Below are 113,492 nucleotides of genomic sequence, written 5' to 3'. Positions count from 1 at the left end.
GTCGGGATGGATTTCGTCCGTGCGGTCGATGGAGGTGCCGCCCGTGGACAGGTTGGCCGTCGCGCGCAGGAACACCGTCTCCCCCGGCGCGGGCACGTGCGCCAGCGACAGTCCGCACGAGGCCAGATAGGTCTCCGTCGCCTTGTCCGCGGGAAGGTGCGTGAGCGTGCGCGAGTGGCCGCTGCCCCGCCGCGGATCGCGGTTGGCGATGGTGATGAGCTCCGCCACGCTGCTCGTCCCATCACCGACGACATGCGCGGGGACGCGCTCCGCGACGGCGGCCAGCTTGCCATCCACCACCAGCACGCGGTAGTCGCGCCCGGTGACGAACTGCTCAATGACGACGCGGCGCGAATAGGTGCGCGCCACCTCGAACGCGGCCGCGATCTGCTCGTCGTTCTCCAGCCGTCCGCTGATGCCGCGGCCGTGGCTGGCGTCCAGCGGCTTGATGAGCACCGGCCAGCCGATGTCGTGCGCCGTCTCCAGGATGCCGTCCAGCGTGCTGGCCACGCCGCCCTCCGGCACCGGCAGGCCGATGGCCCCCAGCACGCGGCGGGTGTCGTCCTTGTCCTGCGCGATCTCCACCCCGATGGCGCTGGTGTAGTCGCTCATGGCGGCCTGCACGCGGCGCAGGTTGATGCCCAGCCCCAGCTGCACCAGCGAGTGGCTGTTCAGCCGGCGCACGGGAATGGCGCGGCGGCGGGCCTCCTCTACGATGGCTCCTGTGGAGGGACCCAGGCGCGTGTTCTCCAGCAGGTCGTGCAGGTCCTCAGTCACCTTCTGAATGGGGAACTCCGCGCCGGTCATGCAGGCGCGCACCAGCTTCACGGCGTCGCGCACCGCCTGCAGCCCCACCTCTTCCTCCTCGTACGCCACGATCAGCCACCACACGCCGGGATCGCCGCTTTCCACCACGCGGCCGAACGAGACATCGGTTCCCGCCAGCGTCTGCATCTCCAGCGCGACGTGCTCCAGCACGTGCGGCAGGTGCGTTCCGGCGCGCAGCCGCTCCACGAAGCCGCCCTCGGTGCCGCGCGAGCAGGGGTGCTCGTGCAGCGTGGGCATGGCGGCCAGCAGCCGGTCGTTGAAGCCGGGGATCTCGGACGTGGGCACGTCTTCCAGCGACCCCAGCGTGAGGTCGCAGGCAATGACGGGCGCCAGGCGCCAGAAGTTGGGTCCGCGCACCGCGCGCAGACGGCTGACGCGCAGCTGTTCGGGATCGAACTGCGCGGCGGGAGCCGTGGGCTCGCTCATGGCCTGAGACATGGGATCTGCAGAAACGAAAAGGGGGCCGAAGCCCCGTGGTCAGATCAGGTGCGAGGCTGGCGCGCGTGTTCCCATAGGGAGCCGTCGCGGGTACCTCCGCCGCGGCCGGTGTAGCCGGTATATGCGTCGCGCCGCGTGTCGCAGTCAATGCGCCGCGCAAAGCGCCGTTCGTTGCCCGAGGCGCGCATCGCCTGCGGCTGACGTTGATCTTCGCTGCTTTCGGTCCGGAACGCCATGGTTCACCTTCGAAGTCCTCGTTTCCAACGCACCGGGCGACAGCGCGGCGCGCCCGGCATGGCAAGGCAGGACGCATGCCATCTGAGAGGGGCCCGGAAAGCGCACTTTCCGCCGTGCTACGCGGAATTCTGGACAAACCATGAACGCCGGAAATCCTGAATACGATCTTTTCGCCGGAGAGGAAAACCGCAGGCGCGGCGCGGAGTTGGCGCGGCGGCCTACCAGTGCATCCCGGCGGAAACGAGCAGGCCGAACGAGGGGCTGAACGGCGTATATCCGCGCACCGCGTCGGCCTGAATCCACCGGCGCCCGCGCGTGCGGAACCCCAGGCGTACCTCGCCCAGCGACTCGTTGCCGCGGATTTCCCGGTGCCCCGCGCCTACCTGCTGCCCCACGATGGTCAGCCGCGGCCGCAGCGGCCCGGCGGAGGTTTCCGCGCGGAGGGAGTAGAGGAGCAGGTCGTCCTGCTCGAAGCGGTCCTGCCGCGTGCCCAGGATGCCGAGCCCCGCCTCAGCCTGCAGTTCGGCGGGGCCGCGGCGCACGCGGAAGGCGGTCATGGCAAAGAAGTCGGTGGCGTCGCGGTCCAGCCCGGTGGTGTTGTCCGTGGTGGGCAGGCGCGTGCCGAAGCGCAGTGCAGCCTGCACGGGGGCGCGTTCCGGCGTCAGCCGCACGGCGGTAAGGATGCGGTAGTCGCCCGCGTCGTGGCGTTTTCCGTCCTCCGCGGGACGCACTTCGGGATCGGCTTCGGCGAAGCGGCGATCCTCATCCAGAAAGCGCTGCACGGTGCCGCCCGCCTCCAGCACCACGCGGCCGGTGCGCCAGAACGCCCGCCAGTTCCCCGCCTCCACGAGCGTGCCTTCCGTGCCCGCCAGCGACGCGCGCTGCCCACCCAGCCACCCACCGCCGATCTCCGCGGACACCGTCGGCTGCCCATCGAACATCCGCCACTCCAGCGGCTCCAGCGGCCGGAGTTGCGCGGGTGCGGCGGCGGGGAGCAGGGCGACCGCGATCGGGACGAGAAGGGACGCGAGACGGAGCACGGGACGATGGGTGATGTGGATGGTGGGGGATGGAACAGGCGCAGGCCGATGATCCGGCGGAGCGGCCGGCCTTGGAGGCCCCTCCCCGGCCCTCCCCGTGCAAACAGACGCACGGAGAGGGAGAACGGCAACTCCGTGTGAGCGGCGGGGCGAGGTGCGCGCGGATGGGGCCCCCTCCCCCCAGCCCCCTCCGCCCGCTCCGCGGGAGAGGGGGAGCCGTTCGGCGCGGGCGACGGAGTGCGGTGCGCGACCGCGTCCCGGTTGAGGTACGCAGCCGCTCCGTTGAGCGAATGAATCCGCCGCTCAACAAGCGGTAACCCCCGGCTCGTGGCCGCTGGCGCGTCCACGCCCGGGGCTTCAACCGCGCTTGACGGCAGGAACTCCGCCCCTGCGCCCGAGGGCGTCATCCTGAGGAGGCGCCGGCCGAAACTGTTGCCACGCAAGTGCTTGGCGCCGACGAAGGATCTACCTTTCGCCCGTTCCAACCGTCTCAAACGCATCAGGATTGCCGCCACGTGCAGCTGAAGCCCCGAACCGGACGCGCCAGCGGCCGGTGTCGGGGCTTCCCGCTGTTGGAGCGGCGGATTCATCCGCTCCCGACGGCGCGGGGCCGCTCTGACGCTCGCATCGCGCATCAGAGCGGCGGAGTGCTCCGCTCCCCGTACGCGCCGCGTCTGATCCACCGGTCCAGATTCGGGAGCACGGACGCGGCGCGGGTGAGCACGGCGTCGGGGTAGCCGAGGGCGCGCTTCATTTCGATGTCGCGCTGCATGCGGTTGCGGATGCGCTCCAGGCGCGCGACTTCCCTCCATCCTACCACCCCGCCGTACCAGAAGCTGTTGGACGGCACCGGAAAGTCGCTCCCGTGCAGCGTGCGCGCCGTTAATCGCGCATCGCGCGCATAGCGCGGCAGGTGCTGAAAGCGCGCGGGGTTGGCCATCCCCGAGTTGTCCACCCACAGGTGCGGAAACTCATCCAGCATGGCGCGCAGCAGCGGCACCTGGTCGCGGTCGCGCGCGTACGCCACCGGCGCGCCCGTGTGCGCCACGATCACCGGCACCCCCGCCCGCAGCGCGGGAATCATGCGGCGCAGGTCCTTGAGCGCGGGGTTCACCTGCGCGAACGTCCCTTCCGTCCCGCCGGAGTGGGTGAGGATGGGAAGGCGCGCCTCCGCGCAGCGGCGGTAGAACGCGGCCAGCGACGGGTGCGCCGGATCGATGCCCTGCGTGGCGGGAAGCCACTTGATCAGCACCGCGCCGCCCTCGATGCACTCCTCCAGCCGCTCCAGCGCATCCGCGCGATGGGGGTTGATGGACGGCCCCGGAAGCAGCTCCGGATGCGCGCGGCAGACGCGGAACACCCAGTCCGCGGGAACGATCATCTGCGATCGCCCGCGGTCCAGCGCGCCGTGGCGATAGACGCCGTCAAAGCCCAGGACGACGGCGTGCGTCAGTTCGCTCCCGCGCACCCTTTCCGCCACGTCCGCCGCCCAGTCCGCGTCCGCCGCGGGCCGCGCGGCCGACATCCCGTGCCGCGCGCGCAGGAGCCGAAAGGTGATCCGCTTCTCGAACGCGGGCGAGATCCAGCATCCCGATCCATCCGTCCCCACGCCGGCCAGGTGGACGTGAACGTCGATGCGCGGCGCCGGCCGCTCTCCCCCGCTCATCGCGCCGCCAGGGCGTGGGATGACGTCCACTCCGCGACCGCGGCCAGCGTCGCGGGATCGAACGGAAGCCCGTAGTGCGAGGCGGATGGCGGAGATACGAGCCGCGCGGCGGGAATGCGGGCGGCCAGGCGTGCGCCCTGCGCGTGTGGCACCAGTGCGTCTCCGTGGCTGTAGACCAGCAGGGTGGGAGCGCGGGTGGATTGCACGCGGCGCTCCAGTTCCATTTCCGCCAGCAGCCGGGCCACCGCGGCCACGTAGCTCCAGTTGCGCCCGTCCGCGTCTGCGCGGCGAAAGGGATAGGCGCCGCGCCGCACCGGCCCGAACGCGGGAACCAGTCCCCACAATCCGTAGTCCGCGCGCTGCCCCAGCGTCGCCCGCCGAAAGAATCCGCCCAGTTCGCCGAACACCGTCCGCACCCCGATGCGCACTTCCACCGGCGCGGAGAGGATGGACGCGGACGCGCACTCCACCGAGTTCGAGGCGAGCGCATCCAGCACCAGCGCGCCGCCCAGGCTGTGGCCGATCAGGTGCAGCGGCAGCGCGGGCCGGTCCTCCTCCGCGGCCCGCACGGCCGCGGCGACGGCGCCGCGCACCGCATCCACCGAGAACACCGTGGTGCTGCCGCGCCCGTGCCCATCCACATCGAACGAGAACACCTCCACACCCGCCGAGAGCAGCGTACGGAAAAGCGCGAGCAGGGGAAAGACGGCGTCGTTCCCCGCCCCGTGCACCACCACGGCGCGCGCCTCCGGCCGCGGCGGGGAGAGTCGGAGGGCGCACACCTCGCCGCGCGCCTCCGGCCGCGCGTATCGCACCGCCCGCGCCCGAACGCCCGCCCGCCGCGCCCACACCTCCAGCCGCGCCGCGTAGTCCGCCGGGGACAATCTCACGCGCCGCCCCGTCCCTTGAGCCCGGCGAATTCCGCCCCCGCGCACCGGATCCTTCGCCCGAGCCGCACCCCCCTATTCCCCATTCCCTATTCCCTATTCCCTGCCTGGCTCCTGTCCCCGCCCATCCACCCCGCCCCCTCCCCGTCCGACGGCGCGGTCTGCCCCTGCGCCGCGGCCAGGGCGGCGTCGCGCGAGGCGGGCCGCCCCTCCGACATGGGCTCGCTGTGCCCCTCCGGCGTGCCGATGGGCTTGCCGCGCGGGGCGAGCTCCGCCCCCGTCTCGCCCGTGATCAGCCGGGCGCCGCGCTGCCAAGTCAGGTAGTTCCACGCCCACTGCGTCATCACCAGGATGCGGTTGCGGAACCCGACCAGAAAGAAGACGTGGATCACCAGCCACGCCACCCACGCGAACCAGCCCTTCATCTTGACGCGCCCCGCCTCCATCACCGCCGCGCGCCGGCCGATGGTGGCCATGCTCCCTTTGTCCACGTAGCGAAAGGAGGTCTGCGGCTCGCCGCGGATCAGGCGGCGGATGTTGTTGGCGGCGTGCACGCCCTGCTGGTTGGCCACCTGTGCCACGCCGGGCAGCGGCCGCCCGCCCGGCCCTTCCAGGCTGGCCAGGTCGCCGATGACGAACACTTCCGGGTGGCCGGGGATGGACAGGTCCGGGCGGATCATCACCCGGCCCACGCGGTCGGTGGGCACGCCCAGCGCCTTGCCCAGCGGCGACGCCGTCACCCCCGCGGCCCAGACCACGTTGCGCGCCGGGATGCGCTCCTCGCCAATGGACACGCCCTCCGCGTCGATCCCCGTCACGATCGCCCCCGTCCGCACCTCCACCCCGATCCGTGTGAGCGCGCGCGCGGCGTAGGCGGACAGCTTTTCATCGTACGCGGAAAGGACGCGGGGGCCGCCTTCCACCAGCACAACCCGCGCGCTGCCGGGGTTGATGTTGCGGAAGTCGCGGATCATGGAGTGGCGGGCGATTTCGGCCATCGATCCCGCCAGTTCCACCCCCGTCGGTCCCGCGCCCACGACCACAAAGGTGAGCAGCGCGGCCCGCTTTTCCGGATCCCGCTCGCCCTCCGCGGCCTCGAAGGCGAGAAGAAAGCGGCGGCGGATCTCGGTGGCGTCTTCCACCGTCTTGAGGCCGGGGGCCACCGGCTCCCACTCCGGGTGGCCGAAATAGGCGTGCGTGGCCCCCGTCGCCACGATCAGGTAATCGTACGCCAGCGCCTCGCCGGACGTCAGGTGAACGCGGCGCGCCGGCAGATCAAAGCCCTGCACCTCGGCCATGCGCACCTCCGTGGCGCGCTGCTTTCGCAGAATGCCGCGGATGGGCGCCGTGATGTCGGCCGGCGAAAGCGCCGCGGTCGCCACCTGGTACAGCAGCGGCTGAAAGAGATGGTGGTTGCGCCGGTCCACGAGCGTGGCGCTCACGGGTGCCTTGCGCAGCGCCCGCGCCGCCGACAACCCGCCGAACCCGCCGCCCACGATCACCACGTGCGGCACCTTGATGAACTGCGTCTGATCCGTCATCACCCCGTCTCCGCGTCGTTGCCCTTCCCTGCCGGCATCCTCCGTAGCCATAATCGCACCCGGCGGAATGCAGGGCAAAGGGTGGTCGGAAGGATGTAAAATCTGATACTGTTTACGGTAGCAGCGTTTGACACAGTCCTTTTCTCCCCTTACTTTTAGAACCTTGATAGAAGGATGCGAAGGTTTCAGAGGGGGAAGATTGAACATGCACACTGCCGTACCGGGGTACGGGCTCGCGCCGCCCTCCAAGGACGACGCGCTGGCGTTTCTGGCGCGCGGCGTGGGCGCGGATGAGGCGGCTTCGGTGTGGATTCGCGCCTGCCGCGAGAGCGGCGTGCCCGTGGGCGCGCGCGATCTGGAGCCCGATGCCATGATGAAGGTGTCCGAATGGCTTGCGCGTCAGACGGGCGTAGTAGGGGTGATCGGGTCGTCGCTGGTGGTGCGGCTGCGAACCTACCGCCTGCTGACGGCAAACCGGGGGAGCAATCCGTGACTGATTCCGTGAGTGCGTTCGAGAAGGTGCAGAGCCCGCCGCGGCTGGCCGCCATCGCCGACCTGGGGCTCAAGAACCCCGCCCCCGATCCGGTTCTGCAGGAGCTGGCGGACGAGGCCGCGCGGCGGCTGGACCTGCCCACCGGGCTGGTGACCATCGTGCTGGACAGCGCGCAGGTGTTTGCGGCGCAGCACGGGCTTTCCGGCTGGATCGCGGAGGCCGGCGGCGTTCCGGTGGAGTGGTCGTTCTGCGCCAACTCCGTGCGGACGGGCGAACCGCTCGTCATCGAAGACGCCACCACCCATCCGCTGGTGCGCGACAACCCGCTGGTGGTGCACGAGGGAATCCGCTGCTACGCCGGCGTTCCGCTGGTGACCTCCACCGGCGAGGTGCTGGGCAACCTGTGCGTGGTGGGAACCGAAGCGCGGTCCTTCAGCGAGCAGGACCTGGAACTGCTGCACGGGCTGGCGCGGCAGGCCCTGGAGCGCATCGAAGCGCGGCGGTCCTGATCCGCCGGCGGATGGGGAGCGGGGATGGCCCCATCCCTCCGCCCTGAACTGATGGACCGAGGTCACGGAGCACGCACGCTCCGTGACCTTTGTCTTTTCTGATACGAAACGAGGCGCGAAAGCCGGCCGTCCAGCACGAGCCAGAGTCTCATGCGCCAGTCTCGGCGCAGCCGGTGGAGAAGACTCCGACCGGCGGGCGCTCGCGCGGCTCGTCCGCCGGGATTTCTCCACGTCTCGCGGCTTTTCTTCCCCGTTTCCGCGGACAAATTTCCGCACGCCGCCACGGCTCCGCGTGGGGATCTCCGCGCGGAGGCGAATGGCCTCCAATCGCGCCGCGCGGTTGACACAACCCCGCGCCGCGACTAGGTTTGCGGCCACACCGGGGTGATCTGCGCCGGCCGTCGGCAGGAGGGAGGATCTGGGCCGCAACGCCCGGTCCTCCTTGTTCGTATCCGCACCCCGAGCCTGCACGCGCGTTGCGCCGGTGCCGGGCGCGCCGCACATTTCCACGCGTCATGAGCCGAACCGCACTTATCACCGGGGCCACCGGCTTCGTGGGAGGCCACCTGGTACGCCGGCTGGCCGCGGACGGGTGGCGCATGCGGGCCCTGGTGCGCGGCTCCAGCGACACGCGCCTGCTGCAGGAATACGGCGTGGAACGGGTGCGCGGCGACCTGCACTCCGCCGACGCGCTGCGCGAGGGCGCGTCCGGCGCGGACACCGTGTTTCACCTGGCCGCCGTCACCGCCGCGCGGGGCGAAGAGGCGTACCGCCGCGCCAACGTGGACGGCACGCGCGCCGTGGTGGACGCCGTCCTGGCCGCCCATCCGCGCCCGCGGCGGCTGGTGTACCTGAGCTCTTACGCCGCCTGCGGCCCGGCGCGCCACGGCCGCCCCCGCCGCGCGGACGAAACGCCCGAGCCGGTCTCCACGTACGGGCGCACCAAGCTGCAGGGCGAGGCGGTGGTGAACGAGGCCGCGGCCCGGGGTGTACAAGCCGCCATCCTTCGCGCCCCGCCCGTCTACGGGCCCGGCGACCGGGCCCTGCTACCCTACTTCAAGCTCGTGAAGCGCAGGCTGGCCCCCGCACCCGCGGGACCGGAGCTGCGCACGCACATGCTGTACGTGGAAGACCTGGCCGCTGCCCTGGCGCGCGCGGCCGACGCCCCCGCGGGCACGTACGCGGTGGCGGAGCCGGTGGAGCACCCGTGGGGCGACGTGGTGCGCCACATCTCGCACGCCATGGGCACGCGCCCGGTGCGCGTGCCGCTGCCCCCCGCCGGCGTGCGCGCCGCGGGCGCCGTGGCCGGGTGGTTTGGCGGGGTGGGCGTGTTCAACCGAGAAAAAGCCGAAGAAATGCTGGCCCCGGCGTGGCTCTGCGACCTTGGCGGGCTGGAGTCGCTGATCCCCCCGGGAACGGCGACTCCCCTGGCCGAGGGCATCCAGCGGACGGCCCAGTGGTACCGGGAACAGGATTGGGTTTGATGGCGACCGTGGAGCAGACCGTGCGGCAGACCGTGGACATCTTCGACAAGTGCCGGCGATTCACCGCCGCGCACGAGATGATGGAGCGCGGCCTGTATCCCTATTTTCAGCCGATCCAGGAATCGCACGACACCGAAGTGGTGATCCGCGGCGAAACCAAGATCATGGTGGGCTCCAACAACTACCTGGGGCTTACCCATCACCCGTACGTCCTGGAAAAGGCGCGCGACGCCCTGGCCCGGTACGGCACCGGCAACACCGGCAGCCGCTTTCTGAACGGCACGCTGGATCTGCACGAGGAGCTGGAGCACCGCCTGGCCGCGCTCATGGGCGCCGAGGCGGCGCTGGTGTTCAGCACCGGCTACCAGACCAACCTGGGCATCATCGGCGGGCTGGTGACGCGCGGCGCCCTCGTGGTGCAGGACCGGCTGAACCACGCCTGCCTGCTGGACGGCGCGCAGCTGGCCGCGGGCGAGCTGGCCCGCTACCAGCACGGCGACATGGGCGCGCTGCGCCGCGTGCTGGAGCGGCACCGCGACAGCAACGGCGTGCTGATCGCCACCGACGGCGTGTTCAGCATGGAGGGCAACATCGTCGACCTTCCCTCGCTGGTGGACATCAAGGACGAGTACGGCGCCCGCCTGCTGGTGGACGACGCGCACTCGGTGGGCGTGCTGGGCCGCAACGGCGGCGGCACCGCGGAGCACTACGGGCTGCAGGACCGGGTGGACCTTACGATGATCACCTTCTCCAAGTCGTTCGCCAGCATCGGCGGCGCGGCGGCGGGGCCGGCGGACGTCATCCACTACCTGAAGCACCACTCGCGGCCGCTCATCTTCAGCGCCAGCATGCCGGGCTCGGCCGTGGCCACCGTTCTGGCCTGCCTGGACGTGATGGAGCAGGAGCCGCAGCGCCGCGAGCAGTTGTGGAAGAACGCCGACTACCTGCGCGGCGGGCTGAACGCGCTGGGCTTCGACACGGTCGGCTCGGAGACGCCCATCATCCCCGTCGCGTCGGGCGACATGGAAAAGACGTTCATCTTCTGGCGCGCGCTCTTTGACATGGGCGTGTTCACCAACCCGGTGCTGCCCCCCGCCGTGCCGGAAAACTCCTGCCGCCTGCGCACCTCCGTCATGGCCACGCACACCACCGAGCAGCTGGACCGCGTGCTGGACGCGTTTGGCACCGTGGGCCGCCAGCTGGGCATCGTGGGAGGGGCGGCGTGAGCACCGCCGCCCCCGCCGCGGGGCAGGGCCTCACCGTCCGCGAGATCGCGGCGGGCGAAAGCCTGAAGCCCTTTGTGAACTTCGCGTGGACGGTGAACGGGCGGGACCCCCAGTGGGTTCCGCCTCTTCGCATGGCGCTGGAGCCGGTCCTCGATCGAAAGAAGCACCCCTTTCACCAGCACGCCGACGTGGCCTACTTCGCCGCCGAGCGCGGGGGCCGGATGGTGGGCCGCGTGGCCGCGGTGGTGAACCACGAGTACAACCGCTTTCACGGCGAGCGCACGGGCACCATCGGCTTCTTTGAGTGCCTGGACGACGCCGACGCGGCGGGGGCGCTGCTGGAGGCGTGCACGGACTGGCTGCGGGCGCGGGGGATGGACCGGGTGATGGGGCCCTTCAACTTCAGCACCAACGACGAGTTTTCCTCGCCCGGCGTGCTGATCGACGGCTTCGATACGCCGCCCACGGTGATGATGTCGCACAATCCGCCCTACTACGGCCGCCTGTTCGAGGCCGCAGGGTGGACCAAGGCCAAGGATCTGCTGGCGTACTGGATTCCCAGCCCTGCCGTTCCGGATCGCCTGTCCCAGGGAATGGAGCGGCTGGCGCGGCGGATGGGTGCCACCATCCGCTCCGTGCGCATGAAGGACCTCAAGGCCGAGGTGGCGCGCATTCAGGAAGTGTACAACGCCGCCTGGTCGCGGAACTGGGGCTTCGTGCCCATGACGGAGGCGGAGTTCGAGCACCTGGCCAAGGAGCTCAAGCCGGTGGTGGACCCCGACCTGTGCCTGATCGCCGAAAAGCCCGACGGCGAGCCGATCGGCTTTCTGCTCGCGCTTCCGGACCTGAACCGGGCCATCCGCCACCTTCCCGACGGCAGGCTGTTTCCGTTCGGCGTCTTCAAGTTCCTGTGGCACCAGCGCCGCATCCGCACCGTACGCGTGCTTACGCTGGGAATGAAGCCCGGGTACCAGCATTCCGGCCTGGGCGCGGCGCTGTACACGCACGGACTGCGTGTGGCGTCGGGCAAGGGGTACGAGGCCGGCGAGGCTTCGTGGATTCTGGAAGACAACCCCGAGATGTGCCTGGCCATGGACAAGCTCGGCGCCTCGCCGTACAAGCGCTACCGGGTGTTCGGCCGGCCGCTGTAGCTTGCGTCTTTACTCGATCGAAACACTCCATCGCACGCCCTTCGCTGTTCCCGGCGGAGGGCGTTCGTATTATTGGAGATCGATCCGGTCTTCCGCGGAGAAGGCGGACGGATCACGCAGGCAGCAGAGTGGGTGCCGTCATCCTTCCGCACTCACGCACACAGCACTCACGCACTCCCCCTCCCCGATGCCCATCAACCCCACCGAATACCTGTCCGTCCTCGTTTCCATCGTGGTGGGGCTGGGGATTTCGCACCTGCTGTCCGGGGCGGGCAAGCTGGTGGTGGCGCGGCGGCGCGTGCGCATGTACCTGCCCACGCTCCTCAGCATGGTGCTCGTGTTTCTGGCGCACGTGCAGTTCTGGTGGGGCAACCTGGGCTACGGCAGCGAGGTGGAGAACAACTACTTCGCCTTTCTGCTCTTTCTGCTGAACCCGGTGCTGCTGTACCTGATGGCCGTGCTGGTGCTGCCGGACTTCGACACGCAGGGCGAGCTTTCGTTGCGCGACCACTACCACGAGAACCGCGTGTGGTTCTACGGAATGCTCACGATCATCCCCGCGCTCAGCATCTTTCGCAACGTGCTGATCCAGCACGACGATCTGATCACGCCGGAGCGGCCGTACGAGATCATCTTCATGCTGCTGGGGCTGAGCGCCGTCCTGATCCGCGCGGAACGGTGGCACCGCATTCTGCCGTTCGTCGTCCTCGCCTTTTTCATGTCGATGATGCTGCTTACGGGACTGCGCCCGGGGTGACGGGATTCGCTGAACAGATTCTGGCACAGATGAAAAGAAGAGGGCGGGCCCGCGCGGGCCCGCCCTCTTCTTTTCATCACCCCGCCGAGCGGATCAGGCGATCAGCAGCCCGCGTTGGGGTTGCGGTCGCACTCGCTCTGCGGGAACGGCAGGTACTGCATGGAAGGCCGCTCGGTGGTGAACGCCGCCAGGCGCCGCAGGTCTTCCCAGCGCAGGCCCTGCCCGAACAGCTCGTACCGGCGCTCGTACAGGATCTGCGCGAACACCTCGCCCGGCGTGTCGAGCGCCGTCTCGGGGAGCGCCGGCAGGCAGGCGCGCGGCTCCGTGGTGGACACGGTGCAGGCTCCGCCCGCGCCCGTTCCATCCGTCCGCACCGCGTTGATCAGCACCGCGGCCGCCGTCAGGTTGCCCAGGCGCGCCTGCGCCTCGGCCTGAATCAGCCGCATCTCGTCCGGCAGGTACAGCGGATACGGATCGTTGCGGCTGCCCGCGTAGCCGCGGAAATCAAACGCGGAGTCCGGCAGGCCGGCCGTACCCACGGCGCGGTTGGCCCAGAACGCCGGGCGGGCGTCGCCCGCCTGCGCGTCGGTAAAGAACTCGCGGCGGGCGCCTACGTAGCGCAGCCCCGACATGTAGTTCCACACCGGGTTCATTCCCGGGTTGGGGTACTGCAGCAGCGACGTGACGCCCAGGTTCACCCGGCCGGCGGCGGCGATGGCCTCGTTGTACCGCCCGTCGAACAGGTAGTACCGCGCCAGCATGGCGTCCACCGTGGAGCGCAGGTTGATCCCCGTGCCGGTGGTGGGGGTCAGCACCCGCGCCACGAACGGCGCCAGCTCCGCGTCGGTGGTGGCCAGAAGCTCGCCGCGCGCGCTTTCCAGCAGCGCGATGACGCTGTCGCGCACCTGGCCGGCGGGAAGCGGCACCGCGCCCACCGAATCGTACGTGGCGGGAAGGTTCTGGTACTGCGTGGTCAGGTTCCCCACCGCCATGGCGCGCAGCAGCTTGGAAAGCACCGAAATGCCCACCTGCTGGCCGCGGCTCAGGTTCACGCCGGGCGCGCTGCGCGTGAGCACGTCGGCCGACCGCGCAATGCGGTACGCCGCGGCGAACGGGTCGCTCACCACGCCGAAGGTGGGGTCCACGTCGCCGCGCACCAGCGACTGGTCGGCCGGCAGCGCCAAGGGACGAGTAGACCACTGGTCGGTCACCAGCTCGGGAGCACGGATGAGGAGCAGCACGTTGTCGGCGTACTGGCTCTGCAGCCCCACCGCAGTGATGAGGATGAGCTCCGGGCTGTTCAGGACCTCTTCTTCCCCGGGCGCGTTGGGGTTCACCAGGTCCAGGCTGCACCCCGCGGCCACGGCGGCGACCGCCACCAGGCCGAACGCGCGCGCCGCGCGGCGGGGCGTATGGATATGTCTCATGCGTCGCCTCAGAAGTTGAAGTCCAGGCCCACCACGAGGGTGCGCGGGATGGGTGTGGTAGAAAAGTCGACACCGCGCGCCACCGTGCTGGCCGCAAACACGTTCACCTCGGGGTCGATCCCGGAGTAGTCCGTCCACGTGTACAGGTTGCGGGCGGCCACGCGCAGGCCCATGTCGCTGGCGCCAAAGCGGCGCACCCAGGGCTGGTCAAAGCGGAAGCCCAGCGAAATCTCTCGCAGCTTCACGAAGCTGCCGTCCTCGATGAACTCTTCGTAGAGCAGGTTGCGCTCGTTGTTGCGCACGAAGGTGCCTACGATGGTGTCGCCACGCGCTTCCACGCCCGCGTTGGGCGACGAGCCGAAGTAGTCGGCGCTACGGCGGGTGAAGTTGGCCACGTCGTTGCCGAAGCGCCCGTCGAACAGCACGCCCACTTCCACGCCGCGGATGGTGAAGTTGTTGGACAGCGAGGCCGTGAGGTCCGGGTTGGGGTCACCCAGCACGCGCCGGCGGATGGACACCGACTGCACGCCGCCGCTGGCGTTGAACACCGTGTCGCGGGCGCCCACGGGCGTCCCAGCGGCGCTGTAGATGATGTTGCCGTTGGCGTCGCGCGGGTACACGCGGCCCAGGAACACGCCCAGGGGCTGCCCCTCGACCACCGCATTCAGGTACTCGAAGGTGATGGTGTCGGAGCGCTGGTTCAGCCGTTCGATGCGGTTGCGGTTGTGCGCCAGCAGCAGCCGCGTGTTCCAGCGGAAGTTTTCACGCTGCACGTTGGCGCTGCTGAAGGAAGCCTCCACGCCGCGGTTGGTGAGCTCGCCCACGTTGCGGAACTGGGTGGCGAAGCCGCTGGTGGTGGCGAGGGGAACGCTCAGCACCAGGTCCGAGGTGCGCTTGTCATAGTACGTGAGCTCCGCGGCCAGGCGGTCGCCCAGGAAGCTGGCGTCGGCACCAAACTCGTATTCGCGCTGACGCTCGGGCTTCAGGTCGGGGCTGGGCGCCAGCGTGGGCGGGCGCAGGCCGGAAAGGCCGCCGTACGCCACATTGGTGTAGGTGACCTGGTTCAGGTACTCGCTGGGCGGCTGGCCGCCCGTCTGCCCGTACGCCGCGCGCAGGCGGAGGCCGCTGAACACGCTGCCCAGCAGGCCCTCGCTGAAGCCGGGCTGTTCATCCACCACGTACGAAGCGCTCACGCGGGGGAACGCCTGCCAGCGCTGGTCGGCACCAAAGGCGGACGAGGCCTCCATGTTCACGCCCGCGGTAAGGAACAGGCGGTCGGCCAGCGACAGGCGCTCCTGGATGTAGCCGCCCATGGTGCGCAGCTGCACCAGGGTCTGCGACGCGGTCTGCACGGGTCCGTTGGCGAGGGTGGCGCCGGGAAGCAGGCTGCTCGCACCCGCGCGGATGGTGTTGGTGCGGTCGTCGGTGTAGCGGAAGCCCGCCACGCTGTTCAATTCGACGCCGGGGCGCAGGGGCGACACCAAAGCGGCCGTGAAGTCGTTGTTGAAGCGGCGCACGGAACGCACGGGCGCCTGCAAGGATCCCGTGAAGGCCACCGAGGTAGCGCGGAACGGTTGCAGGTACGCGGCCTCTTCGCGCCCGTCGTCCACGCCCGCCAGGTAGGTGAGCGTCAGGTTGCGAAGGGGGGTTGCCGTCGCCTGCACGTTGCCCAGAAAGCGGGTGACGCTGTTCTGCGCCTTCCAGTTCTCGATGACGTCCAGCACGTTAGTGCCGATCACCGGGCTGTACGCGTAACGGCCGTATACGCTGTCGATGGCCGCCGGGTTGAAGTACGTGGGGGTGAAGACGACGCTGGTGAGAATGCCCTGCGTCTGCTCGCCCTCGGGAACCAGGTTGGTGCGGGTGCGCAGGTAGCTGCCGTTGACGCCCACTTCCAGCCAGTTGGACAGCCGCTGCGACACGCGGGCCCGGCCGCCGTAGCGCCGGTAGCCGGTGGAGCGCACGATGCCGTCTTCCTCGTTCCAGTTCCCCGACAGGTAGTACGAGGTCCCGGTAGTCGTGCCGCCCGACACCGAAAGCTGGTTGCTGGTGCCGTAGCCGGTCTGAAAGATCCGGTCCTGGATGTCGTAGCGTTCCACCGGCTGCCCCAGGCGGGGGCGCAGCGACGCGTCGGCCGCCACGTCCGCCGGGCCGATGAGCGGCTCCATGTTCAGGTCCAGAAAGCCCGGCGTGCGCGACGCCTGCATCTCGGTGCTGAAGCGGATCTGGGGCGTGCCGCTGCGGCCGCGGCGGGTAAAGATCTGAATGACGCCGCTGTTGGCGCGCGAGCCGTACAGCGCGGCCGCCGCGGCGCCCTTGAGCACTTCCACCCGTTCGATGTCGTCGGGCGGAATGTCGGACAGGCGGTTGGTGAGGGCGGTGTTGGAGCGCGTGGCGTTCGCGCCCAGCCCGATCAGCGCCTCGTTGTTGTTGTCGACGATCACGCCGTCGATGACGATCAGCGGCTCGGCGTTGCCCAGGATGGTGTTGGTGCCGCGCAGGCGGATGCTGACGCCGCCGCCGGGCTGGCCCGACGACTCGCTGATCTGCGCGCCCGCGATGCGGCCCTGCAGCGCCTGGTCGATGGAGGTGGCGGCGGGCGCGCGGGCGATTTCCTCGCCGCTCACCGACGACACCGTGTTGCCCACCTCGCGGCGCTCCACCGGCGCGCCGGTGCCCGTGACCACGACTTCTTCCAGCTGCAGCACGCCGCTGGACAGCAGCAGCGGCTCCACCTGCACGGCCGCGGAGGCGCCCAGGGTGATCTGGCGGGTCGCGGCGGAGCGGCCCAACTGGGTCGCCTCGATCGTGTACGTGCCCGCGGCGAGCGGCGCGCGCAGGGTGTAGCGGCCCGCGGCGTCGGTCACCGTGCGCGGCACGGAGCCCTGCGCGCCGGTGCGCAGCTGGACGGTGGCGTCCGCGATGGGCGAGCGGGTTGCGGCGTCCACCACCGTGCCGATGATGGTGTACGTCGTCTGCTGCGCGGAGGCGCGGGCGGGCATCAGCCCGGCCAGGGCCAGCAGCAGCGCGCCGAGCCAGCGGCGCGTGGGGGAGGGGTGCATCAGGCGGTTCTCCTGGGGGATTGTGCGTGAGCGCACCGTCTGGGAGGACGGGTGCGCGGACACGGACGCGCGGCACGCGACCACTCCGTCGCGCGCCGCGTGCAGCCTGTCCGTATGTTTACAGATAGTGTGATTGAGCCGTAACCGCAACGTCTTGCGCGCGTTGCGGCCCCGTTTCAGCCCCGAAGCGGACGCGCGATGAGGATGCCGGTGGCCCGGCGGATGGCGCCCACGTACTCGGGGAGGGTGGACCGGCTGATTTCCACCGCGCCGCCGGACAGCGGCGCGTGCAGCACGCGCAGCACGCCGTCGCCGCCGCGGTGCGCCAGCCCGGTGTGGGTCACGTCCAGCCCGGGGATCGCCGTGCCGAACGCCAGCACGTCCCCGGTCTGGATTCGGTCCTGCACCCCGGCGATGCGTTCCGTGGGCACCAGCATGCGCGGAACACCGTCCAGCGCCCGCTCGCGCCCGCCGATGGCGCGGAACACGGCGTCGTCGCGCAGGGCGGCGTAGCTGGCGCGGTGCTCGGTCATGAAGCGCAGCGGCCGCCCGTCGTTCTCGCCCCCCAGCTCCGCGCCCACGTCGCGCACCAGCCCGCGGCGCGCGCCGTCCGCGATCCACTCGCTGAAGTAGTGCAGCCGGCTGGCGTACCCCTCGCGCCGCCCGCCGCGGTAGCGCATGCGCTCCACTTCGCGGGCAAACCGGTCCCACCCGCCGCCGGCCGCCGCCGTGCGCGCCACGGCCAGCGCCGACTCCACCAGCGACACGCAGTCGAAGCGCGCCAGGTCCAGCGTCAGCGGCTCGGCGCCGGGCGAGCCGCCCGCATCCAGGTACTGCTCCAGCGTGTGCGCCGCGTACGGCGCGCCGATCATGCGCTGCGCCGCGCGCGACACCCACGGGCCGAACGGCGCGCCCTCAGCCGCGGCCGGAGACGCGCGCAGTGCCCGCACCCACTCCGCCAGCCGCGCGCGGTCGTCCGGCGGCGAGGCGTGCAGGGCGGCGGGCGCCCCGGCGAGTGCGGCGGCCGCAGACGCGGCGGCGCGCGCAAGAAAGGACCTGCGTGAAATTGTCATGCGATGCTGATCGTTCAGTGCTGATGCCGTTTGCGCCGCGTGATCTGCCGCGCCTCCGTTCCGCTGTACCCCGCTGGCGCATCGTTGAGCGCGCGGATCGCCGGCCGGTGGATGCCGGGCTTCGGTGAAGTGGTGATCGCGCCTGCCTGCTGTCTGCGAAGCGCGCCTGCTTCAGAACCCGAAGGTTTCGCCGCTGGGTGGAGGTTCCAGCGTGCCCCGCTCCAGCACCACGCGCAGCAGGTCGTCCAGCTGCGCCAGCCGCTCCCGCTCGCGCCGGGTCTGCAGCAACTCCTGCTGCCACTCCGGATCGATGCGAATGGCCTGCGCGATCTGGAACCCCGTTTCCACGGTGCGGTCGATCTCCGGGTACGGCTGCTTGTAGTGCACCACCTCTTCCAGCACGCGGTGAAACAGGTCGATGGTGCGCTGCCGGCGGGCGGCCAGGCCGCGCTTGTCCTCGCGCTCGTCCTCGTACGGTCCTACGAGCGCTTCGTAGTACGGAACGCCGGATTCGATGCCGTCTTCGATGTGAAAGCGCTCCTGCCCGCGGCACAGAATCAGCGAGCGCCCGTCGGGCAGCGGCTGAAACTTGAGGATGTGGGCGACGCACCCCACGCCCCCGTTTTCGGTGCTGAACGGGCCGTGCCGGTCGGGATCGTGATACACCAGCCCGAAGCGGTTGTCGGCCTCCACGCAGCGCGCCACCAGCTGCCTGTACCGCGGCTCAAATACATGCAGCGGCATGGGGGCGCCGGGAAACAGCACCACGGGGAGTGGAAAGAGGGGAAGCCTCATGAGGTCGGGGGGCGCGGGTCCATCCCGCGAAACTGCCTCTCCCAACCCGCCACCGCAAGCACCGCCGGAGCCATTTCGAGCGGCGAGGCCCGTTCAGGCCGGGCGGCACCTTACTCGAACAGTTCGTCCACGGGAAACCTCCACCCCGGAACGGCGGGCTCCGCGTCCGCCGTTTCGCCGCGCCCCAAGACCGCCGGCTCGAACGGTTGCGCTGAGCGATATACGCGGACCCGGTGGTCACGGACGACGTCCACGTCCCACACCACCAGCGTTCCCGCGGCGAAGTACTCGGCGCGCTTTGCGCTCAAGCGCTGTTCAGCCCGCAGTCCGTAGTCGTCAGGGCTGCGGACTTCTACGGCCAGCACGGGCGCGCCTTCCAGGATGCGCGCGCCCGATCGTGGTCCCACGTACCAGCTCGCATCGGGCGCGTAGGCTGTCCGCGGCCGCAGGACGAACCCCACGTTGTCGCCGTACGCCCGGCCGCCACCGTGATCGCGCTGGTAGAGCTTGAGGCTTGTGGCCACGTTGAGCGCCGCAGTGCCGTGCAGGTCACCCGCCGGGCTCACCAGAACCAGCCTGCCGTCCACGAGTTCGGCCTTGCCCTCCACCTGTTCAAGGTCCTCAAGGGTCGCCTCACGATCCGGGGGTGCGGTTTTCATCTCACTCCTTTTTGCGGCCGGCTCGGAACGGGTCTCCGGCCGGCGAGCAATGCTAACGGACCGGACGGAGCGTGGCAAGGGCGTAAAACCCGCCACACGTGGTACTTAGCGCACATCTGTGGCGGGTCCGGTGTGAATCAGGCGATCCGCGTTACCGAGCCGTAGGCTGGAACAGCGGCAAACACGCCGCTTCCCAACGTCATCGGGTGAACAGATCATCGACAGCGAAGCGCCAGCCGGGGACCACGGGCTCCGCGTCGGCGAGTTCGCCGCGGTGAAACACCGTTCCCGTTTCATCGTCTGGGCGGCACACGCGGATGGTTTCATCGCGCAGAACATCTACATCCCACACCACCGTGCAGCCACCGGCGAAGTAGAGGCTGCGCTTGTACGCCATCGCGCGTTCCGCGGCAAAGCCGTAATCCGTCTTGCTTCGGATTTCCACGGCGAGCGCGGGGGCGCCCGCGTAGAATTCACCGTCCAGATCCGTGTGGCCGGTCCACCACGCCACATCCGGGCTGAGCATCTGGGTGCGTGGTGTCCGCAGCACAAAGCCAACGCCTTGGCTGACTACTGTGCCCGCGCCACCGACTTCCTGCTGCTCGAGCGACCGGTGAATCACGGCAGCCGCCCAGCCGGGCCGCTTTCCTGTGGGGCTCATCTCGACGATCTGCCCATCGATGAGCTCCGCCCGCCCTTCCACCTTCCAGAGGTCCTCAATCGTCGCCTCGTGGTCCAGGGGTGCCGTCTTCATCTCACTCCTTTGGCGTTCGGCGCAGAAGAGAATTCCGGCCGATGAGCAATGCTAACGGACCGGACGGGGTGTGACAATGGCGTAAAATCCGCTACACGTGGCACTTGGCGCACATCCGTGGCGGATTCTGTGTTGATCAGACGAACAGGTCGGCCACGGCGAATCGCCAGCCGGGGACGGCGGGTTCCGCATCCGCGACCTCGCCGCGGCGGACGGTGGCCGGCGACTCGGGCGCGTCCGCGCGATAGACGCGGATGGTCTGCTGGCGGAGCACGTCTACATCCCAGAGCACCTGCACACCGGCCGCGAACCACAGATCCCGCTTGCGCTGCATGGCCCGCTCGGCCGAGGGGCCGTAGTCCGTCGTGCTTCGTACTTCTACCACAAATACGGGCGCGCCACGGATGACGGGCGCGTGCTCGTCCGGCGTGCCGACCCACCATGCGGCATCAGGGGAAAGCACCTGCTGCCGCGGCGTGCGGATCAGAAACGATCCGCCATCGCCGTAGGCGTATCCGCCACCATGGGCACGGGCCCACATCACCAGGGAGGCCGTAACCTGCGCCGCCGCCGAAACAGGAGTGTGTCCTGTCGGGCTCATGGGGACGATCTCACCATTGATGAGTTCGGCCCGGCCGTCGAACTCCAGCAGGTCTTCAAGCGTCGCCTCTCGCTCCAGGGATGACGTCGTCATATGACTCCTTTCACGTTCGGCCTGGATCAGAGATGAGGTGCGGCGCCAGATCACCGGCCGATGATCCAACGCTAACACTGCGGACAAAGACTGGCAACGGCGTAAAACCCGCCACACGTGGCACTTAGCGCACATCCGTGGCGGCCTCCGTGTAGATCAGACGAACAGGTCGTCCACGGCGAAGCGCCAGCCGGGGACGGCGGGTTCCGCGTCCGCGACCTCGCCGCGGCGGACGGTCACCGGCGACTCGGACGCGTCCGCGCGAAAGACGCGGATGGTGTGCTGGCGCAGCACATCCACATCCCAGAGCACCTGCACGCCGGCTGCGAACCACAGATCCCGCTTGCGCTGCATGGCCCGCTCGGCCGAGGGGCCGTAGTCCGTCGTGCTTCGTACTTCTACCACAAATACGGGCGCGCCACGGATGACGGGCGCGTGCTCGTCCGGCGTGCCGGTCCACCATGCGGCATCTGGAGAAAGCACCTGCTGCCGCGGCGTGTGGATCAGAAACGATCCGCCATCCCCGTATCCGTAGCCACCGCCGTGGGCGCGCTCCCAGTGGTCCAGCGCGCTCCCGATGCGCAGGGCGGCTTTTACGGGGCTGTGTCCGGTAGGGCTCATCGGGACGATCTCTCCATCGATGAGTTCGGCACGCCCGTCGTACGCCAGCAGGTCCTCAAGGCTTGCCTCGCGCTCCAGGGATGACGTCGTCATGGGGCTCCTTTCACGTTCGGCCTGGACCAGAGATGAAGTGCGGCGCCAGATCACCGGCCGATGATCCAACGCTAACACTGCGGACAGAGACTGGCAACGGCGTAAGATCAGCCACAGATGGGACTTGCGGATCACCTGTGGCGGGTAACGATGGATCACCGTACCGGATCGCGACCGGCGGATCACCGATTGCAAACTGGACGCATGGATCGGGCCGCGCGAGGCGTACGACCATGGGCTGGGCGAGCGCACTGATCATCCGCCGTGACCGGGGGAAGTCTGCGTTCACCCGCCACGGTGCGTCCTCCGGCGCGCGGGGCCGAGATCGGCGGACTGAGAAGACCGATAGGGAGGCGGGCGGCATACTTGCGATCGATCAAGCCGTGAGAGTCGCTCGGGCGATTGCCGCTGCTGACTCCTGATCCCTGCCCGCCCACCGACGGACGACGCGATCGCGATGACGAAACTGTTGATGGGATTCAGGAGCGGGTTGTTCGGGTACGACTCCGGGACCGGCGCCGCGCCCAGGATGCTCTTTCCCGGAATCCAGCCGCTGTCGCTGGCGGTCGATCCCGCCGAGCCGGCCCGCATCTACTGCGCCAGCTACGACCGCGGCCTCTGGCGCAGCGAGGATGCCGGCGAAACGTGGCTTCCGGCCGGCACGCCGCAGGATTACTTCTCCGCGCCCACGCCGGGCACGATCGAACCGCGCGAGACCACGTTCGTGTCGGTCAGCACGCAGCCGGAGGCGGACGGGCGCCATGCCGTGTGGGTCGGCACCGAGCCCAGCCGGCTGTACCGTTCGGGCGACCACGGCGAGACGTTCGAATGCGTGTCGCTGCTGGACCTGCCATCCCGCGGGGGCTGGGCATTCCCGCCGAGGCCCCGTACCCACCACGTCCAGAGCATCGCGCACGGCGCTGACGGCCGCATCCACGTGGCGATCGAGGCCGGCGCCATGCTGCGCGGCAGCCGTGACGGGCGGACGTTCGAGGACCGGGTGCCCGGCAGCCCCATCGACACGCACGTGCTGATGACGCACCCGCTGGCACCCGGCCGGCTGTACGCGGCGCTGGGCGACGGTCTGTTCACGCGCGGGCACTCGTTCGCCGAAAGCCGCGACGATGGCGGAAGCTGGCAGTACTTCGGCGGCGGCCTGGAGGCGGTGCCCTACCTGTACGGGCTCGCCATCAACGCGGGGGACCCGGATGACATGCTCGTGGCGGCATCGCGGGGCCCGCAGAGCGCGCACTCCACCGGCGGATCGTCCATCCTGTGCCGGAAAGGCGACGGCTGGATGGAAGACGCGGAGGGGTTTCCGAGCGAGCACAGCCTCATTCCGGTGCTCGCCGCCGACCCTTCCCGTCCGGGGCGCTGGTTCGCGCTGTCAAATCTCGGCCTCTTTGCCAGGGAGCGCGGCGCCGCTGCCTGGGTCCGGCTGACGACACGCGGCGGCTGGCGCGGCCTGCATCCCACGACGCTCGCGGTTCTCCCGGGCTGATTGGCGCACCGCTCTCCGGATGCAGGAGCAACGGGAAGCCGTTCATCCTCCATCCCACATCCACCGCGCGTCGGTCCGCACGCGGCTGCATACGCACGCCGGCAGGAAGTCCGGAAAAGCGCAAACGCCTGCGTGGCTGAAAGAGTGATGTGCCGGGTTCTCCGCGTTGGGGAGAAGCGTCAGGACAGACCGCCGGGAGAGGTGCGGCGGCGTGCGATGGAGCGGGAGCGCGGAACGAGTCAGGCGGGGGGAATCGCGCCGGTTACGCGGCGCAGGCCGGTGCCGTCCGCGTTCACGCGCCAGATCTCGCGCTTGCCGCGCACCGTGCGTAGAAACGCGATGAAGCGGCCGTCGGGCGACCACACCGGATTGGCCGGATAGTCGTCCGGAGGAGAATACGTGTCGATGAGCCGGCGATGGCTGGCCGCCGTGAAGAGCACGCGCTCTCCCGTTCCGTCCGCTCGGACGCAACGCAGTGAATGCCGGTATTCCGCATCGCCGTACTCCGTGCGGATGAACGCGATCCAGCGGCCATCCTCGCTCAAGGCGGGGTCGCGTCCATCAACAACGACGCGCCGGTGGCCGGTGGCGGCATCCAGCACCGCGAACTGCTGCAAAGGCCTCACTCGTGGACGCGCGGCGATCAGAATCCAGCGCCCATCGTTGGACCAGGCCGGGCTGCGGTCGCCACGCTCGCCGATCACGCGTCCGGCACCTCCGGAAACGGGGACGAGGCGGAGCCGGTCATCCTGCTCCGGGCAGCCGGCGGGAAGATTCGCCGCGCCGGGCTGCAGCGGGCAGAAGACACGGACGACCGTGCTCAGGCCGTCGGGCGAAAGCGCGGGGGCACGCAGGTGGCTGAAAAGGGTTGCGGCGGAGCTGTCCGCCACCGCGCGCGGCGCCCAGGACAGGCGCTCCCGCGGGGCCGGGTACCGCGAACACCAGGGCGCGCCGTGCACCAGAGCAACGGGGCCGGAATCCGTTACGGCATACAACCCGGAGTTTCCGCACGGAAAGAAGCCGCTGTCGTACGCCGAGGCGTAGTATTCCTGGTGGGTGAACACGAGCCGGCCGCGGGAGTCCCAGCCGAGCAGCTGAATCGACGGCGCGTAGGGCGGCCAGAGTTCCCGCGCCACGTCCATCGCCAGGACGGAGGCAAGGTACGCCAGGGGAGATGCCAGAAGAACGCCCGGCACCAGGGCGAGGAGCCACCAGAGCCGGGCGCGTTTCACGGTTCAGTCCGCGGCCATGCGTTCCGGCTCGCGGGCGGCCGCGTCCCGCTCGCGCAGCGCGCGCCACACCAGCGGGGGCGAGAACGGAAGCCGGTCCATGCGGATGCCCACTGCGTCGTAGATGGCGTTGGCGATGGCGGGAATGGACGGGTGCAGAGGTCCTTCTCCCGCCTCCTTGGCGCCGTACGGGCCTTCCGGATCGATGGACTCCACGATCAGTGCCTGCAGCTCCGGCGTGTCCACCGACGTCGGGATGCGGTAGTCCAGCAGCGACGGCGCGTTGTGCAGCCCCGCGCGCCCGTGGTCCGCGTCCTTGTAGATGTTCTGCTCCATCAGTGCCTCGGCGAATCCCATGTACGCCGAGCCCTCGATCTGCCCCTCGACGATCGTGGGATTGATGGCGCGCCCGCAGTCGTGCGCCACCCAGATCTTTTTCACCTCCACGAACCCCGTCTCGTCATCCACCTCCACCTCCGCCACGTGGGCGGTAAAGGAGTAGGCGGGCGACGCGCCGATGGTACCGCCGCGGTACTCGCCGTGCACGTCGTTGGGCGTATTGTACGAGCCGACGGAGCCCAGCGTGCCGTGCTTCGATTCCGCCAGGTTGAACGCCTTGACGATGGGCATGTTGCGTCCCGTATCCAGCGCGTCCATCGCCTGTCCGCCGGCCAGCAGCACGCGCCTGGGCGGAATGTCCCACTCCGCGCCCACGGCGTCCTGCACCAGCGCCTTGAGCTTTCGCGCGGCGTCCACGCAGGCGTTGCCCAGCATGAAGGTCACGCGCGACGAGTAGCTCCCCAGGTCCACCGGGGTGAAGTCCGTATCCGAAGGCAGCACGCGCACATAGTCCAGCGGAACACCCAGCTCCTCGCAGACGATGTACGCCACCAGCGACGTCGATCCCTGGCCAATGTCCGACGCGCCGCTGAAGACGGCCACGCGCCCCGACCTGTCCACCTGGATCTGCACCGCGGACTGCGGCATCCGGTTGGGGTAGATGGGGTAGTTGGTGCCGCTGATGTAGCAGGATCCCGCCACGCCCAGCCCGCGCCCGTAGCCCATCTTCGATCGCTTCTCCTTCCATCCGCTGGCGGCTTCTACGGCGTCCAGGCACTCCATGAACCCGTTTGACGTCACGCGAAGCTCGTTCACCGTGCGCCTGAAGCTGCCCATGAAGTTGCGGCGGCGCAGTTCGATGGGGTCGATGCCCAGCTGCACGGCCAGCTTGTCGAGCGTGACCTCAAAGGCGAAGCGCGGCTGCACGCTGCCGTGGCCGCGCTTGGGGCCGCACGCCGGCTTGTTGGTGAACACGCGCGTGCTGTTGAAGCGGTAGGCCGGAATCTCGTACGGCGCGGCGAGCAGCTGGCCGCTGTAGTACGTGGTCACCAGGCCGAACGACGAGTACGCGCCGCCGTCCAGCAGCGTTCTGGCATCCACCGCCTTGAGCTTGCCGTCCGCCGTGGCGCCCACGCGGTACTTCATGTGGAATGGGTGGCGGCCGCGGTGGGCGTAGAACACCTCTTCGCGCGTGTACAGAATCTTTACAGGGCGCCCCGTCTTCATCGCCAGCTTGGCGACGCAGAACTCCAGGTCGAACGGCTCGCTCTTTCCCCCGAATCCGCCACCGACGTGCGGTTGAATGACGCGCACCCGGGCCGGGTCGATCTCCAGCACCTTGGCCAGTTCGCGGTGCAGGTAGTGCGGCACCTGGGTGGATGACCAGACGGTCAGCCGGCCTTCCGCCGCGCCGCCCTGCTCCCACTGGCCGATGGCGCAGTGCGGCTCGATGGGCGTGTGCGTGGTGCCCTCGAAGTAGTACTCGCCTTCGATGACCACGTCCGATTCGGCCAAGCCCGGTTCCACATCGCCGAACTCCAGCTTGACGATCTTGCTGATGTTACCGTTGTGGCCGGCCTTCTTGGCCTCGTGAATCTGCACGTCCGTGCTGCGCGCGGCCTCTTCCGCGTCGAAGACGGCGTCCAGCACCTCGTACTCCACGCGGATCAGCTCGATGGCGCGCCCGGCCGTGTCCTCGTCCGCCGCGGCCACCGCCGCCACCGCGTCGCCGATGTAGCGCACCTTGTCGACGGCCAGCGCGTTCTCGTCCGGCGTCCAGACGATGATGCCAAAGGGGATGGGCATCTCGTCTCCCGTCACCACTGCGTGCACGCCGGGCAGGGCCAGCGCCGCGGTCGTGTCGATGGAGAGGATGCGCGCGTGCGGATGCGGGGAACGCAGGATCTTGCCGTGCAGCATTCCCGGCAGCGTCAGGTCGTCCGTGTAGCGCGCGCGGCCGGTGGATTTTTCCAGCCCGTCCGTCTTGCGCTGCCGCTGGCCGATGACGTTGTAGGGGCCGGCGCGCTCTTCGCGGCTGCCGTGCATGGGAATGGGCTCGCCCGCGTGCGACGGGGCGTGGTCCACCACGGGCGTGCCGCGCTCGGCCACCTCGGGCTCGTTCAGCGGAACGCCGCCGCGGGCGCTCTCGAACTCCTGCCGTTCCGCACTCATGCCGCCACCTCTTCGCCGCGAAGGGTGCGCGCCGCCATCTCCACCGCGTCGAGAATCTTGGTGTAGCCGGTGCAGCGGCACAGGTTGCCGCTGAGCGCGTCCTTGATCTCGTCGCGCGAGGGCGCGGCGTTTTCTTCCAGCAGCGCGGCGGCGCTCATCAGGATGCCGGGGGTGCAGAAGCCGCACTGGGCCGCGCCGCACACGTCGAACGCGTCCTGAAGCGGGTGGGGAACGCCCGGCCCGGTGCGCATTCCCGCAAGCCCTTCCACCGTGGTCACCTGCTTGTCCACCGCCTCGTACACGGGGGTGATGCAGCTGAGCGTGGGAATGCCGTTGAGCCACACCGTGCAGGCGCCGCAGTCGCCCTTGTCGCACCCCTGCTTGCTCCCCGTGAGGCCCACGGAGTAGCGCAGCGATTCCAGCAGGGTCCAGTGCGTGGGCACCGCCACCTGGTGGGTGTCGCCGTTGACGTGAAGGGTGACGAGGTCCTTCATGGGCGGAATCGGCGCGGGGACGTGGGGGATGACGAGGCACGGAAACGCCGCATTGGCGCGGGGTTGCCAGCGCCGGAAGCTACCCGCGCGGCGGTGGGGTGTCAACCGGATTCACCCGCGTTTCCGAACGCCCGTTCGACGAACTCCGGACAGCCGATCGGTAGCCGCCAGCGGCGGAACGTCTGCCTCCCGGGCTCTTCCGGATCGGTTCGATCAGTATCCGCCATACACGACAAACGGTCATCCGCCGCTTCTCCCGCAAAACGCGTCCTCCTTCTCATCGCCCACACTCGCTTGGCCCATGCTCCGCCAACAGACGCGCGGCGGGTAGAGCGTGGGCCGGCCACGCGCGGGATGGCGGGATAGGTCTCTCCCCGAAAACGCGGATGAACTCAGCGCGAGCGCAACCCGCGGCACCGTCCTCCCCGTCCGCGCGGCGAGGCTCGCAACGTGTCCGGCACGTCACCGTCATCTCGAAAACCGGCTTATCCTGATCTGCCGGATCATCCTCTCTGATACTCCTCCTCCCTGCGGCTTTGGTCTGCCTGCTTCGGATGGCGTTTTCCTGCATCAGTTTACCCCTTCGCGCCAGCACGCGGACGAGGGGACATGGCCGATATCGGGGCACTCTTCAACGAGTACAATAATTGTCTTGTAGGGTGGATTGTCTTCGGTTAACATTCGGGTGTGATCCTGGCTGTAGTTCCTCCTCCGGCGAAACTCGCACGCTCGCCCGGCGGGGAGGGGGATGACGACCAGCCTACCCGAATCCGTAGTCCCGCCTGTTCTGTCGATCACGGTCGATGGACGGCGGGGCTCGCGAGAGATCCGCATCCTCCCACCCCGTTCCACGTCGTCACCGGTTCCGCCCGTTCGTGTCCGATGCAGCAGCACGGTTTGATTTCCCCTCATGGAAAGGAACACCGTACCATGGACTCGATCCTCTTCTGGAACGGCGTCGCGCTCGAAGCCAACCGGGTCAGCCACACCGACCCCGACAAGCGCGAACAGAACGGACCCACGCTTTCCTCGCGTGCGCTGGCCATCGTGCACCTGGCCATGTACGACGCATACGCCGGCATCGTGGGCGGCGCGGGCTTTCCGCGCTACCTGAACCCCGCGCCGCCGCCTCCCGTGGCCCCGCCCGCGCTTTCGGCGCGGGACGCTGTCGCCGGCGCCGCGCACCAGACGCTCTCGGCGCTGTATCCGACCCAGGTGGACTTCTTCAACTCGCAGCTCTTCCCGTTCGATTTCACCATCCCGAGCTTCACGTTCGGGCGCGTGGTGGGCAACGCGGTCCTGGCCGCCCGCGCCAACGACATGGACGCCCGCGACGCCGGGTACCGTACCTCCACCAACCGCGGCCGGCACCGCGCGGATCCCGACAACCCGGGGCAGGGCTTTCACGCGCCCTTCTACGGCGCGCAGACCCGGGGCTTCGCCATCACCACGCGCCACGGGCTCACGCCTCCGCCCTTCGCCGGCGGCACCAGTCCGCAGTACCTGCAGGCCCTGCGGGACGTGCGCATCCGGGGCATTCGCACCGATCTCACGGCCGCGCTCCCCAACGCGCTCGCCAGCGAGCGCCGAACCCCCCGGGAGACGGCGGACGGCATCTTCTGGGCGTACGACGGCTCCATTCGCCTGGGCACGCCGCCGCGGCTGTACAACCAGATCATCCGCCAGGTGGCGTTTCAGAAGGGCAACACGGAAGGCGACAACGCCCGGCTGTTCGCCTTTGTGAACGCGGCCATGGGCGACGCGGGCATCCTGGCGTGGGAGGCCAAGTACTGCCACGACTTCTGGCGCCCCGTGGTGGGAATCCGCGAGCACGATGAGAACCTGGGGCCGGCCGCGCCGTACCCGGTGGCGGTGAACTTTGACGACGGCGATCCGGGCTGGCTGCCGCAGGGTGCGCCCAGCACCAACGCACCGGGCGTCAAGAACTTCACCCCCAACTTTCCCGCGTATCCGTCGGGGCACGCCACCTTTGGCGCGGCGGCCCTGCACGTCACGCGCATGTTCTACGGCATCGCGCCGGGCGACAAGAACCCGGACGCGCTCTTCCCCGGCACCTTTGTGTCCGACGAGTTCAACGGGCGCAATCAGGACAACGACGGAACGGTGCGGCCGCGCTACACGCACCCGTTCCCCGGCGGGCTGTGGGAGATGATCGTGGAGAACGCCGCCAGCCGCGTGCTGCTGGGCGTGCACTGGATCTTTGACGCGTACGACTTCGTGGCCGACGCGGACGGGAATCTGCAGCCCAGCTTCGCCAACGAGAACATCGGCGGGGTGGGGCTGGGGCTGCGCATTGCCCGCGACGTGTTTGCCGCGGGCGGAGGTCTGGCGCCCAAGATGACGCCGGCCGGCGCCGCCGTGCCGCCCATCACCACGCCGGCCGCGGATTCGCCCATGCCGGCGCGTCCGCGGCAGCCGGCTTCCGTCAACGGCTGCATTGGCGGGCCCGCCATCAATCCGGGCAGCGCGACGATCGATGTCGGGGCGGCGGAAGAAAGCCCCGCCACCGCCGTTCAGGACGAGTATCCGTCCGGGCTGTCCGAGAAGTAACCCCAACGCGGCGGGGGCCTCGAGCGCGGCACTGCTCGAAGCTCCCGCCATCCCGCCGGACACACGAATCCCCCGGCCGCGCCCGCGCCCGGGGGATTCGCCGTTCCATCAGATCCGTCCAGAACCGCCGGCCAGCACCAATCTCGATGGCGGGATCGGTTCTGCCGCCTCGATCAGCGCGGCGGGCTTACTTCGCCATCTCGCACTGCCGTTCATCCGATCCTCCGTAAACAGACGCGCGGCGGGTGGAGCGTGGGCCGGCTCTGGCGCGGGTGGCGGATTATGTCTCTCCCCGAAAACGCGGAAAACTCAGCACGGGCACAACCTGTGGCACCGTACGCCCGCCCCCGCGCGGCGACGCTCGCAACCTGCCGAGCGCATCTCCGGCTCACGAAATCCGCAATCCCGCACATCAAAAAACCCCGACGGCGATTGCCATCGGGGCTCCTCTGCATCCTCCCGCATCGCACGGATTCCGCCATCCGCGCCCAACCTTCCCGCCCAGTCCGCGCAGGCGGACTTCGTGTCCTTCGAGGCGCGGTTTCAACCGCCGGGGCTGATGCCCGCCAATCCACACCCCCAACCCGCTCCCCGCGACGCCCCGCCGCCTCACCGGACCGCCGCCATCTCCATCCTTCCCGCCACCACGCGCCCTACCCATCGCCCGCTCCGATTCCACCTGATCGCGATCCCGCGAACCGTCCGCGCGCTCCGGCGCATCGGACCACCCTCTGCCTCAGGGGCTTCTGCCGGACCCTATCCTATTCCCTATTCCCTATTCCCCATTCCCTGCCCTTTCCTACTCCCCCATCACCCGCGCGGGCGCATCATGCTCCACGTACTTGACCGCGGGATGGCGGCGAACGGCATCCAGCGCCTCCGGCGCCAACTCCGCCGCAAAGCCCTGCAGCGCATTGCGGAACACGTGCTTGGGCGTGAATCCGTGCTCCGCCGCCAGCGCGTCCACCACCGCGTCCGGCGCGGTTCCATCGACAAAAACCACGATGTAGCTGGGCGTTCCGGGATCGGCCACTCCGTGCAGCGGCGCGGGCGCCCTCACGCGTACACGCCGGTGACGGCGCTCTCCGGCACGGGCATGGCGCTCTCGCGGCTGCGCAGCGCCTCTTCCGCCGCCTGGTCGATCTCCGCCGTCACGCGCGCCTCGATCCGCTCCAGCACGTCGGCGCCGATGCCATTCTCCATCAGCCACGCCTCGTACAATCCCACCGGATCGCGCCGGCCCCACGAGGCGAACAGCCCGGCGTCGAACAGTTCCCGCGCCTCGCGCTCGTCGTGGGTGGCGTGGCCGCTCATGCGGAACGTTTCCGCCACCAGAAGCGACGGCCCCTCCCCCGCCCGGGCGCGGTCCGCGGCCAGGCGCGCGGCGGCGTAGGCGTCCAGCACGTGGTTGCCGTCAAACACGCCGCCGGCCAGGCCGTACATCATCGGCCAGTCCGCGAACGAGCCGGCCGCGTGCTGCGAAAGCCGCGTCCCCAGCGCCACCTGGTTGTTCTGGATGATGAAGACCACCGGAAGCTGGTGCACGCCCGCGAAGTTCACGCCCTCGTGGAACGCCGCCGTCTTGGTGGATCCGTCGCCCGTCCACGTCATCCCTACCCGGTCCTGCCCGCGCTGCTTGAACGAGAGCGCGATCCCGGAGATGACGGGAACGACGTCGCCCACGTGGCTGATGGGGGGCAGCACGCCCACGGCCAGCTCGCCCACGTGCAGGTCGCGCCCCAGCGAAGGCGAGTCCGCCGTGCCCAGGTAGCTGCGCAGGATGTCGGTGACGGGCATGCCCATCTCGTGGCAGGCGCCGGAGTTGCGGATCATGGGCGCCACCACGTCGTGGTCCGGCCCCGAGCGCCGCAGCGCGTGCACCGGCCCGATGGTGGCCGCCTCCTCGCCCACGCCCAGCCACGCCTTGCTGATCACGCCGTTCTTGACCCAGCGCTTGAGCGCAACGTCGTGCAGGCGGTTGCGCAGCAGGCCGGCGTACATGTCCAGAAGCTGGTCCTGCGACAGCGCGCGGATCACCGCCTCGCGCTCCGGATCGGCCGAGACGCGCTCGCGGTAGCGCTGCACCTCCGCCGGGTCGGCGGTCCAGTTGTGGTACTCCGGCGGATCGTAGGCGGCGAAGCGCTTCATGGACGGACTTCGGGCTGGAGGATGTGGGGCCGTCAGCTTACCGCGGCCCGCCGGACCCGGCAAGCCCGCCCGCGCCGTTTTTCGTTCGATGAACTCCGGCGGACGCCGCGCTCAACCACGCCGGCCGAAGGTGATGAACTCCGTCCGGCAAGGTCGATGATCATCGTCCGATGTGATGACGCGGGTCGCCGAACGAACGCGCCCCGCGCCGGCAGTCCGGCGCGGGGCGCGATTTTCATCCATCCAGTCCGGTTCAGGCCGTTGCGGCCTCGGCCTGCGACGCGGCGTGAGTTTCGGCGTCCGTGTCGTGAATGGAGCGCACCACGTGGGTGGCCATCACGTCCAGTTGCGAACGCGACGGAACTTCCGCGTTGGGATCGGGCAGCTGCAGCGGGAACGGCGCGTCCTTGGGCACCGGGATCAGGTGCACGTGAAAGTGGAACACGTCCTGGCCGCCGTCCGCGCCGTTGGGCGAAAAGATGTTGACCGCGCGGCACCCGGTGGCCCGGCGCAGCCCCGGAAGAATGCGCTTGGCGACGGCGAAGGTGCGGGTCGCCAGCTCTTCGGGGACGTAGAACAGGTTCTTGTGGTGCTGCTTGGGGACGACCAGCACGTGGCCCGGGTGCAGCGGCTGCACGTCCAGAAAGGCGATGATGTCATCGTCTTCGTGGATGATGCTCACCATCTCGTCTCCGCCGATGATGCGGCAGAACACGCAGGTGGGATTGTCGTTGGGGTCCACTCCGGCCTCCGGCGGTGTTCTGGTGGGTCGTATCCGCGGCTCCGAGCGCCGCGTTTTGATCTACAAAGGTGCAAGAGGCAGGCCCGTTGCGGCCCGTTCCCTGTGCAATCCTGATGCGGAACGGCCCTCCGTTGCCGCCGCCAGACTCCTATTCCCTATTCCCTATTCCCTATTCCCTATTCCCTGTTCCCCGCCGTCCCTGCGTACCGTCCCGCGCTCCCCGCCCGCCCGCCGGGATGCCGCGCGGCGATCCGTTCCGCCACCACGGTCGCCATCGCCATGATCGTTTCCTGCGGATTCACCCCGGGCGCGGTGGGCATCAGCGATCCATCCGCCACATAGACGCCGCCGACGCCGTGCCGCTCGCCGTCCGGCGTGCATCCGCTGTGCGCCGGGTCCGTACCGATGCGGCAGGTGCCGTTCACGTGCGCGGACAGAATGCCCAGCTGGTTGGGCCCGGACGGCCGCCGCATCATGGCGGGCAGCTCCGCGGGGGAGCGCAGCCCCGCGGCGCCCGCGTGCAGCGTAAAGACCTCCTCCGCCCCGGCCGCAAACTGAATGCGCGCCGCGGCTTCCATCCCCCGCAGCAGCCGTTCGCGGTCCGTGCGGCCCACGCGGTAGCGGATGCGCACGCGCCCGGAGCGGTCCACCTGCACCGAGCCGTTGGACGTGCCGCGCTCCGCCCCGTCGCGGATCAGCACGATCATCGTCGCCGTGTTCGGCAGGCCGCGCATCAGCTCGCGGTGCGCCGCGCCGAAGCCCGGCATGGCCACGGACGACAGCGCGGGATACAGCGGCGGCGTCTCGATCCAGAATCCGTATCCGTCACTGCCGCGCAGAAACTCGTCGCATACGCTGGAAAGCGGGATGCCGCCCGCGCCGTACATCTCCCGCCCGTACCGGCCCGCCACCGCCGTCGTGGGGTGCAGGCGCAGAAAGCGGCCGACCCCGCCGCCGCCCATCCCCGAACGCTGCAGCAGCGCCGGCGTCCCCACCGCGCCCGCGGCAACGACGACGACCGGCGCTTCCACCGTGATCGTCCCGCGCGGCGCGCCCGTTTCGCGGTCCAGCACCGTTCCGTGCACGCGCCGCGGTCCCGTCGCGGGTGCGTCGATGCGGTCCGCGCGCACGTCCGCGAACAGGCGTGCACCGCGGGCCAGGGCGGCGGGGAGATAGACGTCCGCCGCGGCGCGCCGGGCGCCGTAGCGGCAGCCCAGGCCGCAGAAGCCGGAGCGCACGCAGCCGTGCGCGTTGACGCGCATGGCGCCCGCGTGCCAGCCGAGCGCGCGGGCACCCTCCAGCAGTGCGCGGTTGGGCGGATTGTGTGCGTCGTCCGGCACGGGGCGGGTGCTCGTCTCGTCCTCGATCCGGGCAAAGACGGGCGCCAGGTCCGCGGCGCGCATCCCCACGGTGCCGTGCTCCGCCGCCCACTCGTCCAGCACCCAATCCGGGGTGCGCAGCATGGCCAGCCAGTTTACCGTCGTTCCGCCCCCGACGGCGCGGCCCTGCAGCAGCGGAAGCGCGAGGTCCTCCGTGGCGCGGCCGCCCGCCTCGGCGTACAGGCGCGACGTCATCTCCGCCTCGTTCTCCGTAAAGTGCTCCGGGCGCCAGTATCCGCCCTCCTCCAGCACCACCACGTCGTGCCCCGCCTCGGCCAGCCGCGCCGCCGCCACCGCCCCGCCCGCCCCGCTGCCGATGATCACCACGTCCGCTCTCACGCGCGTGTCGCCGCGCAGCCGGTGCCCGCCAATGACGCCGCTGACCTCCGGGTCCGTCAGCAGGTCCAGCTGTGGCCGGATGGGGATGACGCGCGCCCCGCCCGATCCGCCGCCGTCCCGCCGCGCGACGGGATCCGCCGGGGAGCCCGCGCCGGGAAGCGGGCCCTCCCACGCCACCGCGGGGACGCGCGTGTGCAGCGGGCCGCGGTAGCCGATTTCGGGATAAACGGACGGGTCGGCGTAGAAGCTGGACAGAATCATCCGCCGCAGCGCCTGAAAGGCCGTCCGCAGCGGCGGAAGCGGGCTGCGCTCCCACCGCCGCAGCCAGGCGTCCTGGCGGATGGCGGCCAGCGACGCGAACCCCAAAGGTCGCCCCGCGCTCGCCATTCCCGCCAGCGGCGAATCCATCCACCCGATCAGCGCGGCGAACCGGGCGGACTGCTCCGGATCCAGCGTGCCCAGCCGCACTTCCACCGCGCGGGCCAGGCGCGCGGCGGCGGGATCCGGTTCGTCGGGCAGGGGCACCATGCGCCTGCACAGCGCCACGAGCGTGGCCTGCTGGCGTGGAGCGAGCATCATGGGGAGCAGTCGCGGCGAGGGCGCGTGAGGCGGAAGGATGAACGTATGGTGCGGCCCGCGACGGGCTTTGTCAACGCGGCCCGTGGCGGCAACGGACAGTTCGCGGATACCGCCAAACACGCCCGCGGCAAAGGCTTGGATGCATCCGCAAAGGGCCCGCATCTTGCACCCCCGCGCCTCCCCCGCCGCATGGCGGGACGTGGTTGAAGAACCCAGCAAAGGAGCGGTGGGATGAACTACGGACGGGATTACGGGAACCGCAACTTCGTGGAGCGCGCCGCCAACACGGTGCGCGGATGGTTTGGCGGCGACCACTACGACCGCGAGTTCCAAGGCGGCGGACGCCCCCAGGGCGGCATGTACGGCGGCGACCGGCAGCGCGGCGGCCAGGGCCGCGAGGGCTATCGCGAGATGGGCGCCATGGGTGGCGGCTACGGGCGCGGGCGTTCGGACTTCGACAGCTACCAGGCCGGCGGATACCGTCCGGACCATGGCGGCTGGGACGTGGACTGGGACCGCAGCACGGGTGGCCGCGGCGGCTACGGCGGCCAGCAGCGCCACACGGGCGGAATGTTCGGCGCGGGCGGGCGCGAGTTCGCCGGCCGCGGCGACTACTCGCGCGACTACGGCAACCAGGGCCGCTACGACGCCGGCTACGGCGGGCGCGGCTTTGCCGGCGGGTACGCGGGCGGCCAGCGCGAGGTGTATCGCGGCCGCGTGCAGCGCACGGATTACGGGCGCGACTACCAGGCCGGCCACCCGGGCAATCAGGGCCACTACGGCCTGAATGATTCCGGCGCGGGCGACGTGGGCGGCGGCACCATCGGCAACTACGGGCCGTACAGCTCGTACGGAATCGATCGGTTCCGCAATGCCAGCAGCGGCGGCGTGCAGCCCGGCGCGTACTACACCGGCTACGGCGTGGGCACCGGCTACCGCTGAGCCGGTTCCGGCGGATGAACAGCGGCGGGCCTCCGTACGGGGGCCCGCCGTTTTCGTTTTCCCTGGAGGGGATGCCGCGTTCCTGGCGGATACGGACTGCCTTGGACTCGCCCCCGTGCCGTAGCGGCGGATGGCTGACAGGGTGTAGGATTGATGGGGGGCGGCGCGGCGGGCCGATGCGCGGCCCGGGCGGGTGGTGGATACGGCGGCGGACGGACTCACGTGCGCATCCGCCCGCGCGGATCGAAACCCGGTGCCACCCGTTTACGTTGTGTGCCTCATGCAATCCAACGAAGTGCACGAATGGACGATGACCGCCGAAGCCGCCGGGCAGACCGCCCCGGGTTCGCGCGGCATTCGCGTTTCTGGCCAGCGGAGGTGTTCGTGACGCGGGATGATGGATCGCGGGACTGGAACGGAGCGCCGTCCTCCAACGACGGCCTGATTCCGGATGAGCGGGCGCGCCAGGCGCTGCGCCGCGCGGCGGAGTTGCAGGCCGAGGCCGCCGCGCGCTTGCAGGAAACCGCGCGCGGCCAGCTGATGGCTCAGGCCGCACAGCCCACCGAGACAGACGGGTTCCGCCGCATGGACGTGGAAGCGGCCGCGGTGGAGGCGGGGATCTCGCCGGAGTACATCCGCCAGGCGCTGGTGGAGCAGGACGCGCTGGGCGAGCACGCCGAGGAGCTGACGCCCTGGGTGGAAAAGATGGGACGGCGGATGCTGAAGACGACGGCCCGCTCGCTGGAGGTGTCGCGCGTGATCGACGCCGACCCCGCGCGCGTGCTGGAGGCCATGCAGCGCATCTTTCCCGCGCACCCGTACCTTCTGGCGCTGGAAGACAACATCGGCGGGCCGCCGCTGGCGGGAGGCGTGCTGGTGTTTCAGATCCCGCGGCTGATGGCGACGACCACCAACTACACGCCGTTCAGCTACACCGCCGCAACCATCGATGTCCTGCAACTGCACGCCACGCTGCGGACGATTCCCGGCCCGGGCGGAAGCCGGTGCGAGCTGTCGGTGCGCACCGACCTGCGCACGGGTACGCGGCGGAACGTATGGACGGGCGTGGCGCTCTCGGGAACGGGCGGGGCGTTGGGCGCGGGTGCCACCGCCGCCATCGCGGTCGCGGCCAGCGCGGCGCTTCCGGTGATTGCGGTCGCGGCGGTCGCCGGGCTGGGGATTCTGGGGATTGCCAGCAGCCACGGGTACGGCGCCATGTATCGCTACTATCTGCGCAAGATGGAAAAGGAACTGGAGCAGCTGCTGAAGGTGGTGGATGCCAGCGCGCGCACCGGCGGCGGCTTTCGTGCGCCCACTCCCCCGTCGTCGTCCATCGCCGGCTGGGACGGCATGAACTCGGTTCTGAACTCCATCTGAGCCGCGCGGCGTGACCCACGCTCCATTGAGAAAACCCGTTCAGGCTCATGCCCGAACGGGTTTTTCGCGCCGTGCGGGATGGGAGACACGTTCGTGCACAGAGCGCCTCTCCCGCTGAGCAACCGAGCCGCCGCAACAACGGGGGAATGCCTCGCGAAGGAAGAGGCTTCACGTGCGCCCTGACCACGATCAGAACAGCGAGATCTGTTCGCCGAGGGTGGACGGGTCTACCGGGGCGGCGCCGAGCAGCTCCTGCATGCGGCGCGCGTTGGCGGGGCTGTGGCCGGCGAAGTGGTTGTTGAAGTAGCCGAACACCGTCGTACCCTGCAGCGCCGTGCGCCCCAGCACCTCGCTCCACCCCACAATTTCCTCCTCGCGGTCGAACTGCAGGTGCGAGTAGTCCACGATGTCGCGGTTGGGGCCCATCCACCGGATGTAGTGAAAGTCCGCCGTGGGCGCCCCCGCCAGCATCGTCATCGTTTCGCGCGGAATCCACTTGCCGTCACTGAGCGCCAGCGCCGTCCCGTTCGCCCGCAGCAGATCCAGCAGCCGCGGAAGAATGCTGTCGTGCATCCACCGCTGCTGGCGAACCTCCACGGCAAAGCGCATGTCGCGCGGCAGGCGCTCCACGAACCGTTCCAGCCGCGAGAATCCCTCCGGCGCAAAGTCCGGCCCCATCTGCAGCAGGATGGGCCCCAGCTTGGGCCCCAGTTCGCGCGCGCGCTCCAGGAACTCGTCGGCCACGTCGTCGGCGTCGCGAAGCTGCCGCTCGTGCGTCACCTCCTGCGGCATCTTGAGCGCGAAGATGAAGCCGTCCGGCGTGCGCTCCGCCCATCCGCGCACCGACTTGGCGGGCGGGATGGCGTAGAAGGTGGAATCCACCTCCACCGTCGAGAACGCGCGCGCGTAGGTGGAAAGAAAGCTGGCGGGCCTGGTCCCGTCCGGGTAGAACGGGCCCACCCAGCCGGGATAGTTCCACCCCTGCGTGCCGATTCGGATGGTACCAGACATGGCGGATACGGAACGGGTGTGCGAAACGACGGTGCCGAAAGGGAGCATTTCCCGCCTCGGTGCGCAAGCCAAAGCGGACAACACCGGCCGTCATTATCTCAGAACCCCCCCTCCAGCACTGAGCACTTGGCACCGAGCACTGGGCACTTGGCACTGAGCACTGAGCACTGCTTTTCCCGCACTCACGCACTCACGCACCCAGCACTCACGCACTATCCCTTTTACCGTCCGCCGCGCGCCTCCGCCCGGCGCAGCGCCACGATGCACACCGCCAGCCACACCGCACCCGCCAGCGACCCGGCCACAATGTCCGTGGGCCAGTGCGCGCCCAGCCGCAGCCGCGCCGCCGCCACGATGACGGCCATCACCGGCACCATCAGCACGGCGAGCACGCGTTCGGAGCGCGAGGGCGTGGCGCGCATCCACAGCCACGCCCACATCCCGAACGCGGCTACCACCTGCCCCATGTGCCCGCTGGGAAACGAGTGCAGCGCCGGCGCCGCGATGCCGCCCGCGATGAAGTCCGGGCGCGCGCGGTTCCACGCCAGCCACCCCGTGCCGATGATGACGTCCACGCCAAAGAAGCAGGCCAGCACCGCCAGCGCCCGCAGCGGCGCGCCCATCCAGGCCGCAGCCATCGCCGTCGCCAGCACCAGGGGGATGAGGATCACCGAGTTGCCCAGCGAATCCATCCACACCGCGTGCGCGAACGACGGGCCCGCGCCCTCGAACCAGCGCAGCCAGCCGGGCTCCCACGACAGGCGGCCCGCCTCCGCCATGCGGCGCACCTGCATCACCAGCAGCAGAACCAGCGCGCAGCACAGCGCCAGCCCGGCCGCCATCCACAGCAGCCAGCCGCGCGCCGTATGCCGGGGCATCTGCTTCCACGCATCGCGCCCGTGCAGAAAGGCCAGGCGCGGTCCTTCCACGAGCAGCCAGCGGCCGGGGCGGATTCCGTGCGGCGCCGGGGTCTGAATCTGAGGCACGTTTCGGTCGGGTTCAGGATGGTTCCCGGCCGCCGGGCAAAACGGGTACCGAGCGGGTCTGAAACTCGCGGGCGGGGTGCTGCGTATCACACCCCGTCAGCCGAAGCGGGGCATTCACCGGGAGCATGGACAATGGAAGAGAAGAGCAATTTCGAAACGGTCCTGAAGTGGGCTGTCCTTGGCATTCTGGCGATCGTGGCGCTCAGGATCGCGCTGGTGGTTGTGGGTGTCGCCATCGGGCTTGCGTCCTTCCTGCTGTTCACCGTGCTGCCGCTGGTGCTGGTGGTGTGGCTGGTGGTGAAGGCGGTGCAGTGGCTGAGCCGGCCCAAGGACGGCGGATACACGTCGTCCGGCCTGTAACCCTCCGCGGATCCGGCCGGCTGCCCCCGGTCCGGCCCGCGGAGTTCGGATCTTCGCAATCCACGTGAAATCTCGCCCGGCACTCTGCCGCGGCGAGATTTTGCGCATCCCCGGATCATCGGTCGCCCACGAGCCCGCAAAACCGTTTCACGCGGGGGCCGCGGGGGATCGCGGAGGTCGCGGGGAACAGAAAAGGGGGACGGGACCGCGCCAGGTCCCATCCCCCTCTTCTGTTCCTATTCCCTATTCCCTATTCCCCATTCCCTATTCCCTCATCCCCTACTCCCCCAGCGCCTCCAGCAGCTTCCCGTGAATCCCGCCGAACCCGCCGTTGCTCATCACCAGCACCACCTCGCCGCCCTGCAGCTCCGGCGTGAGGCGCGCCACAATGTCGTCGGGCGAGGGGATGAAGTCGGCCGTCTTGCCCTGGCCCCGCCACGTTTCCACCAGCTCGTGCGGGTTCATGGCCGTCTGCTCGGTGTAGCGCTCGGGATGGAACAGGCCCGCCAGCACCACGCGGTCCGCCGAGGCAAACGCCTCCGCGTACGCCTGCTGGAATTCGCGGCGCTGGGCCGTGTAGCTGCGCGGCTCAAAGACGGCCACGATCGGCCGGCCGGGATAGCGCTGGCGCACGGCCTGAATCGTCTCGCGCACCGCGGTGGGGTGGTGCGCGAAGTCGTCGATCACCACCACGCCGCGCGCCTCGCCCCGCACCTCCATCCGCCGCTTCACGCTGGCGAACGTCTCAAAGCCGCGCAGCACACCCGCCTTGTCCGCGCCGATGGCCTCCGCGCAGGCGATGACGGCCAGCGCGTTGCGAACGTTGAAGGCGCCGCTCAGCGTGGTCTTGACCTCCGCCCACACCTGGCCGTCGTGCACGGCGGTGAACGTCGTCCCGTGCTCGCCGAAGCTCACGTCGCGCGCCGTCCACCGCGGATGCTCGCCCTGCACCTCGCCGTCGTAGCCGAACGATTCGATGGGCGCGTGCGACTTGGACGCCAGCTCGCGCATGATGGGCGAATCCCATCCCGCCACCAGCGTACCGTTGCGCGGGATCAGGTTGATGAACCGCTCGAACGCGAACCGGTACGCGATCTCGTCGCGGTAGATGTCGGCGTGGTCGAACTCGATGTTGTTGACGATGGCCGTGACGGGCAGGTAGTGCCACATCTTGGGGCCCTTGTCGAAGTACGCCGTGTCGTACTCGTCGGCCTCGATCACGAAGTACTCCGAATCCGTCAGCCGGAACGAGCTGCCGAAGTTTTCCGCGATCCCGCCGATCAGGAACGACGGGTTCAGCCCGGCGCTTTCCAGGATCCAGGCCAGCAGCGAGGTCGTGGTCGTCTTGCCGTGCGTGCCGGCGACGGCCAGCACGTGGCGGCCGCGCAGCAGCTCGTCCTTGATGACCACGGCGGCGGCGGTGTACAGCATCCGCCGGTCCAGCACCGCCTCCAGCTCCGGGTTGCCGCGGGAGATGGCGTTGCCCACGACGACGATGTCGGGGTTCACGTCCAGGTTGGCCGGCGAGTAGCCCTCGGCGTACTCGATGCCCAGCTCCTGAAGCTGCGTGGACATGGGCGGGTACACGCTCTCGTCCGAGCCGGTGACCCGGTGCCCTGCCGCGCGCAGCAGGCCGGCCAGCGAGGCCATGGCCGTACCCCCGATGCCGATCAGGTGGTAGTGGCGCGGCTGCGATTGGGTGGCGCCGGAACCGGGCGCGGATGCGGGGTGGGACATGCTGTGCGTTTCCTCCGTTCGGGGTGGCGGCAGGGCCTTTGCCAGAGGCGTGCCCACCGGCTGCGGCACAGATTGCCGACTTCCGCGCCGGCAGGCAACGTCCGCGTCCCCCGCGGCTCTCCCACACGGCTTTTCCATGGCTGAAGATACGGTTCTGCAGATCAACGACGCGCTGTGGATTCCCCGCGCGGAGCTTGGATACAAGGCCACGCGGGCGGGCGGTCCGGGCGGGCAGCACGTGAACACGTCGTCCAGCCGGGTGGAGCTTACGTGGAACGTGCAGAACTCCCCCAGCATCACCGATGAGCAGCGCGCGCTGATCCAGGCCAAGCTGGCCAACCGCATCAGCGGCGAGGGCGTGCTGCTGATTGCCGCCAGCGACGAGCGCAGCCAGCACCAGAACAAGGAACTGGTGACGGAGCGCTTCGCCGAGCTCATCCGCCGCGCGCTGATCGTGCCCAAGGCGCGCCGCAAGACGCGCATGCCGCGCGCCGCCAAGGAAGCGCGCCTCAAGGACAAGAAGCAGCGTTCGGCCACCAAGCGAAGCCGCGGCGCCATCCGCTCGGACGAGTAGGTCGGGCGGCGGGCGCGGGAAAGGAGTCAGGTCCGCGGTGGAGTCTGCGTGTGTAACACCGAGGGTGGCGCGGCGGACGGCGGGGAGCCCTCACCCCGCGTGCTGCGCACGACGACCCTCTCCCACGAACAGATGTGGGAGAGGGAGCACACACCCGTATCGTCCCTTCCGGAGGGTTCGGCGCGGCGGCGGGCGCCCCCCTCCCCCCAGCCCCCTCGCCCCGCAAGCGGGGCGAGGGGGCGCACTGGGTGCGGCGTCCAGACTATGGTGTTCGTCCCAAGGCTGCGCTGTTGGCGGCTGAAGCCCCGAACCGGACGCGCCAGCGGCCGGTGTCGGGGCTTTGCGATGTTGGAGCGGCGGATTCATCCGCTCCCGAGACTCGCCGCCGCGCCCAACTCCGCGTCGCTCACCGAACCGTCCGCCCCGCCCCAACCCTCCCCCAGTGTTTTTTGGGGGAGGGTGGGCGCGTAATGCGAGCCCGGGTGGGGGCCGCCCGCGAACTCCGCCACCCACCCCGGAATCCCTCCACACGCAACCGCCAGTCTGAATCCACCTTCAGACACCGGCGGGCAGACGCAAAAGCAGCCGGAGTGCGCACCCCGTCCACGAGACGTTTCCTGGTAGATGCGCAAGCCCTTGCCTTGTATCCACTTGTAATCCTGGGGCGGATTCGGCATGGAGCATGCGTTTGACCGGCACGACGGCGGTCCAGGGGGACCGGCTGATTCACCCGATACCGTTGGAGGAGGAACGCATGGGCATTTTGTGGATGATCATCATCGGCCTGATCGCGGGCGCGATCGCCAAGTTCATCATGCCGGGCCGTGATCCGGGCGGCATCATCGTGACGATTCTGCTGGGCATCGCCGGTTCGCTGGTGGGCGGATTTCTGTTCGGCGGCGCTGACAACCAGGTCGGCCTCATCGGCTCCGTCGTCGGCGCGCTGATCCTGCTGGCCATCTACCGTCTCATCGTGGGCCGCCGCCGCCCCCACGTCTGACCTGAACCCGAACCCGTCCGGAGACACGCATGCCCGCTACGCAAATGAAGGAGCTGCTGAAGCATGAACTGGGTGACCTGCTCTACGCCGAGCAGCTCATCCTTAAGATGCTCGGCACGCTGACCCGGGAAGTGAACAACCCGGAAATGAAGGCGCGGGTGGAGGAACACGCGGCCGAAACCGAAGAGCAGATCGAGCGGCTCAAGCGTGCCTTCGAGGCGATCGGGGAAAAGGCCAAGGCCGAAAAGTGCGACGCCGCGGTGGGTCTAAAGGCCGAGCACGACAGCTTCAAGAAGGAAGAAAAGCCTTCCAAGCCGGTGCTGGAAGCCTTTGACCTGGGCAGCTCGCTGCGCGTGGAGCACTACGAAATCGCGGGCTACCGCACCGCCATCGCCATTGCCCAGGTCATGGGCGAGAACGAAGTGGTGTCGCTGCTGAACGAGACGCTGCGCGAGGAAGAGGCGATGGCCTCCTTCATCGAGCGCAACGCGGTCAAGGCGCTCAAGCTGCTCGCCGAGCAGATGGAGCCCCGCGACGTGGAGTTCACGCCCGACGAGGGCGGCTCGCAGAGCAAGGCCAAGGGCGGCACGGCGGCCAAGTCCGCCAGCAAGTCGGGCACCGCGGCCAAGTCGCGCACCACGGCCGAAAAGTCGTCGGGCGCGGGCAAGTCTGGCGGCACGGCGGCCAAGAAGGCGCCGGCTTCGCGGGCCAAGGCCAAGTCCTGATCACGCCACAGGCGTGATTCGGGGTGGATGAAAAGAGCCCTTCTCCGCATCGCGGAGGAGGGCTCTTTTTCGCAGGATCCGAGACATCCGCACGGAAAGGGGAGAACAGCGATTCGTGTGTTCCGGAGGTGTGGCGCGGCGGCGGGCAGCCCTCACCCCCCGGCCCCCTCTCCCGCAAGCGGGAGAGGGGGAGACCTCAGCGCGAGCGCCGGCTGCGGCGCGGGTCGGCGGCTTCCGCCCGGCGGTTGAAACCGCGCCTCGAAAGACACGAAGTCCGCCTCCGCGGATGGCAATCTCGGCGCGGAGGCCTATGCAGTTGAAGCCCCGAACGGGGCGCGAATAGCGCTGTGTCGGGGGTTCCCGCTTCTGGAGCGGCGGATTCATTCGCTCCAGATAGTCGCCGCTGCGTCCAACTTCGCTGCGCACCGAACCATTCGCCCCGACTGCCCTCCCCCGGTACCGCCCGCGTCGGCATCGGAACGTCCGCCTCGACAATCCTCCCCCGGGTTTTCAGGGGAGGATGGGCCGGTGGTGCCGGCCCGGGTTGGAGGCGCGTGCAGTCCGCCGTCCCTGATCCTACTTCGCGTTGACGGGCTGCGGGTCCGTGGCGCGCAGGCGGCTCAGGTACTCGCGGACGCGCTTGGCGTTCTCGCCCACGTCGCCGCGGCCCACGCGCGACTTGCTGCGCACGTCCACGCGCGAAATCCCCGACCCGCTCGTCACCCGGATCACCACGTCGTCCTTGAACCCGAACCACGCCGTGGTGGCCGTCGCCTCGATGCGCCCTTCCCGCCGCGACTGATCCACCAGCTCCCATCCCATCTCCCGCGCCGTGACCAGGGCGTTCACGAACGCGCTGTCCACCGGCATGGCCAGCATCAGCGGCTGGATGTCGGGATACGCCTTGTACTGGATGCGCGAGATGGAATCACCCAGGTACTCCACCGGATTCGGCGCGTCCTTGCGCAGCGGCGCGATGGCCACGAACGCCGGCGGATTGCGGAAATCGGTGGTGATGTCGTGAATGGGCGGAAACTCGCCCGCGCCGCGCCGCCAGTTCCACGGCAGCAGAAACACGATGGCGCCGATCACCAGCGCGACCACGGAAAGCACCAATCCGCGCCGGCGCCCCGCGATCAGCGCCGCGATGGCGGCCAGCACCGCCGCGATCCCCACGTACGCCGCCCAGCCCATCAGCCGGAAGCTGAAGCGGAAGTCCCACAGCCCGAACCGCGCGCCGGGGCCGGTAAGGAACAGCATCAGCGCGGCCAGCAGCGCCAGGCCCAGCGCGACGTACGCGAGGGTGTTGCGTGCGGGTACGCGTTCCACGTCCAGATCAGCCATGCATCTTCTTCCGTCGTGAGTTTCTGAACTTCTTGATGGCGATGGGCAGCAGGCTCAGCGTGCCCAGCAGCCCCAGCGCCAGCAGCGTCTGCGCGCTCAGCAGGTCGCCGGCGGATTCGATGCTGGCCAGCGACTCGCCCAGATTGGTGAACACGAAGCTGCCCGGCAGAATTCCGATGGCCGTGGCCACGATGAACACCCGCACGCGCACCGGGGTGAACGCGGGCACCAGGTTCATCAGCCAGAACGGAAACAGCGGGACCAGCCGGGTGAACAGGATGTAGTTGAAGGCGTTTTCCTCGAACCCGCGCGAAAGCCGGGCGAGCCGCGGCCCCATCCGCTGCCGCATGGCGTCGGCGAACAGGTAGCGCGCGGAAAGAAACGCCAGCGTGGCGCCCACCGTGGCCGCCACCACGACCAGGCCGGTGCCCACCCAGCGCCCGAACAGAAAGCCCACCGCCAGCGACAGCAGCACGCCGCCGGGAAAGCTGAGCGCCGTGGCCACGGTGTAGGCCAGCAGCACGGCCAGGAACATGGCCGCGTAGTGGCGCTCGGTGTACTCGTGCAGCTCTACCCGGTGCGCCTTGAGCGTCTGAAAGCTAAGGTAATGGTGGCCGCCAAGGGCAAAAAAGGCAACCAGCCCGCCCACGATCACCGTGGCGAGCGCCGTCTTCTTCCAGCGGCGGGCGGCGCGGCGGTCCACTCGCGCCTTGGCGGGTGCGGGCGTCACCGTGCCCGCCCGCCGGCACGCGGCGAAATGCGCGAATGCACGCCCGTCGCGAGCGTTCGCGTGGCGTGCGTGCACGTACGGGGGCCGGGCGGATGCGCACGGTGCGGGCGCGGAGCGGAGCCCGGCACGCGAGAAGCGATGGTCATGGCGCGCGGGGGACGGCGCGGGGAATGCCTGTGCGGCGGTGGGGAGGGACGGAGACAATCTACCGGCGGCTGGCCCGCGCGCAAACCGCGCCCGGGCCGCGCGGCCGCTCTGCAACGGGACGCGAGGACGGGATGACGACGGAAAGCAGCGCGCGCCACCACCGGCTGGCGGAGGACCGGGGCCCGGTTCAGGTATCCGTGGTGACGGTAAGTGATTCGCGGACGATGGAAACGGACACCAACGGCCAGTGGCTGCGCGAGGCGATCGAGGCGGGCGGGCACCATCTGGCGGACTACCGGCTGATCCCGGACGAGGCGGGAGAGGTGGAGGATGCGCTGCGCGCGATGGGGTTCGGGCCGGGGCGCGTGATCATCTTCAACGGCGGCACCGGCATCGCGCCGCGCGACACGACGTTCGACGTGCTTTCGCGCGCGCTGGAAAAGCCGATTCCCGGGTTCGGCGAGCTGTTCCGGATGCTGAGCTGGGAGCAGGTGGGCGCGGCGGCCATGCTGTCACGCGCGACGGCCGGGGTGTACCGCGACCGCGTGGTGTTTTCGCTTCCCGGCAGCCCCGCCGCTGTCAGGCTCGCGTGGGAAAAGCTGATCGAGCCGGAACTGCAGCACCTTGCGTGGCTGGTGCATCGGTAGAGGGGCGGTAGGCGGAGATCACGGGCGCCCCCCACCCGGGCTCGTACTACTCGCCCACCCTCCCCCAAAAAAGACTGGGGGAGGGTTGAGGCGGGGCGGATAGTTCGGCGCGTGCAGCGGAGTTGGGCGCGGCGGCGAGTATCTGGAGCGAATGAATCCGCCGCTCCAGAAGCGGGAACCCCCGACACGACGCCCGCAGGCGCCGTTCGGGGCTTCAACTGCATGGGGATTACAACCAGATACCGCCGCCGCAGTCTGCGAAGGCAGACTTCGTGTTTTTCGAGGTGCGGTTTCAACCGCCGGAGGATGAGCCGCCGCTCGCCCCATAATCTCTGCCGCACAAATCTGGTGTGTGCTCCCTCTCCCACGTCTGTTTGTGGGAGAGGGTCGTCGTGCGCAGCACGCGGGGTGAGGGCCACCACGGCACCGTGCACCACCGCTCCCCATCCGTTCCCGATCCTCCCCATCCGATCGCGTCCGCAAACCCCCGCCCACGCCCCAAAAACCGCGCTTGGGAAGGCGCACTCACGCACTCCCGCACCCCGCACTCACGCACTTCGTTTCCCCTCGCCCGCGCCTTGCATATCCTGTGTCGAACGTATCAGCCTGAACCCCGTGCCGGCGCCGCCGGCGTGCCCCATCCCGTCGCCCGAGATCTGTCCATGCGCAAGCCGCTTCTGCTGGCCTCCGCCGCCGCCCTGGTCCTGGGCACGGCGGCGTGCCCCATCGCCCGTCAGGACTCGTATCCTCTCCCGCAGTGGAATTCGTCGCTGCTCATCAGCCCCGAGCGGCTCTCCGGCCGCCTGGACGATCCGCGCACCGTGGTGGTGCACGTGGGCCGCGACCGCGCCTCGTACGACGCCGGGCACATTCCCGGCGCGCGGTTCCTGGCGCTTTCGTCCATCTCCGCGGGGGACGGCGCTCTTCCCGACGCGGCCGCGCTGGAGACGGTGCTGGAAGGCGTGGGCATCTCCGACAACTCTCGCGTGGTCCTCTACGGCGACATGCAGGGAATGCTGGCGGCGCGTGCCTTCTTCATCCTCGACTACGCCGGCCACCAGGAGCACGCGCTGCTGGACGGCGGGCTGGAGCGCTGGCGGGCGGACAACCGGCCGGTGAGCACGGAAGCCGCCACGGGGTCGACGGGCACGCTGACGGTGCGCCCGCGCCCGCAGCTGGTGGTGGACGCGGCCTGGGTCAACCAGCACCGCGCCGACAGCACTGTGGTGCTCATCGACGCGCGGCCGCCCGAGGAGTTCAGCGGCGCCACGCCGGGCGAGGGCGTCACCCGCGCGGGGCACATTCCCGGCGCGTACAACATCCCGTCACGCACGGCGTTCGTGTCGGAAACGGATCTGCGCCTGCGCTCGCCCGAGGTGCTGGCCTCCCGCTTCACCCTGGCCGACGCCGCGCAGCGCGACACCGTGGTGGTGTACGGCCGCACCGCCGAGCAGGCCAGCATGCTGTACTTCGTGGCCCGCTACCTGGAGCGCACCGTGCGCCTGTACGACGCCTCGTTCACCGACTGGAGCCGCCGGGGCGAAGACTTTCCGGTGGAGCGCTGAGGGAAGGATGATGACGGAATCCAAGGCCATGGTCGCCTGCAACCACTGCGGCCGTCTGAACCGGGTGGACCTGGGGCGCGCCGCGGACGGACCGCGCTGCGGCTCGTGCAAGCAGGCCATCGCGCTGGACCACCCGATGTACCTGAGCGACGCCACCTTCGACCGCGTGGTGGCGGATTCGCCCGTGCCCATCGTGGTGGACTTCTACGCCGACTGGTGCGGGCCCTGCAAGGTCATGGCGCCGGTGCTGGACATGGCCGCGCGCGAGCGGATGGGGACGGTGCTGGTGGCCAAGGTGGATACGGACCGCAATCCGGGCGTGTCCACGCGGTTCGGCATCCGCTCCATCCCCACGCTGATCGTGTTTCGCGGAGGCGCCGAAAAGGCCCGCGAGCTGGGCGCCATTCCGCGCGGCCGGCTGAACGCCCTGATCGATTCGGCGCTCACCTGACCAGCGGAATGCACGTACGCGTGGCCGGAACCGGGCGCTACCTGCCCGGCCGGGTGCTCGACAACAGGGAGCTGGCCGCGCTGGCCGGCGTTTCGGAAGAGTGGATCGTACGCCGCACCGGCATTCACCAGCGCCGGTGCGCCGCGGAGGGCGAAGGGGTTTCCGCGATGGCGGTTCCCGCGGCGCGCGCCGCGCTGAAGGCCGCCGGGCTGCCCGCGGAGGCGCTGGACGTCATCATCCTCGCCACCACTACGCCAGACCACCTTACGCCCCCCTCCGCCTGCGAGCTGCAGGCGGAACTGGGGGCGTTCGGCGCCGCGTCGTTCGACGTGGAGGCGGGGTTCGCGGGATGGCTGTACGCGCTGGTGCTGGGCGAGTCGCTGCTGCGCGCGGGGACCGGGAAGGCGGCGCTGATCGTGGGCGTGGAGAAGCTGTCGACCATCACGGACCGCGCGGACCCGTCCACCGGGCCGCTGTTCGGGGACGGCGCCGGGGCCGTCGTCCTCACGCGCGGCGAGGGGCCGCTGGGCATCCTCAGCACCTCGTGGTGGGCGGATGGACGGCTGGCGGACGCGCTGCAGCGGCCCGCGGGCGGCGCGCTGCGTCCGTTCGACGCGGCGGTGCTTTTCGAGGGCGCGCACCTGCTGCGGATGGAGGGATCGCGGCTGTTCAAGGCCGCGGTGCGCACGATGGCGCAGCAGGCGTACGCGGCGCTGGAGCGGGCGGGGCTGTCCATCGCCGACATCGGGCTGGTGATTCCGCACCAGGCCAACCTGCGCATCATCGAGGGGCTGATCCGCGAGATGGAGCTGGATCCGGCACGCGTGCTGGTGAACATCCACCGCTACGGCAACACCGGCTCGGCCACCATCCCCATCGCGCTGGACGAGGCCGTGCGCTCCGGCCGCGCCGTCGGCCCGCTGCTGCTTGTCAGCTTCGGCGCGGGCGCGACGGCCGGCGCCGCCGTCCTGGGATGAAGTGATCGCCGGGCGGAGATGGCTGATCGGGCGTGGGCGCTCGGATGTCCATCGTGGCGGATGATGCACGTCTCCGGCGTCCACGACCACCTGGGTCCTCGACAAAGCGCCTCCGGGACAGACGTCCCGGAGGCGCTCGTTCGCTCGCGGAGAGCGGAATCTCGAAGGACCGGGTCAGCCGGCGGAGGCGGGGCTCAGGTCGATGTCGAACGACAGTTCCGTGTCCGTGGCCAGCGACGTGGCGACGGAGCAGTACTTGTCGAACGAGAGCTGGGCGGCGCGCTCCACGTGCTCGCGCGGCGAATCCACCGCGACGTGAAAGGTGAGCCGCGCCTGGGTCACACGGCGCGGCGGCGATTCCGCGCGGGAAAACTGGACGGAGACGCGCATGGAGGACGGTGGGGTGCGGCGCTTTTCCAGGTAGTCCACCACGTCAATGGCGGAGCACGACGCCAGCGCGATGATCAGCGTGTCGACGGGGCTGGGCGCCGCCTGCCGCTCGCCGTCCACCACGAGCGTGGGGCCGCCGGCGGGACCGCCGCGGTAGCGCATTCCGCCCTCCCACGTGACCTCGATCGGGTACTCCACCGGCACTCCCTGAGGCATCTGCGACTCCGTCGTTGGCATGGGTTGATGCTTCGCTGGACGGGATGGTAGACGATCCCCGGACCGTCGTCCAGTGGGATCGCTGCGGGCGGGCTTCACAGGCGGCCCCCACCCGGGCTCGTACTACTCGCCCACCCTCCCCCAAAACGGACTGGGGGAGGGTTGATGGCGGGGCGGAGGGATCGGTGCGGGACGAAGAGTATCGTCCTGCGCAAAGTCTGTTGAGCGAATGAATCCGCCGCTCAACAAGCGGGAAGCCCCGACTCCCGGCCGCTGGCGCGTCCAGGCTCGGGGCTTCAACTGCGTGCAGGTCGCACACGATACTGGGGTGTGCTCCCTCTCCCACATCCGTTCGTGGGAGAGGGTCGTCGTGCGCAGCACGCGGGGTGAGGGCCACAGCCGACGGACGCGCACCGATCTTTAACATCCACCGAACAGCCCGGCCACTCCCGCGGAACCAGCCGCCTCCACACGCCCCGCTCTGGACGGGAAAGGCGTGGTGGCGGTATCGTCAGCGCCAGCGCAGCATGATGCACCGCGGGCGGAAACCGGTCCGCCGCGCGTTCCCCCTCTGCCTACCACGGCCCTGCATGGCGAATACGGCAACCACCCCGGAAGCAGCCATCCGGCAGAACTGGGAGCGGCTCAGCGGCCGCCCCGGCGGCAAGGCGATGTTCAGCTGGATGCTGGGGCGAATCGTGCCCTACACCGGCTCCATGGGCGCACGGGTAGAGGAACTGCGCCCCGGCTACGCACGCGCCACGCTGCGCGACCGCCGCCGCGTGCGCAACCATCTGCGCTCCGTGCACGCCATCGCCATGATGAACCTGGCCGAGCTCAGCACCGGTCTGGCCCTGAACTTTGGAATGCGGCCGGACGCGCGCTCCATCCTCAAGGGGCTGTCCATCGAATACACCAAGAAGGCGCGCGGCACGCTGACCGCCGAAGCCAACGCGCCCGTGCTGGAAAGCAACGAGGAGCGTGAGATCGAGGTCGTCACCAGCATCCGCGACCAGGCGGGCGACGTGGTGGCCACCGCCGTCGCCAAATGGCTGGTGGGACCCCGCAGGTAATCCTGCGGCCTGTGACGGAAAAACGCCCCCGGCGCGCCTGCTGCGCCGGGGGCGTTCGTTCATCCGAAAAGAAGCGCGGGCTACATCATGAACGCGGTCGCCAGCCCCACGCCCAGCATCTCGAACAGCATGATCACCATGTAGGTGGACACCAGCACCCCGTATTTCATCAGCGTTCGCATCCACCCCTGGCCGTAGACGCGCTTCATGGCCCAGTACAGGTAGATGGCAAACCACAGCTGCAGCACCGGGTTCAGCCACGTCCACGGGGCCAGGAGCATGGCGGTGAACAGCAGGAACGCAAAGCCGTGCACGTGCAGCGCAAAGACGAAGTGCTCCACGTAGAACCGCTTTCGCCGAAAGTACAGCACCTTGAGGATCATGGCGAACACGGGCATCAGCAGAAACACGCCGGTGGGCAGGTTCTGCAGAAACTCGCGCATGGCCAGGCGAAGCACTTCTTCCGTCGGCATGGCTTCCAGCCGCGCTTCGGTGGCCAGCATGTGCCGGTTGAGCGGCTTCAGCAGCGCCGGCACCTGGGTGGTGTCCTTGACGGCCAAGTTGAGCTGCGGGCCGTTGCGGGTGCTCCGCACTCCCGCCAGTCCCTCGTCGTCTTCATCGCCATCCGCCGGCGCGGCGGCGGCGGCCGTGGCGGGGCGGCGGACGGAGCGGCCGGCCAGGCGCAGCGAATCAGCCTTGTGCGCCGCGGCGATGGAATCTTCCGCCTGCGCCTTGAGCCGGGCCTCGCGCGTCTGGTCGGCGATGCGGTCCACGTTCAGCACCCACGGCAGAACGATGAAAAACAGCAGGGACGCGACCAGGTAGATGCGAAACGGCGGGATGTAGCGCACGATGCGCCCCTGCACGTATTCCGACGTCAGGTGCCCGGGGCGGAACAGCAGCGCGCCCATGGTGCGCGGGAGGGCGGAGTTCAGCGAAAGCTGGTCATCCAGCACCTCCATCATCATGCGGCGCAGCGAGACGCGCACGTCCGCCTTCCGCTGCCCGCAATTGGGGCAGAAGTTGCCCGACACCGCGTTGCCGCAGTTCAGGCAGGGCCGGTCCGGCGTGCGCCGCGTGTCGGGCGACCACCAGCGGTTGCGCACCGCTGTCCGGGGGCGGGCGGGCGCGGGTTCGGAAAGCGGGGGCGCGGCGGTGTCCAGCCCGCCGGACGAGGCGTGCGGGCCGGGGTCCTGTCGGGGTGGATGGATGGGGTCGGACATGGGGGTGCGGGTCCCGGCGGGAGAGGTGGGGCCGGCGCGGTGTTCAACTGCGCAAACAGACGGATAAACGTAGGCATTCGCGCCTCGCCCGCCAAGCCCGTCCCAGCCCTCCGCGGCCCGCGTGCGGCGTCCATCCGCCAGATTTCCCGGTTGATCAGCGGATCGTTACCTGGTCGATGAACGTCCGTGCCCGATAGACGGCCGTGCGCGGTCGGCGCCGGCCCGACGGGAGAACCGACGCTCCGCACCTTTCGTCCGTGCCGCTGCCCTGCGCGCGACCGAGCTTGCTCAACCGCGAAAGCGAGCCCTCTCCCGAACGGTCACCGGGACGACACACCGGAAGCCGTGGCCACAGTCCGCGCAGGCGGACTTCGTGCTTTTCCAGCGGCGAATTCATTCGCTCCTGGATGGCGGACGCGCGGTGCTCACCGAAACGAACCAATGCCCGCCCCACAGTCCGCGCAGGCGGACTTCGCGCCGTTGTTGCCGCGACTTCAGTCGCGCCAGCCCGCCGGATTCACCCAAGCCCCCAACGCGCCCTACTCCGCCGCCGGATGGTCGTCCGGCGGAGTTTCCTGGATCCAGACGGACTTTACGTTCACGAATTCGTGGATGCCGAACTCCGCCAGTTCCCGCCCGTACCCGGACTGCTTCACCCCGCCGAACGGCAGCCGCGGATCAGACGAGACCATCGCGTTCACGAACGTCATCCCCGCCTCGATCTCCGTTACGAAGCGCGCGCGTTCCCCCTCGTCCGTGGTCCACACGCTGCTCCCCAGCCCGAAGTCCGAGTCGTTGGCCAGGCGGATGGCGTCATCCACGTCCGTGGCGCGAAACAGCAGGGCCACGGGGCCGAACACCTCTTCCCGGTACGCCGGCGCGCTTTCCGGGATGTCCGCCAGAATGGTGGGGGGATAGAAGAAGCCCGGCCCGTCCATCCTCTTTCCGCCGGTGACGAGCCGCGCGCCCGCCTCCACCGACCTGCGCACCTGCTCGTCCACCTCGTCGCGGATGCTTGCCGTGGCCAGCGGCCCGATGTCCACGCCGTCCTGCATGGGATCGCCCACGCGCAGCGCCTCCATCTCCCGCACGAAGTGCCGCTCGAACTCGTCCGCCGCGTCCTGGTGCACGATAAAGCGCTTGGCCGCGATGCACGACTGGCCGTTGTTGATGCAGCGCGCCTTGGCCGCCGTCCGCGCCGCCGCGCGCAGGTCCGCGCTGGGCATGACGATGAACGGATCGCTGCCGCCCAGCTCCAGCACCGTCTTCTTGAGATTGCGCCCGGCCCGCTCCGCCACGCTCTGCCCGGCGGGCGTGCTGCCGGTGAGCGTCGCCGCGGCCACGCGCGGGTCGTCCAGCAGGCCGCCCACCGCGTCCGAGCCGATGAGCAGCGTCTGGAACACACCCTCGGCGAATCCGGCGCGCGCGAACACGTCTTCAATGGCCAGCGCGCTCTGCGGCACATTGGACGCGTGCTTCAGCAGCCCCACGTTTCCCGCCATCAGCGCCGGCGCGGCGAAGCGGAACACCTGCCACAGCGGAAAATTCCACGGCATAATGGCCAGCACGGCGCCCAGCGGCAGAAAATGGATCTCGCCGCGCGCTTTGCCCACGTCCACAGGGCGCGGGGCCAGCATCCCCGCCGCGTGCTCCGCGTAGTGGCGGCACACCCACGCGCACTTTTCCACCTCGGCGACGGCGGACGCCAGCGTCTTGCCCATCTCCGTCGTCATCAGGCGGCCCAAACGGTCCTTATCCGCCTCCAGGATCTCGCCCGCGCGGCGCATCCGCTCGGCGCGCTCCGCCATGCTCGTGCGCCGGTGGGAGCGAAACGCGTTGGCGGCCCGCTGCAGCTTCTGCTCGATCTGCTCCGGCGTGAGCGCGTCAAAAGTCCGGAGCGTTTCCCCGGTGACGGGGCTGATGGTGGCGATGGGCATCGTTCCAAACGGCGGCCGGGAAAACGGGGACGGACTCCGCCCGCGGGGAGGAGTCCGTCCGGAAGCCGCGCGGAAGCAGCAGAATGGGTGCCGCGCGTCACCCGTCTGGCTGCGCGATGCGCATCCTGGTCAGCCCAGCCCCGCGTCCTCGGCGATGAGGCGGGCGGCGGAGGCCCAGTCGTGGTCGCCGCGGCCGCGCGCCACGCCGCCCAGAAAGCGGTCGTGCAGAATACCGGCGACGGGCATGGGCACCTGCGCGGCCTCGGCGGCGGCCTGCACCAGCCGCACGTCCTTGAGCCCCAGCCGCATGCGGAAGCCAGGCGGGTCGAAGTCATCCCCCGCGATCAGCCTGGCGTAGCCGGGAAAGATGGGCGAGCCCAGCACCGTTCCCGACAGCACTTCGTTCAGCACCGCGGGCTCCACCCCCGACTTGCGGGCCAGCGCGAACGTTTCGCCCAGGCACTCGATCATGGACGCAATCAGAAAGTTGCCGCAGAGCTTGATGACGTGCGCGGCGGACGGCTCAGCCCCGGCGTAAAAAGTCTGCGCGGCGAGCGCGTCAAAGAGCGGCCGGCAGCGCTCCACCGCCTCCGCGGCGCCGGACGCCACGATCTTGAGGCGCCGCTCCGCCGCCGCGTCCGGCCGCCCGAAGTCGGGAGCGGCCACGTATGCCTGCCCGCGTTCCCCGTGCAGCCGCGCCAGTTCCGACGAGAGCGCCACGCTGATGGTGCTCATGCACACGTGCACCGCGCCGTCCTCCAGCGCGTCCAGCAGCCCGCCGCGCACGACCGCCTCCACCGCCGCGTCGTCCGCGAGCATGGTGATGGCCGCGTCCGCGCCCCGCACCGCCTGCGCCACGCTTTCCGCCACCCCGGCGCCATCCGCCGCGAGCGCATCGGCGGCGGCGCGGGTGCGGTTCCACGCCACGAGCGTGTGCCCGGGGGCGATCAGGTTGCGGGCCATCGGCGCGCCCATGGCACCCATCCCCAGAAACGCGATCCTCATCGTCATCCATCCCGTCGAAAGTTGCCCGGCGGAGACTGCAATCCGCCCGCCGCCGCGGTCCCATCAGTGGATCCTTCCATCAGTGGATCCTTCCATCAGTGGATCCTTCCATCAGCGGATCAATCCATCGCCGGATCATCCATTGTCGATCATCTATGCGTCGGTCATCCGTCGATCCCGTTGATCCCCTCCGTCGTCCACTCATCCCGGCATCCCGATCGTCCCATCATCCCCATCATCCGAAAAAAAAGGCGGGCACCCGCAGGCGCCCGCCCATCCACCGAATCTCCCCGCGACCTCCGCGAACCCCCGCGGCCTCCGCGTGAGATCCGTTTCCGTTCATCCCCCGCCCATTCCCGCCAGCGGCCGGGCGAGAAACAGATCCATCTCCTCGCCGCTCATGGGCCGCGCGACCAGATAGCCCTGCACCGCGTCGCACCCCTGCTCGCGCAGAAAGGCGAGCTGTCCCGCGGTCTCCACGCCCTCGCCGATCACCACCAGCCCCAGCCGGTGCGCCATCGCCACGATCGCGGCCACGATTTCCGCGTCGCCGCCGCGCTCCTCCACCTGCGCCACGAACCCGCGGTCCACCTTGAGCGTGTCGATGGGAAAGCGCCGCAGGTACTCGAACGACGAGTATCCCGTGCCGAAGTCGTCGATGGAAATGCGCACGCCGGCGTCCTTGAGCGCGCGCAGCACGGCCTCGGTCGCCGCGACGTCCTCCATCGCCATGCTTTCGGTGATCTCAAGCTCCAGCCGCCCCGGCGCCAGCCCCGCGTCCGCCAGCGCGCCGGTGATGGTGCACGGCAGATCCGGCTCCAGAAACTGCCGCGCGCTCAGGTTCACCATCACCCGCGGCGCGCCCTCGCCGGAGGTGGCCGGCCACGCCGCCGCCCGCGCGCACGCCGTACGCAGCGCCCACGCGCCGATGGGGACGATGAGCCCCGCCGCCTCGGCCACGGCCAGAAACTCGGACGGCGCCAGCAGCCCGCGGCGGGGATGCCGCCACCGCAGCAGCGCCTCTACCCCCCAGACCCGCCCCGAGCCCACGTCCACCACCGGCTGGTACACCAGAACCAGCTGGTCCTCCGCCAGCGCGCGGCGCAGTTCGGTTTCCGTTTCCAGCCGTTCGCGCGCCTGCCGGTGCATCTCGGGCGTGAAAAAGGCGACGCCCCCGATGCGCTCGGCCTTGGCGCGGTACATGGCCAAGTCCGCCTGCCGCACCAGCGCGTCCGCGTCCACCCCGTCCGCCGGCGCCACGCTGATCCCCGCGGAGGCGGTGACGAACAGCTCGTGCCCGGCGATCAGAAACGGCGCCCGCAGCGTGTCCAGCGCCCGCCGAACCGCCGCGCCGCACTCCGCCCCGTCCGCCACGCCGGGAAGGACGAGGACGAACTCGTCGCCGCCCAGCCGCGACACCGTGGCCTCGTCCGGCACCGCCAGGCGAAGGCGCGACCCAGCCTGCCGCAGCAGATCATCCCCCGCGGCGTGGCCCAGCGAGTCGTTGATGACCTTGAAGCGGTCCAGATCCAGAAAGGCGACGCCCACGCCCCCGTCCCCCGACAGGGAAGCGCGCAGCCGCTGGCGCAGCAGGCGGCGGTTGGGGAGCCCGGTGAGCGGATCGTGAAAGGCGAGGCGCTCCGCGTCCGCCGCGCTGCGCAGCGCCCCCGCCCGCTGCTGCTCCAGCAGGATCATCACCATCCCAAGGCCGATGATCCACTGCAGCAGAAAGTCCACCGTCCCCAGCACCCCGGTCCACGACGCCGGCTCGCTCCGTCCCAGCCCGGCGATGGACAGCCCGCCGTACACAGCCTGCTGCGCCGCGAGCAGGACGAAGCCGGTAGCCGCCATCCGCCGCCCCGCCCGCCGCTCGTCGCCGCCGGAGGGCCACGCCAGCCGCGCCGAGGCCAGCAGCCCGCACATCAGCACCAGCGACCGCACGCCGACGCGCATGAAGTGCCGCTGCGCCGCGGCTTCCCTGGGCGCCACGTACGCCAGCGTGCACGCCAGCGCCACCGCCACGGCCGCCCCCGCCAGGACGCGCATGCGCCGCGCGGGAAGGGTGCGCCCGGTGTGAACTTCCCAGCTTCCCGCCACCAGCCACACCACCTGCAGGTACGCACCGGTCAGGCTGGCGAGGGTGAGCGACAGCCGCAGCGGGTGCGTGGCGGGAAGGCGCAGCGCGGTGATGACGGCGGCGCTGCCGGCCAGGTACACCATCAGCGCCAGCCACGACCACGCCCAGTGGCGCGTCCACGCGTGCTCGTCGCGGCGGTGAAAGCCCAGCAGAAGCAGCCCCAGCACCAGCGCGCCCACCGCCTGCGCAAGGTTGCCGACGATGACGTAACCGGCGATGTCGGGCATGAAGGGGGGCCGGACGGCCCGGGGGGAGGGGATGGAGTGCGCCCCGGCGGCCGCGAACGGCCGCCGGGGCGCGGATGGGTCAGGAGGCCGGGCGGGCCGCCGCGGTGGCCAGTTCCCGCAGCTGGTGCACCACCAGCGCGTAGGCCGCCAGCGGAACGCCGCCGCCGCGCACCTCGCCCAGCAGCTCCCGCAGCGCACGGGCCGCGCGCGGGTGCGCCCCCTCCACCGCGGCCAGCGCCGGGGCGGTCTGCCCGTCCGCGGCGCGCGCCAGCACCGCCTGCACCAGGTCGCGCTGGGCGCGCTGCACGTCGTCCGTCAGCGCCTGGGCAAAGCGGCGCTCCCACGGGTCGCGCCCGGCGGCCTCGCGCACCGCCTCGCGCAGCCGCGCCGTGGCGAACCGCTCCGAGACCGCGTAGAAGGCCGACGCCGCCCGCAGCTCGTCCGTCGAGGCGCGGCGCGACACCTCCACGATCTCCAGCAACTGGGGAAGAAAGCGCAGGGTGATGAGGCGTTCGGCCAGCCCGCGCTCCACGCCCATGTCCTGCAGCTCACCCAGCCGCTTCAGGAACAGGGTGCGGTCTTCGCCGCTCACCACGCGGGCAAAGCCGCCGCGCACCACCGCCAGCCCGCTGCGCGCGTCGCCGATCAGCCCGTCCGTCGCCGCGCCGGTGCCCACGTTGGCCAGAATCCACAGCGTGGTGCTTTCCAGCACCCGCGACAGCCCCATCAGCCAGCGGTAGATGGTCTCCGACGGATACACCCCTTCCACCTGCGCCAGGTCGGCGCGGATCTCCGGGGTGCCGCTGATGCGGCTGGCCACCACCCAGGCGCGGACGATCTCGGGAACGCCGTGCCCCGTGTCGCGCATGGCGCGGTGCAGAAAGGCGCTCCCCATCAGGTCCACCAGGTCGTTCACCAGCTGCGTGGTGATGATTTCCCGCCGCAGGCGGTGCGCGCGCAGCCGGTCCGGCCCCGCCACCTCCACCGCGCGCGGCGGAAAGTAGTTCACCAGGTACGACTCCATCGCGGGGTCGTCGGGCACCGTGCTGGCCAGCAGCTGCGCCTTGGCGAACATCTTGGCGTGCGCCAGCAGCACGGCCAGCGTGGGGCGCGAAAGCCCGGCCGCGTCGGCGCGGCGCTCCGCCAGCGTTTCCGCCGTGGGAATCCCCTCGGCGTCGCGGTTCAGCAGGCGGTCGCGCTCCAGCGTGGTGATGAGCGCGGCGTGGTCGTCCAGCGCCTCGCGGCTGCGGCGCTCGTCCAGCGACACGGCCAGCGACTGGCTGACGTTGTCGTGCAGCACCAGCTGGTTGACGTCGTCCGTCATGTCGCGCAGCACCCCGTTGCGCCCGGCCTCGTCCAGCTCGCCGTCGTTCATCACGGCGTTCAGCAGGATCTTGAGGTTCACCTCGTGGTCCGACATGTCCACGCCGGCCGAGTTGTCGAGCGCGTCGGTGTTGATGCGCCCGCCCAGCCGGTCAAAGGCCACGCGCGCCCGCTGCGTGAGCCCCAGGTTGCCGCCCTCGCCCATCACCTTGCAGCGCAGCTGGTCGGCGTTCACCCGCACCGGGTCGTTGGTGGGGTCGCCCACGTCGGCGTGCGTTTCCTCCGTGTCCTTCACGTAGGTGCCGATGCCGCCGTTCCACAGCAGCTCCACCGGCGCCGTGAGCACCGCGCGGATCAGCGACTCGCCGTCCAGCGTGGCCACGTCGTCGGCCAGCCCCAGCGCGCGGCGCGCCTCGGGGGTGATCTGCACCTCCTTGGTGCCGCGGGGGACCAGGATGGCGCCGGGGCTCAGCAGCGCGCGGTCGTAGTCTTCCCAGCTGCTGCGCGGCAGGGCGAACATCCGCCGGCGCTCGGCGAAGCTGGCCGCCGGGTCCGGATCGGGGTCGATGAAGATGTGGCGGTGGTCAAAGGCGGCGATCAGCCGGATCTTCTCGGAAAGGAGCATCCCGTTGCCGAACACGTCGCCGCTCATGTCGCCCACGCCCGCGACGGTGAACGGCTCCTTCTGGATGTCCTTGCCCATTTCGCGGAAGTGGCGCTTGACGCACTCCCAGCCGCCGCGGGCGGTGATCCCCTCCACCTTGTGGTCGTAGCCGTTGCTGCCGCCCGAAGCGAACGCGTCGCCCAGCCAGAAGCCGTACTCCGCCGACACCCCGTTAGCCACGTCGGACAGGTGCGCCGTCCCCTTGTCCGCCGCGACCACGAGGTAGGGATCGTCCCCGTCATGACGGACCACGCCCTGGGGAGGGACGACCTTGCCCTCCACCAGGTTGTCGGTGATGTCCAGCAGCCCGCGCATGAGGGTGCGGTATTGGTCCGCCGCCTCCGCCGCCATCGCCTCGCGGTCGGCGAAGGTCTTGCGCGTGATGAAGCCGCCCTTGCTGCCGTTGGGGACGATGACCGCGTTCTTGATCATCTGCGTGGTCACCAGCCCCAGGATTTCCTTGCGGAAGTCGTCCGGCCGGTCGCTCCAGCGGATACCGCCGCGCGACACGGGGGCGCCGCGCAGGTGAATGCCCTCCATGCGCGCGCTGTGCACGAACACCTCGTACAGCAGCCGCGTGCGCTTCAGTTCGTCCACGTCCGCCGAGCGCACCTTGAACGAGATGTAGGGCACGCCGCCGCTGCGGGCCGCCGGGTCCGCCCCGCCGTGGCGGAAGTAGTTCGTGCGCACCGTTCCGCTGATGAGCGCCAGCAGCCGGCGCAGCGCGCGGTCGTCCGCCAGCGAGCTCACCTTTTCCAGCTCCGCGGCCAGCCGGGCGCGCACGCCGCCCTCGTCGCCGCCGGGCGCGCCGAAGCGCACGCGGAACAGCTCCACCAGCCCGTTGGCCACCGCCGGGTAGGCCGCCAGCGCGCGGGAAACGGCGATGCGCGAGGGGATGGCGCCCACCTGAAAGGCGTACTCGGCGTAGGCGCGCAGCAGGTCCGCCTCGCGCCAGCGCAGGCCGGCGGCCAGGACCAGGCCGTTGAACGGGTCTTCCACCGCGTCGCCCGCCCGCACGGCCAGCAGCGCCTCCGCCAGCGGGGGCGCCAGCGCGTCGGGGATGGGGGTGCCTTCGCGGGTCTGCACGGCAAAGGAGTAGATCATGACTTCGGGCACCTCGGCGCCGCGCACGGCAAAGGTGTCCACCTCGATGACGCGGATGCGCGCGTCTTCCAGGATCGGCATGAAGTCGGAAAGCACCAGCCGCTCGCCCGACAGGTACAGCTTGAGGACGGAGCTGCCCTGCGGCGCGGCCTCGCCCGGAAGCGGCTGGCGCAGGTGCAGGGCCACCTTTTCGCCCCGCGTGCGCATGGCTTCCACGTGCAGCACATCGTGCATGGCGGCGCTGGGGGCGTTGGCGGCGCGGTACTCCGCGCTGAACGCCACGGCGTAGGCGCGCCCCAGCCGGGCCGCGTCGCCCGCGTCCACCTCGTCGCGCAGCGACTCCTCCAGCCGGTCGCCCCAGGAGCGCAGCAGAACGCCGATCTCCCGCTCCAGCGTGCGTGCGTCCGGCAGCGGCTGGCCGCCGGGGGTGGCGATGTAGAAGTGCAGGCGGGCCTGGTCGCCGGCCGCCATCGCCAGATAGTAGTTGACCACGGTGCCGCCCAGCCGCTCGGCCAAGCGGTCGCCGATGGACTGGCGCACCTCCGCGCTGAACTTGCCGCGGGGAAGAATGACCATCACCGCCGCCTCGTCGCGCAGCTCTTCGGCGCGCACCACCACGCGCACCTCTTCGGTGAAGAGCGAGCCCAGCGCGGCCTGCACCTCGGCCTGCAGCTGCTCCACCGACGCCTCGAAGAGCTCGTCCTTGGGCATCGTGTTGACGATGCTGACGATCTCCTTGTAGTCGTGCCCGCCCGGGAGGGAGCCGGACTCGCGCAGCACGCGGTCCAGCTTGCCGCGCAGCAGCGGGATTTCGCCCGTGGCGGCGCTGTACGCCTGCGAGGTAAAGAGGCCCAGAAAGCGCCGCTCGCCGGTAATGCGCCCCGCGCCGTCCATCGTCTTTACGCCCACGTAGTCCATCCGCGCGCGGCGGTGCACGGTGGATTCCGCGTTGGCCTTGCTGACGATGAGCACCGGCCCGCCCGTGACGCGCGCCCGCAGTTCCGGCGGAAGCTGGCCCACGGGGACCGGGGTGGCGTAGCTGCTGTGCTCCGGGTTGCGCAGAATGCCCAGCCCGGTGTCGCGGCGAATGCTGAGCATGGCCCCGTCGCCGTCGCCCGACATCACGTACTCGCGAAAGCCCAGAAAGACGAAGTTGCCGTCGCCCAGCCAGCGGAGGAACTCGGCCTGCTCGGCGAACTCCGCCGCGCGGGCGGGGAAGGCGGCGCCGTAGCTGGCCACCAGCGAGGCGGTGTCTTCCAGCGCTTCCACCATGCGGGGAAAGTCGCTGGTGGCCTCCACCACGTCGGCCAGGCGGTCGCGGATGGCGTCGCGGATGTTGTCGCGGCGGGCGGCGTCGGGAACGCGCCCCACCTCGCAGTGCGAAAGCGCCTCCAGCGCCCCGCCTTTCTCCGGCCCCTCGAGCGCGACGATTTCCCCGGACGCGTCGCGGCGCACGGGGATGACGGGGTAGACGTAGTGCTGAATGGTGAGCCCCTGGCCGCCCAGGTACTCGCGCACCGTGTCGACGATGAAGGGGCGGTCGCCCACCTCGGCGCGGATCACGGTGACGGGGGCGTCCCACCCTTCGGCCTCGGGCTCGGTGACCTGCACGTTCACCTGGTCCGGGCGGGCGGCGCGCAGAAACTCCCACGCGCCCAGGGTGACGGCGGCCAGCTGTTCCGGGGTGCGCTCCTCCAGAAGCTGGCGCGGCACCTTGGCGAAGAAGATGCGGGCAAAGCGGCACACCAGCTCGGCGTCGGGGCGCGTGAGGCCGGCCAGGTGGTCGCAGAGCTGGTCCACCGTCACCGCGGGGGCCACGGGGGCAAGAGTCGGAGTCGGGTTGCTCATTCCAGCAGCGGTTGCAACGGGATCGGGTCAACGCCGCCGCCGGAAGGGACGGGGCAAGGGCGGCAATGTATCCCCCGGCGCTCGTGCACCGAAAGTCCGGAGAGTGCGCAACGCGCAATTGCCCCCCGACCCGGACGCGCCGTTCCGCGCCGGGTCACGGCGGCCTCCGTGGCGGCGAAAACGGACGATCTTCAGACTAAACCCAATCTCCGACGAACTTCGCTGAAAACAAAAAGCGCGGCGAGCCGCCCCGGCCCGCCGCGCCACCCCCATCCCTTCCCCCGCGTCCCTCCGCCACCCCCGCGTTCCTCCGCGAGTCCCGTGATCACCCTCCGCCGCGCGGGAACCATCGTCGATCACGATCTTCCCGCCGATCGAGAATCCCGGTCGATCAGAACGCTGCCGACCACGATCGCCCGTCGATCGGCAAGCCACGCCGATCAAGAATCTCGGTCATCGAGAACCTCCGTCGACCACGAAGCTCTGCCGATTGCGATCTTCCGTTGATCAAAAAGCTCCGTCGACCAGGAACCTTCATCGGCCGAGAATTTCTGCCGATTGCAATCAAAGGAAACGCGCGCATCGGGAACTCCGTCGATCAACTTGTTCGTCGATCCGGGAACGTCCGTGCGCTCGTGCCGATCAACGGAAATCTACGCGCCGATCGCCGCCTCCAGCAGCTGAACGTCCAGCCCTTCCGCCCGCACGCGCCGGTCGTAGTACATCACCACGGTGGCGGCCACGGAATACGGATAGGTGATGGCCGACAGCAGGGTGGAAAGCGCCTGCGAAACCGCCTGCGCCGTGAGGTTCATCCCCTCACCGATCTGCCCGACGATGGCCGTCAGCGCCAGCCCGGGAAGCGCGGCGATGATGAACGCCACCAGCAGCACCAGAAAGATTCTCATCCAGTCCCCTTCCGCCAGTTCGGTGGAGCGGCGCAGCGCGGCAAAGGGGCCCAGCCCTTCCAGCGCGACCGCGGGGATGGCGGCAAAGAGCAGCACCCACACCAGCGCCGCACCGATGATCAGCCCGAACAGCCCCAGAAACATTCCCACCAGCGTCAGCACGAACACCACCACGAGCGACACGATGCGGCGCAGGGCGGAGCCCACGGCGTCGCCGGTGCCGCTGGGCATTCCCATGTACGCGCGCCCCGCCTGCGTGGTCAGCGCGCCCAGCAGCAGCGCGGTGCACCCGCACCACGCAAAGGGGAGCGCGGTCATGAACAGGGTCCCCCACCCCGCGCTCCACACGGCGGACTGCAGCGCGGCCAGGGGCGCGTAGATGGCCAGCGCCGTGGCCAGCATGGACGCGAAGTTGCCGCGGTACAGCGCAAAGGCGCGGTCCAGGATTTCGCCCACGCTCAGCGGGCGCAGCGCGGGGGACGCAGGAGTCATGGACACGGAGAACGCGGAGAAAAGACGGAGGGGTGGAGCGGGCGCCGGGGAGGCGCCCGGTTTCTAGAAGCGGAAGTTTACACCCAGAACCGGCACGAGCGGGAGGGTGGCCACGGACTGCAGCGTCCCGGCCTCCTGGTTCTGCCCGAAGTAGCGGTAGATGAGGGCGTCGCGGCTTTCCAGCGCGTTGATCACGCGAAGGTACGGGGTGAGCGTGGCGATGCGCCCGGCCACCCGCGGGGCGAAGGTGCGGCTGAGCTCCGCGTCCAGCCGCACGAAGGGCCCGCCCCCCTGCCCGCCCAGCGGCGCGTTGGTATCCAGGTTCACCGGGTCGCTCGGCGTTCCCCCCAGCGAGCTTCCCCCGGTGATGGCGTCGGCGCCGCCGGGGCCGCCGGAGGTGTACGCCAGCCCCTCGCCGTACGCCATGCGCAGCGCCACGCGGGTGTGGCGCAGCACCGATCCGGTCACGCCCGCGCTCAGCGTCTGCCGTCCGTGGAACGGCGTGGGCGCGCTGGCGCTGTCCAGCGTGTTCCACGCCCACCCCAGCGAGTAGCCCAGCCACCCGGTGACGTCGCCCGCGCTGCGCCGCACCCACACGTCCACGCCGGAGTTGTGGGCGCCGCGCGTTCCCGGCAGCGGCAGGCCGTTGAAGTGCTTGTAGAAGCCCTCCAGCCCCAGCCGCACCCCGGCCAGAAGCTCCTGGTCCAGCACCAGCACCAGGTGGCTTCCCCCGGCCACGGCCAGCGCCACGGGAATGCGGGCCGAGTCGGCGTAGTTGCGCGGCTCCACCCCCGCCCCCAGCGGCCGCGGCGTAAGGACGTACTGGTGATAACGCCCGGCGGCCACGGTCAGCGTGGCGCGGTCCGTCACCAGCCAGGCGGCGCTGGCGCGCGGGGCCAGGGTGAACAGTCCGCCGCGGCTGTAGCCGTCGCCCCGCACCCCGCCGCGCAGCACCACGCGCGCCGACGGCTGCCAGGTGGCGTCCAGATAGGCGCCGGTGGCCGTTCCCGTGCTGCGCGCCTTGACCAGCGTGCGGAACGCCGCCGGCTCCGAGGCGTGGTGGCGCAGCCAAGTGCGGTCCAGCCCCACGCCGTAGCGCAGCCGCAGGGGCCCGGCGCGCCGCCCGAAGTCCGCCCCCAGCCGCAGCCGGTTCTGCACGGTGTTCAGCAGAAACGCGCGGCTGGTGGTGTCGCGCAGGGGCACGGTGCCGCGAAACCGTCCGCCCGCCACGGTGAACTCCGCGTCGCTGCCGTCGATCCTCCCGCGCCAGCGCAGCGAGCCCGCCTGGTTGGCCCAGCGGGCGAATGCGTCGTCGTCCGTGCGCATGGTGTCCAGCCGCACGCCCTCGCGGTTGCCGAACGCGGTAAACGCCAGCGCGCCCCCCGCCACCGGCGCGTCCAGCCGCACCATCCCGTCCGCGAAGCGGTAGGGAAAGGGCTGGCCCTCCAGCCGCGACAGGCTGTAGCCGTGCAGGGTGCGCGCGTACGCCAGGTAGCGCGCGCCGCTGGGAAGCGGCCCGTCCACCACCGCGCGGGCGCTGAGCATGTCGGCGCCGCCGCTGATGCTGTGCCGCTCGCGGTTGCCGGCGCGGGTGGTAAGGTCCATCACGTACGAAAGGCCCCCGTCGTACTGCGCGGGGGCGCCGCCCAGAAACAGCCGCGCCGAGGCGACCGCGCCAGGTTCAAAGCTTTCAATCAGCCCTCCCATGTGAAAGGGGGCGTACACCGGGGCGCCGTCCAGCAGCACCAGCTGCAGGTTGCTGGCGGATCCGCGCACGTACAGCGCCTCGCCGCCGGACTCGCTTTCCATTCCCCCCAGCCCGCCCAGCCCCGTGCCCCCCTCGTCCAGCGTGTGGTGGCCGATCACCAGCCCCACCTCCACCGCCGAGGCGGCCACGCTGTCGGGGCGCGGCTCCTCTACCCGCACCGGCGCCAGGGTGATGGGGCGGTGCTGCAGCGCCACGTCCAGCACCACCTCGCCCGCGGCGGGAACCAGCACCTGCATCTCGATGGGCGCGTGCTCCAGGTGCCGCACGCGAAACACCTGGTTGCCCGATTCCACCCGCAGCAGGTAGTTGCCCGCGCTGTCCGTCATGCCCACCATGGTGCGGCGGCGGCCCTGCGCCTCCACCACGGCCAGCGGGATGGGAAGGCCGGACGGCTCGCTCTGTACCGTACCGCGAATAACGCCCCGGGCCGTGTCCTGGGCCGGGGCGGTCGCGAGAAGGGCAAGAACGAGCGCGGAAAACATGGCGTGCCGGGGCTGCCGGAAAGCAGAGAAACGGCGTCCGGGCCCCGGTCAGGGCCCGGCGCGAAAGACCGGCTGGTCCGCGGAGCCGCTTTCGGCGGGGACGAGCGCGCGAAGCGACTCCCCGTCCTTGGCGGCGTACACGCGTCCGTTCACTTCCAGAAAGGCGCTTTCGGCGCCGGCGGGCAGCTCCACCGCCACCTCGCCCGGGCCGGCGTTCAGCACCTCGATGCGTCCCGGCGAGGTGCGGAAGCGCGCCGTGCCGGCGGCGGCGCCCGTCGCGCGCACCTGCGCCTGGGGCGCGGAGCTCAGCCGGGCGCTCACGCGCAGCTCCGGCGCGGCGCCGCTCACCACCACGCGCACCCCGCCGTCGTCGGGAAGGATGGAAACCCCCGTCGCCGGTACCTCGCGCGGCGCGGGGACCGTGGCCACCGCCGGCGCGGGGGCGGGGGCCGCGGGGGCGGGCGGGCCGGCCAGCACATTCTCCTGCACCCAGGCGCGCACGGGCGAGCCGGGAAAGGCCGCCGCCGCCACCGCCGCGCCGGCGATGGCGATCATCACCGCCGCCGCGCGCGAAAGCCCCCGGCCGGCCCGCGCCAGGGGACGCCCCGCCCGCCTGCGGCGGTGAAATTCAGCCTGCGCCCGCAGCATGGGGGCGGGTGCGTCGCCCGCGCCCAGGAGCGCCGACATCCGTTCGCCCCCCGCGCGCAGCTCGGCCATCTGCGCCGCGCACACGGGGCACGACGCAAGGTGCGCCTCGGCGGGGCCGCCGCGCCCGGCCGGCATTTCGCCGTCCAGAAGCTCCTGCAGCGTTCCCTCGTCCAGGTGTGTCATCCTTCCTCCGGTTCACCGTCATACACCGCCAGAAACCTGCGTGTTGCACGCGCCAGCAGTGTGCCTACCGATCCGGGGGCCACGGCGACCACCCGGGAAATTTCATCGTACTTGAAGCCTTCTTCGCGCATCAGCAGCATCTGCCGGTCGCGCTCCGGAATCCGGCCCAGCGCCTCGCGGACGCGCGCCACGGTGTGCTCGCGCTCCACCGCCTCGTTGGGCGCGGGGAGGGCGGCGGGCTTCCACGGCGTGGCCGTCAGAAGCCGTTCGCGGCGCTTGCGGGTGCGGGCGGAGTCGCGGAACAGGTTGGTGGCCACCGTAAACAGCCACAGCCGCGCCTCGCCGGCCGGCAGCGAGCGGCCCAGCAGCCGCACGAACGATTCCTGCGCGATGTCTTCGGCGCTGTCCGTGTCGCCGGTGAGCCGGTGCAGGTAGCGGAAGAGCGACGGATACACGTCGCGAAAGAGCGCGTCGTAGTCCGCGTCCGCGTGGGGCGCCGCCGTCATGGGCGGGGCCTGCGCCGGTGCGGCGCCATTCCGGGCGGGAGTGATGCTGCCTGGGAGCACTGGGCCGTCATGCGCGCGGGGCGGAGGTGGGCACGGGGAGCGGGCGGCCCCGCCATCCGGGCGACGCGGGTAGAACGCCGTTTGCGGTGCGATTGTGACACGCCGCCGCGCGCGCCGCAAGCGCGGATCTTGTCACGAGTGGCAAGGGGAGTGCGTTGTACGGTCCACGAGCGCCGCGCGAGGTGTTGCGCGGCTGGCCGGGCCCCGCTGAATTCCGTTCTGATGATTCGATTTCTGCCGCGCCTGGTGGCGGCATGCATGGCCCTGCTGATGGTGGCGGGGTGTGACGACGTTTCCACCACGGTGGTGTGCGAGGGGGCGATGGTGCCCTCCGTGCTGGTCAACGTGGTGGATGCGGTGCGCCAGCCACTTCCGGCCGCGGGCACCTGGGTTTCGGGCACGATGTCAGATTCGCTGCGCCACCTGCCGGGAACGGCGGAGCGCCTGGCCGCCTACGGGCCGGCCGGCGTATACGCGCTGCGCGTGCAGGCCTCCAACGGGGTGGTGTGGTTCGCCAGCAACGTGAATGTTACCCAGGGACAGTGCGGTCCGTCCACCGTCTACCTTGAGATGCTCGCGTACTGACGGCGCGCGGAAGATGAAAGAGCGTGCCCGGTTCGGCGAAAGCCGGGCCGGGCACGTCTTCGTTCAGGCCGCGGCGGGGTGCGCGGCGTAGCCTTCGTCGCGTACGGCCTCCGCGATCTGCTCCGGCTGCACGGCCGCGGGGTCGTACTCCACCCGCGCCGATCCAATCTTCACCTCTTCCACCCGCACGCCCTGCATTCCCGCCAGCGCGCCACGCACGGCGGCCACGCAGTGGCCGCAGGTCATTCCTTCAATCTCGATCGAGAGCGATTGCATCTTCACGTCTCCGGCTGTTGATGAACGTCCGCCGGATGAATCTGCATACCCCCTGCCCCTATGTCAATCGGTCGATGACGATCCGTGCGGCGGGTGGATTCCGCACGTGTCGCGGCGTTCCCGCCCGCCCCGGGGTCGGTCAACAGACGCGCGGCGGGTGTTCCGGCGTACGGCTCCGCCGCGCACCGATCGATGCCTCTCCCCGAAAACGCGGAACACTCAGCGCGGGCGCAACCCCCGGCACCGTCATCCCCGCTCGTCGCGAGCGGCATCAGCCCGCGCTTACGATGGGAGGACCGGCCGATGACCAGCCGCCGTCCATCTTTCCCCGATCGCCTTCCGTCCCCGCTGCCCGCCATCCACCTTCGATGACGTTGGACCGGGCCGAGGGTCACTGCCCGGAGAACCGGGGCGCAGGCGCACGCCGCTGCCGATCACGCGTTTCGCTTTTGATGGAAGACGGCAATTCGGGAAGGACACCGATGAGTTCCACCGCGCCGATCGGCATCCTGATCAGCGGCGGAGAGGCCCGTGAACGCGGCGAGAGCGGCGCCGGGACATCGGCGCCGCTCTCGCGTTTGGGATCGGAGGTGACGGAATGGGATCCGTCGGCCACTGTCACTGCCAGCGGAACAGGCGGACGGAAAGCAGAAAGGTCACTACCATCCACGCGGCCAGGATCGCCAGGTCGCCCGCGTAGCCGCTGAACCCCAGGCCGTCGTTGTAGACGGCGCGCAGGGCGTTGTTCATGGCCGTCAGCGGCAGCGCCTGAATCAGCGGCTGCACCACATCCGGGTAGCGGCTGGCGGGAAAGAATACGCCGCTGAGCACGAACATGGGCAGCATCACCAGGTTCAGCACGCCGCTCACCCCCTCGATGGTCCGCGCGCGGCTGGATGACAGCAGCCCGATCCCCGCGAACGTCATCGCCCCCAGAATCACGATTCCGGCCAGCGCCAGGAACGAGCCCTGAAGCTTCACGCCGAACGCCAGCCACGCGAACAGCAGAATGGGCGGCACCTCCAGCGCGATGAAGGCCAGCCGCGCCAGGATCTGCGCGAACAGAAAGTCGCGCTTGCGCATGGGCGTGGCCGACATGCGCTTCAGCTGCTTCTTCTGCCGCATCTGGACGAGGCCGAAGCCCATCCCCCACATCCCCGTGCTCATCAGGTTCATCCCGATGAGGCCGGGGATGACCCAGTCGATGTAGCGCCCGCCCGGCCGCCGGGTGCGGTCCTCCTCCACGGCCACCGCGGGGCGCGCACCCGCCGCGCGCTGGATGGCGCGGTCCGCGATCAGCTGCGCGCTCTGGCTTTCCGCGCGCGCCGGATCGTAGCGGTAGACCAGCGTCTCGCGCCCGGCGAGCACGACGGCGACGTCGCCCTTGCGGATGGCCCGCTCCGCGCTGTCCGCCGACAGAATCGTGAGGTTGATGGTGCTGTCCGCACGCAGGGCGGGCAGGTAGCGCTCCGCCGCCGAGCCGCGCTCCACGCCAACGACGGCCTGCTGCTGCGGCGCCTCGCGAAACGCGATCCCAAGCCCCAGCGCCATGATGATGGGAAATCCGAAGGTCCAGAACAGCGCCTCCGGCTCGCGAATGAACGCACGGATGCGTGCCAGCGTAAGTTCGCGCAGTGCGCTGGTGCCGGTCATGGGCCGGTGTGCCCGCGCAGGGGCCGCCGAATCGTCATCTTGCGTCCGCATTGTCCAGTGTCGGTGTCAGTCACGCGCGGCGACATCTTACTGCACCCGGGCGGCGGGCGCAGCACGACGCGGCCCTGCTGGCCTGCGATGTGGCGGGATTTCGACTTGGCCGCCGTCGCTCGTGCACTCAAGTGCGGCATTGCCGCTCACCCAAGAGGACAGAAGCCGCGCCGCACGCTTTGCGGTCCACACACCAGAGGCGTCATCCTGAGCGAGCGCGCTCCACCCCGCTCAGGCGTCGGGCGCCTGCGTCCGTCGTCGTCTACTGCTCGCGCAGGGCGCGGCCGGTGAGCGACAGGAACACGTCTTCCAGCGTGGCGCGGTGCGTGGTGAGCGCGGTCAGCGTGCCGCCCGCCTTTTCCAGCTCCGCCAGCAGCGCGGGCAGGCTGCGGTGCGGTTCATCCACCGTAAGCTGCCACCGCTCGTCGCGCTCGTGCACGCGGCTCACGCCGGGAAGCGCCTCCATCCGCGCCACCGGCGGCACCGTCGTGGCGGCAAACTCAATGACGTGCGCCCCGCCCAGCGAGGCGATCAACTCGTCCGGCGTGCCCAGCGCGATGATCACCCCGCGGTCCAGCACGGCGATTCGGTCCGACAGCTTTTCCGCCTCGTCCATGAAGTGCGTGGTGAGCAGGATCGTTCCGCCGCGCGCGCGAAAGGCCTCGCAGACGTCCCACAGCTGGCGGCGGCTCTGCGGGTCCAGCCCCGTCGTGGGCTCGTCCAGAAAGAGGATGTCGGGGTCGCCCGCCAGCGCGCAGGCCACCGAAAGCCGCTGCCGCTGCCCGCCCGACAGGTGCCGCACCTGCGTGCCGCGCTTTTCGCCCAGCTGCACGAAGTCGATCAGTTCGCGCACCGTGGCGCCCTGCCGGTAGAACGAGCGGAACATGGCCACGATTTCCTCCACCGTGAGCCGGTCGCTGAACTCGCTTTCCTGCAGCTGCACGCCCAGGCGCTGGCGGATGGCTTCCGCGTCGTGCTCCCACGTCATCCCCAGCAGCTGCACCTCGCCGCCGTCCTTGGGCTGCAGGCCCTCGAGGATTTCGATGGTGGTCGTCTTGCCGGCGCCGTTGGGGCCCAGCAGCCCGAAGCACTCGCCCCGCCGCACCTCCAGGTCGATGCCGTTGACCGCCACCGTGTCGCCAAACTGCTTGCGAAGCCCGCGGCAGCGGATGGCGGGCGTCTCCCGCGTGTCGTGAATGGACAACCTGCGCCTACTCCGGTCTGGGGCCTGGCCCTGCGCGAGCGATCAAGGTGGCACCGCCCGGCCCGCCGTTCAAGACGGGCGCGAAAAGCACACGCAAGCAGTCTGCCATCTTCGGTGTTTGTTTGGTACACTTCCTGCTATCCACTCCGTGCAAGTGGTTCGGGACGAAACACTTCCATCGATCATCCGCAGGAGTGAGGGAAGATGACGGACAAGCGCACCGCCGATCAGGCCGAGCAGGGCAACACCATCAAGGACCCGGACAACTGGGTCACGGGCGGCGAGCCGATGACCGGCGCCCAGCGTTCCTACCTGCACACGCTGGCCGAAGAGGCCCACGTGGAGGTGGAGGACGAGCTGACCAAGGCCGAGGCCAGCAAGAAGATCGACGAACTCCGCGAAGAAACCGGCAAGGGCAGCTGATCCGCGCCGGCTGACGGATTCTGCGCCCCCGGCCCGTGCGGCCGGGGGCGCGTTCGCTCTGGAGCCGTTCGCGGCGGGTACTGCAATCTTTATCCGTCATCTATTATAGTCCATCATCCCGCACGAACACCCCGGCCCCGATCGTGGGACCGCACTCACCGACAGGAGCAATCCCATGAGCCTCTCCGCGCTGCGTCCGGAATCCATCAAGGTCGAAACGTTCGATCCGGTTCCTGTGCCCACCGAGCCCATTGGCACCCCGCAGAACACGCCGGCCAACACCTGCATTCCCATCGAGACCTGCACCTGCTGAGCGGCGGACGCATCCGTGAACGGACGCGGGTCCGGGCGCGGCATCTCATCCTCCAAGGGAGAACGTCTCATGAACCGCAGTGCGCTTGACCTGAACAGCCTGGCCGTGGAGAGCTTCGCGACGGGCGACCCGGCGGCTTCGCCGTCCACCACGCTCGCGGGCAACAGTCCGCTGTGCGGCCCCAGCGCGTTCGACAGCTGCGAAACGCAGTGCTGACAAGCGGATGACGGTTCCGGCCGCACCCGGCCGGAACCGCGCAAGCCGATTGCTGGCAGACGGTTGACGGCGGAAAGCGGGGGTGCGATACTCCGGTCGTTCGTCCCCGCGGAGCCCCCCGCCCGCCTCTTTTCGCGCCCGTCGCCCGTCCGTAATCCGCCTGACCATGATCTGCGGTATCGTGCTCTCCGCCGGCCGTTCACGCCGGATGGGAGAGCCCAAGGCGCTTTTGCGAGCGGGCGGCGAAACGTTTCTGGCGCGCGCCGTCCGCGCCCTGCGCGAAGGCGGCTGCGACCACGTCGTGGTGGTCACGGGGCCGGACAGCGATCCGCATGCACGGGCCGTCCAAGACGAGGCCCGGGCGCTCGGCGCGTCCGTCGCCGTCAATCCCCACGCAAACTCGCAGCAGGCTGACTCGCTCCGCGCCGGGCTGATGGCCCTGCCGGACGATGCCAAGGCGGCCGCGGTATCCCCCGTGGACATCCCCGACCTGTCCCCCGCCCTGCTGCGCGAACTGGTGCGCGCGGCGCGGCGGACGGGCGCGCCCATCGCCCTTCCGCTGCACGAGGGAAAGCACGGGCACCCCGTTCTGTTCGCGCGGCGGATGTTCGCGGAGCTGTGCGCGCCGGGGCTGCCGGACGGCGCGCGGACCGTGATTCACGCCCACGCGGCGGAACTGGCCGAGGTGCCGGTGGATGCGCTCGCCCCCGACCTGGACACGCCCGACGACCTGCGGCGCTGGCGGGAGCGCGCGTGACGGCGCGCCTGACCCTGGCCCGCGCGCTGGAGCACGCGCGCGCGGCGCTGGACGGCGGCCAGGCCATGGCCAGCGTGGCCGTGCTGCACGGAGGCTCGCCCGGCGCACCCGCGCCGGGCGAGCGGCTTTGCGTGTGGGCGAGCGCGCACGAGGGCACGCTGGGGAACGCGAATCTCGACGCGGCCGCCATCCGTATCGCACGGGCCGCCCTCGCACCGGGGACGCGCCCCGCCCCGCACGACATCGAGGCGGACGGCATCCGCTGCACGGTCTACGTGGAGCCGCACCTGCCCCCGCCGGAGCTGGTGATCCTGGGCGCCGGGCACGTGGCGCGGCCGCTGTGCCGCCTGGGGGCGATGCTGGGGTTTCGCGTCATCGTGCTGGACGACCGGCCGGAGTTCGCCACCCGCGAGCGCTTTCCGGAGGCGGACGAGGTGCGGGTGCCGGACTTCACCGACCCGTTCCGCGGGTTGAAGATCGGCGGCGGATCGTACCTGGTGCTGGTGACGCGCGGCCACAAGTACGACTTCGAGGCGCTGCGCGACGTGCTGCGGCGGCCGGAGCGCCCCGCGTACGTGGGGATGATCGGCAGCCGCCGGCGTACGCGCGCCGCGCTGGAGTCGCTGGTGCGCGAAGGGATCGACGACGAGCGGCTGCGCGCCGTGCACGCCCCCATCGGGCTGGACCTGCGCGGCGAGACGCCGGACGAGATCGCCGTTTCCATCGCGGCGGAAATCGTGATGGTGCGGCGGGGAGGGACGGGCCAGCCGCTGCGCGACCGCGAGCGGGTGGCGGAACGATGGATCCGGCCCGGCGAGTGACGCGGGGCGGCTGAACGACGGACCGCGCGGGAGGCGGCCATGTATCGCACGTGCATCTTCTGCTCGGCCGACCTGGGCGCCAACGAGGCGCTGGAAGCCTTTCCCGTGGGGCGCCGCGTGGCGTTCGACGGGTGGAAGGGGCGGCTGTGGGCCGTCTGCACCGGGTGCGGGCGGTGGAACCTGGCGCCCATGGAAGAGCGCTGGGAAGCCATCGAACAGGCGGACCGGGCCTTTCGCGACACGCGCATCCGCGTGCAGTCGGAGAACGTGGGCCTGGCCAAGCTGCGCGACGGCACGCGGCTGATCCGCGTGGGCGAGGCGCTTCCCGGCGAGCTGGCCGCGTGGCGCTACGGCGACCAGCTCGTCTCGCGCCGCCGCCGCTACCTGATCGCCGGCGCCGCGGCCGGCGGGCTGGGGCTGGCCGCCGTCAGCGGGCTGATGGCCGTGGGCGTGGGCGGCGGCCTGATGGGGCTGTGGAGCGTCTTCGTGCACGCGTACGAGGAAAAGCAGGCGACCAGGGTGGTGCACCGCCTGAGCGCGGCGGAATCGCCCACCGGGCGCGAGGTGAGCATCCGCCGCTGGCACGTGCTGGGCGCGCAGCTGGCCGCGCCGGGATCGGACGGCATCGAGCTTCACGTGCCGGACGTGAGCCGCAAGGACCGCAAGACGGACGGATGGGGACGCCCGCGCTTTGCCGATGAGGAGGTGCTGGTGCTTCCCGACGCGCAGGCGCGGCTGGTGCTGGGGCGCGCCATGGTGCAGGTGAACCGCAAGGGCGCCTCGCGCGACCGGGTGGCGGACGCGGTGGAACTGCTGGGCCGCGCGGACGGGGCCGAATCGTACCTGCGCGACGCCGCGCGGCGGGAAAGCGTGCTGGGGCGCCGCAAGGGGATGGAAGCCCGGCAGCTGACGCCCATCGCCTCGCTGGCGCTGGAGATGGCGCTGCACGACGAGCAGGAGCGGCGCGCGCTGCAGGGCGAACTGGGCGCGCTGGAGGCCGCGTGGCGCCAGGCGGAGGAGATCGCCGGCATCGCCGACGCGCTTCCGGACCTGCCGCCGTCCGATCCGCCGCGCCTCATCCTCCCCGGCTGATGTACCGCAACTGCATCTTCTGCTCGGCCGCGCTGGGATCAAACGATGCCGTCGAACGCTTCCCCGTCGGCCGCACGCTGGCATTCGACGGGGAGAAGGGCCGGTTGTGGGCGGTGTGCCGCAGGTGCGCGCGGTGGAACCTGGCCCCGCTGGAGGAGCGCTGGGAGGCAATCGAGGACGCGGAGCGCCTGTTTCGCGATACGCGGCTGCGAGTGCAGTCCGAGAACATCGGCGTCGCGAAGCTGCGCGACGGAACGCGGCTCATCCGCGTGGGCGAGGCGCTGGCGGGCGAGGTGGCGGCGTTGCGCTACGGCTCCCAGATCGCCAGCCGCAATCAGCGCGCGATGGTCGCCGGCGGCGCCGCAACCGTGATCGGGCTTGGCGTGGCGGTCGCCGGATTCATCGCCGCGCCGATCGGAGTGGTGGGCGCGTTTCAGACCTATCACTTTTACAAGTCGGTGCTGCGCTACTCGCGCGGCCTGCGTACGGTGGGGATCGTGGATTCGCGGATCGCGGGGGAACCGGCGCGCGTACGGCTGCGCCGCAGCCACCTCAAGGATGCGTGGTTCAACCTCCCCGATGACGGGCTCGGGATCGCGCTTCACCTGCCGTTCTCGGTGGAAGAGGTGGACCCGTCCGCCCGCGGCCCGGTGCAGAACCGCATCCGCCGCCGTCCCCTGGTGCTGCGCGGAGACGAGGCACGGTCGCTCATGAGCCGCGCGCTGGTGCACGTGAACGTGGACGGCGCACCCGCCCATCGCGTGCACGACGCGGCGGAGGCGCTCCACGCGGCGGGTTCCGCGGCGGAGTACCTGAACCACACCGCGCACCGGCGCCTGCTGCTGAACGGCGGTGATCCCCGGTCCGCCGCCTTCAGCGCACCCGTGGGCGTGCTTCGCGGCGTGGACGCCAGGCCCGATCCGGTGATTTCGCTGGCGCTGGAAATGGCGCTGCACGAGGAGTCTGAGCGCCGCGCGATGGAAGGCGAACTGTCCGCGCTTGAGGCCATGTGGCGCGAAGCCGAGCAGATCGCCGCCATCGCGGATCGCCTGCCGGACATCCCGGCATCCGATCCGCCGCGGCTGGGCGCGTGACGATCCGCCCGATGACGATCCACAGCATCGCGATCCCGATCCACCGCGGCTGAAGGCATGTACCGCAACTGCATCTTCTGCTCGGCGCGTCTGGGATTCAATGACGCGCTGGAGCGCTTTCCCGTCGGGCGCACGCTGGCGTTCGACGGCGAAAAGGGCCGGCTGTGGACGGTGTGCCGCAGGTGCGCGCGGTGGAACCTGGCGCCGCTGGAGGAGAGGTGGGAGGCGATCGAGGACGCGGAACGCCTCTTTCGCGACACGCGGCTCCGCGTGCAGTCGGAGAACATCGGCATCGCGAAGCTGGGTGACGGAACCCGCCTCATCCGCGTCGGTGAGGCGCTGGAGGGCGAGGTGGCCGCGTGGCGCTACGGCCAGGCCATGGCCCGTCGCCGCCTCCAGCACCTGTCGCTCGCGGCGGGCTCCGTCGCCGTCACGGGCGCCACCTTCGGTATCCTGCTGGCCGTCACCGGCTTCCACTTCTGGGCGCTGGGCGCGTTCACCGGCAGCGGACAGGCCCTTCAGCACTGGCTGGCCGAGCGGCGGATCATGGGCCAGGTGGACGATGGTCCAGCCGCGGGCGAGGTGCTGCGCTGGAAGCGGGTACGTACGGGGATGGTGGAGCCCACCGTCCGCGGCGACGGACTGGTGCTGCGCATTCCGCGCACCCCCCGGCCGCACTTTCTGGGCGCCACCGCCGCCCCGCCGCGCCTTCCCGAAGTGGTGGTGAAGGGTGATGCGGCCCTGCGGATGATTACCCGCGCGATGCCCATGGCCAACGCGTCCGGCGCCCGCCGGTCCACCCTGGACGACGCCCTGGAACTGCTGGCGGACACCCCGCCGCGCGAGTACGTCAGCAACGCGGCGGAGGAGGGATTTTCGCTGGCGTACGAGCAGCCGCCAGAGCGGCTGGCGTTCGAAATGGCGCTGAACGAGGAATCCGAACGCCGCGCGATGGATGGAGAACTCGCTGCGCTGGAGGCCATGTGGCGCGAGGCCGAGCAGATCGCCGACATCGCCGACCGCCTGCCCGACGCCCTGAACGAACGGACGTAGATGAACGAGGACCTGGCCGTATTCACCGCCGCCGAGCAGGCCGCGCGCGAAGGGCGGCAGACCGTGCTGGCCACCATCGTACGCTGCAAGGGAAGCACGCCGCGCGGAATGGGGAGCAAGATGCTGGTGGATCCGGAGCGCGGGCTTACCGGCACCGTGGGTGGCGGATGCGGAGAGGCGGAGGTCATTGAAGCCGCCGCCGAGGTCATCCGCACCGGCGAGCCCCGGCTGCTGCGCATCAACCTGACCGAAGACCTGTTTTCGTGGAGCCCGGCCGTGTGCGGCGGGGTGTTCGACGTCTTTCTGGAACGCGTCTGAGCCCGTGTTCCTCCGGTCACGGGCCGGGCAGTTGCGCGTTGTTTTTCATCATCTGATACGCGAAGCGCCCGCGCAGGAGCAGAGAACGGCGCGCGCTCCGGGCGGAACATCTGGCGGCCCGCCGCATGCAGGAGAATTGCCCATGGCGCCGGAACGTCCTCGGCGGCGCCGCCTGAACGGTGGTTCTGACCGGTTCCCGCCGCACGCGCCCTCCCCGGCGCCGCGCGGCGGCACTGCACTGTCCGGCCCGGCAAATCCCTTGAGATTCACCTGTTTTCACCGCGCCCCCGCCATGCAGCCGATGCGGTGGCGGAGCACGTTTCGTTGTGTGGACCCCGTCCTTTGCCGTGTGACAGCGCAGGGAGGAAGTGTCCCCCGTCTGACCCGGATTTCCGGAAACTGATTCCCCCGATCCGACGAACGGAGCCGGACCGCCGCGATGGGCGCGGCGGCCCGCCGGAGCCGTTCGCGAGCCAGAACCACAGCACCACACGAGGACGCATGACCGTAGTTGAGCAGCTGCTCGCCCCCGCGCAGCGCGACATGATCCGTGACGAACTGCTCCGCAGCCTGTGCAAGCTGGAGCGCAGCCTCAAGGCCAGCGGCGAGGCCGCGCGCCCGCGCGATCTGGAGCAGGACACCGTGGGCCGGCTGAGCCGCATCGAGGCGCTGCAGAACGCCGGGTTCACCAAGAAGCTGGAAGCGCGCGAGCAGGCGCAGCTGGAGCAGATCGTGGCCGCGTTGCACCGGCTGGAAGAGGGATCGTACGGCTCATGCAACGGCTGCGGCGCGCCCATTCCCTTTGAGCGGCTTTCCATCTTCCCGGAAACGCTGGCCTGCAGCACCTGCACGCGCGGCGGCTGACCCGCGCGGGCTTGTCCCGCGACCCCGCTCCGCCTCAGATTCCCCTTCGCACGTTCCCCGGCCGGTCCGGGGCCGTGCGACGCCTCGGGACCGTTCCGTCACGGCCCGCCGGCCGCCGCACCCCGCGTTCCCCGTCCGCTCGCGCGGATGCCAGGGACGCGGGCCGGCTTCGTTTTCGCACCGTTGGGCCACTGGGGTGTAAAGCGCCGCATGAACAAGCAAGTGATCTCGGCCTGGGTGTGGCTGAACGCCGCCATCGTCATTCTGCTCTGGGTGCCGTGGATGGCCATCGTCTACGTGTGCACCGTCCCGTTCGATCCGGGCCGCTACACCGTGGGCCGCTGGTTTCGCCGCGCCGCCATGTGGGTGACGGCGGTGAACCCCATGTGGAACTTCAGCACCACCGGGTTCCGCATCCGCGATCCGCGCCGGCCGTACGTGGCCGTGGCCAACCATGAGTCGTTCGCCGACATCTTTCTGATCTCGCACCTGCCGTGGGAGATGAAGTGGCTGAGCAAGGAAGCCATCTTCAAGATCCCGCTGATGGGGTGGATGATGCGCATGGCCGGCGACATCGCGGTGCGCCGCGGCGACGTGGGCAGCCGCCGCGCCGCGCTGGACGCCTGCCGCGACCGGCTGGGTAAGCGCGTGTCGGTGATGATCATGCCCGAGGGAACGCGCTCGCAGGACGGCGAGATCCAGTCGTTTCACGACGGCGCCTTCCGCCTGGCGATCGAGACGGGGTGCCCCATTCTGCCCATTGCGGTGGCCGGGACGCGCGCCGCGCTCAACAAGGGCTCGTGGGTGATGGGCCGCGCGCACGCCATTGCCCGCGTGCTGGAGCCGGTGGAAACCACCGACCTCACCCTGGACGACGTGGCCGCCCTGCGCGACCGCGTGCGGGGGATGATCGTGGAGGCGCGCGCCGGGCTGCTGCGCGAACTGCAGACCGCCTGACGCGCGGTTTCAGCCGAGGACGAGAGGGCCCCGCCGGATTCGCGGGGCCCTCTTTCGTTTCCCGTCATCCCGAGACCCGCGCGGTCTCTGCTGCGGCAGAGGTCGTTTTCCGCCGGGCCTGAAGGCCCCTCCCCCGGCCCCTCCCCGTGCAAACTGCCGGTCTGAACAGAAGCGCGGAGAGGGGAGAACTCACACCGGGTTCCGGGGCCGCGGGGTGGGGGAGGCGCGGCTCGGTTTCCGGCGAGGCGCTCGGGGCACCCCGGGCCCGCACGGAGGGGTCGGGGCGCGGATCATCGACACCCCCGCAGGCCAGCATCGGCGCCAAAGGCTGTCCGGCGGAGCGTGGACGATTCTACTTTGGATGCGAGACAGCCGGTGCGGCGGCGGGCTTGAGCAGGTCGTAGGGATTGAGGTCGCGGCCGTGCCACCAGCGGTTGGGATCGGTAACGGTAAAGGCGGCAAAGTGCAGGTGCGCGGCGCCGCTCACGTTTCCCGTCCGGCCCACGTACCCGATGACGTCGCCCGGGGCGAGCAGGTCGCCCACCTTGAGGCCGGCCCGCGTGCCGCTGAGGTGCGCGTAGTAGTACACGATGCGCCCGTCCGCGCCGCGCTGGTAAAGCGAAAGCCCGCCCACGCCGTTGGAGTCGCGGTTCACCAGCACGCCCGCCGCGGCGGCGAGAACCGGCGTGCCTTCCTTGGCGAAAATGTCCACGCCCTTGTGCGCGCGGCCGCCGGAGCGCGCGGCACCCCAGGTGTTCCGCAGTTCCGCCGCCTGCACGCCCGCGACGGGAATCACCAGCCCCTCCGTGCTCGCGACGACGGGAACCGTGCGCGGCTCCACCGAAATCCGCAGGGCGCGGTCCGTGAGCGCCAGGTACGCCACGAGCGCGATCAGCACGCCGCACTCGATGAGCGCGGCCGCGATGAACGCGCCGCGCAGAGAAAGCCGATTCCGCATCCGTTCTCCTTCGTGGGACGGAGACCCCTTCCGGATGCGGAAGGCGATGGAGCGCCCTCAGATAGCGCTCCGCCCGCGATGGTCTCCCCGCCCCATCCGCCTGCACACTTTGCGTGCCGCGCTTGCACCCGGCACGACCCCGGGCATGATCCGCGTCAACAACCCAGCCACACCGAAGCCATGAACGCGCCCGGGGATCACATCAGTCATCAACCATCCCACGCCGCGCGGTCCATGCGGTGGCGCACATGGCTCCACCGCGCGATTGCGGCGGTGCTTCTGCTCGTGCTTCCGCCCGTGCTCATTACGCTGGGCGTATGGGCAGGCTGGCGGATGAGCGGGGGAGAGGAGGCGTGCTTCCGGGAGCTTGACCTGGATACGCCGGGGCTGGTCTGCACTGAGAGCCTGGTGATTTTCCTGAGCCAGCTGTTCATCGGCGGGTTCCACCTGCTGATCGTAGTCCCCGCGCTTTTCTGGATCGCCCGCCAGGACCGAAAAACCGTCAGCCGCTCCCTGGCGCGCCGGGTGGAAACCGGCGTGGGAGCCCTGACCATGGCGCTATGGATGATGTGCCTCGCTGGAAGCCTCTTCCATCTCAGCATCGGCATCGCCGTTGGCCGATGGGCGCCGTTTGCGACGGATGCACTGATCGGCATTCTCCTGCTGCGCGCCTTTCCCGCCAGGCACGCTCCGCCAACGGCCGTCGCGCTCTGATCGGCGGAGTGGGGGCAGACGCATGTTTTCGGTCGCAAACGGTGATCATACACCGCCGATCCACGCCAACGCTGACGGCGCAAAGTGGGTGGACGAGAATGCAGAAAGGGCCGGCCCCCGCACGGGAGCCGGCCCTGTTTTCGTTCGGTCGAACGCCGGTCAGAAGCGGACCGTGAGCGTGGCGCCCACCCCGCCGTCGCGCACCGTCGGCTGCACCACCGCGGCGGTGCCGCGGGCCGCGGACCGTACCGGGGTCCAGCGCGTTCGCGGCGTCAGCGCGCCGATCACCCCGCCCGTGGCAGCGCCGAGCACCCCGAACCAGACGCCGCCCAGCGCCGCCGCCGCGCTGGGCGTACCGGCCACGTAGTCCGGCTCGTCGAACGACGCGGCACCCAGCACCGCGCCGCCCGCACCGCCGATCAACGCACCGATCAGCAGCCCGCGCCCGGCGGAACGCAGCCGCGGCTCACGCCCCGCCGCGCGGAGCATCCGGGCCGAATCCGCGGACACCAGCACGGGCTCCCGCCCCTCGCGGCGCGCCAGTACGGCGCCGGGGCGGGCCTCCTCCACCCGGTACACGCCGGACGGCCCGGGCCGGAACCGCACCAGGTCGCCCGGGCGGACGTTCGCCGTCTGCTGCGCCGCCAGCGGGGCGGCCACAAGTGCCAGTACGATCGTGAGTCGCTTGATCATGAGACCGGGAGGAAAAACGGGAAGAGAGATCCAGCGGAGCATCCGCATGCGTACGATGGAGACGGGACGCGACCCGCACATCGGTCAGATGACATACAAGAGTCTGAAAATGTGCGACAGATAGCGCACCACCTATGTATCTGTAACGCACAAGGTTGGCATAGGCTTTGCCCCTAGCCCGGCTTCTCCGGCCTGGGGGATGGGGCCTCGAAGAACGAGGGACTTGGGAGCGATGGCGCCGCGGCACGAGCCGGTCCGGTCGGCCGCACCGTCGTCTGTTCTGGTCGGGTTGGAGGGAAGCGCTCCCGCGTACGGGGGCGCCGGGTGCGGTCCGCGCTAGCCGGACCGTGCCTGGTGAGCGGCTAGCCACGGCAGAGGGGGAGGACGAGATGCACAAGAAAGACGGGGATCAGGACGAACCGATGGTGATCGGCAGTGCGACGGAGCTGATGTTTCCCGCCACGCGACGGTCGTTCGTGCGGACGCTGCTGGCCGGCGGAACGGTGGTGATGCTGCCGTCCGTGTTTGGCGCCTGCGAGCGGCGGGAAATCACCATTCCGGGCTACGACGGGCCTACCGACGGGCCGGACCCGGTGACGGGCGTTTCGTTCGACCTGCGGTCGGACGTGGGCATCTTTCGCCTGCTGCACGCCAACGAGCAGCTGGAAGCCGCTTTCTACACCGCGGTGGTGAGCAGCGCCGCCTTCAGCAGCTTTACGGCGGACGAGCGCGAAGTGTTCGTGGACCTGCGCGACACCGAGATCATCCACCGCGAGTTCGTGCGTACGGCGCTGGGCAGCCAGGCGCTTCCGGACCTGCGCGGCTCCATCAACATGACCACGCTGAACAGCATTCTGTCCAGCAAGGCCAGCATCATCGCCTCGGCGCGTCTGTTCGAGCACGTGGGCGTGGCGGCGCTGAACGGTGCCGGCAAGTATCTGCAGGATGCCCGCAACCTGCTGGTGGCGGGCAAGTTCGCTTCGGTTGAGGCGCGTCACGCGGCCGCCCTGCGCGACATGGCGCCGCCGGCCGGAGTGAACGCGAACACCTCGTTCGCGGGCGACGACATCATCGACGGAACCGGACGCGACGTGAAGCTGGAAGCCGGCGCGGTGCTCGCCAAGCTGGCGTCCACCAACCTGCTCCTGGCCGGCACGCTGGCGGCGGCGCCCATCAGCAACGCCCCCTCGGCGGCGCAGGGTGTGGCCACGGCCGATTTCTTCCCCGTCAACCCGTAAGCGAACGAAGGAGTTCGATCACATGGAAAACATGCAGCAATCCCTGCTTGAGGGGATCGACCCGGAGATCATGGACGAGGTTGTGTCGCGGCGGGACCTGTTCCGCCGTGGCGCGTCGATGAGCCGGATGGTGGCGCAGGGCCTGGCGATGGGCTCGGTGCCCGTGGCGCTGGCCGCGCTGGCCAAGGACGCGTTCGGCCAGGCGCCCGCCGACGTGCTGGACGTGCTGAACTTTGCGTTCATCCTGGAAAACCTGGAGAACGAGTTCTACAAGGCGGTGCTGGGAACCAGCGCACTGGCCGCGCAGAACAACGCGTTCACCACGGTGCGCGCGCTGATTCCGGCCTCGGCGCGCGAGTCGCTGGGGCAGATTCAGAAGCACGAGCAGCAGCACGTGGACTTCCTGAAGGCCGTGATTCCGCAGTTTGGCGGAACGCCGGCGGCCATGTCGGCGGCGGACTTCGACTTCACGGGCGGCAACGGCAGCGGCACCGGGCCGTTCGCGCGGGCCACCACCGAGCTGAACTTTCTGCTCGTGGCCACGCAGGCGTTTGAAGACACCGGCGTGCGGGCCTACAAGGGCCAGGCCGGACGCCTGCTGATCAACGGCAACAACAACGCCGACATCGCGCTGGAATCGGCGCTGCGCATCCACTCGGTGGAAGCGCGCCACGCGGCCAAGATCCGCCGCATCCGCCGCGGGATCAACCCCACGGACACCACGCTGCGGCTGAGCGGGTACGTTCGCGGCGGCGGCGCGGCGGCGGCGGGCGCGGGCAACATCGCCAATCCGCCGGCCGAGGTGGTGGCCGCGCTGAACGCGATCTACGGCGGCGCCACGTCGGAAAGCAACACGCAGCACGTGGTGTTCAACGGCACGTCGGCGGTCACGATCGACGCGGCGACGCTGAGCAACCTGGACGTGATCGGCGATTCCACGGCGCGCACGAATGCGGCGACGCAGGCGTTTGACGAGCCGCTGACCAAGGACGAGGTGATCGCCATCGTCCGCAACTTCATCAAGGACGACGCCGCCCGCGGTCTTCCCTGAACGAAGCTGGATGCATGATCAAACGGGCGGCTCCGCGAGGAGCCGCCCGTTTTTGTTGGGATGGACGTCGGTGCGTCAGGCGGGCGTCGGGGCGGCCCCCACCCGGGCTCGTACTACTCGCCCACCCTCCCCCAAAAAAGACTGGGGGAGGGTTGGGCGCGGTGGATGGTCTGGTGCGTCGGGCGGAGAATCGCTCGCGAGCGAATGATCTTGAGCGAATGAATCCGCCGCTCAAACAGCGGTAAGCCCCGACACCGGCCGCTGGCACGTCCGGTTCGGGGCTTCAACTGCGTTGGGGATCAACAGACACTGCCGGGGCGCAGTCCGCGCAGGCGGACTTCGTGTTTTTCGAGGCGCGGTTTCAACCGCCGGGCAGCAATCCGCGGACACGCTCCGAACCCGTCCCCCCTCCGATCTGGGGTGTGCTCCCTCTCCCACATCTGTTCGTGGGAGAGGGTCGTCGCGCGCAGCGCGCGGGGTGAGGGCCACAGCCAGCCGCCGCACAACCTTCCGCAAATCAGGCGAACCCTCTCGCCCCCAACCGCCCTCAACCGCCTCGCCCCCGTTCCTCATCCCCCGCACTAACGCACTAACGCACCCAGCACTCACGCACTTCCCCTACCGCTTTTCCCCCAGCGATTGCCTCACCAGCAGATCGTACGCGGCGCGCTGGTGCAGCGAGAGCCTGGGCGGAATCCCCAGCACCAGCGCGGGCGCGGTGGCCTGCGCGGGCACGTGCAGCACCATGTGGTCCGGCGGCACCGGCCGCGCATACGGCGTGGCGCGGCCGGTGGTGTCGAACTGCATGGCCCGGCCCGGCGTGGACAGATCCGCCAGCACGCGGCCGTACTCCAGCCACTCCGCCACCGGGTCCGAATCGTCCCGCGCCACGGTGGGGATCAGTACGTCGTTGAAGTACGCCAGCGCGCGCCGGTACGCCTCCGCGTCGCGCGCCTTGAGGTCGCGCATCCAGTCGCGAAAGAAGTTGCGCGGATCACGCGCGCCGCTCTGCTCGAGGGCACGCGCGAACCGTTCGTCGGCGCGGGCGCGAAGGTCATCTGCCATGCGCGGATTCTACGCCGCCCCGCCTCGCTCCGCCACCGCACGCGACCCGCCATCCTCCGTATCCATCCCGGTGGATGAAACGCAGAAGGGCCGGCGGGCATCCGCCCCGCCGGCCCTCCCTGCCTCCATCCGTCATCCGCCTCAGACGCGCGTTCGTCCTTCCGAGCCGAAGAGGATGCGGATGGCGGCAATCACCCCGGCGAACAACCCGATCCCGCCACCGATGATCGCTCCCGACACCAGCGGATAGATCAGGTCGCCGCCCTGGTTGTAGGCAATGCCCCCACCCGCGATCGCGCCGATCACCACGCCCACGAATACGAAGCGCAGCACCGAGATCAGCGCGCGCACCAGGCGGAACGCGAAGGTCGCGCCCGAAACCACGTACGGCCGCAGCTCCTCCGCGCCTTCGCGCACGACGTCGCGCGGGTCGCGGCCCGCGAACGGCGGCTCCGGTGCGTACTCCCGCGGAGGGGGCGCGTACTCCGGCGGTGGTGGGGGCGGCTCGCCGGCCGGCACGCGGATGCGGCTGCGCCAGCGCGTCTCCGCCGTGGAGTCGGGCTCGGGCGCACGCTCCGCGCGAGGTTCGGGGACGCGCTCGCGTGGCGGCAACGGTGCGGGCACGGGTGCCGTGGGCGGCGGCGCGGACGGGCGGCGCGCGCCCGGTTCCGCTGCGCAGCGCGCGCACTCGGGCGCATCCAGCCACCCGATCTCCCGGCTGTGCACCCGGCACCAGAAGCGCAGCTCCGTTCCGCACACCTCGCACGTGCCGCCCAGAGCGTCGTCGTGCTCCACGCCGCAGTTGGGGCACCGGTCCACGACGCGCTTCACGAGCCTTCCTCCGCGGCGGCGGGCTCGGGATACACCTGCCGCGTCAGCTCCGGCGGAATGAACAGGCGCCGCACCTCCGGCAGCTCGCCGCGCACCCAGCGCGCGATTACCGGAACGCGCTCGTACGGGCCGAACACCTCGCGCGGCAGGCGGTGGCCCAGCGTGTTGATGGTGAGCGCGGGATGCGCGCTCCACGCGGGAAAGTCCGCGAAGCGGTCCTCCACGTGGTCGTGCCCGCGCAGCATGCGGCTCAAGGGACGGCCCAGGCGCGTGGCGAGTGCGCAGAACGCCGCAAAGTCCTCGCGGCCGAACTCGCTGCCGCGCGTGGTGCGGTTGGGAATGCGCTTGCGGGCCCGCGGATGCGCCCGCAGCCACACAAAGTCCTGCAGCACGCGCGGATCGTTGAAGTCCCCCTTTTCCGCCAGCTCCGCGTGCAGATCCGTGTGCGGAATGCCGCCGTGCGCCACCAGCAGCCCGTCGGGAAAGAAGAGGGCCCGCGGAGCGCGCGCAAAGAAGCGGATGATCACGCGCCCCAGCCGATCGGCCCACGGGTGGCCGGAACCGGACTGCTCGTTCAGCCAGTCGGTAAAGTCCGACGGAATGACGCTGGACTCGAACCGCCCGTCGCGGAACGTCAGTCCCTCGTCGTGGTTGCCGGTGACGACGGTGATGCGCATCGGCCCGTCCAGCAGGAGCTCAAAGACGCGCAGCACGACTTCCGCCGCGTGGATGCCATCATCGAACAGGTCGCCCAGAAAGACGATGCGCGAATCCGGGCCGCCGCCGCTGCGGTCGATGTGCTGCAGCGCGGCCTCCAGCGCCAGCAGGTCGCCGTGCAGGTCGCCCACGAACCACACCTCGCCCACGGGCCAGTCCTCGCCCACCTGGATGGCCTTGTCGTCCGGGCCGGCGGCGGACTCCTCGAACGCCAGCCCCAGCGGCCCGCCGCCCGCCAGCCGCTCCTCCATCCGCGCGATGATGCGCTCCGCGCGCTCTCCGTCGATGGCGTTGGCCACCGCGTCCGCGACGGCGCCCCAGTCCAGCCCGCGCACGTCCAGCACGTTGGCCGAACTCACCGGCGGCGCATCGGATGCGGGCAGGTCCGTGCGGCTGGGTTCCGCATCCGGCGTGGCGGAATTCGTTGCGTGTGCACTGGATGATGGTGCCGGAGCCGGCACGGCCGAGTCAGATGCGGGTGCGCTGACCGACGCCACTGGAGCGGACAGCGACGGTTCGGTGGATGCCGATCGATCCGCGGCCGCCGCACCGTCCGCGCGATCACCCTCAATGGACGCGCGCTCCGCCGAAACCGCTTCTTCGGCTAGCGGGGCGGCATCGGAATTGGAGATCGCGTCCGTGTCGCCGGTGTCGGAAGACGGATCGATTGCGCCCGGCTCCGTGGACGGTGCTCCTGATTCCATCGCGGACGACGATGGTTCCACCGCCGTTTCCGGAACCGGGGCGCCTTCCGGCGTAACCCCTTCGTGGGGCTGATGATGGCTGTCCGTCACGGTTCGCTTTCTACGCGCAGTCGCAGTCGGGTGGGGCCGATGGATATCACCGCGCCCGGCTCCAGCGGCGCCGGGGCCGTGCCCAGCGCCGCGCCGTTCAGGAACGTTGGATTCTTTGCCCCGGGCGCGGGCGCGATGCTCCAGCCGCCCGCCGCCGCGTTGCGCGCCAGCAGAAACTGCGGATCGGCCGCGTACACGTGGTCATCGCCCGCGAACGTCTCCAGCAGTTCTTTTCCGACAGGCGTGTCCACGCCGATGGTCAGCCGGCGGGTAGTCTGCTCGGCCACCAGCACCAGCTTGCCGATCCCGCGCACAAACCCGCACGCCTCGCATCGCAGGGCGGCTTCGTCCTCGTGAACAAAGCCGCACTGCGGGCATTTCCACGCCATCCGCTCAGGCCGGCTTCACGGTGAGCGGCAGCTTGGCGATGCCCTTGGCCGCGCGCCCCACCGCCACCACGTCGCCCGCGTTCAGCGGACGCGGCAGGGTGACGGGCTCGCCGTTGACCAGTGTCTCATTGGTAGTTCCCGCCACGGGCGTGACCTGCCAGGTGCCGTCGGGGCCGCGCTCCAGGACGCACTGTTCCGTGTCCCACACGTTGGCGTCCTCGCCAAACTGCCGGACCACGTGCTTGCCCAGCGGCGTGCGCACGCCCACGGTGACGGACTTTCCGCTTTCGTCCACCAGCTGAATCCGGTCCGACTTCAACGGCCCGCTCGCCGCCGCGGCATCCGTGGTGGGAGCCGTACCCGTACCCGCCGCAGACGCGCCAGCCGCGGCCGCATCTGTCGTCGCCGCCCCGGTGGACGCCGCGCCCGCCTCGGTGGACGCACCCGCAGCCGCGCCAGCCGCCACATCTCCCGCCACCGCCGTGCTTCCGGTCGCGGCCGCATCTCCGGCGGCCGGCGTTCCCGCCGCCGACGCATCTGCCGCCACCGGCGTTCCGGTTGATGCCGAGCCCGAAGCGTCAGTCGATGCCGCGCCCGAGCCAGCGGCATCGGTGGACGTCGATCCACTTGCGGCCGCATCCGTCGACACCGATCCAGTGCTTACGCCCGCCGAGGACGATCCGCTGGCGTCCGTTCCGGTCGATGCGGTTCCGCTCGCATCCACGGGCGCCGATCCAGTTCCCGCCACATCGCTCGATGATCCGGTTCCGATGGCCTCCGTCGAAGCCGAACCGCTCGCGTCGGTCGTAGCCGATCCGGTCGCATCCGCCGACCCCGATCCGGCTCCCGCCACGTCCGTCGATGATCCGGCTCCGGCCACGTCGGTCGACGACGATCCCGTTCCCGCCGCGTCCGTCGATCCCAGATCCCCGCTCACGGCGGTGGCGGTCGAAGCCACGCCCGCGGTGGCGGCATCCGTGGATTCCGATCCGCTGGCCGCCGTGTCCGTGGAGGCCGAGCCGTCTACCGGCGGCAGACCCGATCCCACGTTCGCCACGCCCACCTCGGGAGAGAACGCCGCCGTAGCAGCCGCGTCCGCCGCGGGCGATCCGGTCGCCGAAGCTTCCGTCGCCGCCGATCCCGCCGGGCTGGCGCCGGCCGGGGCCGATCCGGTTCCCGTCACGTCCGTCGATGCCGCGCCTGCCGATCCCTCGCTCGATGGGTCGGTCGGAGGCGATCCGGTTCCCGCCGCATCCGTCGATGCCGTCGAAGGCGATTCGAGTGTCGGATCGGGATCGACAGCGGGTGTCGCCGCGCCGCTCGTGGACCCGCCCGTCCCCGCATCAACCGAAGCGCCCGACGTACCGCCCGACGCGTCTGCACCGCTCGCGTGCGGATTCGTGGACGGCGACGGGACCGGTGTGGCGTCCGCACCGCCGGCGGATGGATTCGTGGACGGTGACGGGACCGGTGTGGCGTCCGCACCGCTGGCGGATGGATTCGTGGACGGCGACGGGGTCGGCATCGTGCCGGTGTCCCCGCTGGTGGCGGCGGCGCCCGTCGTTTCGGTCTGCGCCGCGTCCGTGCCCGGAGCGGTGCCTTCGGTGGGGATGTCCTTGTTTTCCGTCACGGTCGGTCTCCACACACGGTCTCGGCGTTGGTCGGCCCGATGCAGATCATCGCGCCCTCCATCATCAGCGAAGCGTCATCACGCCCCGCAAAATCCATCCATCGTAGCCCGTCACGCGGCGCGAATGGTGAGCGGCAGCTTGGCGATTGCCTTGGCCGCGCGCCCCACCGCGATCACGTCGCCATCGCGCAGCGGGCGCGGCGAGGTCACCGTCTCGCCGTTCAACAGCGTTTCGTTGGTCGTTCCCGGGCGCGGCACCAGCAGCCAGTTCCCGTCAGCGCCGCGCTCCACGGTGCACTGCTCCGCATCCCACACCACGTAGTCCTCGCCGAACTGGCGGACGATGTGCTTACCCAGCGGCGTGCGCGTGGCCATCGTCATCACCTGCCCCGCCTCGCCGATCAGCTGCACACGCTCCGTCACCAGCGGCGCGCCTCCCCCGCCGCGCGGCATACTGGGCGCGGGCGCGGCCGGAGCCGGAGCGGCCGGTGGCGCCGGAGGTGTGGGCGCCGGCGCTGGCGTCGGCGCAGGAGCCGGCACGGGAGCGGGAGCAGGAGCCGCAACGGGCGGCGGGCCCGGAGGTGGCGCAGTGGGCGCGGGCGGAGCCGCCGGTGCGACCGGAGCAGGCGTCGGTGCCGTCGTCACCACGGGAGAAGTCGCGGAGATCGTCGTGACCGTTCCCGCGGCGCGGCCGGTGAGCACGTCGCGCACCTCGGCCGCGGTGGGCCGGTCGGCGGCGCGCGGCGCCAGGCAGCGGTGGATGATCGCCGCCACCGCCTCGTTGGTGGCAGGCGCGGGCATGGTTCCGCCCAGCACCGGCGGCTCGGCCGCGTACGCCAGCGCCTTTTTCGCATACTCCGACTGGTCCTCGGACCAGTACGGATGCCGCCCGCCGAGCAGCTGGTACAGGATCAGCCCGCACGTGAACACGTCCGATGCCGTGCCGGGCGTGGCGCCGGCCGTAAAGTGTTCCGGCGAACGGTAGTTGTCGGTGCCCACGTAGCCTTGGACCCCGTGCCAGGGCGCAGCCTCGTCCGTCAGCAGCGAAAAGTCCGTGTCGATGAGCTTGAGCTGGAATCCCGCCGCGATCGACGGATCCTCGATCAGAAAGGCGTTGTCGGGCTTCAGGTCCACGTGCGCCACCCTGGCGGCGTGAAGCGTGTTGATGCCGGACATGAACACCTTGGCCCAGATCACGTGCTGCTCCCACATCCGCGGCGGAAAAGGCGGGGCCGGCGCGCGCCCGCCGTTCTCCTCGGCCTCGCGCTCAAAGATGCCGCCCAGGTCCGCGCCGTTCTCCACGAACTCAAAGACCTGAAAGTAGTTGCGCCCGCCCCACACGGCCTCGAACGCATCGATGGCGCGCACGCAGAAGTTGCGCGCCGGGCTTTCCGCGATGCGCCGGTTCAGCTCCTTCTGGTAGCGCACGTAGTCGCGGTACCAGTCCACCGTTACGCTGGGCGACTTGTACTGCTTGAAGAAGACCCGCTGCCCCGACTGGCTCTGCGCCCCGTACGAGATGGCCATGGCCCCGGGCCCGAACACGTGGGTGATCCGGTAGCCGTTGATCTCGTCGCCAACCTTGAGTTTCTTCGCCATTCGCCCGTGTGCGGAGTTCCGGAGCCATGCGTGCGCCGCGCGCCCGCCATGGGGCGCGCGGGCCGGTCAACAGCGTTCGCTCAGAGCGCCACGGTTTCCGCCGACTTCGACACGGATGCGGCCAGCTGGCGCAGCGTGTTCTTGAAGTTGGCCTGGTCCGTGGTGAACTTCACCAGCGCCTCCTGCGGGTTCAGCCCCGGATACGAAATGGCTTCCCACTCGCTCTTGTCGATCTGGCTCAGCTCGTCGTAGCCCGGCATGTCGGGGGCGAACAGGCTCAGGATGATGCGGTTGTTGATGATGGCGTTGGTGATGTCCTGCACGCCGCCGCCCTTTGCCTCGGGAATGCTCATGGACGGCTTGAACGACGCATCCGTGAACACCACCACCACGCGCGCCGCGTCGCTGCGGTAGCGCCACTTGGTGGCGTCCAGGCTCTGCGTGCCCTTTTCCGTCTGCCCCATGTTGGACACGCGGAACAGCGCATCCAGCAGCGATTCCGGCTCGTCCTCGCCGCCCTCGGCCGTGAGCCCGGCCAGCTGCGCGCGCAGGGCCTCCACGTCGGTGACGAACGGGTTGTCGATGAAGGCGTTCTCGTCGAACTCGAAGTCGCGGTAGCCCACCGCCTTGGCGCGCCAGTCGCGCACCGGCGAGGCGTTGTTCGCGTCGCCCTTGCTGAGCGACTCCACGAAGGTGCCGATGTTGGTCTTGAGCGCGTCGATGGCGGGCGCCATGCTGCCGGACACGTCGATCAGAAAGACGATGTCCGCGACGCCGCGGGTCTTGGTCTGCTGCTGGTCCATTTCGCTTGCCGTCCCGTCAAAGTCCGTACAAAGTTGCGGCGCCGCCGCGGAGCGCGTTCCCCAAAACGGGGTGCGCCGTCCTTGCAGGTTTCAGTCCCGTGGAATGCGTCCGCTCCGGAACGCGGTGGCCGCCGCCGCGGGGCCGGACCGGGAACCCGCGCGAATCACCTGTGTATACCGAACGGTACACTGGATGGCGAACGTCCCCCGAGCGATCCGCCTGATGAGCAACCGGTCGACCCTGCTGGAGCATGCGCTGGCGCTGTTCGCGGAACGCGGATACGACGCCGTGGGCGTAAAGGAGATCTGCGAGGCGGCGAGCGTCACCAAGCCCACGCTGTACCACTACTTCGGCAGCAAGCGCGGCCTGCTGCTCACCCTCGTGCGCGAGCGGTACGCGCCGCTGCGCGATGAGCTTCGCGCGGCGGCGCGCTACGACGGCGACCTGCCGGGCACGCTGGCGCGCGTGGTTCGCGCGTGGTTCGCCTTCGCGGAGCGGGACCCGCGCATGGCCAGGCTGGTGCTTTCGCTCTGGTTCGCTTCGCCCGCCAGCGAGGCGGTGCAGGTGACCGGCCCGTGCGCGGCGGAACAGGTGCGCATGCTGGAAGGGATGTTCGCCGCGGCGGCGCAGAACCACGGCAACATGCGCGGCCGGCAGCGGGCGTACGCACTGTCGCTGCTGGGCGCCATCCACAGCTACGCCGGGCTGGCGCTCAACGGAGGCGGCACGCTGGACGATTCCGTGGCGCGGCAGGTAGTTCACCAGTTCTCGCACGGCATCTACTCGTAGCCGCAACTCGTTTCATCCCGGACTATACCTACCGGTAGATACAGGAGCTTTCGATGGCGGACTGGAACGACGCGGTCTTTTATCACATCTACCCGCTGGGGCTGTGCGGCGCCCCTGCCCGCAACGACTTCAGCGCGCCTCCCGTGGCGCGCCTGGCGGAGTTGCACGGGTGGATTCCGCACCTGCGCGGGCTGGGCGTCACGGCGCTGTACCTGGGGCCGCTGTTTGAATCAACCGCCCACGGATACGACACTGCGGACTACTGGCACATGGACCGCCGCCTGGGGACGGACGACACGCTCAAGGAGCTTGCCGCCGCCCTGCGTGAAGCGGGGATCCGGCTGGTGCTGGACGGCGTGTTTCACCACGTGGGGCGCGACTTCTGGGCGTTCCGCGACCTGCGCGAAAAGGGCGAGGCGTCCGCGTACCGCGACTGGTTCCACGGCGTGGACTTCTCGCGCCGCAGTCCGGCCGGTGACGCGTTCGGGTATGACGGATGGCGCGGCCACTACGATCTGGTGAAGCTGAACCTGGGCAACCCCGCCGTCCGCGAGCACCTGTTCGGCGCCATCCGCTCGTGGGTGGAGGAGTTCGGGATCGACGGACTGCGGCTGGACGTGGCGGAAGACATCGACCCCGGCTTCCTCCGCGCGCTGGCGGATTTTACGCGGGCGCTGCGGCCGGACTTCTGGCTTCTGGGCGAGGCCATCCATGGCGACTACCGGCGGCTGACGGACACGGGGCTGCACTCGGTCACCAACTACGAGGCGTACAAGGGGCTCTACAGCAGCCACAACGACCGCAACTACTTCGAAATCGCGTTCTCCCTCAACCGGCAGTTCGGCGAGGGCGGCGTGTACCGCGGGCTGCCGCTGTACAACTTCGCGGACAACCATGACGTGAACCGCGTGGCCAGCACGCTGCGCGAGCCGGCGCACCTGGACGCGCTGTACACGCTGCTGTTCACCATCCCCGGCGTTCCGTCCATCTACTACGGCAGCGAGTGGGGAATCCTGGGCGCGCGCTCGGCCACGGACGACCACGCGCTGCGTCCGCGGCTGCGCCTGCCCGAGGCCGCGCACCAGGCACCGCGTCCCAGCCTGGCCGGGCTGATCGCGCGGCTTGCGCAGATCCGGCGCGAAACGCCCGCCCTGCGCGCGGGCGAGTACCGGCAGCTGCACGTGGATCACGAGCAGTTCGCGTTCGCGCGCACGCTGGGCGGCAAGGTGGCCGTGACCGCCGTCAACGCGGCGGACGCCCCGGCTACGCTGGAGTTCGCCGTCCCCGCGGCGGACGGGACGGCGTTCGTGGACCGGCTTTCGGAGGGGGAGCGGTCCACGGTGTCGGGCGGGCGAATGCGGCTGGAGATCCCGCCGCGTGGGAGCCGCATTCTGGTTCCGGCGTGACGGCTTCCGGCAGGAGTGGCGCGGGATGGCCCCGCGCCGTAACTGCAGACGCGAGGCGGGAGAGATTCGGTGCGAGATGTCTTATGTCTTATGTCTTATGCCTGCTGTCGGATGTCTGACGTCTGACGTCTGACGTCGGATGGGCGATGCCCGATGTCCTGCCCGACGTCTGATAAGCGATTTTTCGCGGGCAATGCGTGATGGGCGATGTGTGAGGGACGATAGCGACGACGGGCGATGGGCGACGGGTGACGAAAGATGCGTGATAAGCGATGGAGACCACGGGCGGGCGGTGACGGTGCCGTGGGGACGAGCGGTGGAACCCCGGCAATCCGGCGGGGAGCCGGCCTCCCTGAGCGAATGAATCCGCCGCTCGAACAGCGGTAAACCCCGGCTCGTGGCCGCTGTCGCGTCCACGCCCGGGCTTCAACAGCGAAGAAGATCGATGGTCCGGTCTCCGCTCATCCGTCGCGGGGCATCCTGAGGACAAGCAGGCGGAACTCTCTACGGCACCGACGCTTGCGCGCCGGATCATCTACTCTTCGACGAGCGCGGATTGCGTCGACCCACCAATCCCGCCTCACCAATGCAGTTGAAGCCCCGAACGGCGCCTGTGGGCGCCGTGTCGGGGGTTCCCGCTTCTGGAGCGGCGGATTCATCCGCTCTGGGAGGCGGGCGCGAACGGCCGAGTTCATTCTCTCGCGGGATCATCCTCTTCTTATCTCGCGAAAACTCGGATCTCCTCTTTCCCTGAACGCGCGAAACATCCATCGTTCCGCGGCGTAAACGGCGGGCGCACCGGCGCCATCCTCCATCCCCGCGGTATCGTTCTTTGATGATCAAGCGAGTCCTGCTGGCCGTACTTCTCGGCGCGGCGTGCGCGCGCACGGCGGCGGCGCAGTCCACGCGCCCCTGGCTGGCGTGGCGAACCCTGCGCACCGAGCACTTCGACGTGCACTTTCCCGCGGAGCTGGAGCCGTGGGCGCGCGAGGCGGCATCGCGCATGGAAGGCATTCAGGCCGCGGTGGCGCCGCTGGTGGGCAGCACGCCGGACCGCCGCGTCACCGTCGTCATCGACGACCCCGCCGGCGAAACCAACGGCACCGCGTGGTCGTTCCTGCGCACGCCGTACATCCAGCTCTACCCCACCCCGCCGGACCCGCGCTCGTCGCTGGGCAACTCGCGCAACTACACGGAGCAGCTCACGCTGCACGAGTTCACCCACATTGCGCACCTTACCCGCCCCAGCCGCGACCCGTTCACCCGGCTGCGCTCCGTGCTGGCGCTCCCCGGGCAGGGTCCGCTTTCCGTCGCTCCCCGCTGGGTAAAGGAAGGCTACGCCACCTACGTGGAAGGCCGGCTGACGGGAAGCGGACGTCCCTTCAGCGCCATCCGCGCGTCAACCATCCGCCAGTTCGCGCTGGAAGGCCGCCTTCCCGCCTACGGCCAGCTGGATGCCGTCACCGGCGGGTACCAGAGCGGGTCGATGGCCTACCTGACCGGCTCCGCGTTTCTGGAGTGGCTGGCGGCCCGGCGCGGCGAGCAGAGCCTGGTGGACCTGTGGAGGCGGATGTCGGCGCGGCAGATCCGCACCTTTGACGAGGCGTTCCGCGGCGTGTACGGCGGATCGCCCGCGGAGCTGTACGGCCTGTTCGTGGTGGAGGCCACGGCCAACGCGCTGGAGGCGCGGCGGCTGCTGTCCACCGCGGGGCTGGTGGCCGGCGACACGGTGCAGCACCTGACGTGGGGAACCGGCGACCCCTCCGTTTCGGCGGACGGCCGGCACGTGGCGCTCCCCCTGCGCGGGCCGTCCATCCTGTGGTCGCGCATCGTGGTGTGGCGCACGGCGGAGACGGCGGCGGGCGATTCCGCGGCAAACGCCGCGCGCGACGCCCTGCTGCGCCGCGACTCGCTGGACGTGCCCGCGATCCAGGTGTGGCCGCGCCCCCGCACGCCCATCGCCACGCTGCGCCCGGCGGGCGGACTCTACGGCTACTCGCAGCCGCGGTTCATGGGCGCCGACCAGCTGCTGGTGATCCGCTCCGTCCCCGGCGGCGGGGGCGTGCTACGTCCGGAACTGTTCGTGTGGAACTGGCGCCGCAACACCATCCGCCAGGTTACGCACAACGCCGCCATCCGCGCCGCGGACCCCGCGCCTGACGGGAAACGTGCGGCGGCGGTGCAGTGCCGCAACGGCTTCTGCGGACTGGTGATGGTGGATCTGCGCACCGGCGCGCTGACCCCGCTGGCCGGGGGAACGGCGGACCGCGTGTTCGACCGGGCGCGCTTCTCTCCCGACGGGCGCACCGTCGTGGCCGCCATGCAGGAGGGCGGCCGATGGAAGATCGCCGCGGTGGATGCGGCCGGCGGCCCCGTCCGCGTGGTGTACGACGACCCCGCCGCGAGCACGTACGACCCTGCGTTCACGGCGGATGGCGATTCGCTGATCGTGGTCTCCGAGGCGGGCGGCATTCCCAACCTGGCGCGGATCGCCATCGCCGGGGGCGCGCCGGAGCCGCTGACGCGGGTCACCGGGCTGGCCGTGGCGCCGGACGTGAACCGCGCGACGGGTGACGTCTACTTCCTGTCGCTGCACGCGTACGGGCTGGACCTGCAGCGGCTGGACAGCGCCACCGCGCGTCCGGGCGCGATCGTGCAGCTTCCCGCCTCACTGGCCCCCGCCGTTCGCCGGGTGGCGGAAACCGCGCCGGACACGCTCGCCCGCGCGGCGGTCGGCGCGTCGTCGGCATACGGAATCGGACCGCGGTGGATCCGGGTGCTGCCGTGGGGATCCGCCACCGCGGGGACGGGAACGGCGGGCGTCGCCCTCCACAACGCGGACCCCATCGGCAGGCTGTCGCTGATGGCGCGCGGAGGATGGGGCGCGGAGGGCGCTGAGCGCGGTGCGTCCGCCGGCGCGGTCTGGCGCGGAATGCGACCGTCGGTGGCAGCGGAAGCGTTCTTCATCAACCACAACCCGTCAGGCCTGGGCGCGTACGCGGACGACGGATTCGATGCGGACTACGCGGGCGCGGCGGCAAGTGTGCGGAACGCGTGGAACCGCGGGCGGCTGGCGCAGGAGTGGCGGGCGGGTGTTTCGGCGGGGCGGCTGGACCAGGCGGAGGAGGGCGCGAGTGCGCGGACGCTCGCCTTCGGGCGGTACGCGGCCAGCAACAGCGGGCGGCGCGGGCCGCTGTTCACCTCCGGCGGCCTGGCGCTGAGCGGAAGCGGCGGGCAGACGGCGGACGAGCGGTGGGCGCGCGGCGTGGCGGGCGTTTCGCTCGGCCTGGGCTGGGGCGCGCTGGGCCTGCGCGGCGACGCGTCCTACGGCCGGGTGAGCGGGGGCACGCCGCGGTGGGAGCGCTTCACTGTGGGCGGCGCCGGGCCGCTGCTGGTGGACGACGCCGTCCTTTCGCAGCGGATCGCCATGCCGGCGCTGCGATGGGGCGCGCTGGAAGGGGATGAGGTCCTTACCTGGCGCGTCAGCACCGCGTTCGGCGGCGTGCGGCCGTACTACTGGGCGGGGAGCACGGATCCCGACTGGGCGCGCTGGCAGCGGATGGTGGGCGTAGAGATGTCGACGGACTTCGCCGGCCTGCTGTCCGCCGCGCTCCCGTCCTTTCGCGCCACTGGCGGCGTCGCCTACGGCCTGAATGGCCCCTACCGCAACGGCTGGAGCCTGTACACCAGCCTCACGTACACGCCCTGACGGTACACGCCACGGCAGGTGCGGCGCTTCGTCTCTCTGGACCGGAGCGGTGGCGGCTGATGACGGGATCCGTGTGGCGCGAGCAGATCATACAGCAGAAGCCCCGGTCGCATCGCGATCGGGGCTTCTGCTTTACGCGGTGGATCACCTGTGAGTGGACCCGGCCTGTTCCGATGAGCACGGGGACCTTCGTCGAGAGTTCACCGAAACCGCACGCCGCGGATCACGGCCTCTGATGATCTCCATCATCTCCCGTCAGCGCGCGGGCGATGGTGGCGACGGCTTCGGCCTCCGCGGCGGCGCCGACCCCCGCGAACGCGGCGGCGGATTCGTCCAGCGCGCGGCGTGCATCGGCCAGGCGGCCCAGGTCGCGCAGCAGCAGGCCGCGATCGCGCTGCACCTCCGCCACCAGCAGCGGATACCCGCCCGCTCCCGGTACGTCCAGCGCGGCGTCGAGCCTGCGCAGCGCCTCATCGTCATCCGCCATCGCGCGGGCGGCGGCGGCCAGCACCCGCAGCGCATCCGCCCGCCCGCGCGGATCGCCGATGCGTTCGAAGCGGCGCAGGGCGCGCCGGCCCATCGCCTCGGCCAACTCGCCGTCCCCCGCGCGGGCGCGGAGGAACGCACGTTCCGTTTCCGCCAGCGCAATCACCGTCTCCGCATCCGTCGCCGAAGCGGCGCCCGTCGCGTCCGACACGCTTCCCGCCAGCTGAATGGCGCGCAGGCAGTGTGCGTCCGCGTCGTCCGCAAAGCCCAGGTCGCGAAAGGTGATCCCCAGGTTGTGGTGGGTCTGCGCCAGGCCGAGCACGTTGCCGGCGGCCTGGTACGCGGCCACCGCGCGCTGGTAGTTCACCAGAGCTTGGTCGCGCCGGCCGCGCACGTTGCACAGAATGCCCAGGTTGTTGCTGGCCCGGGCGGCAAAGGGCTGGTCAGACCATTCCACCGCGTACGCCAGCAGTTCCTCGAAGCGAGCCTGCGCCTCGTCCATCCGTCCGGCCTCGAACAGCGCATTGCCCAGCAGATTGACGGCTTCCGCCGCCAGCCGCCGGTCTCCCCGCCGTCGCGCGCCGGCCTCCGCGAAGGCGCCCATCTCCAGCGCCCGCGCGGTTTCCCCCGTCTGCCGCAGCGCGGCGGCAACGGCATACGCCATCTCCGGCTCCGCCGCCAGAACGTCCGCCGGCACCTCCGCCGCGCGGCGGGCCAGGACGCGCCACTCCCCCGCGGCACGCAACGCGCGCGCCTCGTCCAGCGTCAGGGGCGGGAGAGCGGACGGTGTCATCAAACGTATCCGCTCAGCGCGCCTGGCGGGTGCCGCCGGCCAGCGCGTAGCCGGTGAATCCGGTGATGTCGCCGCGCACCTCTGCCAGGTCGTGCAGGCGCAGATCGCCAATGCGCGTCCAGTCCTGCCCCGGCGCCTCCCGCCGCCAGAACCCGAACTCGAAGTCGTCGTCCTGCCCATCCACCCGCCCGTCGCCGTTGAAGTCCGGGTTGGCGAACGCGTACGACACCCGCAGTTCGGCCGGCTCGCGGTCGAAACGCATCCCCGATGGCGCGAACTGGAACTCGAAGCGCGACGGATCCGGCATGTCGATGGTGATGCGGATGGAATCATCTTCCGCCAGCGCCGTTCCGTCCGGCCGGCGCATCCGCGTGTTGCCGCTCACCCGGAAGCGGAGCAGGTCCTCTCCCTGGCTCTGTCCGGCCCGCGGCTGATAACGGATGCGAACCTCACGGTTCTCGCCCTGAACGGCCCAGAACTCCGCGTGCACGGCGGCCACCGGCGGCGCGGAAGACGACGCGCGCAGAAAGACGAGATCGCCGGGTTCCACCCCTCCGCCGCCACCGGAGGGGGAGCGCTCGCACGCCGCCAGCAGCGCGAGCGAGGCGAGAAGGACGCGGGACGTGAGGTACTTCGGCATGATCGGCTTGACTGCGGGTGCGGAACGTTCGGTTGGCGACGGGGATGGGCAAGGCGCGCACCGGCTGGTTTCCCGCGCCGTTGCTGAAAATACGCCGGATGAGTCTGTCCGGGCGTGACGCGGGTGTCTCATTCCGCTACACCCTCCGCATCGCCGGTCAGCAGGCGGTACAGGCGGGACCGGCTGATGCCGAGCGCGTCGGCCGCGGCGCTCTTGTTCCCCTCCACCCGCGCCAGCATGGCCTCCGCCGCGGCGCGCTCGATCTGGTCGAGCGTAGCGGGAAAAGGCAGTTCGCCGCTTCCGCCGCGGTGACCGCCGCTGGCGGAAGAGGGATCGCCGCCGTGGAACAGGTCCTCCGGCCGCAGCGGCCCGTCCGCCAGCAGAAGCGCGCGTTCCAGCCCGTTGCGCAGTTCGCGGACGTTGCCGGGCCACGAATGCGCCATCAGCGCGCGGCGCAGCGTGGGGGAAAGCGCGGGCGCCGTCATCCCGTACTGCGCGGCCAGGGTGCGGAGAAAGTGCTCGGCCAGCAGCAGCACGTCATCCCCACGGTCCCGCAGTGGCGGGAGGTGGATGGGGATGACGCTCAACCGGTAGAACAGGTCCTCCCGGAACCCGCCCCGCCTGACCGCGGCGGCAAGATCCACGTGCGTGGCGGCAATGATGCGGACGTCCACCTCGCGGCCGCGCACCGCGCCCACCCGCCGCACCTGCTTTTCTTCCAGCGCCTTGAGGATCTTGCCCTGCAGCACTAGCGGCAGGTCGCCGATCTCGTCCAGAAAGAGCGTCCCGCGGTCCGCCGCCTCGAACAGTCCCGGCTTGGCGGTGCGCGCGTCGGTAAACGCGCCCTTCTCGTGTCCGAAAAGCTCGCTTTCCAGCAGCGTGGGCGGAATGGCGTTGCAGTTGAGCTCGATGAACGGCCCCGACGCGCGCGGCCCGTTGCGGTGGATGGCCTGGGCGATGAGTTCCTTGCCGGTTCCCGTCTCTCCCGTCACCAGAACGGTCGCCTGCCCGCGCGGAATGATGCGCGCCGCGCGGTCCAGCGCCGCGCGCAGGGGCGGGCTGCGGCCGATGATGCGGCCGAAGTCAAAGGCGCGCCGCTCCGCCTCTTCCAGCCGTCCCGCGGCGGCGCGCGCGTCCCGGCGCGCGGCCCGGTCGCGGATTTCCGCCCGCAGCGCATCCACGTCCCCCGGAAGCGCGAAGTAGTCGGCCGCCCCCGCCCGCACCAGCGCCGCCGCCAGCCGGTGATCCGCGCGCGCCCCCACCACCAGCGGAGCCGGTGCCCCGGCGGCCGCCAGTTCCCGCAGCGCGCCCTCCGCCTCCTCCTCCACTCCCGCCACCGCCAGCACCAGCGCGACCAGCTCCGCCGCCGGGCCCGTTTCGCCCGCGGCGGTGACGACGCGGGATTCGGCACGGGCGAGCGCCGCCAGTTCCGGCCACAGGGCGGAAAAGGATTCGCTGCGGGCGAGGACGGCGAGGGTGCTCACGAAGGACGGGAAAAGGTGACGGCGGAACGATTCGTCGCGGCGCGCGCCGGAGTGTATCGAATCGAGACACGATAACCGTGGAGGGCACTTCCGCGCCAGCCCTGCCCGGAGACACGGAAGCGCAAGCGGGAGAGGGGGTTGCGGCGCAAACGGACGGCGGTGGCCGTGCTGGCGCCCGCTCTGCCTTGTACCGGAGCCGAGCGCCGCCGCACCGGCCGGCGCGAACCGCACCGTTCCGGAGAACGTACCGATGAAGATCATCTCCCTCTTCGCCGCCGGCCTGCTCGCGCTGGGCACCTGCGCCGACAACCCGGCCTCCTCGTCCGCGGACGCCGGACGCGTTTCGCTCCGCTTTGGCGTGAACGGCGCGTCGTCGTCGCAGACGGCGCGGCAGACCGCGGGAACCGACCGCCTCGTACTCACGGGCGCCAACGGCACCCTCGTCATCGACGATCTGCGCCTGGTGGTGTCGCGCTTCCGGCTGAAAGGGGATGACGACCGCTCCACCTGCACGGGCGACGACTGCGACGACTTCAACGCCGGACCCATGTTCATCGATCTGCCGCTGGGTCCCACGGCCGCCGCCGTCGCGTCGGGCACCATTCCGGCCGGCACCTACCGCCGCGTGGACTTCCGCGTCCGCGACCTGGACGACAACGAAGAAAACCCGTCGGAGCGCGCGGGGATCGATTCGCTGCGCGCGCGCATCCTGGCCGAAGTCCGCGACTGGCCGCGGAACGCGAGCATGATGGTGGTCGGCACCTTTACGCCCACCGGCGGCACCGCCGTACCCTTCCGCGCCTTCCTTCGCACACGCTTCGACGTCCGCCTGGAGCTGTCTCCCCCGCTGGCCGTGGGCCGCGGTGAACAGCGCAGCCTGGACGTGCTGGTGGATCCCGCCGCGCTCTTCCGCAGCGGGGGCAATGTGGTGAACCCCGCGCAGTCTTCCGGCCTCCGCGACCTGGAAGATCACGCCGGGCGCGGGTTCAGCGGGCACGGCCACGGCTCGGATGACGGCTCCGATGACGACCACGGCGGACACGGCCACGGCTCCGACGACGGCAGCGGCGACGACCACGGCGGGCACGGTCGCGGCTCGGACGACTGAACGCCTCGCGTCGTATTCTGAATTGTATGCCCCGCCCGGCTCTCCAGCCGGGCGGGGCATCCACTTTTTCCCCTTTCCGCCAATAACCCGCGCATCTGCTGGTGATTTTCTTCTGATCTCCCTTCTCCACGGCGATACGGAGCGCGCCTTCCGGGCCAGCGGTGGTTTTTGTTCACTCTGTCCACTGGCCCCGTGGATACGGACGGATTTACGTTTATTTCCAGCCGTACCGTGAGACAAATCCATGCGCGGAGAACCCTCCATGAAGCTCGTTCGCCCCAAACGTGCCCGACGATCCTCCCGGCCCTGGGTGATTCCGCCCGGTCTGCTGGTGCTTCCCGAGCCCTTCGAAGGCTTTCAGGTGCTCGATGAAACCCGGAGCGAACTCGGCGTGCTGCTCTGGCAGTCGCTGCGCGACGTGGACCTGTGGGCGGCCACGCCCCCGGAAGCGCGGCCGGACCTGTTCACCCCCAACGCGCTGGGCATCCGCCGCCTGCGCATCGCCGCCGAGCTGGCCGCGGATTCGCCCATCCGCCTGCTGCTGGAAGGGATCTCCGAAGTACTGAGCCCGTCCCCGGGGGCGGGGGACACGCAGCTGTCCGAGCTGTGCGAATCCGTGTCGCGCTGGGCCAGCGACATGGAGTGGCCGCGCACGGCGCTGGCCTTTGCGCAGCGCTCCGCGCTGGCGGCGCCGGAAATGGCCGGGCCGGCGTACCTGGTGGCCCTGGTGGCGCGCCGGTCCGCGGACTACCGCCGGTCGGAAACGTGGTTTCGCCGCGCGCTGGCGCTGGCCCGCCGCAACCAGGACTGGAAGTACTACGGCCTGGCCCACATGGGGCTGGCCAACCTGCACATGCAGCGGGGCGACGCGCCCTCCGCGCGGGCCCGCCTGCTGCGCGCGCTGCGGGCCGCGCGGCGCTACGGCGTGTGGTCCGTGCGGCCGTTTGCCCTCCACGACCTGTTCTGCATCGCCGCCACGGCCAGCGGCACCAACGGCGAGCAAGCCGAGGCGTACGCCCGCGCCGCCTACCGCGGCTACGGCCGCCGCCACCCGCGCCTTCCCGCGCTGGCGCACGACGTCGCGTGGTTCTGGATGCTGCGCCATGATTTCGAGCGGGCGCTTCCCGTGTTCCGCGCGGTGCTCCGCCACGTGCCCCGGCCCACCGAGCGGATGGTGGTGCTGAGCAACGTGGCCCGGGCCGCCGCGGGCGCCGGCGACCTGCACGGGTTCGAGTCGGCATGGAAGGACGTGTGGCGGCTGCGGGAAACGCGCACCGACGGCGAGCGCGTGGCCGAGGCGATGGTGAACCTGGCCCACGGCGCGCTGGCCGCGGGCGACCTTACCCGGCTGGAAATGGCGGCCAGCCACGCCGTCCGTGTCGCCACGCTGCGCGACGAGGCGCAGCACCGCATGGCGGCCGAAGACCTGCTCGCCCGGGGCAAGGGAATGACGCCGCGACGCCGCCGGGGTCGCGGGCGGGGCGCCCGGCAGCGTCCGCCGCTGCCGCCCCTGCGCCCGGCGGAGGCCAGCCCCGCCGACCGGCTTGCGTCCGCCCTGGTGCAGGCGCTGCAGGAGGTGCCGGTGGAGCCGTGACGCGCGCGGGGCGGCATTCCCCCGCCCCGCGCGCCTCGGTTCAGGTGCCGGAGCCCAGCGCCCCGCCCCAGTCGCCCGTGGAGTCCGCGGGCGGATGGTCCGGCGTGGACGGGGGCGGGGTGAGGTCGCGTCCGGCGCCGGTGGGGGCCGTAAGCCCGTCCGTGCGGGTACAGGCGCCCGCCGTGGCGAGCAGGGCGGCGGCGAGCGTGAATCGAAGGATGCGCATGTCGAGGAATCTCCCGTGCGGGTGTGGATGGCGGGCGGACCGCGTCCGCCCGCATCCAACGTAGTGTGCGCTGTTTACTTCGTACACTTTGTAACGGACGCGCACGACCCCGCGTCGCCATGCCCGTCGTCCGGTGTGTGGCGGGAGAGGATGGGAATCGCGGTGGATGGAGGATGGTTTCCGGGCCGGATGCGCTGCACCGCGCGCACCCGTGTCGCGCGGTGGCCGCTTTGTCCGTGGCGCTCCGGGGTGGCCTCCGGAGCGGCGGCGGGAGTAGGTTGGGGACGGTGGATGGCAGCCCCGCAGCCGTGGAGAACGCGATGCCCGACTTTCCCGACCACCCGCTGATCCTGGGCCACCGCGGCGCGCCGCGAGAGGCGCCGGAAAACACCATGGCCGGCTTCCGGCTCGCCCTTCTGCACGGCGCGGACGGGGTGGAGTTGGACGTGCAGCCGACCATCGACGGCGTGCCCGCCATCATCCATGACCCCACGCTGGAGCGCACCACGGGGCGCGGGGGGCACGTGGCCGCGCTGCCGTGGGCGCGCATCGCCCAGCTGCGCACGGGGGAGGAGCCGGTTCCGCAACTGGAGGAGGTCGCCGCCTGGGCGGCCGAGGCGGACGCGTGGGTGAACGTGGAGATCAAGTCGCCGGGCGCGGAGGAGCAGGCGATCGCGGCGATCGTGGCGGCGGGACGGCTGGAGCGGACGGTCTTTTCTTCCTTCTATCCCGCCATCCTGGCGCGCATCGGGCAGATCGCGCCGCACGCCGCGCGCTACTTTCTTACCGAGTGGTGGGACGACGACGTGCGCGCGGCGGTGCGGGACCTGGGGGTGCACGGGGTGTGTCCCCACCACCGGATCGCCACGTCCGCCTTTCTGGACGAGATGCGCGGCGCCGGGATGGGTGTGGTGGTGTGGACGGTGGATGAGCCGGACCGCATCCGCGAACTGGTGCGCGCCGGGGTGACAGGAATCATCAGCAATCTTCCCGCGCTGGCGGTGGGCGTGCTGCGCCAGGAGCGGGGGTGAGGGCGGGCGGGACGGGCTCCGCCGCGCGCAAGTGCAGGCTGGCGCGGCGCTTGCCCCGTCCGGGGCGTGAGCGCGCCGTGGGGGCGCGCCGGACCGTGATCGGCAAGGAATGAACATCCGCATCCTCATGGGCGCGGCGCTTCTGGCGCTGGCGTCCCCCGCGCTGTGCGCGGCGCAGCGCGACACCATCCGCATCGGCCAGCCGCGCGACACCACGCGTGCTCCGGTGCGGCGCGACAGCCTGCGCATCGCCGTGCCGGCCAACGTGCCGCCGCCTTCGGACACGCGGCCGTGGGTGCCCGCGCCGGAGGGGGACACGCTCACGGTGGCCGTGGCGGACAGCGTCTTTGATTCCGAGGCGACGCACGCCCTGGTGAACCGGGTGATCCAGTCCGGCAGCACCGTTCCCGCCGGGCTGGACGACTACCTGGCGGACATGCGGAGCGCCATCTACCTCTCCATCCGCTCCGACACGGCGCAGGGGGGTGAGATCCCCGTCACCGTCGACGAGCTGGCGGGAGAGGTGAGGTGGGCACGCACCGGCGCGGTGGAGCAGACCATCCAAGGGCACCGCATCCGTCTGCTGGCGCCCACGCCGTATACGGTGGGCTCCATGCTGGAGGCGCCGTGGATCGTGCCGCACCTGTACGGCAACACCATCGACATCTTTTCCCTCGCGGCCACGCCGGCCAACCGGTCGCGGGTGGCGCGCGCGGTCCATCCCTTCTCGTACCGGGGAATCGACTTCTACCGCTACACGGCGGGCGACACGGTGCGCGTGACCACGCGCGAGGGCCGGCTCTCCCTGGTTCCCGTCACCGTGCGCCCGCGGCCGGGAAAGCTGGAGGAAGCGAACGACCTGCGGCTGGTGGCGGGCACCTTCTACGTCGACGTGGACCGCGCCGCCATCGCCCGGGCGCGCTTCGGCTTCGTGGAGCGGGGCAGCGTGCTGTCGCTGACGGAAACGGGCGTCTTCTTCGAGCTGGAAAGCGGGCTGGTGGGCGGGCGCTACTGGCTCCCGTACCGGCAGCGGCGGGAGATCCAGGTGTCGTCGCCGCTGCTGGGCGGCGCGGCGGCCATCCGCCTGGTCACCATGTTGTCGGACTTTCAGCTGAACCAGGGATGGACGCCGGAGCGTGCCGGGTCGCGCCTGGCGTGGCGGCTGGAGGATGGCGCGTTCGCGGGATGGCGCGGGGTGGGCGACGAGACCGACGTGACGGACATCGCCGACTTCGCCGACCTGCGCGCCGTGGTCCGCCCGCCGGGAAGCACGCGCGGCGTGCAGATCGTGCCGCGCTACCGGCAGAGCGACCACCTGTTCCGCTACAACCGGGTGGAGGGCGCGTTCGTGGGGCTGGGCGCGCGCATTCAGCCGGCGGACCCGGACCGGCGCGACTGGGACGTGTACGCGCACGCCGGCTACGCATTCGCGGAAGGCACGCCGCGCGGCGAAGTGGTGGCCAGCTGGCATCCGGACGCGGCCTCGCGCGAGCCGGGCCCCCGCTACTCCGCCACGCTGGGCGCCTACCGCCGGCTGCGCGACATGACCTCGTTCCGCCCGCCGGTGGAGTTCGAGCTGGGGTACACGCTGAGCGCGGCGCTGGGCGGATACGACGTGCGCGACTACTACGACGCGGCGGGCGCGGAACTGTTCGGCACGCGGCGGTCGGGCAACTGGCTGGCGCGGCTGGGCGGGCGCGTGGAGCGGCACGATTCCGTCACGCGCAACACGGAAAGCTTCGCCTTCGGCACCGCGGGCGACTTTCCCACGGTGGCCGCCGCGCAGCCGGGAACGCACGCCGCGGCGGAAGCCACGCTGCGCTACGCCCGCGGCAGCGGCGCGTTCGGCGTCAGCCGCGGGTTCATCGCCCAGGTGACGGCGGACCAGGGGCTGGCCGACTTCTCCATCACCCGCGCCACCGCGCTGCTGTCCGCGCGCTTTCCGTCGCGCTACCTGACGGTGATCGGGCGTGTGGACGCAGGAACGGTGCTGGGCACGGTGCCCGCCCAGTTCCTGTACCGCTTCGGCGGGATCGAGGGGCTGCGGGGGTACGAGCGCAACGAGTTCGGCGGGACGAGCGCGGCGCTGGGGCGCGCGCGGCTCCTCTTCAACCTGCCGCCGTACACCAGCGAGCCGCTGCTGCGGGTGGGCGGGTTTCTGGTGCCGCCGCTGCGGCCGGCCCTCGTGGTGTCGGGGGATGCGGGGTGGTCGGGGGTGAACGACCGCTCGGCCCGCGCGCTGGAGCGGCTGGGCGCGCGGGAAACGGACGGGGTGCGCTCGTCCTACGGCGCGGGGCTCAGCCTGTTCGAGGACGCGGTGTCGGTGGAGTACGTGTGGCCGGGCGACGGCGGGACGGGAAAGTGGTACACGGGGTTCGTGGCGTATTTCTGAGCGGATGCGGTCCCGTCCTTGCGAGCGGACGCGGACTGATTGCACGCTGCGGGATCAGACCCCGAACACCGAACCAGGACCGGAGCCGGACATGTCCTCCATCAACCGCCCCCTCGCGGGACCCGTGCTGGCCTTTGACCTCGACGAGCAGATCGCCGCGCTGCGCGCCGAGGAGCCCTACCGCCGCAGCGGGCGGGCCGGGCGTACGCTGGCCAAGAGCGGCCGCTTTCGCCTGACGCTCACCGTCATGAGCAAGGACAGCGACATCGGCATGCACCACGCCGACAGCCCCATGACGCTGCAGGTGCTGCACGGGTCGCTGCGCTTCCGGGCCGGCGGGCAGGAGTACACGCTGGACAGCGGCCAGGTGCTGTTCTTTGGTCCGGGCGAGGCGCACGACATCCGCGCCGGCGAGGACAGCGCGCTGCTCATCACCATTTCCGCCGTGGGCGACGACTACCGCCCCGAGGAAACGGCCAACGCCTGAGGCGTCCGCATCCGTGCGGAAACCACAGCCCGGGCCGCGCGCGGTCCGGGCTGTGCCGCATGCGGCCGGCGCGGCAACATCCAACCCATCCACTGCTCATGAAGCGCAGTCTCGCTCCCCTTCTGGCGCTCGTGCTGGCCGCGGCCTGCAACCGCTCGCCCAGCGGCCCCGTGCGCCCCGAGCCCGCCTACAACATCCTGTTCCTGGGCGCTCCGTCGGGCGCGCTGTCCTTTACGCCCACCGGGGTAGACCTGCGCAGGGTGGTGGGATACGCGGAGTTCGGCGGGCAGACGCGGGCGGTGCTGTGGCAGGGCGGGGCATTCGACGAGATCGGGCCGCGGCCCCCGGCCGGGTGCTCGTCGGAGGCGCTGGCGGTGTCCGCCGGATACGTCGTGGGCGCGGTACGCTGCGCCAACGACGTGTACGGATGGTCGTATCCGGACGACCTGGGGCGCGCGGATGCCCGGCCCTACGAGCTGCGGGACGTGAACGCGAGCGGCGTGGTGGCGGGAACGCTGTATCCGGCGCCGTTCGGCGAGGCGCGCCGGCGCGCGTTCGTGCGCGAGCGCGGCGCGTTGCGCGAGCTGCTCCCTCCCGGCGCCACGGCCAGCGAGGCGGTGGGGATCGCGAATGACGGGAGTGTGGCGGTAAACGCGTTTTCCGCCTGCGATTCGGTGGTCTGCGCGGAGCACCGCGTCTTTCTGCTGCGCGAGGGGGAGTGGCTGGAGGTGCCGCGCCCCGGCAGTTCGCCGCGGCGCGGGGCCACGGCGGTCAGTTCCGACGGGCGCGTCGCGGGCCGGGTAGAGGCGGGGGAGCCGTTCATCTGGCGCCCGCGCCGCCGCGTGACGGCCATGAGCGTGATTCCCGGGACGCAGGTGGACGTGCGTGGCGTGAACGAGCGGGGGCTGGTGGTGGGCACGGCCCGCACGGAGGCGTCGCTCGCGCGGCCGGACCGCGCGGTGGCGTGGGGCGGCGGGCGCCAGTACCTGCTGACGGAGCGGCTGCAGGCCGGTTCGCCCTGGCAGGTGGAGGCGGCTGTGGGGATCGATGACGAGGGTGACATCGCCGCCACCGGCACCGACACCAGCTCCGGCCGCAAGGGCGCCATCCTCCTCACGCCACCACCGGAGCAGTAGCGGCGGACAGTCGCCATCGGCGATCCGCCCCAAACGCAGACGCCCGGCCGCAGAAGCGGCCGGGCGTCCGAACCCCGGGGACGTGCCGCCACTGGCGCGACGGTATAGGACGACCCGGGGAATTGTTCGTCCAATTTAGGCACGAACTCTACTACCCGCAATCTGTCCATGCGGATGGAGCCGCAGTCTCTCCCCCGCATTCGAGGCCCGCTGTTCCGAATGCCAGAAGGGACCGCTCGGGTCACGGTAGTTATCGAACAGAAACCGCGACCGCCAACAGTCCATGGTGCCAGTCCGAATCGATACCGATTCCTTGGTGCGCGGCGAGCTTGCAAGCCGCTTGAACCGTTGTTCAGAAGCGGATGATGAGGAGAAAAGGCTGAATGTCCGAACCGGATTCCCCCTCGATGGATGACGCCCTCTGCTTCGTGTTTCGCGGCGGCGAGCTGCTGGTGCGCGTGGATGGCGCGCTGGCGCTCGTGCCGCGCGGGCGGGACGTGGCGGCGCTGCTCGCGGCTGGGACGCCGATCGCTGCGGGTGAGATGGGCGGGGCGGAGTGCCTGGCGCTGGCGGTGGATGCCGAGTCGGCCGCGCCGGAGGGGATGGAATTCCGCGGACTGCGCGGCCTGCACGCGGTGCTCGGCGCGGACGAGTTCCGCATGGCGGGACGCGCGTCGCAGGTGCTGGAGTGGGACCGTGCGCACCGCTTCTGCGGCCGCTGCGGCTCGCCCACCGAGCCCGGCGCCGAGCCGCTGGCCCGCGCCTGCACCGGCTGCGGCGCCGTTCACTACCCGCGGCTGAGCCCCGCCGTGCTGGTGTCCGTCGTCCACGGCGACCGCATTCTGCTGGCGCGCGGACCCCATTTTACGCCGGGGATGTACAGCGTGGTGGCGGGATTCGTGGAGCCCGGCGAGACGCTGGAGGAAACGTGCATCCGCGAAGTCCGTGAAGAAGTGGGCGTGGAGATCACGGACGTCCGGTACGTGGCCAGCCAGCCGTGGCCGTATCCCAGCCAGGTAATGATCGCATTTGCCGCCACCTACGCGGGCGGCGACATCGTCCCGCAGCCGGGGGAGATTGAAGACGCGCGCTGGTTTTCGGTGGATGAACTGCCGATGGTTTCCGCGCCGCTCAGCCTGTCGCGCGCGCTCATCGACCGGTTCGTGCGCGGGCAGGGCGGCGATCCCGCGCGGCTCCGCGACCCGCGGTCGCCGCCGGCCTGAGAGCTTCGTGCACGGCCCTTGCTAGGTGCGCGCCGCCTACGCCCTTCAAGGAGACGTGAATGAGACATTTGTTGCGAAGCGCTGCCGGGATGGCGATGACGCTGTCCGTGCTGGCGCTGTCGGGATGTGTGGTAAAGGACAGCACCGATGACGACGCCGGAAACGCCGCGCAGACGACCACCGCCGCCCCCGCGCCCACCGCGGGCACGGCCCAGGCGCCCGCCACGCCGGCGCCCGCGGCCCAGCCCGCGCAACCGGCGGTGCCCGCGTCCAACCTGCGGCTGGAAGTGAACGTCGCCGAACGCGAACTGTACGTGTATCGCGGCGACGAGCGCGTGTCGACGCACAAGGTGGCGGTGGGCACGAGCGAGTGGCCCACGCGCACCGGCGAGTGGACCATCGGGCAGGTGGTGTGGAACCCGCGCTGGATTCCGCCCACGGAGCAGTCGTGGGCCGAGGACCGCGAGCCCAAGGAGCCGGGTGACCCGGACAATCCGCTGGGCCGCGCGCAGTTGGTGTACGATGCGCCGCGCTCCATCCACGGCACCAACCAGCCCGCGTCGCTGGGCAAGGCGGCGTCGCACGGCTCCATCCGCATCGCCAACAGCGACGCCATCGCGCTGGCCAGGCTGGTGATGGAAGAGGGCGGCGCCGGCAAGGACGACGCGTGGTACGAACGCGTGCAGGCCAATCGACGCGAGCGCATGGACATCGCCATCCCCAATCCCATCCCCATCCGCGTGGTGTCGGGAAGCGGTGGCGGTGAGAGCGGCGGCTCCAGCGGAAGCGAAAAGGAAAAGGACAAGAGCGGCGCCTGATCCGGCGTCGCGAGCGAACGAACGGCCCGGGAGCACATGCTCCCGGGCCGTTTTCTCATTCCGGCCGGAATGGGGTCAGCGGTTGCCCCTTCCCGCCATCCGCCGGGCGAGCGCTTCCAGGTTGCGGATTTCCTGAAGATAGACGGGCCGCATCAGCCGGGGCGCGGCCAGGCGCTCCACCATGCCGCGCACCCCGCCCCGCGTCCACGCGGTGGCGATGGTCACTTCGCACCGCTTGCCGCCATCGCGCGGATCTACGGTGAACGTTGTCACCATGTCGGATTCCACGTCGCTTTCCACCAGCACGCGGCCGGGCTCCGGCTCGGTGGCGCGCATGCGGAGCGTCCGCATGCGCGGCCCTTCCTTGATGTCCACGCGGAACAGCGTGCCCGCGCCGCGCCCGCCCTCTTCCACGACCAGATCACCGAAGTTGGGGCGCGGCAGGATCCTGGGATGCGCTTTCCGGTAGTCGGTCAGAATGCCGTAGACGGTCGCGGCGGGCGCGTCCACGGGGGCGGTTACGGAAACGTCGATGCGAGCCATGCCTTCCGCGGCGGAAAAGGAAAAGGGCTACCGGCGGATTCCGCCAGCCACGTGCTGGTCGGTGATCTTCAGGTGCCGCTCGATCTCCTGCTCCATGTACAGCGCCTGGTCGCGGTCGTAAAGCCCCGTCACCAGCGCGATCTGCCGGCCGTCGGTGGCGCGGGCCATGACCGAATACGACACGGATGTACCGCTGCGCGACCGGCTGAACTTCTCCTCGCAGTACAGCTGCTCAAGCTGGATCGTGGGAATGTCGCGGTTGCCCGGCCACGGGAGCGGGCCGTGGTTCACGGTCAGGTGCCCGCGGCCGGCCACGATGCGCGTGCGGTTGACGTACATGGCCGCCGTGGAGTACGCGATCACCAGCCCCAGCGCAACGTGCAGCAGCGGAAACACCAACATGATCACGTCGCCGACGGCGAACGCCATGGCGTACCAGACGGCCAGAAACCCGAACCACATGATGCAGAACACCGTCAGAAAGATGGCGGTGCAGGCGTACCACCGCCGCTCGATGCGCAGTTCGCCGCCCACGGTGGAGACGGACAGCAGCGGCGGCAGCGGAACCGGCAGCGCGGGCGATCCTTCCGCCGGGACCGCGGCGCCGTCGGTGAGGCCGGTGGCGGCTTCCGGGCGAAGGTCCACGAGCGTCTGGCAGACCCGGCAGCGCGCGGCCATGGTCAGCAGGTTCATGTCTTCCGCGGGGATGCGGGATCCGCAGGAGGGGCACTGCACGCTTCTGCTGCTCGGCACGGGCGGTAGCGTTCTGGACGGATTCGGGGATTGGGGTCGGGCGTGGCGCTGTCGCTGGCAGTGCAGTCCGCGGAGGCGGACTTCGTGTTTATCGAGGCGCAGTTTCAACCGCCGGACCGGGGCCGGCCGTTTACGCCGCTGTCGGGTTCGGGATGATCATCGGCCGAACCCGCGGCGCGGATGGGCCGCCGGTCCTCACGGAAGCGGACGCCAGGGGTCATCTGGATTGAAGTGCTGATAGACGGCGCGCGAGACGGCGCGGATCAGCCGGTAGCCCTCGTTGTCCGGCTCGTAGCTCTCGTCCGTCTGGTCGGCGGTGATGACGGCGAGCACGTAGTCACCCGTAGGCGCGTTCACCAGCAGCACCTCGGAACGGGAGCGGTCCACGAAGCCCTGCTTGGTGGCGGCCTGCACCGTGGGCGGAAGCTGCGAGACGGCGACGTCCTTCCAGTAGCTGTTGGTGAGCATGCGGTACATCCGCTGCGAGGCGCGCGGCGAAACCGCCCGCCCCTCGCGGATCATCACCATCGCCTCGGCGATTTCGCGCGGCGTGGTCTGCCCCCAGCCGTAGACGGAGCGCGCCGCCTCGCGCCCGGGCGTGCGCGAATTGACGCGCGTCTGCACGAAGCCGTGCGCATCCATCCACTCGTTTACCGCCGCGCCCCCGCCCACGAGCGCCTGAAGCCACAGGCTGGCGACGTTGTCGGAAACCGTGAGCATCAGAAAGGCGAGTTCCGACACGGGGAGCGTGTCGCCCGCCGTCATGTATCCCACCACGTCCGTGGGTTCCACGTAGCGGTAGTTCAACGTGTCGGGATAGGGAACGCGGGCATCCAGATCCAGCCGTCCCTGCTCCACCTGGTCAAAGAGCGTGAGCAGGATGGGCACCTTGATCATGCTGGCCGTGGGGAACACGGAATCCGCGTTCATCACTGCGCTCCGCCCCGTGGGCAGGTGGCGGACATAGATGCCCACGCGGCCGTGAAAGCCGCGCGCCAGGCTGTCGAGCGTGGCGGCGA

General features: G+C 70.4%; 101 protein-coding genes (2 of these 101 running past the window's edge). 45 read left to right on the top strand and 56 right to left on the bottom strand.

Features of this window, described 5'->3' with window-relative positions; all coding sequences use genetic code 11:
* From cphA to HNQ61_RS14000, 6 genes are all read right to left on the bottom strand, one after another.
* A protein-coding gene (cphA, locus tag HNQ61_RS14025; protein ID WP_170033963.1) for a cyanophycin synthetase crosses the window boundary here: on the bottom strand, window positions 1–1,266 show its 5' end (the start). It extends 1,398 nt beyond the left edge of the window; 1,266 of the gene's 2,664 nt are visible here — the first part of the coding sequence; its start codon is at window positions 1,264–1,266; its stop codon lies beyond the left edge, outside the window.
* A 44-nt stretch (window positions 1,267–1,310) separates the two neighbouring features.
* Window positions 1,311–1,502 carry a hypothetical protein gene (locus HNQ61_RS14020; RefSeq protein ID WP_170033961.1) on the bottom strand — a complete coding sequence of 64 codons (192 nt, stop codon included), beginning with the start codon at window positions 1,500–1,502 and terminating at the stop codon, window positions 1,311–1,313.
* Between the two features lie 219 nt (window positions 1,503–1,721).
* Complete coding sequence (locus HNQ61_RS14015; protein ID WP_170033960.1) at window positions 1,722–2,543, bottom strand: hypothetical protein; 822 nt, start codon at window positions 2,541–2,543, stop codon at window positions 1,722–1,724.
* A gap of 634 nt (window positions 2,544–3,177) precedes the next feature.
* Complete coding sequence (locus HNQ61_RS14010; protein ID WP_170033958.1) at window positions 3,178–4,209, bottom strand: amidohydrolase family protein; 1,032 nt, start codon at window positions 4,207–4,209, stop codon at window positions 3,178–3,180.
* Window positions 4,206–5,099 carry an alpha/beta fold hydrolase gene (locus tag HNQ61_RS14005; protein ID WP_170033956.1) on the bottom strand — a complete coding sequence of 298 codons (894 nt, stop codon included), beginning with the start codon at window positions 5,097–5,099 and terminating at the stop codon, window positions 4,206–4,208. Before HNQ61_RS14005 ends, HNQ61_RS14010 begins: the two co-directional genes overlap by 4 nt.
* 86 nt (window positions 5,100–5,185) lie before the next feature.
* Complete coding sequence (locus HNQ61_RS14000) at window positions 5,186–6,637, bottom strand: NAD(P)/FAD-dependent oxidoreductase (RefSeq protein ID WP_170033954.1); 1,452 nt, start codon at window positions 6,635–6,637, stop codon at window positions 5,186–5,188.
* A gap of 205 nt (window positions 6,638–6,842) precedes the next feature.
* On the opposite strand from HNQ61_RS14000, the gene HNQ61_RS13995 reads away from it, so the two are divergent.
* The 6 genes from HNQ61_RS13995 (at window position 6,843) to HNQ61_RS13970 (ending at window position 12,257) form a co-directional block, all read left to right on the top strand.
* Window positions 6,843–7,130: a type 1 periplasmic-binding domain-containing protein gene (locus HNQ61_RS13995; protein WP_170033952.1), complete on the top strand. Its 288-nt coding sequence runs from the start codon at window positions 6,843–6,845 to the stop codon at window positions 7,128–7,130.
* Window positions 7,127–7,639: a GAF domain-containing protein gene (locus tag HNQ61_RS13990; RefSeq protein WP_170033950.1), complete on the top strand. Its 513-nt coding sequence runs from the start codon at window positions 7,127–7,129 to the stop codon at window positions 7,637–7,639. The genes HNQ61_RS13995 and HNQ61_RS13990 overlap by 4 nt, the downstream gene beginning before the upstream one ends.
* A gap of 515 nt (window positions 7,640–8,154) precedes the next feature.
* Window positions 8,155–9,123 (top strand): NAD-dependent epimerase/dehydratase family protein, encoded by a 969-nt coding sequence (locus HNQ61_RS13985; RefSeq protein ID WP_170033948.1) that lies wholly within the window; start codon window positions 8,155–8,157, stop codon window positions 9,121–9,123.
* Window positions 9,123–10,349, top strand: a complete 1,227-nt coding sequence (locus HNQ61_RS13980; protein ID WP_205761381.1) for an aminotransferase class I/II-fold pyridoxal phosphate-dependent enzyme — start codon at window positions 9,123–9,125, stop codon at window positions 10,347–10,349. Before HNQ61_RS13985 ends, HNQ61_RS13980 begins: the two co-directional genes overlap by 1 nt.
* Window positions 10,346–11,500, top strand: a complete 1,155-nt coding sequence (locus tag HNQ61_RS29575; RefSeq protein ID WP_170033946.1) for a GNAT family N-acetyltransferase — start codon at window positions 10,346–10,348, stop codon at window positions 11,498–11,500. The genes HNQ61_RS13980 and HNQ61_RS29575 overlap by 4 nt, the downstream gene beginning before the upstream one ends.
* 187 nt (window positions 11,501–11,687) lie before the next feature.
* Window positions 11,688–12,257 (top strand): hypothetical protein, encoded by a 570-nt coding sequence (locus HNQ61_RS13970; RefSeq protein ID WP_170033944.1) that lies wholly within the window; start codon window positions 11,688–11,690, stop codon window positions 12,255–12,257.
* Between the two features lie 101 nt (window positions 12,258–12,358).
* Here HNQ61_RS13970 and HNQ61_RS13965 read toward each other — a convergent pair whose 3' ends face one another.
* From HNQ61_RS13965 to HNQ61_RS13930, 8 genes are all read right to left on the bottom strand, one after another.
* Window positions 12,359–13,684, bottom strand: coding sequence for a RagB/SusD family nutrient uptake outer membrane protein (locus HNQ61_RS13965; protein WP_170033942.1), 1,326 nt, complete (start codon window positions 13,682–13,684; stop codon window positions 12,359–12,361).
* Window positions 13,685–13,692: 8 nt separating this feature from the next.
* Entirely contained in the window at window positions 13,693–16,746 is a 3,054-nt protein-coding gene (locus tag HNQ61_RS13960; RefSeq protein WP_170033940.1) for a SusC/RagA family TonB-linked outer membrane protein, read from the bottom strand.
* 176 nt (window positions 16,747–16,922) lie between these two features.
* Window positions 16,923–17,819, bottom strand: coding sequence for an N-acetylmuramoyl-L-alanine amidase-like domain-containing protein (locus HNQ61_RS13955; RefSeq protein WP_170033938.1), 897 nt, complete (start codon window positions 17,817–17,819; stop codon window positions 16,923–16,925).
* Window positions 17,820–17,990: 171 nt separating this feature from the next.
* Window positions 17,991–18,614, bottom strand: a complete 624-nt coding sequence (locus tag HNQ61_RS13950; RefSeq protein WP_170033936.1) for an LON peptidase substrate-binding domain-containing protein — start codon at window positions 18,612–18,614, stop codon at window positions 17,991–17,993.
* 110 nt (window positions 18,615–18,724) lie between these two features.
* Window positions 18,725–19,273: a Uma2 family endonuclease gene (locus tag HNQ61_RS13945; protein ID WP_170033935.1), complete on the bottom strand. Its 549-nt coding sequence runs from the start codon at window positions 19,271–19,273 to the stop codon at window positions 18,725–18,727.
* A gap of 199 nt (window positions 19,274–19,472) precedes the next feature.
* Complete coding sequence (locus HNQ61_RS13940; RefSeq protein WP_170033934.1) at window positions 19,473–20,027, bottom strand: Uma2 family endonuclease; 555 nt, start codon at window positions 20,025–20,027, stop codon at window positions 19,473–19,475.
* A 136-nt stretch (window positions 20,028–20,163) separates the two neighbouring features.
* Window positions 20,164–20,721: a Uma2 family endonuclease gene (locus tag HNQ61_RS13935; protein WP_170033933.1), complete on the bottom strand. Its 558-nt coding sequence runs from the start codon at window positions 20,719–20,721 to the stop codon at window positions 20,164–20,166.
* Between the two features lie 156 nt (window positions 20,722–20,877).
* Complete coding sequence (locus tag HNQ61_RS13930; RefSeq protein ID WP_170033932.1) at window positions 20,878–21,435, bottom strand: Uma2 family endonuclease; 558 nt, start codon at window positions 21,433–21,435, stop codon at window positions 20,878–20,880.
* 457 nt (window positions 21,436–21,892) lie between these two features.
* On the opposite strand from HNQ61_RS13930, the gene HNQ61_RS13925 reads away from it, so the two are divergent.
* Window positions 21,893–22,936 carry a WD40/YVTN/BNR-like repeat-containing protein gene (locus tag HNQ61_RS13925; protein ID WP_170033931.1) on the top strand — a complete coding sequence of 348 codons (1,044 nt, stop codon included), beginning with the start codon at window positions 21,893–21,895 and terminating at the stop codon, window positions 22,934–22,936.
* A gap of 239 nt (window positions 22,937–23,175) precedes the next feature.
* On the opposite strand, the gene HNQ61_RS13920 is transcribed toward HNQ61_RS13925, so the two are convergent.
* From HNQ61_RS13920 to HNQ61_RS13910, 3 genes are read right to left on the bottom strand one after another with little or no spacing between them, the layout of a single operon-like run.
* The gene (locus tag HNQ61_RS13920) at window positions 23,176–24,168 is read right to left on the bottom strand and encodes a TolB family protein (protein WP_170033930.1); all 993 of its coding nucleotides are present in this window, start codon (window positions 24,166–24,168) and stop codon (window positions 23,176–23,178) included.
* A 3-nt stretch (window positions 24,169–24,171) separates the two neighbouring features.
* Window positions 24,172–26,676 carry a xanthine dehydrogenase family protein molybdopterin-binding subunit gene (locus HNQ61_RS13915; RefSeq protein WP_170033929.1) on the bottom strand — a complete coding sequence of 835 codons (2,505 nt, stop codon included), beginning with the start codon at window positions 26,674–26,676 and terminating at the stop codon, window positions 24,172–24,174.
* Window positions 26,673–27,170, bottom strand: a complete 498-nt coding sequence (locus tag HNQ61_RS13910) for a (2Fe-2S)-binding protein (protein ID WP_170033928.1) — start codon at window positions 27,168–27,170, stop codon at window positions 26,673–26,675. Before HNQ61_RS13910 ends, HNQ61_RS13915 begins: the two co-directional genes overlap by 4 nt.
* Window positions 27,171–28,100: 930 nt before the next feature.
* Between HNQ61_RS13910 and HNQ61_RS13905 the strand changes: the two genes are divergently transcribed.
* Window positions 28,101–29,741: a vanadium-dependent haloperoxidase gene (locus HNQ61_RS13905; RefSeq protein ID WP_170033926.1), complete on the top strand. Its 1,641-nt coding sequence runs from the start codon at window positions 28,101–28,103 to the stop codon at window positions 29,739–29,741.
* A gap of 799 nt (window positions 29,742–30,540) precedes the next feature.
* On the opposite strand, the gene HNQ61_RS29230 is transcribed toward HNQ61_RS13905, so the two are convergent.
* From HNQ61_RS29230 to HNQ61_RS13885, 4 genes are all read right to left on the bottom strand, one after another.
* Entirely contained in the window at window positions 30,541–30,774 is a 234-nt protein-coding gene (locus HNQ61_RS29230) for a protease inhibitor I9 family protein (RefSeq protein ID WP_205761379.1), read from the bottom strand.
* 23 nt (window positions 30,775–30,797) lie between these two features.
* Entirely contained in the window at window positions 30,798–31,889 is a 1,092-nt protein-coding gene (locus HNQ61_RS13895) for a thiamine pyrophosphate-dependent dehydrogenase E1 component subunit alpha (protein ID WP_170033922.1), read from the bottom strand.
* 253 nt (window positions 31,890–32,142) lie between these two features.
* Window positions 32,143–32,631, bottom strand: a complete 489-nt coding sequence (locus tag HNQ61_RS13890) for an HIT domain-containing protein (RefSeq protein WP_170033920.1) — start codon at window positions 32,629–32,631, stop codon at window positions 32,143–32,145.
* Window positions 32,632–32,807: 176 nt separating this feature from the next.
* Entirely contained in the window at window positions 32,808–34,928 is a 2,121-nt protein-coding gene (locus HNQ61_RS13885) for an FAD-dependent oxidoreductase (RefSeq protein WP_170033918.1), read from the bottom strand.
* A 231-nt stretch (window positions 34,929–35,159) separates the two neighbouring features.
* Here HNQ61_RS13885 and HNQ61_RS13880 point away from each other — a divergent pair, with 231 nt between their 5' ends.
* Both HNQ61_RS13880 and HNQ61_RS13875 read left to right on the top strand, forming a co-directional pair.
* Complete coding sequence (locus tag HNQ61_RS13880; protein ID WP_170033916.1) at window positions 35,160–35,870, top strand: hypothetical protein; 711 nt, start codon at window positions 35,160–35,162, stop codon at window positions 35,868–35,870.
* A gap of 303 nt (window positions 35,871–36,173) precedes the next feature.
* Window positions 36,174–37,247 carry an SRPBCC family protein gene (locus HNQ61_RS13875; RefSeq protein ID WP_170033914.1) on the top strand — a complete coding sequence of 358 codons (1,074 nt, stop codon included), beginning with the start codon at window positions 36,174–36,176 and terminating at the stop codon, window positions 37,245–37,247.
* Between the two features lie 189 nt (window positions 37,248–37,436).
* Here the strand turns inward: HNQ61_RS13875 and HNQ61_RS13870 are convergent, their stop codons facing one another.
* Window positions 37,437–38,258: a DUF72 domain-containing protein gene (locus tag HNQ61_RS13870; RefSeq protein WP_170033912.1), complete on the bottom strand. Its 822-nt coding sequence runs from the start codon at window positions 38,256–38,258 to the stop codon at window positions 37,437–37,439.
* Between the two features lie 221 nt (window positions 38,259–38,479).
* Window positions 38,480–39,244, bottom strand: coding sequence for a phosphatase PAP2 family protein (locus tag HNQ61_RS29570; protein ID WP_170033910.1), 765 nt, complete (start codon window positions 39,242–39,244; stop codon window positions 38,480–38,482).
* 132 nt (window positions 39,245–39,376) lie between these two features.
* Between HNQ61_RS29570 and HNQ61_RS13860 the strand changes: the two genes are divergently transcribed.
* The gene (locus HNQ61_RS13860; RefSeq protein WP_170033908.1) at window positions 39,377–39,604 is read left to right on the top strand and encodes a hypothetical protein; all 228 of its coding nucleotides are present in this window, start codon (window positions 39,377–39,379) and stop codon (window positions 39,602–39,604) included.
* Window positions 39,605–39,883: 279 nt separating this feature from the next.
* Here HNQ61_RS13860 and mpl read toward each other — a convergent pair whose 3' ends face one another.
* Window positions 39,884–41,341 (bottom strand): UDP-N-acetylmuramate:L-alanyl-gamma-D-glutamyl-meso-diaminopimelate ligase, encoded by a 1,458-nt coding sequence (mpl, locus tag HNQ61_RS13855; RefSeq protein WP_170033906.1) that lies wholly within the window; start codon window positions 41,339–41,341, stop codon window positions 39,884–39,886.
* Window positions 41,342–41,477: 136 nt separating this feature from the next.
* Between mpl and arfB the strand changes: the two genes are divergently transcribed.
* The 3 genes from arfB (at window position 41,478) to HNQ61_RS13840 (ending at window position 43,640) form a co-directional block, all read left to right on the top strand.
* Window positions 41,478–41,915: an alternative ribosome rescue aminoacyl-tRNA hydrolase ArfB gene (gene arfB, locus HNQ61_RS13850; RefSeq protein ID WP_170033904.1), complete on the top strand. Its 438-nt coding sequence runs from the start codon at window positions 41,478–41,480 to the stop codon at window positions 41,913–41,915.
* 754 nt (window positions 41,916–42,669) lie between these two features.
* Window positions 42,670–42,915: a GlsB/YeaQ/YmgE family stress response membrane protein gene (locus HNQ61_RS13845; protein WP_170035919.1), complete on the top strand. Its 246-nt coding sequence runs from the start codon at window positions 42,670–42,672 to the stop codon at window positions 42,913–42,915.
* Between the two features lie 29 nt (window positions 42,916–42,944).
* Window positions 42,945–43,640, top strand: coding sequence for a YciE/YciF ferroxidase family protein (locus HNQ61_RS13840; protein WP_170033902.1), 696 nt, complete (start codon window positions 42,945–42,947; stop codon window positions 43,638–43,640).
* 576 nt (window positions 43,641–44,216) lie between these two features.
* Here HNQ61_RS13840 and HNQ61_RS13835 read toward each other — a convergent pair.
* Both HNQ61_RS13835 and HNQ61_RS13830 read right to left on the bottom strand, forming a co-directional pair.
* A complete protein-coding gene (locus HNQ61_RS13835) occupies window positions 44,217–44,984 on the bottom strand; it encodes a DUF1499 domain-containing protein (protein WP_170033900.1) in 768 nt (255 codons plus the stop codon).
* Window positions 44,977–45,714, bottom strand: a complete 738-nt coding sequence (locus HNQ61_RS13830; protein WP_170033898.1) for a VTT domain-containing protein — start codon at window positions 45,712–45,714, stop codon at window positions 44,977–44,979. Before HNQ61_RS13830 ends, HNQ61_RS13835 begins: the two co-directional genes overlap by 8 nt.
* Before the next feature lie 278 nt (window positions 45,715–45,992).
* Here HNQ61_RS13830 and HNQ61_RS13825 point away from each other — a divergent pair, with 278 nt between their 5' ends.
* The 4 genes from HNQ61_RS13825 (at window position 45,993) to HNQ61_RS13810 (ending at window position 49,501) form a co-directional block, all read left to right on the top strand.
* Complete coding sequence (locus tag HNQ61_RS13825) at window positions 45,993–46,508, top strand: MogA/MoaB family molybdenum cofactor biosynthesis protein (RefSeq protein ID WP_170033896.1); 516 nt, start codon at window positions 45,993–45,995, stop codon at window positions 46,506–46,508.
* 662 nt (window positions 46,509–47,170) lie between these two features.
* Window positions 47,171–48,073: a sulfurtransferase gene (locus tag HNQ61_RS13820; RefSeq protein ID WP_170033894.1), complete on the top strand. Its 903-nt coding sequence runs from the start codon at window positions 47,171–47,173 to the stop codon at window positions 48,071–48,073.
* A gap of 10 nt (window positions 48,074–48,083) precedes the next feature.
* Window positions 48,084–48,524 (top strand): thioredoxin, encoded by a 441-nt coding sequence (gene trxA / locus HNQ61_RS13815; protein WP_170033892.1) that lies wholly within the window; start codon window positions 48,084–48,086, stop codon window positions 48,522–48,524.
* 8 nt (window positions 48,525–48,532) lie between these two features.
* Window positions 48,533–49,501, top strand: coding sequence for a 3-oxoacyl-ACP synthase III family protein (locus tag HNQ61_RS13810; RefSeq protein WP_170033890.1), 969 nt, complete (start codon window positions 48,533–48,535; stop codon window positions 49,499–49,501).
* A 174-nt stretch (window positions 49,502–49,675) separates the two neighbouring features.
* On the opposite strand, the gene HNQ61_RS13805 is transcribed toward HNQ61_RS13810, so the two are convergent.
* Window positions 49,676–50,107 carry an OsmC family protein gene (locus HNQ61_RS13805; protein WP_170033888.1) on the bottom strand — a complete coding sequence of 144 codons (432 nt, stop codon included), beginning with the start codon at window positions 50,105–50,107 and terminating at the stop codon, window positions 49,676–49,678.
* Window positions 50,108–50,697: 590 nt separating this feature from the next.
* Here HNQ61_RS13805 and HNQ61_RS13800 point away from each other — a divergent pair.
* Complete coding sequence (locus tag HNQ61_RS13800; protein ID WP_170033886.1) at window positions 50,698–51,180, top strand: hotdog fold domain-containing protein; 483 nt, start codon at window positions 50,698–50,700, stop codon at window positions 51,178–51,180.
* Between the two features lie 80 nt (window positions 51,181–51,260).
* Here the strand turns inward: HNQ61_RS13800 and HNQ61_RS13795 are convergent, their stop codons facing one another.
* The 9 genes from HNQ61_RS13795 to HNQ61_RS13755 all read right to left on the bottom strand — a co-directional run bounded on the left by HNQ61_RS13795 (window position 51,261) and on the right by HNQ61_RS13755 (window position 67,635).
* On the bottom strand, window positions 51,261–52,403 hold the full coding sequence (locus tag HNQ61_RS13795) for a DUF3667 domain-containing protein (protein ID WP_170033884.1): 1,143 nt from the start codon (window positions 52,401–52,403) through the stop codon (window positions 51,261–51,263).
* A gap of 539 nt (window positions 52,404–52,942) precedes the next feature.
* Window positions 52,943–54,340 (bottom strand): NAD-dependent succinate-semialdehyde dehydrogenase, encoded by a 1,398-nt coding sequence (locus tag HNQ61_RS13790; RefSeq protein ID WP_170033882.1) that lies wholly within the window; start codon window positions 54,338–54,340, stop codon window positions 52,943–52,945.
* Between the two features lie 129 nt (window positions 54,341–54,469).
* Window positions 54,470–55,351: an NAD(P)-dependent oxidoreductase gene (locus tag HNQ61_RS13785; RefSeq protein ID WP_221239688.1), complete on the bottom strand. Its 882-nt coding sequence runs from the start codon at window positions 55,349–55,351 to the stop codon at window positions 54,470–54,472.
* A gap of 333 nt (window positions 55,352–55,684) precedes the next feature.
* A complete protein-coding gene (locus HNQ61_RS13780; protein WP_170033878.1) occupies window positions 55,685–57,709 on the bottom strand; it encodes a putative bifunctional diguanylate cyclase/phosphodiesterase in 2,025 nt (674 codons plus the stop codon).
* A gap of 79 nt (window positions 57,710–57,788) precedes the next feature.
* Entirely contained in the window at window positions 57,789–62,648 is a 4,860-nt protein-coding gene (locus tag HNQ61_RS13775) for an NAD-glutamate dehydrogenase (RefSeq protein ID WP_170033876.1), read from the bottom strand.
* A 653-nt stretch (window positions 62,649–63,301) separates the two neighbouring features.
* Entirely contained in the window at window positions 63,302–64,048 is a 747-nt protein-coding gene (locus HNQ61_RS13770) for a DUF7847 domain-containing protein (RefSeq protein ID WP_170033874.1), read from the bottom strand.
* A 63-nt stretch (window positions 64,049–64,111) separates the two neighbouring features.
* Window positions 64,112–66,298 carry a TonB-dependent receptor gene (locus tag HNQ61_RS13765; protein ID WP_170033871.1) on the bottom strand — a complete coding sequence of 729 codons (2,187 nt, stop codon included), beginning with the start codon at window positions 66,296–66,298 and terminating at the stop codon, window positions 64,112–64,114.
* 48 nt (window positions 66,299–66,346) lie between these two features.
* A complete protein-coding gene (locus HNQ61_RS13760) occupies window positions 66,347–67,129 on the bottom strand; it encodes an anti-sigma factor family protein (RefSeq protein WP_170033869.1) in 783 nt (260 codons plus the stop codon).
* Window positions 67,126–67,635, bottom strand: coding sequence for a sigma-70 family RNA polymerase sigma factor (locus HNQ61_RS13755; protein ID WP_170033867.1), 510 nt, complete (start codon window positions 67,633–67,635; stop codon window positions 67,126–67,128). The genes HNQ61_RS13760 and HNQ61_RS13755 overlap by 4 nt, the downstream gene beginning before the upstream one ends.
* Before the next feature lie 282 nt (window positions 67,636–67,917).
* On the opposite strand from HNQ61_RS13755, the gene HNQ61_RS13750 reads away from it, so the two are divergent.
* A complete protein-coding gene (locus HNQ61_RS13750; protein WP_170033865.1) occupies window positions 67,918–68,280 on the top strand; it encodes a hypothetical protein in 363 nt (120 codons plus the stop codon).
* Between the two features lie 63 nt (window positions 68,281–68,343).
* Here the strand turns inward: HNQ61_RS13750 and HNQ61_RS13745 are convergent, their stop codons facing one another.
* The 4 genes from HNQ61_RS13745 to HNQ61_RS13730 all read right to left on the bottom strand — a co-directional run bounded on the left by HNQ61_RS13745 (window position 68,344) and on the right by HNQ61_RS13730 (window position 71,464).
* Complete coding sequence (locus HNQ61_RS13745) at window positions 68,344–68,556, bottom strand: heavy-metal-associated domain-containing protein (RefSeq protein WP_170033863.1); 213 nt, start codon at window positions 68,554–68,556, stop codon at window positions 68,344–68,346.
* Between the two features lie 391 nt (window positions 68,557–68,947).
* Complete coding sequence (locus HNQ61_RS13740) at window positions 68,948–69,172, bottom strand: hypothetical protein (protein ID WP_184430739.1); 225 nt, start codon at window positions 69,170–69,172, stop codon at window positions 68,948–68,950.
* A 2-nt stretch (window positions 69,173–69,174) separates the two neighbouring features.
* Window positions 69,175–70,209: an ABC transporter permease gene (locus HNQ61_RS13735; protein WP_170033861.1), complete on the bottom strand. Its 1,035-nt coding sequence runs from the start codon at window positions 70,207–70,209 to the stop codon at window positions 69,175–69,177.
* 313 nt (window positions 70,210–70,522) lie between these two features.
* Complete coding sequence (locus HNQ61_RS13730) at window positions 70,523–71,464, bottom strand: ABC transporter ATP-binding protein (protein ID WP_205761376.1); 942 nt, start codon at window positions 71,462–71,464, stop codon at window positions 70,523–70,525.
* 204 nt (window positions 71,465–71,668) lie between these two features.
* On the opposite strand from HNQ61_RS13730, the gene HNQ61_RS13725 reads away from it, so the two are divergent.
* From HNQ61_RS13725 to HNQ61_RS13675, 11 genes are all read left to right on the top strand, one after another.
* Window positions 71,669–71,887 carry a DUF3072 domain-containing protein gene (locus tag HNQ61_RS13725; RefSeq protein WP_170033859.1) on the top strand — a complete coding sequence of 73 codons (219 nt, stop codon included), beginning with the start codon at window positions 71,669–71,671 and terminating at the stop codon, window positions 71,885–71,887.
* A 175-nt stretch (window positions 71,888–72,062) separates the two neighbouring features.
* Complete coding sequence (locus HNQ61_RS13720) at window positions 72,063–72,200, top strand: hypothetical protein (RefSeq protein WP_170033857.1); 138 nt, start codon at window positions 72,063–72,065, stop codon at window positions 72,198–72,200.
* Between the two features lie 69 nt (window positions 72,201–72,269).
* Entirely contained in the window at window positions 72,270–72,416 is a 147-nt protein-coding gene (locus tag HNQ61_RS13715; protein WP_170033855.1) for a hypothetical protein, read from the top strand.
* 166 nt (window positions 72,417–72,582) lie between these two features.
* On the top strand, window positions 72,583–73,173 hold the full coding sequence (locus HNQ61_RS13710) for a nucleotidyltransferase family protein (protein WP_276510103.1): 591 nt from the start codon (window positions 72,583–72,585) through the stop codon (window positions 73,171–73,173).
* Entirely contained in the window at window positions 73,170–73,994 is an 825-nt protein-coding gene (locus tag HNQ61_RS13705; protein ID WP_170033851.1) for an XdhC family protein, read from the top strand. The genes HNQ61_RS13710 and HNQ61_RS13705 overlap by 4 nt, the downstream gene beginning before the upstream one ends.
* Window positions 73,995–74,033: 39 nt before the next feature.
* Entirely contained in the window at window positions 74,034–75,086 is a 1,053-nt protein-coding gene (locus HNQ61_RS13700) for a hypothetical protein (protein WP_170033849.1), read from the top strand.
* Window positions 75,086–76,180 carry a hypothetical protein gene (locus tag HNQ61_RS13695; RefSeq protein WP_170033847.1) on the top strand — a complete coding sequence of 365 codons (1,095 nt, stop codon included), beginning with the start codon at window positions 75,086–75,088 and terminating at the stop codon, window positions 76,178–76,180. The genes HNQ61_RS13700 and HNQ61_RS13695 overlap by 1 nt, the downstream gene beginning before the upstream one ends.
* Window positions 76,181–76,237: 57 nt before the next feature.
* Window positions 76,238–77,233: a hypothetical protein gene (locus HNQ61_RS13690; protein ID WP_170033845.1), complete on the top strand. Its 996-nt coding sequence runs from the start codon at window positions 76,238–76,240 to the stop codon at window positions 77,231–77,233.
* Window positions 77,234–77,551, top strand: coding sequence for an XdhC family protein (locus HNQ61_RS13685; RefSeq protein ID WP_170033843.1), 318 nt, complete (start codon window positions 77,234–77,236; stop codon window positions 77,549–77,551).
* Window positions 77,552–78,052: 501 nt separating this feature from the next.
* Window positions 78,053–78,415: a TraR/DksA family transcriptional regulator gene (locus HNQ61_RS13680; protein WP_170033841.1), complete on the top strand. Its 363-nt coding sequence runs from the start codon at window positions 78,053–78,055 to the stop codon at window positions 78,413–78,415.
* Between the two features lie 210 nt (window positions 78,416–78,625).
* A complete protein-coding gene (locus HNQ61_RS13675) occupies window positions 78,626–79,372 on the top strand; it encodes a lysophospholipid acyltransferase family protein (protein ID WP_170033839.1) in 747 nt (248 codons plus the stop codon).
* 352 nt (window positions 79,373–79,724) lie between these two features.
* On the opposite strand, the gene HNQ61_RS13670 is transcribed toward HNQ61_RS13675, so the two are convergent.
* Entirely contained in the window at window positions 79,725–80,330 is a 606-nt protein-coding gene (locus tag HNQ61_RS13670; protein ID WP_170033837.1) for a M23 family metallopeptidase, read from the bottom strand.
* A gap of 180 nt (window positions 80,331–80,510) precedes the next feature.
* Between HNQ61_RS13670 and HNQ61_RS13665 the strand changes: the two genes are divergently transcribed.
* Entirely contained in the window at window positions 80,511–81,044 is a 534-nt protein-coding gene (locus HNQ61_RS13665; protein WP_170033835.1) for a hypothetical protein, read from the top strand.
* A 159-nt stretch (window positions 81,045–81,203) separates the two neighbouring features.
* Here HNQ61_RS13665 and HNQ61_RS13660 read toward each other — a convergent pair whose 3' ends face one another.
* On the bottom strand, window positions 81,204–81,737 hold the full coding sequence (locus HNQ61_RS13660) for a hypothetical protein (RefSeq protein ID WP_170033833.1): 534 nt from the start codon (window positions 81,735–81,737) through the stop codon (window positions 81,204–81,206).
* A 389-nt stretch (window positions 81,738–82,126) separates the two neighbouring features.
* Here HNQ61_RS13660 and HNQ61_RS13655 point away from each other — a divergent pair, with 389 nt between their 5' ends.
* Both HNQ61_RS13655 and HNQ61_RS13650 read left to right on the top strand, forming a co-directional pair.
* Window positions 82,127–82,975: a ferritin-like domain-containing protein gene (locus tag HNQ61_RS13655; RefSeq protein ID WP_170033831.1), complete on the top strand. Its 849-nt coding sequence runs from the start codon at window positions 82,127–82,129 to the stop codon at window positions 82,973–82,975.
* A gap of 31 nt (window positions 82,976–83,006) precedes the next feature.
* Window positions 83,007–84,026: a ferritin-like domain-containing protein gene (locus HNQ61_RS13650; protein ID WP_170033829.1), complete on the top strand. Its 1,020-nt coding sequence runs from the start codon at window positions 83,007–83,009 to the stop codon at window positions 84,024–84,026.
* A gap of 618 nt (window positions 84,027–84,644) precedes the next feature.
* Here HNQ61_RS13650 and HNQ61_RS13645 read toward each other — a convergent pair.
* From HNQ61_RS13645 to HNQ61_RS13615, 7 genes are all read right to left on the bottom strand, one after another.
* A complete protein-coding gene (locus HNQ61_RS13645; RefSeq protein ID WP_170033827.1) occupies window positions 84,645–85,091 on the bottom strand; it encodes a hypothetical protein in 447 nt (148 codons plus the stop codon).
* Between the two features lie 141 nt (window positions 85,092–85,232).
* Entirely contained in the window at window positions 85,233–85,922 is a 690-nt protein-coding gene (locus HNQ61_RS13640; RefSeq protein ID WP_170033825.1) for a hypothetical protein, read from the bottom strand.
* On the bottom strand, window positions 85,919–86,998 hold the full coding sequence (locus tag HNQ61_RS13635; protein ID WP_170033823.1) for a metallophosphoesterase: 1,080 nt from the start codon (window positions 86,996–86,998) through the stop codon (window positions 85,919–85,921). The genes HNQ61_RS13640 and HNQ61_RS13635 overlap by 4 nt, the downstream gene beginning before the upstream one ends.
* A 431-nt stretch (window positions 86,999–87,429) precedes the next feature.
* The gene (locus tag HNQ61_RS13630; RefSeq protein WP_170033821.1) at window positions 87,430–87,822 is read right to left on the bottom strand and encodes an FHA domain-containing protein; all 393 of its coding nucleotides are present in this window, start codon (window positions 87,820–87,822) and stop codon (window positions 87,430–87,432) included.
* 4 nt (window positions 87,823–87,826) lie between these two features.
* Window positions 87,827–89,452 carry an FHA domain-containing protein gene (locus tag HNQ61_RS13625; protein WP_170033819.1) on the bottom strand — a complete coding sequence of 542 codons (1,626 nt, stop codon included), beginning with the start codon at window positions 89,450–89,452 and terminating at the stop codon, window positions 87,827–87,829.
* 111 nt (window positions 89,453–89,563) lie between these two features.
* Entirely contained in the window at window positions 89,564–91,051 is a 1,488-nt protein-coding gene (locus tag HNQ61_RS13620; protein ID WP_170033817.1) for a protein kinase domain-containing protein, read from the bottom strand.
* Window positions 91,052–91,131: 80 nt separating this feature from the next.
* A complete protein-coding gene (locus HNQ61_RS13615) occupies window positions 91,132–91,854 on the bottom strand; it encodes a vWA domain-containing protein (protein WP_170033815.1) in 723 nt (240 codons plus the stop codon).
* Window positions 91,855–92,077: 223 nt separating this feature from the next.
* Here HNQ61_RS13615 and HNQ61_RS13610 point away from each other — a divergent pair, with 223 nt between their 5' ends.
* The 3 genes from HNQ61_RS13610 (at window position 92,078) to HNQ61_RS13600 (ending at window position 97,759) form a co-directional block, all read left to right on the top strand.
* A complete protein-coding gene (locus HNQ61_RS13610) occupies window positions 92,078–92,644 on the top strand; it encodes a TetR/AcrR family transcriptional regulator (protein ID WP_170033813.1) in 567 nt (188 codons plus the stop codon).
* A 53-nt stretch (window positions 92,645–92,697) separates the two neighbouring features.
* A complete protein-coding gene (locus HNQ61_RS13605) occupies window positions 92,698–94,050 on the top strand; it encodes an alpha-amylase family glycosyl hydrolase (RefSeq protein WP_170033810.1) in 1,353 nt (450 codons plus the stop codon).
* An 835-nt stretch (window positions 94,051–94,885) separates the two neighbouring features.
* Complete coding sequence (locus HNQ61_RS13600) at window positions 94,886–97,759, top strand: TolB-like translocation protein (protein ID WP_183685681.1); 2,874 nt, start codon at window positions 94,886–94,888, stop codon at window positions 97,757–97,759.
* Between the two features lie 223 nt (window positions 97,760–97,982).
* Here HNQ61_RS13600 and HNQ61_RS13595 read toward each other — a convergent pair whose 3' ends face one another.
* From HNQ61_RS13595 to HNQ61_RS29225, 3 genes are all read right to left on the bottom strand, one after another.
* Window positions 97,983–99,038 (bottom strand): tetratricopeptide repeat protein, encoded by a 1,056-nt coding sequence (locus HNQ61_RS13595; RefSeq protein ID WP_170033806.1) that lies wholly within the window; start codon window positions 99,036–99,038, stop codon window positions 97,983–97,985.
* Between the two features lie 13 nt (window positions 99,039–99,051).
* Complete coding sequence (locus HNQ61_RS13590; protein WP_170033804.1) at window positions 99,052–99,678, bottom strand: hypothetical protein; 627 nt, start codon at window positions 99,676–99,678, stop codon at window positions 99,052–99,054.
* Window positions 99,679–99,806: 128 nt separating this feature from the next.
* Window positions 99,807–101,162, bottom strand: coding sequence for a sigma 54-interacting transcriptional regulator (locus tag HNQ61_RS29225; protein ID WP_170033802.1), 1,356 nt, complete (start codon window positions 101,160–101,162; stop codon window positions 99,807–99,809).
* A 250-nt stretch (window positions 101,163–101,412) separates the two neighbouring features.
* Between HNQ61_RS29225 and HNQ61_RS13580 the strand changes: the two genes are divergently transcribed.
* Complete coding sequence (locus HNQ61_RS13580; protein WP_170033796.1) at window positions 101,413–102,270, top strand: hypothetical protein; 858 nt, start codon at window positions 101,413–101,415, stop codon at window positions 102,268–102,270.
* Window positions 102,271–102,532: 262 nt separating this feature from the next.
* Window positions 102,533–103,864 carry a hypothetical protein gene (locus HNQ61_RS13575; protein WP_221305266.1) on the top strand — a complete coding sequence of 444 codons (1,332 nt, stop codon included), beginning with the start codon at window positions 102,533–102,535 and terminating at the stop codon, window positions 103,862–103,864.
* A gap of 40 nt (window positions 103,865–103,904) precedes the next feature.
* Here HNQ61_RS13575 and HNQ61_RS13570 read toward each other — a convergent pair whose 3' ends face one another.
* The gene (locus tag HNQ61_RS13570) at window positions 103,905–104,090 is read right to left on the bottom strand and encodes a hypothetical protein (protein ID WP_170033792.1); all 186 of its coding nucleotides are present in this window, start codon (window positions 104,088–104,090) and stop codon (window positions 103,905–103,907) included.
* Between the two features lie 320 nt (window positions 104,091–104,410).
* On the opposite strand from HNQ61_RS13570, the gene HNQ61_RS13565 reads away from it, so the two are divergent.
* From HNQ61_RS13565 to HNQ61_RS13540, 6 genes are all read left to right on the top strand, one after another.
* Window positions 104,411–105,121 (top strand): glycerophosphodiester phosphodiesterase, encoded by a 711-nt coding sequence (locus tag HNQ61_RS13565; RefSeq protein WP_170033790.1) that lies wholly within the window; start codon window positions 104,411–104,413, stop codon window positions 105,119–105,121.
* A 109-nt stretch (window positions 105,122–105,230) separates the two neighbouring features.
* A complete protein-coding gene (locus HNQ61_RS13560; RefSeq protein ID WP_170033788.1) occupies window positions 105,231–107,513 on the top strand; it encodes a hypothetical protein in 2,283 nt (760 codons plus the stop codon).
* A 91-nt stretch (window positions 107,514–107,604) separates the two neighbouring features.
* Window positions 107,605–108,000 (top strand): AraC family ligand binding domain-containing protein, encoded by a 396-nt coding sequence (locus HNQ61_RS13555; protein ID WP_170033786.1) that lies wholly within the window; start codon window positions 107,605–107,607, stop codon window positions 107,998–108,000.
* A gap of 98 nt (window positions 108,001–108,098) precedes the next feature.
* Entirely contained in the window at window positions 108,099–109,136 is a 1,038-nt protein-coding gene (locus tag HNQ61_RS13550) for a hypothetical protein (RefSeq protein WP_170033784.1), read from the top strand.
* 383 nt (window positions 109,137–109,519) lie between these two features.
* A complete protein-coding gene (gene nudC / locus HNQ61_RS13545; protein WP_170033782.1) occupies window positions 109,520–110,359 on the top strand; it encodes an NAD(+) diphosphatase in 840 nt (279 codons plus the stop codon).
* Window positions 110,360–110,430: 71 nt separating this feature from the next.
* On the top strand, window positions 110,431–111,177 hold the full coding sequence (locus tag HNQ61_RS13540) for a L,D-transpeptidase (RefSeq protein WP_170033780.1): 747 nt from the start codon (window positions 110,431–110,433) through the stop codon (window positions 111,175–111,177).
* A 75-nt stretch (window positions 111,178–111,252) separates the two neighbouring features.
* Here the strand turns inward: HNQ61_RS13540 and HNQ61_RS13535 are convergent, their stop codons facing one another.
* The 3 genes from HNQ61_RS13535 to HNQ61_RS13525 all read right to left on the bottom strand — a co-directional run.
* Window positions 111,253–111,720, bottom strand: coding sequence for an SRPBCC family protein (locus tag HNQ61_RS13535; RefSeq protein ID WP_170033778.1), 468 nt, complete (start codon window positions 111,718–111,720; stop codon window positions 111,253–111,255).
* A 27-nt stretch (window positions 111,721–111,747) separates the two neighbouring features.
* Entirely contained in the window at window positions 111,748–112,413 is a 666-nt protein-coding gene (locus HNQ61_RS13530) for a hypothetical protein (protein WP_170033776.1), read from the bottom strand.
* A 255-nt stretch (window positions 112,414–112,668) separates the two neighbouring features.
* On the bottom strand, window positions 112,669–113,492 hold the 3' portion of the coding sequence (locus HNQ61_RS13525) for a serine hydrolase (RefSeq protein WP_221305265.1). 97 nt of this gene lie beyond the right edge of the window; 824 of the gene's 921 nt are visible here — the last part of the coding sequence; the start codon falls outside the window, past its right edge; it ends in the stop codon at window positions 112,669–112,671.

This window comes from Longimicrobium terrae (assembly GCF_014202995.1).
Taxonomy (GTDB): Bacteria; Gemmatimonadota; Gemmatimonadetes; order Longimicrobiales; family Longimicrobiaceae; genus Longimicrobium; species Longimicrobium terrae.
Note: the sequence above shows the minus strand (reverse complement) of the source record. Positions and strands in the feature narration are given on the sequence as shown.

Excerpts from the sequence above, each read along its gene's own strand:
- HNQ61_RS13645 (WP_170033827.1), bottom strand. The coding sequence starts at position 85,091 with ATGGCAGATGACCTTCGCGCCCGCGCCGACGAACGGTTCGCGCGTGCC.
- HNQ61_RS13795 (WP_170033884.1), bottom strand. The coding sequence starts at position 52,403 with ATGTCCGACCCCATCCATCCACCCCGACAGGACCCCGGCCCGCACGCC.
- HNQ61_RS13870 (WP_170033912.1), bottom strand. The coding sequence starts at position 38,258 with ATGTCTGGTACCATCCGAATCGGCACGCAGGGGTGGAACTATCCCGGC.
- HNQ61_RS13590 (WP_170033804.1), bottom strand. The coding sequence starts at position 99,678 with ATGCCGAAGTACCTCACGTCCCGCGTCCTTCTCGCCTCGCTCGCGCTG.
- HNQ61_RS13580 (WP_170033796.1), top strand. The coding sequence starts at position 101,413 with ATGAAGATCATCTCCCTCTTCGCCGCCGGCCTGCTCGCGCTGGGCACC.
- HNQ61_RS13690 (WP_170033845.1), top strand. The coding sequence starts at position 76,238 with ATGTACCGCAACTGCATCTTCTGCTCGGCGCGTCTGGGATTCAATGAC.
- HNQ61_RS13955 (WP_170033938.1), bottom strand. The coding sequence starts at position 17,819 with ATGACAATTTCACGCAGGTCCTTTCTTGCGCGCGCCGCCGCGTCTGCG.
- HNQ61_RS14020 (WP_170033961.1), bottom strand. The coding sequence starts at position 1,502 with ATGGCGTTCCGGACCGAAAGCAGCGAAGATCAACGTCAGCCGCAGGCG.
- HNQ61_RS13750 (WP_170033865.1), top strand. The coding sequence starts at position 67,918 with ATGATTCGATTTCTGCCGCGCCTGGTGGCGGCATGCATGGCCCTGCTG.
- HNQ61_RS13595 (WP_170033806.1), bottom strand. The coding sequence starts at position 99,038 with ATGACACCGTCCGCTCTCCCGCCCCTGACGCTGGACGAGGCGCGCGCG.
- HNQ61_RS13785 (WP_221239688.1), bottom strand. The coding sequence starts at position 55,351 with ATGACGATGAGGATCGCGTTTCTGGGGATGGGTGCCATGGGCGCGCCG.
- HNQ61_RS13745 (WP_170033863.1), bottom strand. The coding sequence starts at position 68,556 with ATGCAATCGCTCTCGATCGAGATTGAAGGAATGACCTGCGGCCACTGC.
- HNQ61_RS13550 (WP_170033784.1), top strand. The coding sequence starts at position 108,099 with ATGAAGCGCAGTCTCGCTCCCCTTCTGGCGCTCGTGCTGGCCGCGGCC.
- HNQ61_RS13735 (WP_170033861.1), bottom strand. The coding sequence starts at position 70,209 with ATGACCGGCACCAGCGCACTGCGCGAACTTACGCTGGCACGCATCCGT.
- HNQ61_RS13985 (WP_170033948.1), top strand. The coding sequence starts at position 8,155 with ATGAGCCGAACCGCACTTATCACCGGGGCCACCGGCTTCGTGGGAGGC.
- HNQ61_RS13810 (WP_170033890.1), top strand. The coding sequence starts at position 48,533 with ATGCACGTACGCGTGGCCGGAACCGGGCGCTACCTGCCCGGCCGGGTG.
- HNQ61_RS13630 (WP_170033821.1), bottom strand. The coding sequence starts at position 87,822 with ATGGCGTGGAAATGCCCGCAGTGCGGCTTTGTTCACGAGGACGAAGCC.
- HNQ61_RS13915 (WP_170033929.1), bottom strand. The coding sequence starts at position 26,676 with ATGAGTGCGGAACGGCAGGAGTTCGAGAGCGCCCGCGGCGGCGTTCCG.
- HNQ61_RS13930 (WP_170033932.1), bottom strand. The coding sequence starts at position 21,435 with ATGACGACGTCATCCCTGGAGCGCGAGGCAAGCCTTGAGGACCTGCTG.
- trxA (WP_170033892.1), top strand. The coding sequence starts at position 48,084 with ATGACGGAATCCAAGGCCATGGTCGCCTGCAACCACTGCGGCCGTCTG.
- HNQ61_RS13875 (WP_170033914.1), top strand. The coding sequence starts at position 36,174 with ATGGACGATGACCGCCGAAGCCGCCGGGCAGACCGCCCCGGGTTCGCG.
- HNQ61_RS14000 (WP_170033954.1), bottom strand. The coding sequence starts at position 6,637 with ATGACGGATCAGACGCAGTTCATCAAGGTGCCGCACGTGGTGATCGTG.
- HNQ61_RS13575 (WP_221305266.1), top strand. The coding sequence starts at position 102,533 with ATGAAGCTCGTTCGCCCCAAACGTGCCCGACGATCCTCCCGGCCCTGG.
- HNQ61_RS13650 (WP_170033829.1), top strand. The coding sequence starts at position 83,007 with ATGCAGCAATCCCTGCTTGAGGGGATCGACCCGGAGATCATGGACGAG.
- HNQ61_RS13945 (WP_170033935.1), bottom strand. The coding sequence starts at position 19,273 with ATGAAAACCGCACCCCCGGATCGTGAGGCGACCCTTGAGGACCTTGAA.
- HNQ61_RS13910 (WP_170033928.1), bottom strand. The coding sequence starts at position 27,170 with ATGAAGGACCTCGTCACCCTTCACGTCAACGGCGACACCCACCAGGTG.
- HNQ61_RS13555 (WP_170033786.1), top strand. The coding sequence starts at position 107,605 with ATGTCCTCCATCAACCGCCCCCTCGCGGGACCCGTGCTGGCCTTTGAC.
- mpl (WP_170033906.1), bottom strand. The coding sequence starts at position 41,341 with ATGTCCCACCCCGCATCCGCGCCCGGTTCCGGCGCCACCCAATCGCAG.
- HNQ61_RS13940 (WP_170033934.1), bottom strand. The coding sequence starts at position 20,027 with ATGAAGACGGCACCCCTGGACCACGAGGCGACGATTGAGGACCTCTGG.
- HNQ61_RS13660 (WP_170033833.1), bottom strand. The coding sequence starts at position 81,737 with ATGATCAAGCGACTCACGATCGTACTGGCACTTGTGGCCGCCCCGCTG.
- HNQ61_RS13980 (WP_205761381.1), top strand. The coding sequence starts at position 9,123 with ATGGCGACCGTGGAGCAGACCGTGCGGCAGACCGTGGACATCTTCGAC.
- HNQ61_RS13805 (WP_170033888.1), bottom strand. The coding sequence starts at position 50,107 with ATGCCTCAGGGAGTGCCGGTGGAGTACCCGATCGAGGTCACGTGGGAG.
- HNQ61_RS13560 (WP_170033788.1), top strand. The coding sequence starts at position 105,231 with ATGAACATCCGCATCCTCATGGGCGCGGCGCTTCTGGCGCTGGCGTCC.
- HNQ61_RS13790 (WP_170033882.1), bottom strand. The coding sequence starts at position 54,340 with ATGCCCATCGCCACCATCAGCCCCGTCACCGGGGAAACGCTCCGGACT.
- HNQ61_RS13655 (WP_170033831.1), top strand. The coding sequence starts at position 82,127 with ATGCACAAGAAAGACGGGGATCAGGACGAACCGATGGTGATCGGCAGT.
- HNQ61_RS13995 (WP_170033952.1), top strand. The coding sequence starts at position 6,843 with ATGCACACTGCCGTACCGGGGTACGGGCTCGCGCCGCCCTCCAAGGAC.
- HNQ61_RS13680 (WP_170033841.1), top strand. The coding sequence starts at position 78,053 with ATGACCGTAGTTGAGCAGCTGCTCGCCCCCGCGCAGCGCGACATGATC.
- HNQ61_RS13605 (WP_170033810.1), top strand. The coding sequence starts at position 92,698 with ATGGCGGACTGGAACGACGCGGTCTTTTATCACATCTACCCGCTGGGG.
- HNQ61_RS13845 (WP_170035919.1), top strand. The coding sequence starts at position 42,670 with ATGGGCATTTTGTGGATGATCATCATCGGCCTGATCGCGGGCGCGATC.
- HNQ61_RS13615 (WP_170033815.1), bottom strand. The coding sequence starts at position 91,854 with ATGGACCAGCAGCAGACCAAGACCCGCGGCGTCGCGGACATCGTCTTT.
- HNQ61_RS13905 (WP_170033926.1), top strand. The coding sequence starts at position 28,101 with ATGGACTCGATCCTCTTCTGGAACGGCGTCGCGCTCGAAGCCAACCGG.
- HNQ61_RS13800 (WP_170033886.1), top strand. The coding sequence starts at position 50,698 with ATGGCGAATACGGCAACCACCCCGGAAGCAGCCATCCGGCAGAACTGG.
- HNQ61_RS13665 (WP_170033835.1), top strand. The coding sequence starts at position 80,511 with ATGAACGCGCCCGGGGATCACATCAGTCATCAACCATCCCACGCCGCG.
- HNQ61_RS13700 (WP_170033849.1), top strand. The coding sequence starts at position 74,034 with ATGTATCGCACGTGCATCTTCTGCTCGGCCGACCTGGGCGCCAACGAG.
- HNQ61_RS13720 (WP_170033857.1), top strand. The coding sequence starts at position 72,063 with ATGAGCCTCTCCGCGCTGCGTCCGGAATCCATCAAGGTCGAAACGTTC.
- HNQ61_RS13965 (WP_170033942.1), bottom strand. The coding sequence starts at position 13,684 with ATGAGACATATCCATACGCCCCGCCGCGCGGCGCGCGCGTTCGGCCTG.
- HNQ61_RS13960 (WP_170033940.1), bottom strand. The coding sequence starts at position 16,746 with ATGCACCCCTCCCCCACGCGCCGCTGGCTCGGCGCGCTGCTGCTGGCC.
- HNQ61_RS13535 (WP_170033778.1), bottom strand. The coding sequence starts at position 111,720 with ATGGCTCGCATCGACGTTTCCGTAACCGCCCCCGTGGACGCGCCCGCC.
- HNQ61_RS13780 (WP_170033878.1), bottom strand. The coding sequence starts at position 57,709 with ATGCCCGACATCGCCGGTTACGTCATCGTCGGCAACCTTGCGCAGGCG.
- HNQ61_RS13925 (WP_170033931.1), top strand. The coding sequence starts at position 21,893 with ATGACGAAACTGTTGATGGGATTCAGGAGCGGGTTGTTCGGGTACGAC.
- nudC (WP_170033782.1), top strand. The coding sequence starts at position 109,520 with ATGTCCGAACCGGATTCCCCCTCGATGGATGACGCCCTCTGCTTCGTG.
- HNQ61_RS13820 (WP_170033894.1), top strand. The coding sequence starts at position 47,171 with ATGCGCAAGCCGCTTCTGCTGGCCTCCGCCGCCGCCCTGGTCCTGGGC.
- HNQ61_RS13600 (WP_183685681.1), top strand. The coding sequence starts at position 94,886 with ATGATCAAGCGAGTCCTGCTGGCCGTACTTCTCGGCGCGGCGTGCGCG.
- HNQ61_RS13675 (WP_170033839.1), top strand. The coding sequence starts at position 78,626 with ATGAACAAGCAAGTGATCTCGGCCTGGGTGTGGCTGAACGCCGCCATC.
- HNQ61_RS13760 (WP_170033869.1), bottom strand. The coding sequence starts at position 67,129 with ATGACACACCTGGACGAGGGAACGCTGCAGGAGCTTCTGGACGGCGAA.
- HNQ61_RS13935 (WP_170033933.1), bottom strand. The coding sequence starts at position 20,721 with ATGACGACGTCATCCCTGGAGCGAGAGGCGACGCTTGAAGACCTGCTG.
- HNQ61_RS14010 (WP_170033958.1), bottom strand. The coding sequence starts at position 4,209 with ATGAGCGGGGGAGAGCGGCCGGCGCCGCGCATCGACGTTCACGTCCAC.
- HNQ61_RS13835 (WP_170033900.1), bottom strand. The coding sequence starts at position 44,984 with ATGGCTGATCTGGACGTGGAACGCGTACCCGCACGCAACACCCTCGCG.
- HNQ61_RS13610 (WP_170033813.1), top strand. The coding sequence starts at position 92,078 with ATGAGCAACCGGTCGACCCTGCTGGAGCATGCGCTGGCGCTGTTCGCG.
- HNQ61_RS13825 (WP_170033896.1), top strand. The coding sequence starts at position 45,993 with ATGACGACGGAAAGCAGCGCGCGCCACCACCGGCTGGCGGAGGACCGG.
- HNQ61_RS13565 (WP_170033790.1), top strand. The coding sequence starts at position 104,411 with ATGCCCGACTTTCCCGACCACCCGCTGATCCTGGGCCACCGCGGCGCG.
- HNQ61_RS13725 (WP_170033859.1), top strand. The coding sequence starts at position 71,669 with ATGACGGACAAGCGCACCGCCGATCAGGCCGAGCAGGGCAACACCATC.
- HNQ61_RS13695 (WP_170033847.1), top strand. The coding sequence starts at position 75,086 with ATGTACCGCAACTGCATCTTCTGCTCGGCCGCGCTGGGATCAAACGAT.
- HNQ61_RS13950 (WP_170033936.1), bottom strand. The coding sequence starts at position 18,614 with ATGAGGCTTCCCCTCTTTCCACTCCCCGTGGTGCTGTTTCCCGGCGCC.
- HNQ61_RS13840 (WP_170033902.1), top strand. The coding sequence starts at position 42,945 with ATGCCCGCTACGCAAATGAAGGAGCTGCTGAAGCATGAACTGGGTGAC.
- HNQ61_RS13885 (WP_170033918.1), bottom strand. The coding sequence starts at position 34,928 with ATGATGCTCGCTCCACGCCAGCAGGCCACGCTCGTGGCGCTGTGCAGG.
- HNQ61_RS13530 (WP_170033776.1), bottom strand. The coding sequence starts at position 112,413 with ATGAACCTGCTGACCATGGCCGCGCGCTGCCGGGTCTGCCAGACGCTC.
- HNQ61_RS13715 (WP_170033855.1), top strand. The coding sequence starts at position 72,270 with ATGAACCGCAGTGCGCTTGACCTGAACAGCCTGGCCGTGGAGAGCTTC.
- HNQ61_RS13970 (WP_170033944.1), top strand. The coding sequence starts at position 11,688 with ATGCCCATCAACCCCACCGAATACCTGTCCGTCCTCGTTTCCATCGTG.
- HNQ61_RS13685 (WP_170033843.1), top strand. The coding sequence starts at position 77,234 with ATGAACGAGGACCTGGCCGTATTCACCGCCGCCGAGCAGGCCGCGCGC.
- HNQ61_RS13670 (WP_170033837.1), bottom strand. The coding sequence starts at position 80,330 with ATGCGGAATCGGCTTTCTCTGCGCGGCGCGTTCATCGCGGCCGCGCTC.
- HNQ61_RS13710 (WP_276510103.1), top strand. The coding sequence starts at position 72,583 with ATGATCTGCGGTATCGTGCTCTCCGCCGGCCGTTCACGCCGGATGGGA.
- HNQ61_RS13755 (WP_170033867.1), bottom strand. The coding sequence starts at position 67,635 with ATGACGGCGGCGCCCCACGCGGACGCGGACTACGACGCGCTCTTTCGC.
- HNQ61_RS13765 (WP_170033871.1), bottom strand. The coding sequence starts at position 66,298 with ATGTTTTCCGCGCTCGTTCTTGCCCTTCTCGCGACCGCCCCGGCCCAG.
- HNQ61_RS13895 (WP_170033922.1), bottom strand. The coding sequence starts at position 31,889 with ATGAAGCGCTTCGCCGCCTACGATCCGCCGGAGTACCACAACTGGACC.
- HNQ61_RS13770 (WP_170033874.1), bottom strand. The coding sequence starts at position 64,048 with ATGACTCCTGCGTCCCCCGCGCTGCGCCCGCTGAGCGTGGGCGAAATC.
- HNQ61_RS13775 (WP_170033876.1), bottom strand. The coding sequence starts at position 62,648 with ATGAGCAACCCGACTCCGACTCTTGCCCCCGTGGCCCCCGCGGTGACG.
- arfB (WP_170033904.1), top strand. The coding sequence starts at position 41,478 with ATGGCTGAAGATACGGTTCTGCAGATCAACGACGCGCTGTGGATTCCC.
- HNQ61_RS13620 (WP_170033817.1), bottom strand. The coding sequence starts at position 91,051 with ATGGCGAAGAAACTCAAGGTTGGCGACGAGATCAACGGCTACCGGATC.
- HNQ61_RS13880 (WP_170033916.1), top strand. The coding sequence starts at position 35,160 with ATGAACTACGGACGGGATTACGGGAACCGCAACTTCGTGGAGCGCGCC.
- HNQ61_RS13570 (WP_170033792.1), bottom strand. The coding sequence starts at position 104,090 with ATGCGCATCCTTCGATTCACGCTCGCCGCCGCCCTGCTCGCCACGGCG.
- HNQ61_RS13860 (WP_170033908.1), top strand. The coding sequence starts at position 39,377 with ATGGAAGAGAAGAGCAATTTCGAAACGGTCCTGAAGTGGGCTGTCCTT.